This is a genomic window from Vogesella oryzae (genome assembly GCF_902829295.1).
GTDB classification, from domain to species: Bacteria; Pseudomonadota; Gammaproteobacteria; order Burkholderiales; family Chromobacteriaceae; genus Vogesella; species Vogesella oryzae.
This window is the reverse complement of the sequence record NZ_CADEPL010000022.1, coordinates 1-90,083: the sequence shown is the minus strand read 5'-3', so window position 1 is coordinate 90,083 and position 90,083 is coordinate 1. Positions and strand designations below refer to the sequence as shown.

Sequence of the window (90,083 nt, the reverse complement as noted above, 5' to 3'; positions counted from 1 at the left end):
CGTGACGGATATGGCTGCCACGACCGGCGGTGTAGTCGGCCACCTGCTGGCAGGATTGTGCCGCCAGCTGCGCCCAGTCCAGCGGCTGGCGCGGCAGGTCCTGCTGCTGTTCCAGCCGCGATAGCGCCAGCAGCTGGTCCACCAGATGGCTGGCGCGATCGACGCCCTGCATCACCTTGCCGGCGGCGGCATTGCGCGCATTGGCATCCTCCAGCAGCGTCAGCAACTCGGCCTGCACCCGCAAGGCGGCCAACGGGCTGCGCAACTCGTGTGCGGCGGAGGCGGTGAACTGGCGTTCGCGCTGCAGCGTGCCGGCGACGCGGTCGATCAGGCCGTTCATGCTGTCGATCAACGGCGCCAGCTCGCTGGGCACCCGCTCCGTCAGCGGCGTCGGATCATCCGGCTGGCGCTGCAGCAGGGTCTGGCACAGGGCGGCCAACGGCCGCAGGCCGCGGGAACCCGCCAGCCACACCGCGCCGAGCGCAAACGGCAACAGCACCAGCCACAGCATGGTCTGGGTCAGCAGCAGACCGCTGATGGTTTCCAGCCGCTCGCTGTTTTCCTGCGCCACCGCCACCGAGCCGGCCGGGCCGGACAGGTAATAGACGCGCCAGTCTTCGTTGTCGTGCAGCAGAGTATGAAAGCCGGTCTCACCCGGGTGGTAGGGCAAGTCCATGCCCTCGCTGTCCACCAGCAGGCGTTCGCCTTGCGGGTTCCACACCACCACCGCCTGGTGATCGGTTTTTTCGGTCGGGGGTTCGCCTACCGGATGCTGTTGCGACAGCATCGGCAGCGTGCTGTACAGCTGGCGGGCAAAGATTTGCTGCTGGCCGTCGTACAGTTCATTGACTTCGTGGCGCGCATGCAGCGCCAGCAGGATGCTGCCCAGCAGCCACAGCGGGGTGACCACCAGCAGCAGGCTGCGTATCAGCTGGCCACGCAGGCTGTACTTCACGCGCCGTCTCCCAGGGTGTAACCCAGGCCACGGCGGGTCTTGATGAAATCGGCGCCCAGTTTCTTGCGCAGATGGTGGATGTGGACTTCCACCGCATTGCTTTCCACCTCGTGCGCCCAGTCGTACAGCTTTTCCTCGATCTCGGCGCGGCTAAGCACGCGGTTGCGGTTGTTCAGCAGCACTTCCAGCACCGCCAGCTCGCGCGCCGACAGCGCTACCGGCTCGCCATCCAGCGTGGCCTGGCGCGCGGCCGGGTCCAGGCTGACGCGGCCGTGGCTGAGCAGCGCCACGCTCTGGCCGCCACGCCGGCGCACTAGCGCACGCAAGCGTGCGGCCAACTCGCCCAGTGCAAACGGCTTGACCAGGTAATCGTCGGCGCCGCTATCCAGCCCGCGGATACGATCGTTGACGCCATCGCGGGCGGTGAGCAGCAGCACCGGCTCGTGGTGGCCGGCGCGGCGCCAGGCTGCCAGTACCTCCAGCCCGTCCATGCCGGGCAGGCCCAGATCCAGCACCACCGCGTCGTAGGGCGCGGCACGGATGCCGGACAGCGCCAGCTTGCCATCGCGCAGCCAGTCACAGCTGAAACCCAGCGCCTGCAAGCCGGCCTGCAGCCCGTCCCCGATCAGGGGGTCATCCTCGACGATCAATACCCGCATACCGTGTTCCTAGCGCCATTCCTTGACACCGGTAATCATGGCACGAACCAGGTTAACGCGCTCGACACGGCTCATCACGATGGCGGCCAGCGCATGCAGCCCGACCAGTGCCATCAGCGTGTTGGCGATGGTGCCGTGGATGTCGATCAGCCAGTCTTCCTCGTAATAGGCATCCATGCCCATCATGTAGCCGGTGACGCCCAGCGACAGCACCAGCCCCATCAGCGCGAACATCATCAGCGCGCCCAGCGGGTTATGGCCGATCACTTGCGGGTGCTCGCCGGTTTTCACCGCGCTCAGATGCGCGCCCAGTCGCGACGGGGTGGGGAAGAAACTGGCAAAGCGCGCATGCTTGCTGCCGATGAAGCCCCACACGATGCGCGCCAGCACCAGGCCGGTGGCGATGTAGCCGGACCAGCGGTGCGCCAGCTTGCCTTCTTCCAGGATGAACAGGTTGAGCATCACGCAGCTGACCAGCGTCCAGTGGAACATGCGCACGAACGGGTCCCAGACTTTTTCACGGCGGGTATCGGTTTGGTTGAACATGGACATGGTGGTAACTCCCGTATAGGCCGTCGCCGGGTAGTGCGGCGCGGCAAAGCAAACGTGGACAGCGGGCGAGCCTCAATGTGGCACCCGCTGCTGGCAGCAATCAGTTGTAGATATCGCTCCGCAGCGGCTTGCCGGACACCGGGTCGAACAGGATTTCGACCTTGTTGCCTTCCTTGTTCCGGCCGTAGACCTCGTAGCAGTTGCCGGAAACCTCGAGCTTGCTGATCCGGTAGCCCTGCTTTTCCAGCAGCTGTCTGAAGTCCGCCTCTTTCTGCCACTTCGCTGCCGGCTGTGCCGGACATGGCACGGAGGCAAAGGCAGCGGATGCGACAACAGCCATCAGGCTGGCGGCAAGCAGCTTTTTCATACGGCGGTAACCCCTGGAGCGATCTGGATACAGGACGTATTTAATGCCAGCCGTCTTAACGCTTGCTTAGCGCTTGCTTAACCGGTGCTTAGCCTGTCGCCGGTACACGCTGCGCCACCCGCAGGCGCCAGGGCTGCCATAGCAGGTCGTAGCCGGCGAACAGCGCGCAGCAAACCAGCCACACCCACCAGCCACTCCACAGGTTGTGCGACAGGAAATGCGCGCCACGCACCATCTGGCCCAGCCCCATCAGCATGCCGGCGATACCCCCCAGCCAGAACAGCTGCCGCGCCAGCGCTGCACGGGTTGGCCGCAACCAGTAGCCCAGCGCCAGCAGCGAAAAGCCGGCCGAGGCATGGCCACCGGGAAAGCAGCGCCCGGGGCCGGCATCCGCCGGTACGCTGTCAAACAGGCCGAACCAGGCACCTTGACCGCCAAACGCCTGCAGGTCCCACGGACAGGAATGCGCGCTGCGATGCTTGAGCCAGGACACCAGGGCGGTAGCCAGCAACATCACCGCCACCGCCAGCAACTGCCGCGGATCGCGCCGCCGCCAACCGAGCCAGCCCAGCACCACCCCGGCCGCCACGATCAGATACTTGGCCAGGCGATGGTTGAGCAGATCCAGCCAGCGGGCATCCTGCAACGGAAAGTGCCCGCTGGCCGGATCGAAAAACAGCGCCTGCAGCCGGAAGTCCAGCGCCGGGAAACGCTCCAGCCACAACAGCAACAACAGTCCCGCCAGCAAACATAGCAGCTGGCGACGGTAGAACACAGCAGGGGCAACTGGCATCGGCAACTTTCCGCAGAGAAGGGACAAACCGGCCCGGATTACGGCAGACACCAGCCGCGCTGGATCGGGCCGCGGAACAGTCGCCGGTAGCACATTACCGCCAGCCATAGCAGGCGCGCGCCCAGGCGCCGCCACAGCAGCGCGGCCAAGCCGTTGGCCGCCAGCGCCATCAGCAGCGCGCCCAGCATGTCCAGCGGGAAATGCACCCCCAGATAGATGCGCGCCCAGGCCACCACCACCGCCAGCAGCGCGGCAGCCAAGCCCAGCCGCTGCCAGCCGGCGAGCAGCCAGGCACAGGCGATGGCACTGCACACCGTCATGTGGTCGCTGGGGAACGAGGAGTCCGCCGCATGCTGCAGCCAGTTGGGCGACAGGCCGAGCATGAACGGTCTGGGATGCTGCCACAGCAAGGCCAGCAACTGGTTGCCGCCCAGCGCCAGCAGCGCCGCCAGCAAAGTGCGCAGCGCGCTGCTGCGGTGTTGTAGCGTGCCGCGCAGCCAGATCCACACCAGTGCCAGCGGCAGCAGGTAGATCAGGTCTACCGCCAGCACCTTGGCCAGCGCGATATGCCACGGCGCGACATCAGCCGGTGCGGCCATCAGCCGGAACAGCGTCAGGTTAAGCGATTCGAGGTAGGCGGCAATGGTCATCGCTTATCCGTGGCGGCAAGTCGCGTACATGTCCAGCGGCGGCTGGTACAGCGCGGTTTTCACATCCATCAGCCCCAGCACGCTGTGGAACAGGTTGTCCTGGCTGTAACGCTGGCGACTGGCCTGCTGCAGGCAAGCCGGTTGCATGTTGGCCGCGGCCAACCATTGCGGCGAGAACCACGCCACCATCGGGATGTGCTTCTGCGCATCCGGCGCCACGATGTACGGCGTGGCATGCAGGTACATATTGTTCTCGCCCAGCGATTCGCCGTGGTCCGACAGGTAGACCATGCTGCCGGCCACCGCCGGATCGGCCTGCAAGCGCTTGATCACCTGCGCCAGGAAATAATCGGTATAGCGGATGGTATTGTCGAAGCCGTTGATGATTTCCTGCTGGCTGCACTTCTGCAGTTCGCTGGTCCGGCATTCCGGCTGGAACACCGCAAACTGCTGCGGGTAGCGCTTGTAGTAGGCCGGACCGTGGCTGCCCTTCTGGTGCAGCACGATCACCGCATCCTGCTGCAGGCCCTTGAGCTTGCCATCCAGTGCATCCAGCAGGATTTCGTCGAAGCACTCCTCGCTGTTGCAGTACTTGGGGTCCTTGGCGCCGAACAGCAGCTGGGTGCTGACGCGGTTGCACACCTCTTTGCAGCCGGAGTTGTTATCCAGCCAGCTCACGTCCAGTCCGCTGTGCTTGAGTACGTCCAGCAGGTTTTCGCGATGCCGCGCTTGCTCCGCATCGAACTGGTCGCGGGGCAGCGAGGAGAACATGCACGGCACCGAGATCGCGGTTTCGGTACCGCACGACCACACGTCCGGATAGTTGAGCAGCCCCGGCACCTTGGCCAGCTCCGGATTGGTTGGCCGCGCGTAGCCATTGAGCGAGAAATGGTCGGCGCGGGCGGTTTCGCCCACCACCAGCACCAGCACTTTCGGCTTGGCACCGGCGGCGGCCGCCGCGCGCTTGGCATCCAGCCCGATCTGCTGCAGCGGCGGCTCCTTGGTGTTCACGCGCTTGAAGTAGGATGAGGTGGCCTGCAGGTAATTGGAGGGCGCCAGCGCAAAACGCAGTTCGCGGTTGTTGCGGAACAGCGAGGCGAAGTCCTGGTAGCCGGCCATCGCCACGCCGAACAGCACACCGGCGGTGATCAGCAGCGCCAGCACGCGGCTGCCGACTTCGCGCAGCGCCGGGCGGAAGCTCAGCGGCGCCTTCCACAGCCACCAGCTGGGCAGACCGCCCAGCAGCAGCACGGTCAGCACCATCTTCAGGGTGATCAGGTCGCGCACTTCGGCGCCGTCGGTCTGCATGGCGTTGCGCACCATGTTCATGTCGATCAGCACGCCGTACTGACTCATGAAATAGCTGATCGCCGCAGTGGTGACAAACAGCACCGTCAGCAGCGGCCGGCCGATGCGCGGCCACAGCAGCAACAGCAGGAACAGGTTGAAGAAGGCGGTCACCAGCACAAAGGACATGCCCAGCATCTTGATGCCGTGCCCGTCTACCGGGCCGACAATGGTCAGCATGCGTTGCCAGAACGGCAGGTTGAACAGCAGCACAAACAGCAGCGAGGCGCCCAGCGCCAGCCATTCCGCCCGCTGCGGACGAAGCAGTTTTTTCATCAGCTCACTCTAGATTCGATTCACGCAGCCAGCTGGTGGCCAGTCTGCGCCGGCATTACACCATGTCTGCATTAAGCCAGGCTTAGCCGTACAGGCTAGCCGTGGCGGAACTGCAGCAGGGTATCGCTTTGTCACCGATCCGTCACCGCCGGCTCACGGTACTGTCATGCTACGGCAGCATGATCGTGCGCATCTGCCCTGCGGAGACGCACCATGAGCCACCGCTTTCGCACCATCTGGCTATCCGATGTCCACCTTGGCACCAGCGGCTGCCAGGCCGCCTTCCTGCTGGATTTCCTCAAGCACAACCAGTCGGACACCCTGTACCTGGTGGGCGACATCATCGACGGCTGGCAGTTGAAGAAATCGTGGCACTGGAAGCAGAGCCACAACGATGTGGTGCAGAAAGTGCTGCGCCGGGCACGCAAGGGTACCCGGGTGATCTACGTGCCGGGTAACCACGACGAGGCGGCACGGCAGTTTGCCGGGCTGGACTTCGGCGGCATCGCCATCCGCGCCGAGGCCGAGCACCGTACCGCCGACGGCAAGCGGCTGCTGATCATCCACGGCGACGAATTCGACGGCGTGATCCAGCACGTGAAGTGGCTGGCCTATGTCGGCGACAGCCTGTACAGCGTGATCCTGGAACTGAACCGCCACTACAACTGGCTGCGGCAGAAGCTGGGCCGGCCGTACTGGTCGCTGTCGCAATACCTGAAGCACAAGGTGAAGAACGCGGTGAACTTCATCAGCGACTTCGAGCACATCCTGGCCGACGAAGCGCGCCGTCGCGGCTTCGACGGCGTGATCTGCGGCCACATCCACAAGCCGGAGGTCAAGGACATCGACGGCATCATGTACGGCAACTGCGGCGACTGGGTAGAAAGCCTGTCGGCACTGGTGGAGCACCACGATGGCCGGCTGGAGGTGGTGTACTGGACCCGGCTGGGGGCCGAGACCGCCAGCCAGCCAGCCGACGCGGCCCAGCTGCCGGAGGTCGCAGACGTCCTGGCCCCGCAGGCCGCCAGAGAGGAGAGCGCCGCATGCGTATCATGATCGTCAGCGATGCCTGGCTGCCGCAGGTCAACGGCGTGGTGCGCAGCCTGCTGGAAACCGTGCGCGAATTGCGCGCCATGGGCCACGAGGTGGCGCTGCTGACGCCGCTGGGCGGCGAGCACGATGACGGCGACGGCTTTCGCACCCTGCCGCTGCCCACCTATCCGGACATCCGCATCGCGCTGTTCCCTTATCGCAAGGTGGCGCAAAGGTTGGCCGCCTTCGACCCGCAGGCGGTACACATCGCCACCGAAGGCCCGCTGGGCTGGGCGGCGCGCCGCTGGTGCCTGCGCCGCGGCCAACCTTTCACCACCGCCTACCACACCCGCTTTCCGGAATACGTCGCCGCGCGCATCCGCCTGCCGCTGGGCATCAGCTACGCCTTCATGCGCCACTTCCACGCCCCGGCGGCGGCGGTGATGGCGCCGACGCCCAGCATCGTGCGCGCGCTGCGCCAGCGCGGCTTCGGCAACGTGGTGCTGTGGGGGCGCGGCGTGGACACCACGCTGTTCAGTCCGGGCGAGCGCGAGCGGCTGGAGACCGCGCCGCCGCGCTTTGTCTACATCGGCCGCGTGGCAGTGGAAAAGAATATCGAGGCCTTTTTGCAACTCGATTTGCCGGGCAGCAAGTGGGTCGTCGGCGAAGGCCCGCAACTGGCGGAGCTGCGCCAGCGCTATCCGGAGGTGTACTTTGCCGGCGTGTTCCCGCAGCACGAGCTGGCCCGCTTCTACCGCGCGGCGGATGTGTTCGTGTTCCCCAGCCTCACCGACACCTTCGGCCTGGTATTGCTGGAAGCGATGGCCTGCGGCACACCGGTGGCCGCCTATCCGGTGGCAGGCCCGCTGGACGTGGTGGGCGAAAGCGGCGGTGGCGTGTTGCATCAGGACCTGCGCCGCGCCTGCCTGCAAGCGCTGGCGCTGGATCGCGACCAGGTTCGCCGCGTGGCGGAGCGTTTTTCCTGGCGCGAGGCCACGCGGCAGTTTGCGGCCAACCTCAACCCGCGGCCGGAGCCCGCGCGCATCACGATAGCCGGCAAGCACACGGCATAGCCTGACAAATGACGCGCGCTGGCCGACAATGAGGCAAACATTCTTGCCTCTGCCCCATGAAAGCAATTATCGGCCTGCTGTTGCTGGCCTTGGCGGCCGGCGATGCCCTCGCCTGCAGTTACCGCTACCCGTCCGTCACGGCCGCGCCGCCGCTGTATCGCCGTGCGCCGGATGGTCGCGAGCTGGGGCTGATCCCGGAGCTGGCGGCCCGCGTGCAACAGTTGTCAGGTTGCCAGCTGTTTTCGGTGGAGCTGCCGCTGGCACGCCGCAATGTCGAATTCACGCAGGGCAAGCTGCCGATGATCCTGCTGGTGATTTACAGCCCGGAGATCGTCAAGGTCGCCGAGTTCGTGCCGCTGGCACGGCTGCGGCTACGGGCCACCGTGCGCAGCAACAGCCCGCAGCACACGGCCGACGCTTTGCTGGCCGACCCGAACACCCGTCTGGGCATGCTGCGTGGCGCGCTGTTCCCGGCCGAGGTCCAGCAACGGCTGGCAGCGTTACAGGCCAGCGGACGGGTGGAATACAGCAACGATCGAGACAGCCTGTACCAGAAACTGCGGCGCGGACGGCTGGACGGCATTCTGGAGACCACCAGCTGGCTCAACCTGCCCAAAGACGAACTCGGCCTGCGTTACCTGCACTTCTCCCCGCCGCTATACCTGACCGTCGGCAGCTACCTGTCCAACCGTCTGCCGCAGAACGAGCGCAGCACCCTGCGCCAGGCTTTGCAGCACATCGGCAGCAGCGGCGAATTTACACAAATGGTCTACAAACACCTGCCGCTACTCAAAGGGCAAGTACAAGCTCCCGTTGCCGCAACGCAGCGCAAACCGTAATCCTGCCCGCTAAAAACTCGCTGGCGATACCGCGATTAATGGCCGCTCGCGGCCAACCTTCGCAGCCGATGCCGCCACGCGGTAACAGCTTGGCCGCATGCCGTTTCCCGCCGGCTTACGCCGGTGCGTGCGTCGCCTTGCGCGCCCCCAGCTGGCTCAGCAGCACGCTGGCCACGATCAGCGTCGCGCCGCCGAGCTTGCCGGCCGTCATCGCCTCGCCGGCCAGCCAGCCGATCAGCCCGCCCCATACCGGCTCCATCGCGTAAATGATGGTGGCGCGGGTAGCCGGCACCGTCTTTTGCGCCCAGTTCATCACGATCTGGATCAACGCGGTGGCGGCGCCCAGCGCCAGCACCGCCAGCAGCAGCAGCGGGTGCCATTGCGGCAGCCCTTCGCCTGCCAGCGGCACGCTGGCCAGCGACAGCAGGGCCACGGTAGCCAGCTGCACCAGCGCCATACGCCCGGCATGGCAGCCGGCGGCAAAACGGCTGATCAGGCAGATTTCCAGCGCGATGGTGGCGGTGGCGGCAATGGTCAGCCACTCGCCCAGCCCCAGCCGGATACTGAAACCGTCCACCCCGGCCAGTAGCAGCAGGCCGGCAAACGCCAGCCCGACGCCACCCCATGCGGCCAACGTTGGCCGCTGGCGGAACAGCAGCCACTGCAGCAACGGTACCAGCGGCACGTACAGGCCGGTGAGGAAAGCCGAGGTACTGCTGGCGATGTGGCCCAAGCCCAGCGTCTGCAGGTTGTAGCTGAAGTACAGCACCGCGCCGATGCTCACCCCGCCTAGCAATTCCGCCCGCTGCAGACCAGCCAGCTGGCGGCGGCACAGCAGCAGCGCCAGTGCGGCGGCGACGGCAAAGCGCATACCGACAAAGGCAAAGGCGCCACTCCATTGCAGCGCGGTCTGTACCGCCAGAAAGGTGCCGCCCCAGATCAGGGTGATGCCGACCAGGGACAGGTCGGGTAGCCAGGAGCGGTGCGGAGCGGGGACTGCGGCAGAGAGTGTGGACATGATGCGGGCTCGTCGGTAAGGTGGTGAGACACTGCTGCGCACTATACTGCACAGCCAAACCAATGAGCAATATATTGCACCAATGAGCGAACACCCTCCCCTGCAAGTCTTCAGCCATGTGGCCCACAATCTGCGCGCCGCGCGCCAGCGCAGCGGCCTGAGCCAGGAAAAACTGGCCGCCAGCGCCGAGGTCAGCCGCCGCATGCTGGTGAATATCGAGGCCGGCGCCAGCAATGTCAGCATCGCCACCCTCGACCGCCTCGCCAGCGCGCTGGGGCTGACCTTTTCCGAACTGGTGCGCGCCCCCGGCAGCGAGGCGCCGGTGCGGGTATGGCAGGGCGACAGCCTCGACAGCCACGCCACCCTGTTGCACAGCCTGCCGCTGCCGCACTGCACGCTGGAGCTGTGGCAGTGGCAACTGGCCGCTGGCGACAGCTATCAGGCGGCGCCGGATCCGGCCGGCTGCGGCGAAATCGTCGAGGTATACAGCGGCACGCTGCTGCTGAGCTACGCCGGCAACGTCCTCACCCTGCAGGCCGGTGCCACCGCCGGTTACGGCACCGAACAGGGCTACCACTATCACAACCCGGGCGACAGCCTGTTGCGCTTCCAGCGCAGCATCGTGATGCCGGCGCCCGTCAGCCGCTAGGGTTGGCCGCAGCCTGCCGGCCCCTGTCGCGCAGCCATGCCATAAGAATTTTTGCAGGCTTGATACACATCAATCACTACTGCATATTGCGTCCATACAATGCATCCAACACAAGATATTGGAGCAAACATGGACGCACGCCCCAGCCGCCACGTTGACGCCGTCAGCAGCATCAACGAATACCTGTCCCGTGCCGACTGGCGGGTGCAGGCCAATGCCAACCAGGGTTACAGTCTGGGCGGCATGATCCTCAACATCGCCGGCAAGCTGACCGCCGAATACTGGCTGAACGAGGTGTTTCCGGCGGCCGCCGCCACGGCACACCGCCACGGCGACCTGCACATCCACGACCTGGACATGCTGTCCGGCTACTGCGCCGGCTGGTCGCTGCGCACCCTGCTGCAACTGGGCTTTGCCGGCGTCGGCGGCAAGGTGGAATCGGCGCCGCCGCGCCACCTGTCCAGCGCCTGCGGCCAGATCGTCAACTTCCTCGGCACGCTACAGAACGAATGGGCCGGCGCGCAGGCGTTCAGCTCCTTCGACACCTACCTGGCGCCGTTCGTGAAGAAGGACGCGCTGGACTACGCGCAGGTGAAGCAGTGCATGCAGGAGCTGGTCTACAACCTGAACGTGCCCAGCCGCTGGGGTACGCAGACGCCGTTCACCAACCTCACCTTCGACTGGGTGTGCCCGGAAGACCTGCGCGAGCAGATCCCGGTACTGGGCGGCGAGGAGATGCCGTTCCGCTACGGCGACTGCGGCCCGGAAATGGCGCTGATCAACCGCGCCTATATCGAGGTGATGCTGGCCGGCGACGCGCTGGGGCGGGCGTTTACCTTCCCGATCCCCACCTACAACATCACCAGGGATTTCGACTGGTACGGCGACAACAGCGAGCTGCTGTTCGCGATGACCGCCAAGTACGGCCTGCCCTACTTCCAGAACTTCGTGAACTCCGAGCTGGAGCCGCACATGGTGCGCAGCATGTGCTGCCGCCTGCAGCTGGACCTGCGCGAGCTGATGAAGCGCGGCAACGGCCTGTTCGGCAGCGCCGAGCAGACCGGCTCGGTGGGCGTGGTGACGCTGAATTGCGCACGCCTCGGCCACCGTTTTGCCGGTGACGAAGCCGCACTGCTGGCCGAGACCGACCGCCTGCTGCAGCTCGGCCGCGAGGTGCTGGAAGCGCGACGCCGCGTAGTGCAGCAGCACATCGACGGCGGGCTGTACCCGTACACCCGCCACTTCCTCGGCAGCCTGCGCAACCACTTCTCCACCCTGGGGGTGAACGGCATCAACGAGATGATCCGCAACTTCACGGCGGATCAGCACGACATCACCAGCGACTGGGGCCACGCCTTCGCCTGCCGCTACCTGGACCACATCCGCGCGCGCATGGTCGCGTTCCAGCAGGCCACCGGCCACCTGTACAACCTGGAAGCCACGCCGGCGGAAGGCACCACCTACCGCTTCGCGCGCGAAGACAACAAGCGCTACCCCGGCATCCTGCAGGCCGGCACGCCGCAGCAGCCGTACTACACCAACTCCAGCCAGCTACCGGTGGGCTTTACCGACGACCCGTTCGAGGCGCTGCTGCGCCAGGATCCACTGCAGCGCAAGTACACCGGCGGCACCGTGCTGCACCTGTATATGAGCGAGGCAGTCAGCAGCGCCGACGCCTGCCGCAAGCTGGTGAAGCGCGCGCTGGAAAACTTCCGCCTGCCCTACATCACCGTCACACCGACGTTCTCGATCTGCCCGACGCACGGCTACCTGTCCGGTCGCCACGACTTCTGCCCGAAGTGCGATGCCGAGCTGATCGCCAGAAAACGCCAGGCTGCCTGCTGCGATTAGCCGCGGCAGTGCCGTAACGAACAAAACCATGCCCGCCGCCCAGCGGCCAACCCTGAAAGGAAACCCCATGCAACAGCAGCCAGCCATCGAACTGAAAGACGAAGAACGCACCCGCTGCGAGGTGTGGACGCGGGTGATGGGCTACCACCGCCCGGTGGCCTCGTTCAACACCGGCAAGCAGGGTGAATTCCATGAACGCCGCCACTTCGACGAACAGCGCGCCGGCTGAGCGCGCGCGCATCGGCGGCTGGCAACCGTTTTCCAGCTGCGACTGGCCGGGGCGGCTGGCCGCGGTGGTGTTTTTCGCCGGCTGCCCGTGGCGCTGCGGCTACTGCCACAACCCGGGCCTGCTGCAACGCCGCCACGGCCAACACCGTTGGCCGCAGCTGCGCGAGCTGCTACTGCGCCGCCGCGGCCTGCTGGATGGCGTGGTGTTCTCCGGCGGCGAGCCGCTGTCCGATCCTGCCTTGCCGGCGCTGCTGGCCGAAGTGCGGGCGCTGGGCTTCGCCACCGGCCTGCACACCGCCGGCGCCCATCCGCACCGGCTGCAGCAAGTGCTGCCGCTGCTGGACTGGGTCGGGCTGGACATCAAGACCGTGCCCGGCCGCTATGCTGCGCTTACCGCCAGCGGTGGCAGCGGCGCACGCGCCTTCGCCAGCCTCGATCTGCTGCTGGCGCACGGCGGCGATTTCGAGTGCCGCAGCACCATCCACCCGGCGCTGCACGACGAGCACAGCCTGCGGCAACTGGCCACCACGCTGGCACAGCAAGGGGTGCGGCGCTATGCCTGGCAGCTGCTGCGCCCCGGGCCGCAGTTGCCGCAACCGTTTGCGCCCATCGCCACGGGTTGGCCGCACGCCGAGTTGCAGCAGCAGGTGGCGGCGATGTTTGCGCAGTTCGAACTGCGCAGCGGCTAGGCCGCGCGCCACAGCATCGCGATGCCGGTACAGGCGTCGCTGCCCGGCATGCGGCCAACCTTGCCGCAGCAACAACAAGGCCGCCCGTGGGCGGCCTTGTTCTGTGCAGCGACGGCGCTCATGACTCGCCGCGCAGCTCCTTCAGATACTTGTACACCGTCGCCCGTCCCAGCCCCAGCACATTGCCGATGTAGTGGGTGGCACTCTTGCCGTTGAACGCGCCCTCGGCATACAGCGCCGCCACCAGTTCGCGGCGGTGCGGCCGCGTCAGGGTGTTCAGCGCCAGCTGCCGCTCGCGCAGCCAGCCATGCATGAAGCTGTTGATGCGCTCCTGCCAGTCGTCGCGGAACAGCTCCGCCGGCTGCTCCACCAGCCCGGCACCCTTCAGCAGCATGCCCAGCATGCCGTGCATCTCCTCGAACACCGCGATGTTGAAGTTGATGCACATCACCCCCAGCGCCTCGCCGGCATCGTCGAACAGCACCGAGCTGGTACAGCGCATCTTGCGGCCGTCCCAGTTCAGCTTCTCGTACGGGCCGACGGTGCGCTCGGCGATGGTCTGCTCGATATCGTCCAGCGCCGCATCGTCGCCCACCTCGCGCCGCGACAGGTTGTTGGCCAGATACAGCACGCGGCGGGTGTCCAGGTCGTGGATCACCACCTCGGCATAGGGAAAGAACAGCCGGGCGATGCCGTCGGCCAGATGCTGGTAACGCGCCAGCAGCTGCTGCTGGCGGGATGCGGTGTGCGCGCTCATGGTTGCGTCAGGGGTGGAGGACACGCGGATAGTGACCGATGTGCTCAGGCCGGACAAGTGGCCGCGTGCTGCTGCCAGATGGCGTGGGCGATGGCCACATCCTGCAGCCCCATGCCGATGGAGCGGAAGAACACGTGGCGGCTGTAGTCCGGGCGCGGCGCGCGGCCGGACACCAGCGCCGCCAGGTCGCCGCACAGCGCCACCGGATGCCAGCAGCCGCGTTCGGCAGCCAGTACCATCTCGCCGGCGCGGCTGGGGGTGCTGGCGGCGTGGTCGCAGTACACGTCCATCGCGGCCAGACTTTCCGGCGGCACTTCGTGCGCGTTGACGGCATTGGTGCTGATGGAGGTGATCAGCGCCGGCTTGGTCAGCGTCGCCGGATCCAGCACCGCGGCGGCGGCCGAGGTACACAGCATGATCACGTCGGCGCCGTCGGTGGCGGCGGCCAGGCTGACGCAGCAGCGCACGCGGGCATCGACCGCGGCCAACGTCTGCTGCAATGCCGGGTTGGCCGCCAGATCCGGCGCATACACCCGCACCTCGCGCCAGTCGCGCAGCGGCAGCGCGTGACGCAGGTGCGCCTGGCCCAGCGCGCCGCAGCCGATCAGCACCAGCACGCGGCTGTCGACCGGCGCCAGCTCGGCCACCGCCAGCGCGGTGGTGCCGGCGGTGCGCTCGGCGGTGAGCTCGCCGGCATCGCAGAACAGCAGCGGCTGGCCGGTCTGCATCGACATCAGCGCGGTCCACGCCGTCACCACCGGCCGGCCAGAGGTGACGATGTACGGCGACAGCTTGGCGCCGAATACCTGCTCGGTCGCCAGCACGCCCTGATAGGCGATGACATCGCCGGCATCCTGCGGGAACAGCGTCAGCGTCTGCGGCGGTTGCACCGCCTGGCCAGCGGCCAAGGCCGCAAACAGGCGGCGCAGGGTGGCGGCCAGCGGCAGCTGCGCCAGCAGCGGGCGGATCTGTTCCGCGTTCAGGGTCAGCGGCGGGCGGTGGTGCGAAAGGGTCATGTGCGTCTCCCGGCGCGGCGCGCCTTGTGTCCAGTGTGGAAAATTTGTCCACACAGTCTAGCAGCGGCCGGTAAAAATAGAAATAAATTGTCCATAGTGGATTTTTTGTCTACATTAGCGTCCAGACACCAGACGCGGCCACCGCGCAGCAACCGGACGGCAGACCGTTAACTGGCCGCCGGTAACGGGAAGACCAAACCGATCACTTTGGAGAAGCCACATGATTCGCCGTAACGTTCACAAGTTTGCCCTGCCGCTGCTGGCGCTGATTGCCCTGCCGGCCGTTGCCCAATCCACCCTGCGCAGGGGGCGGGGGCCGTTCTCCCCGCCGTTCGAGAGCAAACTGGCCAGCGGCCAGCTGACCGGCTTCGACATCGAGGTCGGCGACGCCATCTGCGAGCGCATGGCCGCCAAGTGCAGCTGGGTGGAAACCTCGTTCGAAGGCCTGATCCCGGGGCTGAAGGCGAAGAAGTTCGAGATCATCAACTCGTCGATGAACATCACCGCCAAGCGCCGCGAATCCATCGACTTCACCCAGCCGGTGTACATCGTGCCGATCCAGATGGTGGCCAAGCGCGGTAGCGGCCTGGAGCCGACCGTGGCCAGCCTGAAAGGCAAGACCGTCGGCGTGCTGCAGGGCGCCACGCAGGAAGACTTCGTGCGCAAGCACTGGGAGAAGAACGGCGTGAAGATCGTCGCCTACCGCGACCAGGCTCAGATCTACCTCGACCAGGCCGCCGGCCGGCTGGATGCCAGCGTGCAGGAAGCGCAGAACGCCACCGAAGGCTTCCTCAGCAAGCCGCAGGGCAAGGATTTCGACTTTGCCGGCAAGGTGCTCAGCGACTTCTCCACCCTGGGCGAAGGCACCGGCTTTGGCGTGAGCAAGGACAACAAGGCGCTGACCGCCGAACTGAACAAGGCCATCAGCAGCCTGAAAAAAGACGGCACCCTGAGCCGGCTGTCGATGAAATACTTCAAGCGCGACATCATCGCCAAGTAAGCTGCTGCAAGCTTGGCCGCAAGCTTGCGGCCAAGCTGCCAGACCCCGTTGCCATGGCCGCTGCACCCAGCGCCCATGGCAACTGCATCTGAAAGAAGCACCGACATGGATTTCGACCTTATCGTCCTTGGCGCCGGCATGATCGGCGTCTCCTCCGCCATCGCCCTGCAACAGCGCGGCCTGCGCGTGGCGCTGCTGGATCGCCGCGCTCCTGGCGAGGAAACCAGCCACGGCAATGCCGGTCTGCTGGAACGCGCCGCGGTGGTGCCGTACGGCTTTCCGCGCAATATGGCCAGCGTGCTGCGCATCGCCCGCAACCGCTCCGCCGACGTGCGCTACCAGCCGTCCACCCTGCTGCAGAGCACGCCGTGGCTGTGGCGCTACTTCCGCGCCTCCGCCCCGCACCGGCTGGCTGCCGCCGCGCACGACATGCTGCCCTTGATCAGCCGCAGCCTGGACGAACACGCCACGCTGCTCGCCGCGGCCAACTTGCAACAGCTGAGCCGTGGCGATGGCCTGTACGAGGCCTACCGCACCGAGGCCGGCTTTGCCGCCGAGGCCGCCAACGCCCGCCGCATCGCCGCCGAGCACGGCTTGCAATTGCAGATTCTGGACGCGGCGCAACTGCGCGCCGCCGAGCCGGGGCTGGGGGAGGGTTTTGCCGGCGCGGTGCACTGGCGCGACCCGCAGCGCATCAGCGATCCGGGCGCGCTGACCCGCGGCTATGCCCGCTATTTCGAAACCCTGGGCGGCACCGTGCTGCAGCAGCAGGTCAGCGCGCTGACGCCGGATGGCAGCGGCTGGCAGGTGCACAGCGACGCCGGCACCCTGCGCGCCGCGCAGGTGGTGGTGGCGATGGGGCCGTGGTCGGACGACATCTTCCTGCCGCTGGGTTACCGCATCCCGCTGCAGGCCAAGCGCGGCTACCACATGCACTACCAGCCGCTGGGGCCGGGGCTGAACTACACCATCGCCGATGTGGAAGGCGGCTTCGTGGTGTCGCCGATGCAGCGCGGCTTGCGTATCGCCACCGGCGTGGAACTGGCGCGCCGCGACGCCGCGCCCAACTACGCACAGCTGCAGCAGGCCGAGGCGCTGGCGCGCGGCCTGTTCCCGCTGGGCGAACGGCTGGACGCCACGCCGTGGATGGGCAGCCGCCCGTGCCTGCCGGACATGCGCCCGGCACTGGGCGCCGCGCCACGCCACAAGGGGCTGTGGTTCAACTTCGGCCACGCCCACCACGGCCTGACGCTGGGGCCGGTATGCGGCCAACTGCTGGCGCAGGTGATCTGCGGCGAGACCCCGTTTACCGACCCGACACCGTACGCACCGGCACGCTTCCTGTAACGGCGCGGTGCCACGCGACCAGCGGCCTGCGGGCCGCTGTTTGTTTGCCTGCCGGCGATGACAGCAGGCAGGCAAGTGCCGTGCGCACGCCGGGTTGGCCGCATCGGGGCCGGCCCCCGCGGCGCGCAGGCCGCTGCGACAAAGTGTCACACCTACTTGATATTCATTCGCATTAACTTGGACAATGCCGGCTTTTTGCACCGGAGCAAGTCATGGCGAATGCCGCAACCGCCGGCAAGACCCCGCGTTTCTACACCGTGGCGTGGCGCTGGCATTTCTATGCCGGCCTGATCATCACCCCCATCATGCTGCTGCTGGCCATCACCGGCAGCATCTATCTGTTCAAGCCGCAGCTGGACAACCTGCTGTACCGCCAGCTGCTGACGGTGCCGGCCAGCAGCGCCCCCGCGCATCCGGCCGACCACCTGCTGATGGTGGTGAAAGAGCGCTACCCGCAGGCCAGCGTGCTGCGTTACCTGCCGCCGGCGACGCCGCAGCGCAGCGCCAAGGTAATCGTGCGCGATCACGGCGAGAAAATCGGCGTCTACCTCGACCCCTATCGCGCCAGCGTGCTGGGTACGCTGAGCGAGGAATACAGCCTGCAGCCGCTCGCGCTGAAGCTGCATGGCGAGCTACTGGCCGGCAAGTGGGGCGACCGCGCGGTAGAGCTGGCCACCGGCTGGGCGCTGGTGCTGCTGGTTTCCGGCCTGTACCTGTGGTGGCCGCGCGGACGCGGCAAGCTGGCGGTGTTCTGGCCGCGCTGGCAGGCCGGCGGCCGCGCCTTCTGGCGCGACCTGCACGCGGTCACCGGCTTCTGGAGCGCGCTGCTGCTGCTGTTCATGCTGCTATCCGGCATGGCGTGGACCGGCTACTGGGGCGATCAGTTTGCCGCGGTGTGGAGCCGCTTTCCGGCGCAGATGTGGGACCAGGTGCCCAAGTCGGACAAGCTGGCGCTGAGCCTGAACAGCACCGAGGACAAGGTGATTCCGTGGGCGCTGGAGCACAGCCCGCTACCCAAGTCCGACCCGCACGCCGCCCACCACGGCGCGCTGCCGCAGCAGGCCACGCCGCGCGTCAGCCTGCAGCAGGTGGTGGATACCGCCAACGCCCGCGGCGTGGTGCCGGGCTACGCCGTGGTGATGCCGGACGGCGACGAAGGCGTCTACACCGTGTCGGTGTTTCCGGACGATGCCCGCGACGAGGCCACGCTGCACATCGACCAGTACAGCGGCAAGGTGCTGGCCGACATCCGCTACCGCGACTACGGCGTGGTGCCGAAGGCAGTAGAGATGGGCATCGTGCTGCACGAGGGCCGGCTGTTCGGCCTCGCCAACCAGCTGCTGATGCTGGGCATCTGCCTGCTGCGGATCCTCAGCTGCGTCAGCGGCCTCATCATGTGGTGGCGGCGCAAGCCGCAGGGGCGACTGGGGGCACCGGACAGCCCGCCGGACACCCCGTTGTGGCGCGGCGCGCTGCTGATCATGCTGCTGCTGGGGGCCGCCTTTCCGCTGGTGGGGCTCAGCTTCGTGGCCATCCTGCTGCTGGACTGGGCACTGCTGCGCCGGCTGCCGGTACTGGCGTGGCTGCGCTGACGGCCAACAAAAAAGGCGACCGCAGGGTCGCCTTTTCTTGTCTGCTGCCGCCTCAGCGCACGTTGCGCACCAGCAAGTCCGGCTGGCGGCAACTGCGCGCCTCTGCGCGCTGCATCTGTTCGCTGCAGGCGCTGGCACCACTGCCCTGTTTGTCGAAGCAGACACGTACTTCCTGCAGGAAGCGCCCCGCCCCGCTGCAGGCCACGCTGATGGCGCTGGCCGGCAGCCACGGGTTGGCCGCCACCAGGTCGGCTTTCAGCTGCGGCAGGCTGCGGCGCAGCGGCTGTGCCGGCGCCTGGTAGGCGGCGGGGATGCGCACTTTCGCCTTCAGGCTGGCCGCCAGCTGGTGAAACTGCGGCTGGCTCAGGCCGCTGCAGCTGCCGTGCTTGTCCCACTCGTGGCGGTACAGCTTGCGGCTGGGGTAAAGCCCGGCGAACTGGCGCTCGATCTGTGGCTGCAATGGCTCGGCACTGCAGTTGGCCGGATAGCCGCGCTGGTACTGCGGCCACAGGCCATGCAGCACGAAGCCATACGGCCGGCCGCATTGTTCGGCATCCTGCGGCCGCGCCGCGCAATAGTCCGGCGACCACGACAGCGCCAGCACGTAAAAGTCGAAACGGCCCGGCACATCGCCGGCCTGCGCCGCCAGTGGCGACGCTGCGGCCAACATGGCCGCCAGCAGCAGCGCCCTCATTGCACGGTGACCTTGCTGTAGCCGTCGCGCTCGATGTCCATCAGCTCCACGCACAGCTGCACCGCCAGCTCGGCCGGCCACGGGCAGCTGCGTTGCAGCGCGTCCAGCAGCTGCTGCGACAGCAGCTTCTTCACTTCCGGCGGGCGGCCGGACAGCAGCGCCAGTTTGACATGCACGAAGGCATGGCCTTCCGGCTCGTCGCTCACCAGAAACACCGGCAGCGGCACGGCGCGGCTCTTGATATCCGGGCCGGCGAACAGGCCGCTGGCCAGCAGCACATCGTTAAGCTGCTGCAGCAGCGGTGCAGCCGGCAGTTGCGGCAGGTTGGCCGAATATTCCACGGTGAGATGCGGCATGGCGGGCTCCTTGCTTCAGTTCAGGGTCAGCACGACCGGGGTGTGGTCGGACGGGCGCTCCCACTTGCGCGGCGCCTTGTCGATAACGCAGCCGCTGGCGCGTGCTTTCAGGCTGTCGGTAATCAGGATGTGGTCGATGCGTACGCCCATATTGCGGCGGAACATCATGGCGCGGTAATCCCACCAGCTGTACATCTTCGGCTCCTGATTGAAGTGGCGGAAGCTGTCGGTGAGCCCCATACCGATCAGGCGGCGGAACGACTCGCGCTCCGGCGTGGTACACAGCACCTGCTCGTGCCAGCCTTCCGGGTCGTAGACATCGATGTCTTCCGGCGCGATGTTGTAGTCGCCCAGCAAGGCAAAGTCGGAATGTGCGGCCAACTCGGCGGCAACATAGCGTTCCAGCTGGGACAACCACTCCAGCTTGTACTGGTACTTGGGCGAATCCACCGCCTCGCCATTGACGAAGTAGGCACAGATCACCCGCACGCCGTCCACGGTGGCGGCGATCACCCGGCGCTGCTCGTCGTCGTAGCCGGGAATGCCGGTGACCACATCGGCCATATTGCGACCGTTCTTCACCAGAATGGCGACACCGTTATAGGTCTTCTGCCCCAGCCACGCTGCCTGGTAGCCGGCGGCCTCGATCTCGGCCAGCGGGAACGCCGGCTGGTCCAGCTTCAGCTCCTGCAGGCACAGCACGTCGACGGGGTTTTCCGCCAGCCACTGCAGCACGTGCGGCAGGCGCACTTTCAGCGAGTTGACGTTCCAGGTGGCAAGTTGCATGGCGGGCTCCGGTTTGATTGCAGGGCGACACCTTAGCGCGGCCGGCGCGCACTGACAACGCGGCTAATATTCCAAACACCACGCGCGCCGCACATGCCAAAAATCAGCCAGTTATCGCGCAATCGCGTCTAACAAAATAAACACAAAACTTGCCAACGGTGCTGCCGGCCCCCTAGAATGGCTGCATCGTCGTAACCGGAAGTCCCAATTGTTCTCTCGCAACTCGCGCCACCCGGCCAACCAGGTACTCAACGAGTGCCCTACCAAGCACCCCAATCAGCGTCGCCTCGCCCCGCTGACTGTCAATTTCTCCGTCCGCTCCAGCGCCAAGCCGCAAGCCCATCGCGTGCATCCGGCCGCCCAGCCTGACCTGCAGTCCAAACCGCCGCGTTAGCGTCGTTTCCTGCCCGTTTCCCCCTGTTGACTAAAGCCCGAGCCGCGACCCGCGCGCCCGGTCCCTTCGCCTGAGCGTGCCTGCGGCCAAACGCTGCCGCACCCGGGCACAACCATGCCCTCCGCTGTTGGCCGCCCCCGCGCCATTGCCGCGGACGGGCAGGAAACCGCGTTCACGGCGTCTTGCCGTGGCGCCAAGGACTTGCACCATGTTGTTCAGTAACTGGATTTTGTATCTCGGCACCATCGTATTGCTGATGGCGGCGCCCGGCCCCGGCCCGCTGCTGACCCTGTCGCACGGCGCGCAACACGGCGCCCGGGGCGGCATTCCCAATGCGCTGGGCTTTTCCGCCGGCGCGCTGCTGCTGATGGCGCTGTCGGCGCTGGGCATCACCGCGCTGCTGTTCGCCTCGCCCGCCGCCTTCAATGTAGTGAAGCTGCTGGGTGCCGGCTACCTGGTGTGGCTGGGCATCACCCTGTGGCGCAAGCCGTTTGCCTTGGGCGGCGAGCAGGCCGGCCCTGCCAGCAAGCTGTGGAGCGGCTTCCGTCCGGCCTTCCTGCTGGCGGTGAGCAACCCGGAAGACACCGTGTTCTTCTCCGCGCTGCTGCCGCGCTTTCTCGACCCGAGCCGCGAGCTGTGGCCGCAATACCTGACCATGGCCGCCACCTGGGTGGTGGCCGATCTGGTGATCGCAGTGGCTCTGGCCGCCGCCGGGGGCCGCCTCGGCAGCTGGCTGGCACACGGCCAACGTCTCAAGCGCTTCTCGCGCACCAGCGCCGGGCTGTTCGTCATCGCCGGCCTGATGCTGGCCAGCGTACAGCGCTGATTGTTGTTCGCCTGCCGGTCAGGCGTTTGCTCCCACTTGCCGCGGCCCGCCCGCGGCTTTTTTTATGCCCGCCATGCCATGGCGATCAGCGTATACACTGCAATGGGCGGTGCCGCGCGGCGCCGTGCCAACCTCCCTGCTCACGGCCAGCGACCCACCATGCGAAAACGCCTGTTCCTGTATGAATTAAACAAATTGTTCGATCTGCGCAGCGATATGGACACCGCGGAGGAGATCGAGAACAGCATCACCCAGGGCATCCATATCCGCGGTACCAATCTGTGGATTCTGATGTTCGCCATCTTCGTGGCCTCCATCGGTCTGAACGTCAATTCCACCGCGGTGATTATCGGCGCGATGCTGATCTCGCCGCTGATGGGGCCGATTATGGGCATCGGCTACGGCGCCGGGGTCGACAATTTCGAGCTGATCCGCCGCTCGGCGCGCACGCTGGGTGTGTTCGTGCTGCTGAGCCTGCTGACTTCGACGCTGTATTTCCTGCTGACGCCGCTGACCCAGGCGCAATCCGAGCTGCTGGCGCGCACCGCACCGACGCTGTGGGATGTGCTGATCGCGCTGTTCGGCGGCATGGCCGGCATCATCGGCGTCACCCGCCGCGAATGGGGCAACGTGATTCCGGGGGTGGCCATCGCCACCGCGCTGATGCCGCCGCTGTGTACCGCCGGCTACGGCATCGCCACTGCCCAGCCGGCGTTTTTCTTCGGCGCCTTCTACCTGTTCACCATCAATGCGGTGTACATCGCGCTGTCGGCACTGTTCTTTACCCGCCTGATGCGCCTGCCGCGCATGAGCTTTGCCAGCCCGGCCTCGCAGCGCAAGGCGCGCATCCTGATCTCCAGCGCGCTGATCATCACCCTGGTGCCCAGCGTCTATCTGGCGGTGCAGCTGGTGCGCAACGAGCTGTTCAAGACCGAGGCCAGCGCCTACCTGAGCGCCATCAGCCACAGCGAGAAAGACCTGCTGCTGATCCAGAAGGACATTGATGCCGGCCAGCGCCGCATCACGCTGGTGGTGGCCGGCAAGAGCGGCGACAAGGCGCAGATCGAACGGCTGCAGGCGCAGCTGGGGCGCTTCCGGCTGCAGGATGCCCAGCTGCAGATCCGCACCTTCCAGCAGGACAACGGCGCCGATCTCAACCAGCTCAAGTCGCAGCTGCAGCAGGACCTGTACCGCAACAGCCTGCAGTTGCTGGAGGCGAAGAACAGCCGCATCCAGCAGCTGGAACAGCAGCTGGCGCAACAACAGCAACACCAGCAGCAGCTGGCCGACAAGAACGCGGCGCGGCAGGCGGAGTTTGCCCAGCTGCGCAAGGAGCTGCTGGCGCAGTATCCGGAATTCCGCCAGGTCTACCTGACCTCCGGCCACGACGGCCGCCCTGACGCCAGCGCCGGCAGCGGCCAGCCGCCGGAGGTGCTGATCGTGTATGTGGAAACCCGCCGCGCGCTGAACCGCGACACTGTCGACCGCATCCGCCACTGGCTGATGGCGCGCTTCGACTCGCAGCAGGTCATCGTGCTCGGCAAGCGCGGCTGAGCGGCAAGGTTGGCCGCAAAAAAAAAGACCACGCCGGCGGGCGTGGTCAAAGAGAGTACTACTGAGAAACAATCAAACCTGGGCGGCTTGTGCAGCCAGTGCCTGCTTGCGGCGACGACGGCGCAGCAGCGGCGGCACGGTCACCATGGCGATGGCCATCAGCCACAGGCCACCGGTAATCGGGCTGTTGAACAGGATGCTCAGCTCGCCGTTGGAGATCGACAGCGCGCGGCGCAGGTTCTGCTCCAGCATCTCGCCCAGCACGAAGCCGAGGATCAGCGACGACATCGGGAAGTGCATCTTGCGCAGCATGTAGCCAAACACCCCCAGCACCACCATCAGCACCAGATCGAACGAGGTGGCATGCACGGCGTAGACGCCCACGGTGCTGACGGCGGCAATGCCCGGCACCAGCAGGAAGTTAGGCAGCGACAGCATGCGCGAGAACACGCCCACCAGCGGGATGTTCATCACCAGCAGCATGATGTTGGCCAGCAGCAGCGCCGCAATCAGGCCCCACACGATTTCCGGTTGCTGGGTGAACAGCATCGGACCCGGGGTGATGTTGTACAGCGACAGCGCACCCACCATCACCGCGGTGGTACCGGAGCCCGGGATACCCAGCGTCAGCATCGGCACGAAGGAACCGCAGGCCGAGGCATTGTTGGCCGCTTCCGGCGCTGCCACACCGCGGATGTCGCCCTTGCCGAAAGTGCCTTCCTTGTCATGCATGCGCTTGGTGGTCATGTACGCCATCGCGCTGGCCACGGTGGCGCCGGCACCCGGCAACACCCCGATGAAGAAGCCCATGATCGACGAGCGCATTACCGTACCCAGCGTCGACATGAATTCCTTCAGGTTGAAAATCAGGCGCCCGGTCTGTTTGACCAGCTTGCCGCCGCGATGGGTGTTTTCCAGCATCAGCAGGATCTCGCTGACCGAGAAGAAGCCGATCACCACCGAGATGAACTGGATGCCGTCCGACAGATGGATGCTGTCAAAGGTAAAGCGGTACACGCCGGAGTTGGCATCCACGCCCACCACCGCCATGAACAGGCCGATCAGCGCCGCCAGCACGGTCTTGAGCGGCTTGTCGCCGACCATGCCCGCCAGACAGGCGAAGGCAAACACCATCAGCGCGAAATACTCCGCCGGACCGAATGCCAGCGACCAGTTGGCCAGCAGCGGCGCAAACAGGATCAGGCCGAGGATCGCCACGGTGGAGCCGACGAACGACGCCCATGCCGAGATCGACAGCGCCACGCCCGCCTGGCCATTCTTGGCCATCGGGTTACCGTCCAGCGCGGTCATGATCGCGCCGGCATCGCCCGGCACGTTCAGCAGAATGGAAGAAATGCGGCCACCGTATTCGCAGCCCATGTAGACCGCGGCCAACAGGATCAGCGCGGTTTCCGGCGGCAGCTTGAGGGCAAACGCCAGCGGCAGCAGGATGGCCACGCCATTGATCGGGCCCAGGCCCGGCAGCATGCCGACCACGGTACCGATGAAGGAACCCAACAGCGCAACAATCAGGTTATCAACACGCAAAGCAACGGCAAAGCCGGCGCCCAACTGAGCAAAAGTCTCCATGACGGGCCTCTTAACCGAAGATCAGACCGGCTGGCAGCGGTACATCCAGCAGACGGTCAAAGAAGTAGAACAGGCCAAAGCCCAGACCGGCACCACCCACGACGCAGTGCAGCCATTTGCCTTCAAACAGGCGGCCGATAGCGACCGACATCAGCGCGGTAGCCAGCGCGAAACCCAGCGGTTCGAACAGCAAGGCATACACCAGCAGCGCCAGAATCATCAGTACGATACGGATCAGCACCGGCTTTTCCGGCCAGTCGGCCTTCTCGCCCGGGCGCAGCGCCATCGCCAGGGAACAGGCCAGCATCAGGCCCAACAACAACATCGGATAGGCACGCGGCCCCACCGGCTCGTATGAGAATTCGGACTGGATTCCCCAGCCCACCACCATCAGCAGCAGACAAACCACTAGCCAGACGGCAGCAAAAATGCGGTCGCTCATAATGCAGCCTTTTTCAAACAGGGGAGAGAACCAGACGCCCGGACGGGCGCCTGGTGGTACAAGCCTGGCTGGCCTGCTTAGTTAGCCTGGTTTACCAGACCGAACTCGGCGGCCACTTTCTGGTATTCACGTACCTGACGCTTGACGTAGGCATCCAGCGAGGAGCCGGTCATGCTGAACGGGAACAGGTCGCGGCTGTCACGCAGCTTGGCGAATTCCGGGGTAGCCATGGCTTTCTTGAAAGCCTGTTCCCAGAATGCGTACTGCTCGTTGCTGACTTTCGGGCCAACGTAGAAGCCGCGGATGATCGGCCATACCACGTCGTAGCCCTGCTCCTTGGCAGTCGGTACCTTGCCCAGGTCGCCCGGCAGACGCTTGTCGGCCAGCACCGCCAGGATGCGGATCTTGCCGGCTTCCAGCATCGGTACGGCTTCGCTGATGTCGCCGGAGGCGGCCTGAATGTGGCCACCCAGCAGCGCGGTAGTCACTTCGCCACCGCCTTCAAACGCCACGTAGCGCATCTGCTGCGGTGCCACGCCGGCCTGCTTGGCGATCAGCGCGGTCTTCATCCAGTCCTGGCTGCCCACGGTACCACCGGCACCGAACACCACTTTGGTCGGGTCGGCCTTCAGTGCTGCGGCCAGGTCTTTCAGGGTCTTGTACGGCGAATCGGCGCGTACCGAGATCATGCCGTAGTCGGCGCCGACGGCAGCCAGCCAGCGCACATCGTTTACGTTGTACTTGCCGAACTTGCCCTGGGCCAGGTTCAGCAGCGAGCCGCCGGAGAAGGCAACGATGGCATTCTCGTCAGCCGGACGCTGGGCCACGATGGTGTTGTAGGCCACGGCGCCGATACCACCCGGCATGTAGGTGACGCGCATCGGGTTTTCCAGCAGCTTGGTGTCCATCAGCGCGGATTGCGCCAGCTTACAGGTCAGGTCGAAACCACCGCCCGGCTTGGCCGGTGCAATGCACTCCGGACGCGGCGGCTCAGCGAAAGCGGAAGCGGCAGTCAGCAACAGGGCGCTGGTGGTACCCAGCAGGGCAAGGCGACGGAATGTCGTCATGATGTACTCTCCTCATTATCTTGAAACGCTGGAAATACCGCGGTGGCCGGCCTATTGACACGCTGGTGCCATGGCGCAACTCTTATCCGCAGTTGGCGAATCACTCTCCGTGATCTGGACGCGATCTTAATCACAAGCACTTTCAGCAACCTTTCAATCGCCGCAAGCAACCCAGAAAAGACCAAAACACACACATGCGTATCATCCTGATCGAAGATCAGCCGGAACTGGCCCACTGGCTGAGCCGCGCCCTCACCGCCTCCGGCTATGTCGTCGACACCATCGGCGACGGCATCGACGCCGACAACGCCCTGCAGACTGTCGCCTACGATCTGGCCATCCTCGACATGAACCTGCCGCGCATGGATGGCGCCAGCATCCTGCAGCGGCTGCGCGCCCGGCACCAGACGCTGCCGGTGCTGGTGCTCACCGCGCGCGGCGAGGTCAGCGACAAGGTCAAGGGGCTGGAAATGGGCGCCGACGACTACCTGGTGAAGCCGTTCGAGCTGGACGAACTGGAAGCGCGGATGCGGGCGCTGCTGCGCCGCCACCAGGGACACGAGCACACCTGGCTGCAATGCGGCGAGCTGCGCTACAACAAGCAGGAACAGTTTTTCGAGCTGGGCGGCAAACTGCTGCAACTGACGCGGCGCGAGCACGCGGTGCTGGACGTACTGATCCGCCGCAAGGGCCAGCCGCTGAACCGCGAGCGCTTGTTCAACCAGGTATTCACCCTGGACGACGACGCCAACCCGGAAGCGATCGAGGTCTACATCCACCGCCTGCGCAAGAAGCTGGACGGCAGCAACGTCAGCATCACCACCCTGCGCGGCCTGGGCTACCTGCTGGAACAGCGCGATGGCGCTTGAGCAGCTGTTCCAGCGCCGCAGCCTGCTGAGCAAATTCGTCCGCTGGCTGCTGCTGCCCCTGCTGCTGCTGTGGGTGATCAACACCATCGTCGCCTACCAGATCAGCAACGCCGCCGCCACGCTGGCCTACGACCGTACCCTGCTGGCCTCGGCGCGCAGCATCGGTGAGAAAGTCACCGTGCAGGATGGCCGCCTGCACGTCACCGTGCCGTATATCGCGCTGGACAACTTCGAATACGACAACCGCGGCCAGATGTTCTACCGCGTCACCGGACTGGACGGCCGATTTCTGGCCGGCTACGCCGACCTGCCGGCGATGCCGCCGGACACGCCGCGTACCGACCTGTACCCGGCGCTGGTGCACTTCAACAACGACCATTACCGCGGCCACCCCATCCGCCTGGCCACCTTCTTCAAGCCGGTGGACGAAGACGGCCTGCAGGGCATGGTGCGCATCGAAGTGGCCGAAACCACCGAGGCGCGGCGCTTCATCGCCCACCACATCCTCAGCTACACGCTGTGGGGCCAGGGCGTGCTGGTGCTGTTCGCGCTGGCGGTGGTCGGCGTCGCCATGTACCGCATCCTGCGGCCGATCCGCAAACTGGGCGAAGAAGTCAGCCGCCGCGATCCGGCCGACTTCAGCGACATCAATGTGGAGAACACCTATAACGAGCTGCTGCCGCTGGTCGATGCCATCAACCAGTACCGCCGCCGGCTGGCACAGCTGCTGATGCGCTACCAGCGCTTTGCCGCCGATGCCTCGCACCAGCTGCGCACCCCGCTGGCGGTGATGACCACCCAGGCCGAGCACGCGCTGCGCGACGGCAGCCCGGCGGTGATGCGCGAAAGCCTGCAGGAGCAGAAGCAGATGCTCAAGCGCACCACCCGGCTCACCAACCAGCTGCTGCTGCTGGCCAAGATGGACTCCGGCAGCCACCAGCCGCAGCGCGGCCGGCCGCAGCCGGAATTTGCGCTGCTGGACTGCATCGAGCAGCTGGTGATGAGCCGGCTGGCCGAGGCGCGCCACAAGGACATCGACCTGGGGCTGGAAAACCGCTGCCGCGACCAGAACGCGCCGATCCGCGGCCAACAGATGCTGATCGAGGAAGTACTGCGCAACCTGCTGGACAACGCGCTGCGCCACACCCCCGGCGGCGGCATCATCACCCTGCGGCTGTACGACGCCGCCGCCGGCAGCGGCCACGGCTGCATTTTCGAGATCGAGGACAGCGGTCCCGGCATTGCGCCGGCGCAGCGCGAGCAAGTCTTCGAGCGCTTCCACCAGCTGCCGGACGCCGCCCCCGGCGGCAGCGGCCTTGGCCTTGCCATCGTGCGCGACATCTGCCGCCTGCAGGACATCGACATCAGCCTGCACGACGGCCCGCAGCTGGGCGGCCTGCTGGTGCAACTGGCCTTTCGCGCCTGACGCGGCGGCCAACGTGGCTGGCCGCGACCAGGTTGGCCGCAAGCTGCCGCCATCGCGCGGACAAAAAAAGACCCCCGCACTGGCGGGGGCTATTCAAGTTCGCTTGCTGCCTTGAAGCATTGCGACACGCAACAAGGATGTGAACACTTTGGCGGCGATTGGTTCCGCGTTGCCGAAAAAATAGTCAACTCGCAGCGCGCGCCAGCTCCGCCGCCAGCCGGTCCAGATTCTGCTGGTTGGCCGGCTCGATGATCGCCCGCAACGCCTCCGCCTGCGCATCGTCATCCAGCGTCTGCTCCCATAACAGCTCACAGCCGTCCCCCGCAGCCTGCAGCGTGATGCTGAGCTGGAAATGCGGCTGACACAGGTGCCGCAACAGCAGCAGCCGATCCGGCTCGATGGTCACGAACACCGATTCATTGGCATATACCGTGCCGTCCGGCCCGATCATGTCGAACAGCCAGCGCCCGCCCGGACGGAAGTCGAATTCGGCGATGCGGTTGCTGAACCCCGCCGGCCCCCACCAGCGCGCAATGCGCTCGGCATCGCTGATGGCGGCAAATACCTGGGCCGGAGTGGCGGCAAACTGGCGGCTGCTACGGAAAGTGGTGCTCATTCTGTCCTCGCGTCGCCGGCGTCATGCCGGCGGGATGGGTGGTGGAGGTTCCGTTATAGCAGGGCGCTGCGGCCAACCGTTGGGCGGGTTTCGCGATGCGGGTTAGCAGGCTTTGTATCCGCTGCGCGGATGCTGTTTAAGGTCGCCGGTTCCGCCCGGCGCACGGGCCAGGGGGCGTGCCGCCGCCCCCTCGCCATCGCTGAGCGAATCAAAGATTCGCACGCAGACCGCTCGCCCCAGCGTGCCGCGAAACCCCGTCCAAAAAAGTCATTCGCCAGGCGTCGGCAATTCGCCGTTTGCTAACGGCAAACGGCTCAGCTGCCGCCTTAAAACCTGGCGAACGCCTTTTTGACCGGCGCGGCCCAATGGGGCAGTTGGGCGCCTCACAACGTTGGCCGCAAGATTGAAAGCGTGTGATGCGGCCAACCTTGTAAGCAGGATCATCGACGCCACAGACTGCAACCCCAGAAAACACGTTGGCCGCGAACCCGAGACGGCTTGCGGCCAACTTTTTGATACGTCAGGCGATGAACACTTGCCACCAACAAACGACAGCATGCGGCCAACCTGGCAAGCCATAGAACCTCAGCGACGCGCCCCTTCCCGTTGGCGCGAGCCGGGCGAAACGGTGCGCCACGGGGTTTAAGCCGCTGCCTGAGCCGCGCGCCGTTAGCAAGCGGCGAATCAGCGGCGCCCGGGGCGTGCCGTTTGGCACGGGGTTTCGAGCAGCCGTCGGGAGAGCCGGGGATTGGAAAGGGGGCGGCGGCCGCCCCCTTCCTCGTCCGCCGGGCGAAACCGGCGACTGCAAACATCCACCGCGCAGCGGAGACAACATCCCAAAACAACGTTGGCCGCAAACTAGCGTTAGCCTACTAAAAATCTACTGTCAAAACGTTAATTATCAATTAATGAAATTAATCCAATGCAATTAACAAAAACCCTACATTACAAAATGTGCAACCACAAAAAAACCACAACCAAACAATAAAGAAATTACTTTACAGCACTTGCCAACAAAATAACTCCCGGCAAATAATTTCTATATTTTTCACTAACACTTTTCCTTACTCTAAATGGGAAACACCAAGCAACCAAGTCAACTGACTGTTTAGAAATGCTAGCCACTTTATCAGAAATCAAAACCTCGAGTGACTCAATATCACCAACCTTATCCACCTTGGCATAGACTGGCAAAAACGCCACACCAACTGCCCTAATTTCATCATGCCCTTTGGTATTTGCCGCATCTTTTACTGCCTGATCCAAACAGGTCAATGCATTTTCATTTGTTTTATCAGAACATAAATTTAGCCATTTAAACTTTGCTTCCACAATTTCTTCTATGCGATCACCACGCATCCACAGATCGCACCTTCCATTCCATTTCTTAATTGCTTCCTCATCAGTATCCTCACTATTAGAAACATCAACTTTTTCATATTGAAACTCTTCAAGTGCAATCCTACCGCAACGCCAAGCCGATGCAGCAAGAACACCAACATTGGCGCGTTCGTTGAACCAATATGGAGCACCACCATCCGTAATTCTGCTATATCTTTCAATAGACAAAAACCACTCTTCAAGCAATGCATCCCAATGACCCAGACCTCTTTTGTTTTTAATTTTATAACCAGCTATTGTTTCCAAAATTATTCCCCACAGAAAATTTATCCGTAAAATGCGCTCTATACCCCATACATAATATCCAACATAAAATTGCAATGTATAGCGTAGGCCGCAACTTGATAACGCAGCACACGTTACCCTAATAACATAAAAAATGGCAAGCCATGTGGCCTGCCACTGTTAACCACGGCCAACCTCAGCCGCCCTCACCCGCTAACCGGCACTCACGCCGCCGGCTCGCTCATCCCGCTGTGCCGCAACAGCGCATCGATCTGCGGGTCGCGGCCGCGGAAGGCACGGAACGATTCCAGCGCCGGACGCGAACCGCCCACCGCCAGGATCTCGTCCCAGAACTGCTGCCCCACCACCGGGTTGGCACCGCCGGCTTCCTCAAACGCCGCGTAGGCATCGGCGGATAGCACTTCCGCCCACTTGTAGCTGTAGTAGCCGGCGGCGTAGCCGCCGCCGAAGATGTGGCTGAAGCTGTTGGGAAAGCGGTTGTAGGCCGGCGGGCGGTTGACCGCCACTTCGTCGCGCACCTGTTCCAGCAGCGCCAGCCAGTCTAGGCTGCCGGGGTTGGCCGCGGTGTAGAGCAGCATGTCGAACAGCGAGAACTCCAGCTGGCGCACCATCTGCATGCCGGACTGGAAGTTCTTGGCGGCGATCATCTTGTCGTACAGCTCACGCGGCAGCGGCTGGCCGCTGTCGGTGTGGGCGGTCATGCCCTGCAGCACGTCCCATTCCCAGCAGAAGTTCTCCATGAACTGGCTCGGCAGTTCCACCGCATCCCATTCCACGCCGCTGATGCCGGCCACGCCCAGTTCGTCGACGCGGGTGAGCAGGTGGTGCAGGCCGTGGCCGCATTCGTGGAACAGGGTGATGACTTCGTCGTGGGTGAAGTAGGCCGGCTTGTCGCCCACCGGACGGCTGAAGTTGCACACTAGGTAGGCGACCGGGGTCTGCACCGCGCCGTTTTTCAGGCGGCGGCCGCGCACGTCGTCCATCCAGGCGCCCGGGCGCTTGCCGTCACGGGCGTACAGGTCGAGGTAGAAGCCGCCGAGCAGGGTGTCGCCCTGATAGATTTCGAAGAAGCGCACGTCCGGATGCCAGGTGGCAACGCTGCGCTCGGCAAAGCGCACGCCGTACAGCTTGCCCACCACGCCGAACAGGCCGGCCAGCACCTTGGGCTCGGGGAAGTACTGTTTGACTTCATGCTCGGAGAAGGCGTAGCGTGCCACGCGCAGTTTCTCGGCGGCGTAGCTGATGTCCCAGGCCTGCAGCTCGGCGAGGCCCAGCTCGTCGCGGGCGAAGGCTTCCAGCTCGGCGCGGTCCTGCAGCGCGTACGGTTTGGCGCGCTGCGCCAGATCGCGCAGGAAGTCGATGACCTGCTGCGGGGTTTCCGCCATCTTGGTGTACAGCGACAGCTCGGCGTAGTTGGCAAAGCCCAGCAGCTGCGCTTCTTCGGCGGCCAGCTGGAGTTTTTCGCGGATCAACGGGGTATTGTCCTGCTCGGCGGGGCCGAACTCGGAGGCGCGCTTGGCGTTGGCCTCATAGAGTTTCTCGCGCAACGCGCGGTTGTCGGCGTATTGCAGCACCGGGAACAGCAGCGGGAACTGCAGCCCCAGTTTGTATTTGCCCGGCTGGCCGTCGGCCTCGGCCAGTGCCGCGTACATCGCCAGCGTGTCTTGCGGAATGCCGGCCAGTTCGGCCACGTCGTCGATATACAGGCTGAAGCCGTCGGTGGCGTCCATCACGTGCTGCGAGAACTGGTTGGACAGCTCGGCCAGACGGCTGGACAACTCGGCAAAGCGCGCCTTCTGCGCATCCGGCAGCTCGGCGCCGGACAGGCGGAAGTCGCGCAGGTCGTTTTCGATCACTTTCTTGCGCGCGGCGCTGGCGCCGGCAAATGCCGGGTTGGCCGCTACCGCCTTGAAGCGGGCGAACAGGTCGAGGTTCTGCCCCAGCTCGGTGAAGAAGGCGGAGATGCGCGGAATCTCGGCGTTGTAGGCATCGCGCAGGCCTTCGGTATTGCCGACCACGCCGTTGAGGTGGCCGACCACGCCCCAGGCGCGGCCGAGTTTCTCGGTGGCGTCGGACAGCGGCTCGGACACCGTCTCCCAGCTGTCGCCGCCCTGCTTGATCACGGCATCGATGGCGGCGCGCGCCTCGGCCAGCAGCACGTCCAGTGCCGGGGTGATGTGTTCCGGCTTGATGGCGTCGAAACGCGGCAGGTCGGTAAAGTCGAGCAACGGGTTGGTCTGGCTCATGGCGGTTTCCTGTGGCAGCCGCGGGTTACGCGGACGATGTGGCAAGCGGGCGCGGCAGGTATCATCACTACCGCGCAATCTCTTCAAGATAAGGACAACTCGGTGAATCGCAATATCCGCAGTTATGACGGCCACCGGCCGCAGATCGACGCTTCCTGCTATATCGACCCGGCCGCGGTGGTGATCGGCGAGGTGCAGCTGGCGGCCAACGTGTCGGTGTGGCCGTGCGCGGTGGTGCGCGGCGACGTCAACAGCATCAGCATCGGCGAGGGCAGCAATGTGCAGGATTTTGCCATGCTGCACGTCAGCCACCGCAAGGAAAGCGATCCGCAGGGCGCGCCGCTCACGATCGGCCGCGATGTCACCATCGGCCACCACGTCACGCTGCACGGCTGCACCATCGGCAACGAGGTGCTGATCGGCATCGGTAGCATCATCCTCGATCGCGCTATCATCGAAGACCGCGTGCTGATCGGCGCCGGCAGCCTGGTGCCGCCGAACAAGCGGCTGGCATCCGGCTACCTGTACCTGGGCAATCCGGTAAAACAGGTACGGCCGCTGACCGAAGGCGAGCTGGCTTACTTCAAGTACTCCGCCGAACACTACGTAAAAGTGATGGAAAAACACAAAGCCAGCCTGGCGGAGTAAATACTTGCTGCCACGCCGCAGTTGTGTTGCCAGCCGGCGATGACATTGACTTAGAATGGTCTGATCCGCCATTCGCCGCAAAGGCCTTGTCATGCCTGCTGCCAGTAAACAACCCGGTAGTTCGCTGCAACTGTTGCTGACCCTGCTGATTTCCGCGCTGGTGGTGCTCACCGCGCTGACGGTGGGCTTCTTCTACCAGCGTGCCTTGCAGCAGCAACAGCTGGCGGCGCAGAACAGCCTGTTCCGTGCCACCGCGGCGCAGCTGGCCAGCAAGATCGGTGAATACGGCGCCCAGGCGATGGCCACCACCGCGCTGATCGCGCAGTCCGGCGCGGCGCAGACCTACAGCCAGCAGGAACGCGAAGCGTATATCGGCACCCTGGTGTCGGCGATGCGCATCTATCCGGCCCTGCAGGCGGTATATCTGGGCTATCCCAACGGCGATTTCTTCCTGGTGCGGCGGCTGGACGATGCCGCCAGACGTGCCTTTCCCCATGCCGGCGCCGCTGCGCGCTGGGTAGTGCAGCTGGTCAGCCAGCAGCCGGATGGCCAGTCGCTGCAGTCGCTGCGCTTTCTGGACGACGAGCTGCAAGCGGCCAGCGCGCCGCAAGCGCGCCTGCTGCGCTACGACCCGCGCGAGCGGCCGTGGTACCGGCTGGCCGATGGCCAGTCGCAGCCGGTGAGTACCGAGCCGTACCGCTTTGCCACCACCGGCCAGGCCGGCATTACCTACGCCTACCAGAGTCCGGATGACTCGGCGATTACCGGCGTGGACATCCGCCTGCCCACTCTGACCGCAGTCATGCAGCAGAACCGCCCCAGCGCGCGCAGCAGCATGGCGCTGCTGGGGGCCGGCCAGCAGCTGCTGCTCGGCTCCGACCTGCCGGAAAACACGCTGATGCCCACCGAGCTGTCCAAGGCGCCGTCGCCATTGCTGGCGGCGCTGGGGCGCGTCTGGCGCAAGGATCAGCCGCCGCCGGCCGCCTTCGAGTGGCAGGGCGAACGCTGGCATGTCTCGCTCAGCGACCTGCTGCCGGGGCAGCACGACAGCACCAGCCTGCTGGTGCTGATGCCGGAGCGCGACCTGTTTGCCGACGGCCAGCACATCGCCGCGCAGGCGCTGTGGATTCCGTTATTGCTGTTGCTGCTGATGCTGCCGCTGGGCTGGCTGCTGTCACGGCTGTTGAGCAAGCCGATCTACCGGCTGGTGGCGGCCGCCGAGCGCATCCGCCATATGGACTTTAGCGATGAGCCGCCGCCCAGCAGCAGCGTGCGCGAACTGAACGAGCTGATGGCGGCCTCCGAGGCGATGAAAGGCACCATCCGCGACTTCATCGGCCTGAGCCGGCAGATCGTGGCGGAAAACGCGCTGACGCCGTTGCTGCAGATGGTGCTGGATGCCGCCATGCACGCGCTGCCGGCCGCCAGCGGCGCGCTGTGGCTGGTGGAAAATGGCGCCCTGCAAGCCAGCCACGGCGTCGACCGCCACGGCAAGACCTTCACCCCCGCCGCCCTCGACATCCGGCACCCGCTGCTGGCCGGGCTGCAGCTTGGCACGGCAGAAAGCCTGACGCTGCCAAGTGCGCATCCCGACTTGCCGGCCGCGCTGCAGGCGCTGGGCGGCGACGAGGTGCAGCAGCTGGTACTGCTGCCGCTGCAACTGGAATCGCACCAGCCGCTGGGACTGCTGGTACTGGGCTGCGATGCAGCTGCGGCCAACCCCGGCCAGGCGCACCGCCTCAACTACCTGCAGGCGCTGGTGAGTTTTGCCGCCATCGCCATCGACAACCGCCGGCTGGCCGGCGAGCTGCAGCAACTGATGAACGGGCTGGTGGAGCTGGTGGCCGGCGCCATCGATGCCAAGTCGCCGTATACCGGCGGCCACTGCCAGCGCGTGCCGGCCATCGCCCAGGCACTGGCCGAGGCCGCCCACCAAAGCGAGGCCGCGGCGTTTGCCGGCTTCCGGCTGGATGCCGCCGGGCGCGAGGCGCTGTATATCGCCAGCTGGCTGCACGACTGCGGCAAGGTGACGACACCGGAATACGTGGTGGACAAGGCCACCAAGCTGGAGACCATCCACGACCGCATCCACGAGATCCGTACCCGCTTCGAGGTGCTGAAGCGCGATGCCGACATCCGCTACTGGCAAGGCATGGCCGAAGGCGGCGATCCGCAGCAGCTGGCGGCGTTGCGCGATGCCACCCAGGCACAACTGGACGACGACTTTGCCTTTGTCGCCCGCTGCAACCAGGGCGGCGAATTCATGCGCGACGAAGACCTGCAGCGCTTGCGCACGGTAGCGAACCTGCGCTGGCAGCGCACGCTGGACGACCGGCTGGGGCTGGGGCCGCTGGAGCTGGAACGGCTGGCGGCCGTGCCGCAGCCGCAACTGCCGGTCGAGGAACGGCTGCTTGCCGACAAGCCGGAACATCTGTTCCATCGCCCGCCGCAGGAAAGGTTGGCCGCAGACAATCCGTGGGGTTTTACCCTGCGCACGCCGGAATGGCTGTACAACAAGGGCGAGCTGCACAACCTCACTATCCGCCGCGGCACGCTGACCGAGGAAGAACGCTACAAGATCAACGAGCACATCGTCGAAACCATCCGCATGCTGGATGCGCTGCCGTTCCCGTCCCACCTGCAGAACGTGCCGGAAATCGCCAGCGGCCACCACGAGCGCATGGACGGCAACGGCTATCCGCGCGGCCTCACCGGCGCGCAGATGAGCATCCCGGCACGCATCATGGCGATTGCCGACGTGTTCGAGGCGCTGACCGCCGCCGACCGGCCGTACAAGCCGGCCAAGCCGATGTCCGAGGCGCTGGACATCATGCAGCGCATGGCGGCGGAAGGCCACCTCGACCCCGAGCTGTTTGCGCTGTTCCTCGACAGTGGCGTGTGGCGCGACTACGGCACGCGCTTCCTGCTGCCGCAACAGCTGGACATCCAGCACTATCCGCCGGTGCGAACGGCACCCGCCGTCACATAACGGTCACCTGTATCTCTTAGCCTCGGCTAAGGCCGGCGCACCCCCGCTGCGCCGGCCGCGGGCCGGGCAGTGTCATGGCGATGTAATGAAAGTTACATAAACTGCGGCCACTTGATGAAGGAACGCAGTCATGACCCTCGTAAAACGCCTGTGGCTTACCGTCGCGCTCACCCTCGCCTGCCTGCTGGCAGTCGTCCTGAGCAGTGGCCAGCAATGGCTGGCACTGCGCAGCGAGTTTGGCAGCTACAACCAGCAGCAGCAGCGCTCGTCCGATCTGCAAACCCTGAAAGCCGAAGTCTTGTCGCTGTCGCGTGCCGACCCGCTGCTGCCGGAAACCGCCGCCAAGCTGCAGGCGGTAAACGTCCGGGTCGGCCAATTGCTGCCGGCCATCGCCGACAGCCTGCCCGCCGACGAAGCCAAGACCTTCAGCAGCAGCATCGGCAAACACTGGCAGGAGTTCCGCCGCAATCTGCAATCGGCGCTGAAGATTGCCGAGACCGCGCCGGAAGACGCGCTGTCGATTCCGGAACAGGCCTACAACATGAACATCGTGCCGCTGGTGGCGCAGATCGACCAGCGGCTGCAGGCGGAAAGCCAGCAACTACTGCAGTCGGAACACGACATGCAGCAGCGCATGCTGCAGCTGGGGCTGTGGCTGCTGGGCCCGCTGCTGCTGGCCAGCATGGTGGTGGTGCTGTCGCAGGTACTGCTCGCCCAGCGGCTGAAAGCGCAGATTGCCGCCATGCAGCGCGCCGCCGACCGGCTGGGCGACGGCGATCTGTCCGCGCGCCTGCCGCAGCATGGCCATGACGAACTGTCGCAGGCCGCCGGCCACATCAACCGCTTTCTGGACAAGCTGGCCGAGCTGCTGCACGCGGTCAGCAGCAATGCCGCCAGCAGTGCGCACGAGGCGCATCAGGCGCTGGCGCTGACCAGCCGCGTGATCGGCATTACCCGCCAGCAGGCCGAGCAGAGCGAACAGAGCCGGCTGTCGGCGCAGAGCATCGCCGGCACCTCGGACGGCATCAATCGCCACATCGGCCAGGCGCTGGCCGACAGCGACCAGGCCAACGAGCGCACCCGCCACGCCCGCCAGCTGGCCGACGACACCGCCGAAACGCTGCAGGCGCTGTCGCAACGCATCCGCGGCGCGGTGAACGAAACCGAGCAGCTGAAGACCTCGATCAGCGACATCGCCCAGATCAGCACCCTGATCCGCGACGTGGCCGAACAGACCAATCTGCTGGCGCTGAATGCCGCCATCGAGGCTGCCCGCGCCGGCGAACAGGGCCGCGGCTTTGCCGTGGTGGCCGACGAGGTGCGCAAGCTGTCGGAGCGCACCGCCGATGCCACCGCCCGCATTTTCGATACCCTGCTGCGGGTGGAAAGCGCCACCGCCGCGCTATCCGGCACCATGGATACCGCCCGCGCCGCCAGCGACCAGAGCACCAGCGCGCAGGAAACGCTGAGCCATGCGCTGCAGGGTGTCGATGGCGCCATGGCCGCCATCCACCGCGTGCTGCAAGGCATTGCCGAAGCCAGCGGCGAGCAGACCAGCGCCAGCCAGAACATCCTGCAGCACGGCCAGCAGGTCTCGGAACTGGCCAGCGAGATTTTCGGCGGCATGCAGCAGCTGGCGCCGGCGATGGAACAACTGACCGATGCCTCGCAGCAGCTTAACCGTGATCTGGGCTGGTTCCGCACCGGCCAGCAGGCCGCCTGACGCCGCCGGCACACATGAAAAAAGGCTCCCCGCGGGGAGCCTTTTTATTTGCGGCCAAGGTTGGCCGCAGTGCGCTGCCGGCGAATTACAGCACGGCCAGCGCAGCGTCGTAGTTCGGCTCGCTGCCGATTTCGGCCACCAGCTCGCTGTGCAGCACCTTGTCGTTCTCGTCCAGCACCACTACCGCGCGGGCAGTCAGGCCGGCCAGCGGGCCGGAAGCCAGCTTCACGCCCCAGGCTTCGGCGAAGGCCGGGTTGCGGAAGGTGGACAGGTTGGCCACGCCTTCGATGCCTTCGGCGCCGCAGAAGCGCTTCTGCGCGAACGGCAGGTCGGCGGAAATGCACAGCACCACCACGCCGTCGCGGCTGGCGGCTTTTTCGTTGAACTTGCGCACCGAGGTAGCGCAGGTCGGGGTATCGACCGACGGGAAGATGTTGAGAATCTTCTTCTTGCCGGCAAAAGCGCTCAGGCCGACATCGGCCAGGTCGCCGGAAGTCAGGGTGAGTGCCGGAGCCTGGCTGCCGACGGCCGGCAGGTTGCCGGCAACTTCTACTGGATTGCCGCGCAGGGTAACGCTTGCCATGGTTGTGTCCTTTGTCTGGAGGAGGAGGGAGAGGCTGCAGTTTGGCGCATGATGGCAGAAATTCAACCCTGCGCCCTGCAGGGTTGGCCGCAAGCGGCTCAGTCCGGCAGGCTGAGGCCCAGCTCGGCCAGCACTTCGCGCGCGGCGCGGAAGGCTTCCACCGCCGCCGGTGCGCCGGCATACACCGCGCAGTGCAGCAACGTCTCGCGGATTTCCACCAGGCTGGCGCCATTGTTGATGGCGCCGCGCACATGGCCTTTCAGCTCGTGGCTGCGCCCCAGCGCCGCCAGCATGGCGCAGGTCAGCAGGCTGCGGGTTTTCAGGTCGATGCCGTCGCGCTGCCAGGTGCTGCCCCAGGCGTGCTCGTTGAGCCAGTCCTGCAGCGGGCGCGAAAAGCCGTCCAGATTGCTCATCGCGCGGCTGGCAAACGCCTCGCCCATTACCTCGGTGCGGCGCGCCAGGCCGGCCTGTTTGTCCTGTTCACTCATGCTTTGGCTCCATCGGCAACAATCTCGGTCAGCGCCGCCAGCAGCAGCCGGCATTCCGCCTCGGTGCCGATGCTGATGCGCAGGAACTGCTCGATACGCGGCTGTTTGAAATGGCGTACCAGGATGGCGCGCTCGCGCAAACGTGCGGCCAACGTGGCCGCGTCATGCGCCGGATGGCGGGCGAACACGAAGTTGGCCGCCGACGGCAACACCGCGAAGCCCAGCGCGGCCAGCCCGGCCACCAGCGCCTCGCGGCTGGCAATCACCTGCTCGCGGCAGGCCCGAAAGTAAGCCTCGTCCTCGAACGCGGCCTGCGCGCCGGCCTGGGCCAGGCGGTCCAGCGGGTAGGAATTGAAGCTGTTCTTCACCCGTTGCAGGCCATCGATCAGCTCGGCATGGCCGATCGCCAGCCCGACGCGCAAGCCGGCCAGCGAGCGCGACTTGGACAGCGTCTGCACCACCAGCAGGTTCGGGTAGCGATCGACCAGCGGAATCATGCTGTCGCCGCCAAAATCGACATAGGCCTCGTCCACCACCACGACCGTATCCGGATGCTGTTGCAGCAGGGTTTCGATGGCCGCGCGCGGCAGCAGGCGGCCGGTGGGGGCGTTGGGGTTGGGAAAGATGATGCCGCCGCACGGCTGGCGGTAGTCAGCCGGATCGATGGCGAACTCGGCATCCAGCGGCACGGTGCGGTAGTCGATGCCGTACAGCTGGCAGTACACCGGATAGAAGCTGTAGCTGATGTCCGGAAACAGCAGCGGCGCGTCATGCTGCAGCAGCGCCTGGAACACCAGCGCCAGCACCTCGTCCGAGCCGTTGCCGACGAATACCTGCCCGGCCTGCACGCCGTAGTAGCCGGCAATGCAGTCGCGCAGCGCGCTGGATTCCGGGTCCGGATACAGCCGCAGGCTGTCCACGTTGGCCGCAGCAATCGCCGCCTGCACCCTGGGTGACGGCGGATACGGGTTCTCGTTGGTATTGAGTTTGACCAGCTGGCTGATGCGCGGCTGCTCGCCCGGCACATAGGGGGTCAGCGTGTGTACGGTACGGCTCCAGAAACGGCTCATGCGGCGATTCTCTCAGCGTTGCGGGGTACGGGTGGCAAGGAACACGCCGCTCAGGATCAGCGCGATGCCCGCCAGATGGTACAGGTGCAGTACCTCGCCGAGGAACAGCATCGACAGCAGTGCGCCGAACATCGGCATCAGGTGGATGAACATGCCGGCGCGCGCCGCCCCCACCCTGGACACCCCCAGGTTGTAGCAATAGTAAGCGGCCACCGACGGCAGCGTGCCGACGTAGGCGAAGGTGGCCAGCGTGCCGGCGGTCAGCGGCGTGGTGCGCCCGGACAGCAGTTCGGCGGCAAACAGCGGCGCGATGCCGGTGAGGCCGATGGCGATCAGGATGGTCAGCAGGCCGATGCGGTCCAGCGTCGCCGGCAGTGGCCGCAGCAGCAGGGTATACAGCGCCCACGCCACCATGGCGAGGAACAGCACCGCGTCGCCGCGGTTGATATCCAGTGCGGCCAACCGCTGCCAGTCGCCATGCGCCACGATCAGCAGCACGCCGATAAACGATACCGCGACCGCCAGCATCTGCCGGCTACTGATGCGCATGCCGAAAAACAGCGCACCGAACAGCACGATCAGGATCGGGATAAAGGAATTGAGCAGCACGCCATTGGTGGCGGCGGTGTATTGCAGGCCCCAGTACACCAGCGAGTTGAAGCCGGTCACCCCCAGGATGCCCAGACACAGCAGCCGCCGCCAGTACGGCAGCCACAGCGCGCGCTGGCGCCAGGCCGGCGCGGCGCCGAACGGCAGCAGCAATAACAGCGCGATGCCCCAGCGGGCGAAGGAAAGCGTCATCGGCGCCACGCTGGCATGCATGGCGCGCGCCAGCACAAAGTTGCCGGACCAGAACAGCGCCGTCAGCGTCAATAACAGGTAGGCAAAGCGGTTGGATTGAGTCGTCATACAGCAAACCATGCCATGCCAGCGGCCCCGCTTACAAGCCTGTGACCGGCAACACTGTGTTCCGGCCAAAACAAAACCGGGGGCATGGCCCCGGTTTGCTTGTTACCTGCCGGCAGACTCAGGCGCCCTGGGTCTGCAGTTTGGCTTCAGTTTGGCTACTGTGCGGCACCCACTGCGGTGCCAGCGTGCCGATCAGCATGCCCAGCAGCGCCATCAGCAGGCCGGCCAGTTGCGGCGGCCAGAACGCATCGTCGGTATAGCTGATGGACCGGGCGACCCAGGTAACGGTACCCAGCACCATCGACACCAGCGCGCCCTGGGTGGTGGCCTTCTTCCAGAACAGGCCGGCAAACAGCGGCACCACCGCGGCCACCAGCGTGATCTGGTAGGCGTTACCCACCATCTCGTAGATGCTGGCATCCGACATCAGCGCAAAGGCGGTGGTAGAGACTGCAGCCACCAGAATGGTGAAGCGCAGGATGCGCACGAACTGGCGGTCGCTCATCTTCGGCATGAAGTGCTTGAGCACGTTTTCCACGAAGGTCACCGACGGCGCCATCAGCGTGCCGGAGGCGGTGGACATGATGGCGGACAGCAGCGCGCCGAAGAACATGATCTGCGCGAACAGCGGCGTCTTGTCCAGGATCAGGCGCGGCAGCACCATCTGCGGGTCGATGCCCATCTCGGTCGCCACCATCTTCGGATCGATCAGCGAAGCGGCGGTGGCGAGGAAAATCGGCAGCATGCAGAAGGTCAGGTACATGAAGGCCCCCAGTACCGAGCCCTGTACCGCCACTTTCTCGTTCTTGGCCGACATCACGCGCTGGTACACGTCCTGCTGCGGAATCGAGCCCAGCATCATGGTCAGCGCGGCAGCGATGAAGGCGACGATGCCTTTCGGGCTGGTATCGTGGATGAAAGTCAGCTTGTTCTCGCTGGCGGCCTTGGCCACCACCACGTCAAAGCCGCCGGCCATGCCGGACACCAGATACACCAGGTAGATCAGGCCGCCGACAATCACCGACATCTGCAGGAAGTCGGTAAACGCCACCGACAACATACCGCCGCACAGGGTGTAGAACAGCACGATCACCGCGCCCAGCATGGTGCCCTGGGTGGTGCTGATGGCACCTTCGGACAGCACATTGAACACCACGCCCAGCGCGGTCATCTGCGCGGCGATCCAGCCCAGGTAGGACAGGATGATCACGGCACTGATGATGCCTTCCACGGTATTGCCGTAACGGTTGCGGAAGAAGTCACCGATGGTGAGCAGGTTCATGCGGTACAGCCGCTTGGCAAACAGCAGGCCGACCAGCATCAGACAGCCGAAGGAGCCGAACGGGTCTTCGACGATGCCGGAGAAGCCTTCCTGCAGGAAGGTGGACGGGATACCCAGCACCGCCTCGGAGCCGAACCAGGTCGCAAACACCATGGCGGTGACCACCGGCAACGGCATGCTGCCGCCAGCCGAAGCGAAGTCCTTGGCACTATGCACACGGGTGGACGCATACAGGCCAATGCCAACTGTTACCGCCAGATAAAGCACAACAAACCAGACAAGCATTACTTCCGTCTCCTTCAATCCTAAGTAGCTTTGGATGTGTTTTTTCTAAGCGCCGTTAATGGTCTGTGCGGACGCTCGCTGTTGTTGCGGCCCATTATATCCAGCGGCCACAGCTTGCCGAGCATTTTTTTAAACACCAAAAACGGCGCTGACACACCCTGCCGGTAGCAAAACCCGCCACCCACCCGGTGCGGGTCATTGCCGGCATATGTCATACAGCCTTACTGGATAAGGCTTGCGCATATCGATTATTGCCATGAAAAACCGCCCGGCAGCAGGCTGGGCCGCCGGGCGGTAGAGAGGATATTTTGCCGTAAACCGGGCTTCAGTAACCGTGAAATATGTTAAACATTTGCCACACTCTAGCGATCTGCGTTGCACAACGCAGCTTGTGGCGCGGCAGTCACGAAGCGACGGCGCTCGCCATCCCACAGTACATCGGCACAGGCCACCTGCGGATCATGCGTGAAGAACAGCCGGCCACCCTCCGCCGCCAGCCGCTGCAGCAACAGGCGTTTTTCGTCGATCAACAGCTCCGGATTACGGTCGTAACCCATGGTGATCGGCACATGCACCCACGGCACGCCGGGAATCAGGTCGGCGGCAAACAGCACCGCGCCATCCGGCATCGGAATCTCCGCCAGCAACATGCCCGGTGTATGGCCATGCGACACGCTGAAGCGCCAGTCCGGCGGCAGGCAGGCCGGCGGCAGCTCGCCATCCACCAGCACCAGCCGGCCGCTGTGCTCCAGCAGCTCCAGCAGCGCCGGGATGAACGATGCCTTGTCGCGCGGATGCGGACTCAGCGCCCGTTGCCAGGCCTCGCGGCCAACCACGTACTTGGCATTGGGAAACAGCAAGCGGGCCGGCCCGCCATCCCACGGCGCCAGCAAGCCGCCGGCATGATCGAAATGCAGGTGCGACAGCACCACCACATCGATATCCGCATCGCTCAGCCCCTGTGCGGCCAACGCGTCCAGCAGCACGTGATTTTCTTCCTGCACGCCATAACGGCTGCGCAGCTTGGGCTCGAAAAACACCCCGATGCCGGTTTCCAACAGAATGCGGCGACCATCCGGCTCCCTGACCAGCAGACAGCGACAGGCCAGCGACACGCGATGCTGCGCGTCCGGCGGCAGCCAGCCCTCCCACATGGCACGCGGCGCATTGCCAAACATGGCGCCGCCATCCAGCTTCTGTGAGTTGCCCAGCAATGAGGTCAGGGTGCGCATGATGTACTCCGGCAGGGGGATGCACCTATTGTCGAGCAAGTGCTTGACTATGTCACCTGTACCAACCGGATAGCGGGCCAACCCGAATTTACACGGCGCGATAAAAACAAAAAGCCCGCCATCGCGAGCTTTGTTCCCGGCCGAATTCCCTTACTGGCTAATCAGCTTCTCGACCTTGTCGGCACGGTCGCCCGGCGCCGGGTGGCTGGACAGCAGGCTGCGCTCGTTGCCATACAAGGCGGCCAGCTTGCGCAAGGCCGCCGGCGCCGCCTGCTGGTTGTAATTGTGGCGCTTCAGAAAACCTACCGAATAGGCGTCGGCATCGCTCTCCTGCGACTGGGAGAACTGGGCATGCACAACCTGCTCGGCAAAATCACCCAGCTCGGATTCCGACAGCGAGGCAGCCACCGAATTGCCGCTACCGGCCGCCGCCTTGCGCGCGGCAGAAGAAGCATAGGCGACCTGCATGGCTTTCTTGGAGTGCCCCAGTTTCACGTGGCCGATCTCGTGGCCGATCACGTAGCGCACTTCATCGTCGGTCATCTTGTCCAGCAGGCCGCTATATACGCGCACGGTACCATCGGCCATCGCGAACGCATTCACTTCCGGCGTCTGGTACACCTTGAAGTTCAGCTTCAGCCCTTCTTCGCTGGTCAGGCCCTGCACGATCTTGGCCAGGCGTTTGCCATAGGCGCTGCCGGGTGCGGCAACCTTGTTCTGCTGGTCCATGGCCTTGCTGGATTCGGCGGCCATTGCCTGCACCTCGCTATCGGACAGCGTGGCGGACTTCACCAGATCGGTGCCGGCGCTCAGCAGCGAGTCGATACCGAATGCGAATGCCTGGCCACCCAAGGCTGCGGACAAGGCGGCAATCATTGCGAGCTTTTTCATGTTTGTGTCATTCCCGATAGAAAGTCGCGCATCATAATGCAATTAGCATTTATCGTCCACGCCACTTGCCGTGCAACCTGCAAGCAAAACGCCCCGTCTGGCGGGGCGTTTTGCTTACGACGTGGCTTCCAGCCGTCTGCGGGTCTGCAGGATGGCCGGCGCCCACTGCTCGCCCGGCCGTTTCTTGCGCGTGGCCAGGGTCAGGCCGGACGGTGCGAAGATATTGATGTTGTGAGTGTTCGGCGTGGTGATCAGGTACTGCGCCTCGGTGGCCTTGAGGAAGCCGGCCACGCGGTCAATGTTGAAGATGTCCAGGTGCGCGAACGGTTCGTCGATGAACACGAAGCCGGACGGGTTGGCCTCGTCCATCATCAGCCCGATCAGCAGGATCAGCGACTTCATCACTTGCTGGCCCCCGGACGCCTCGCCGTCGTTCATGCCCATCATGCCCTTCTGGTCGAAATTGAACTTCAGCACCAGCCCGGCCTGCGCCAGCACGGTATCGTCGTTGGACAGCTGCGGCAGCTCCACTTCCACGCCGATGCCGGCCAGCTCGCCCAGCCGTTTCACGTTGGCCGCATAGGCGCGCACGGTGGCGCGCAGCTTGCCGATGTAGGCGTCGCGCGCGTCGTGGGTAAGTGCCGCGGCGCGTTCCACCTCGGCCTGGCGGCGCTGACAGTCGCGCGTCAGGCTGGCCAGGTCTTCCTGCAGCTTGTCCTTCAGCTGCAGCACGGAGTCGTCGGTTTCCCAGTCGCCGCTGGCCAGTTTTTCTTCCAGGTAGTGGATCTCGTGACGTACGTCGGCGGCGGATTCGAACTCGTCGGCCAGCTGCGCCACGTAAGCCTCGTCCTGCGCGGCAGCCGGCAGGTGGGCGCGGCACTCGCGCAGCTCGGCGAGACCGCGGCGCAGGCTGCGGCGCGCCTGCTCCACTTCACTGCGGGCGGCGGCCAGCTTGTTCAGGCTGTCCTGCTCGCGCTGGCAGACGCGGTCGTGCGCCAGGCGGGCATCGCTGTAGCGCTGCTCGGCGGCGTCGCGCTCGGCCTGGGCTGCGGCCAACCTTTCGCCAGCCTCGGCCACTGCCTGTTTCAGCGATTCGGCCTGCGCCGCCAGCGCGGCGAATTCCTCGGCGCGGCTATCCAGCAGGCGGATGGCGTCCATGCCCGACAGGTAGTCGGCCAGTTGCGCCGCCTCGCGGCTGGCAGTCACCAGTTGCTCCTCGTCGCGCAGCACGCGCACGTTCAGCGCCTTCAGCTCGTCGCGCAGGCCCAGTAGCCGCGCCTGGCGCGCTGCTTCGCCAAAGGCGTAGTCGTAGGCCGGCACGCCGATGTGGCGCGCGCCGCGGCGCTCGCGGAAGTAGCCCTCCGGCGTGATCCAGTCGCCATCCTGCTGCGCGCCCTCTTTCACGTCCGCCACGCGGCTGACGCGGTTGAGCTGCGAGTGCAGCCACTCCGGCGCGTTGGCCGCAAAGCGCACCACTTCCAGCAGGCTGCCGCTGCGCGCCCGCGGCGCGGCGGCGGTGTCCGGCACCACGAAGTGGCGGTAGCGCAGTTTCTCGCCCAGCTGCCAGGCGGCACGGCGGTCGGACGGATCGCTTAGCAGCACCACCTGACGGTAGGGCTTGAGCAGCGCTTCCACCGCCCCCTGCCAGCGGCTGTCGGTCACTTCCACGATGTCGGCCAGCATGGTGTGGCCGATGCCGGCATCGTCCAGCTCGGCACGGAAGGCGCGCACGTCTTCCGGTGCACGCTGCTTGCCGCCTTCCAGCGCGGCCAGCTCGCCCATCAGCCCGTCGCGCTGCAGCTTGTGCGCCTTCAGCCCGTCCTTGAGCTGGTCGATGTTGTCGCGCAATGCGGCCAACTTGTGCGACAGCGCCATGGCATCTTCGCCGTATTCGCGGCTGGACAGCGCCTGCAGGCGGTCGCGCTCCTTGAGCTGGCTGGCCACGTCGCGCTCGGCGTCGCGCGCCTGCATGAAGGCGGTCTGCGCCTCGACGCGCACTGTCTCGGCGGCATCGCGCGCCGCTTGCGCGGCAGCCTCGGCGTCGCGCAGCGTGGCGACCAGCGCCACAGTGTCGCGGCGCTGACGCAGCATGTCGTGGAAGCCGTGCTGCACCCGGCGGTAGTCCTGCCAGCCCTTGCCGAGGCTGACACGGCCATCCAGCAGCCCCAGCACCGGCAGCGCCTCGTCGCGCAGCCGGGCGGCGCGCTTCTGGATGCCGACCCATTCCAGATAACGGCCGGCGCGGCTCTTCATCGCCTCGACGCGGGTGTCCAGCGCCTCCTGCTGCCGCACCAGTGCCGCCAGCTCGCCCTCGGCGGCTTTCTGCTCGTCGCGGGCGCGCTGGTAGTTGGCCAGCACGTCCTTGTCGCCGAAGACCTGGAACACCAGATCCAGCAGCTGGCGCGGGCTGTATTCGGTGAGCTTGTCGGTATCGCCCTGCTCCAGCGCCAGCACTTCGCCCACCGCCGGGGTCAGGCCGGCGGCCTCCAGCCGGCGCTTGTATTCGTTTACCCCCAGCCACTGCAGCGCCTCATCCGCCAAGGCCACGTCCAGCGCCACGTCGCCTTCGGCGATGGCGTAGTGGCGCACCCAGTCGCCACCCTGCTTCTTGATGCGGCACAGCAGGGTGACCTGCGCGCTGGTGAGCGGGAAGAACGGCGTCGGATACAGCCCGGACAGGCGGCGCGGGTTGTCCACCACGCCGCGCAGGTAGGCGAACGGCTCGCGGTTGTTGCGCACGTAGCGCTTGTAGTCGCGTTTGCCGGAGCACTTGATCGCCAGCAGGGTGCGCAGCGCATCCAGCAGCGTGGTCTTGCCGGAACCGTTGGGGCCGATGATGGTGACGATCTGCGCGTCCAGCGGCACGGACAGGCGCTGCCAGAAGTCCCAGTGCACCATTTCGATTGCTTGCATCTGGAACATCAGGCGTCCTCTCCGGTGTGTTGCTCGGTTTGTGCTTCTACTTGCTCGCCAGTTTCGGCTGCGGCCAACGTGGCCTCGTCCAGCACCTGCGCCAGCTGGCTGCGGCGGCCCAGCACCTCGGACAGCGCGCCTTCGATGATGCGCGGCGCCAGTTGGCTATAGTCGATCATCAGATCCAGCATCGGGCCTTCCACCAGCCAGCGGTTGCGCCGCTGCAGGAAGCCCAGGTTCACCAGTCGGCCCAGGTTGGCGTTGAAACGGGTACGCCCGCCCAGCTGCTTGCCGAAGTCGGCGTACAGCGCGTCTTCCGAGATACCGACCGAGACGCTGTCGCCGGTCGGCAGCGGTTTCTGCTCGCCGAACATGTCGCTCTGGTTCTCGCGCCCGGCCTCCACCCGCGCCAGTTGCCGCTCGCGCTTGGGCAGGATGATCAGCGCCCACACGATCACCAGCAGTGCCACGCCATCGCGCGGCAGGCCGAGGTTGTTGTTGAGCCAGGCTTCGCCGCTGCCGAAAACCGGCTCGGTCATCGCCGGCAGCAGGGCCACGGCGATGTGCTCGGCGTAGGGGTTCTCCAAAAGCTGCAGGCCGACGGCGGCCAACTGCAAATCGAGATCGCGGCGGAAATTTTCATCCAGCAGCGCGCGGCGCGCCAGTGGGTCGCTGCGCGGCAGTACGCGGTGCGCCAAGAGGCGCGCGGTAAGGGTGGCTACGGCTTGGTCCATTATCCGGCCTTGTTGGCCAGAAGCCGCGCATCCGACAGGGTGGCGACTTCTGGGTGATCGAGATGAAGAATGTCGTCGCCGCCCGCCAGCTGGTAGGGCAGCCGTGCCAGCGCGGCAACCACGCTGGCGTCGTTGCTGGTTTCCGGGTCGCCCAGCAGCGACAGCAGCGACAGGCGGTAGGCGGTTTCGTTGTAGCTGTCGGCCAATACGGCATTCGCGATAGGGAAACCGTCGTTGTCCGGCCCCAGCTGCAGGCCGAGTTCGAGCAGGCTGTCGTACAGCGTTTCCGCTTCCAGCAGGCGCTCCATTTCCGGCGCCTCGGCGTCTTCGGCACTGGCGGCCTGCGGCAGGGTGCTGTCCTCGGCACGGGCACGCTCGCGGCCCAGCAGTTCGAACTCGGCGACATCGCCCAGCTCCGGCGTCGACAGGAACGCCGGCTCCACGCCCAGCGCCAGCGGGCCATTGGCAAGGCCGGCCAGCCAGGCGCTGCCCTGATGGCGCAGGAAATCGGCGATGTCGGTGGAGGTGAGGCCGGAGTTGCCCAGATGCACGCGCTGTGCGGCCAACTGTGCCAGCCGGCGCTCGAAGGTGCCGGCCAGCGCCAGCATGCGGCTTTGCGCCAGCGCGATGGCCTGCGCCTGGGTCAGCGTCAGCAGCGTCAGGCGCTCGTCCTGGGTCAGGCCGCGCACCACGTCGGTGGATTTCTGCACCCAGCGCCACACCGACTCCAGCCGGTGCTGTGCGGCACGGATGCGGAACTCCGACTGCGATTCCAGCGCGTCGGCGAACTCGTCGTGCAGTTCGGTCAGGCGCGCCAGCAGGTGCTGCATCGCCTCTTCCGACACCTGCCCCACCGCCTGGCCGGCGGCCACCTGGCTGGTGAGGTAACCCAGCTCGACGTCGTCGCCGGCGAAATCCAGCAGCGTGGCCAGTGCCGACAGCGCCACGCGCGCGCCTTCGGAGAGCGCGTAGCGGCCGCTGTCGCTGTCGTAGACCAGCAGATCGCCCTCGCGCAGGCGGCCGAGAATGGTATTCAGCTTGGTATCGTTGAGGTAGGCGAAGCGCTGCGCGATTTCCTGCGGCGTCCAGTACGGCACGTCGGCACGGCTGCCCAGCTCGCGCAGCACCAGCAGGCGCATCAGCACCTCTTCTTCGCCACCGCGGAACAGGGTGACGAACACCTCCAGGTACGGCCACGCCGCCGTCAGCTTGTTCAGCTGCGGCAGGGTGTCCGGCGCAATGTCGGGACGAAAGAAATCGGCAAGGGAGTTCAAAAGCAAACAATCCGGTCTGCAAAGACCGGATTGTCTGGTTTGCACGGCAGGCTCGTCAATGACACTGCCTGCTGTGACAGGTTGGCCGCAAGTGCCTGCGGCCAACGGTGCGCGGCTTATTCCGCGTCTGGCGTCACGCTGTCGCTGCTGGCCACCGGCTGGATCACCGCGGCGGCAGCCTTGGCCAGCTTGAGTGCGCGCTCGGCTTCTTCCGCTTCCTGGCGCGCCTTGCGGGCGGCTTCACGCAGCACCTTGATGTATTCGTTCATGGCGAATACCAGGTCGCGGGTGCCTTCGCCGGTCAGGCCGGAGATCACGAAGTAGCGCGGCGCATTCATGTCGAAACCGAAGCGGTCGTCCGGCTTGGCCTGCGGCCATTCGTAGGCGTCGAGGAAGGCTTTTACCTTCTCTTCGCGCTCCGACTCGTCCAGCATGTCGACCTTGTTCAGCACCAGCCAGCGCGGCTTGTTGTGCAGCTCTTCGTCGTACTTTTTCAGTTCTTCGACGATGGCACGCGCTTCCTGTACCGGGTCGGTATCCGGGTCGAACGGCGCCAGATCCACCAGGTGCAGCAGGATGCCGGTACGCTGCAGGTGCTTGAGGAAGCGGTGGCCGAGGCCGGCGCCTTCCGCCGCACCTTCGATCAGGCCGGGAATATCGGCGATCACGAAGCTGGAGGTGTCATCCATGCGCACCACGCCCAGGTTCGGGTGCAGGGTGGTAAACGGATAGTCGGCCACTTTCGGTTTGGCGGCGGATACCGCGCGGATGAAGGTGGATTTGCCGGCGTTCGGCATGCCCAGCAGGCCCACGTCGGCCAGTACTTTCAGTTCCAGGCGCAGATTGCGGATTTCGCCTTCCTCGCCACGGGTGAACTGGCGCGGCGCGCGGTTCACCGAGCTCTTGAAGTGGATGTTGCCCATGCCGCCACGGCCGCCCTTGGCCAGAATCACTTCCTGACCGTTGAAGGTCAGGTCGGCCAGCACTTCATCGCTGTCGATGTCGATGATCTGGGTACCTACCGGCATGCGCAGGTAGATGTCGTCCGAACCCTTGCCGTAGCAATCGGCGCCACGGCCGTTTTCGCCGTTGCCGCCGAGGTACTTCTTCACGAAGCGGTATTCCACCAGGGTGTTGATGTTTTCGTCGGCAATGGCGATCACGCTGCCGCCACGGCCACCGTCGCCACCATCCGGACCGCCGCGCGGCACGAATTTTTCACGGCGGAAGCTGGCGCAACCGTTGCCGCCCTTGCCGCCACGCACTTCAATGCGGGCTTCGTCGATGAATTTCATTGGGTACTACCTCCAAACTTGCCGAGGAGTCAGGCGCAAACGGCCGCCATCCGGCCACTGCTGCAACGTTGGCCGCAGCCGCTTGCGCCTCACGCCTCGCGTGATGACTCATTGCGGAAACAATTGTGCGAAACAAAAAAGCCCTATCGCAGGATAGGGCTTTCTGTCGTCGACGCGAGATTACTCAGCGTCTACACCGGTGTACGGTACAACGGTAACGGTCTTGCGGTTGAAGGCGCCTTTAACAGCGAATTCAACGTAGCCGTCTACCTTGGCGAACAGGGTGTGGTCTTTGCCCATACCGACGTTCTCACCAGCGTGGAACTTGGTGCCGCGCTGACGAACGATGATGGAACCTGCCGGGATCAGCTCGCCGCCGTAGGCTTTCACGCCCAGGCGTTTGGCTTCGGAATCACGGCCGTTGCGGGAGCTACCGCCTGCTTTCTTGTGTGCCATGTCTGTTTATCCTTACTTGGAAATCGCGTCGATACGGATTTCGGTGTAGTTCTGACGGTGACCTTGATGCTTCTGGTAGTGCTTACGGCGACGCATCTTGAAGATACGTACCTTTTCGCCACGACCGTGGGAAACAACGGTAGCCTGCACTTTTGCGCCGGATACCAGCGGGGCACCTACGGAAACCTGATCACCGTCCACAACCATCAGCACTTCTTCCAGTACGATTTGGCTGTCGATGTCTGCAGGTATCTGTTCTACTTTGAGTTTTTCGCCAACGGCAACTTTGTACTGTTTGCCGCCAGTTTTTACGACCGCATACATTCGTATAGCTCCTAAATGTTCTTTCCTTGGCGCCAGGTGCGCAAGGAACACGCGACTATACGCAAGTCTCTGAATGTCGTCAACTTTTTGCCGGAATCCGCTCCGTGTTTTCGGCCGGGCGTGGCAACAAGGCAGGCAACTCTGCTAATATCGCGCGGTTTTCCAGCCCAACCCATTCAAGAATCCGGCCGCGATGTCCAACACTCCGCTGTTCCGCTCCCTGGTTGCCGACGACATGAACGCTGTCGACCAGGCCATCCGCACCCGTCTGCATTCCGATGTTGTCCTGATCCGCCAGGTAGCCGAGTACATCATCAGCGCCGGCGGCAAGCGCCTGCGTCCGATGCTGACCCTGCTGGCCGGCCGCGTGCTGGGATACGACGGTCCGCATCTGCACAGTCTGGCGGCAATGATCGAATGCATCCATACCGCCACCTTGCTGCACGATGACGTGGTGGATGAGTCCGACATGCGCCGTGGCCGCGAAACCGCCAACGCCATGTTCGGCAATGCGGCCAGCGTGCTGGTGGGCGACTTCCTGTACACCCGCGCCTTCCAGATGATGGTGGAAAGCGGCAGCCTGCGCATCCTGCAGGTGATGGCCGACGCCACCAACATCATCGCCGAGGGCGAAGTGCTGCAGTTGCTGAACATCGGCAACGTCGATGTCAGCGAAGAACAATATCTGCAGGTGATCCAGTACAAGACCGCCAAGCTGTTCGAAGCGGCCACCCGTGTCGGCGCCATCATCGCAGCCGCCACGCCGGAGCAGGAACAGGCGCTGTCCGACTACGGCATGCATCTGGGTACCGCCTTCCAGATCATCGACGACGTCCTGGACTACAGCGGCGATGCCACCACCATCGGCAAGAGCCTGGGTGACGATCTGGCCGAAGGCAAACCGACGCTGCCACTGATCTACACCATGCGCCAGGGCCCGGCAGACGCCGCCGCCGTGGTACGCGAAGCGCTGGAAGCCGCCACCCGCGAGCGTTTCAGCGAAGTGCTGGCTGCAGTACAATCCTGCGGCGCGCTGGACTACGCCCGCCGCGAAGCAGAGAAAGCCGCCGCCGCTGCCATCGCCGCGCTGGCACCGTTACCGGAAGGCGACTACAAGCGCGCGCTGGCGGAAATCGCCGAACTGTCGGTAGCCCGCGACGCCTGACCTCACACCGACGTCTCCATAGTTAAATGGATATAACAAGCCCCTCCTAAGGGCTAGTTGCAGGTTCGATTCCTGCTGGGGACGCCACCCGACAAACCCGCCCGCCTGTTGGCCGCGCGGGTTTTTTGTTGCCGGCTGCGGCCAACTACACTGCAGTATCCGCCCGCAGGAGGCTGCAGCATGAAACCCCGTTACCGCCAGGAACACGACTCTTTCGGCGACATCGCTGTGCCCGCCAGCGCGCTGTGGGGCGCGCAAACCCAGCGCTCGCTGCAGCACTTCGCCATTTCCAGCGAGCGCATGCCGCCGGAGCTGATGCTGGCGCTGGCGCGCATCAAGCGCAGTGCGGCGCAGGTGAATGCCGGACTGGGGCTGCTGGATCAATCGCTGGCCGGCGCCATCGTGCAGGCGGCCGAGCAGGTGCTGGCCGGGCAGCATGCCGCAGCCTTTCCGCTGTCGGTGTGGCAGACCGGCTCCGGCACGCAGAGCAATATGAACATGAACGAGGTGCTGGCCAATCTGGCGTCGGAACTGCTCGGCGGCCAGCGCGGCAGCGGCCGGCTGGTACACCCCAACGACCACGTCAACCTCGGCCAGTCGTCCAACGACATCTTTCCCACCGCCATGCACGTGGCCGCCGCCAGCGCCATCCACGGCCAGCTGCTGCCGGCACTGCAGCAGCTGCACACCACGCTGGCTGCCAAGGCGACGGAGTTCGCTGGCGTGGTAAAAATCGGCCGCACCCATTTGCAGGACGCCACCCCGCTGACGCTGGGGCAGGAAATTTCCGGCTGGGTAGCACAGCTGGCGCATGCCGAGGCCGCCATCCGCGCCAACTTGCCGGCGCTGTACCAGCTGGCAGTGGGCGGCACTGCGGTCGGCACCGGCTTGAATACCCATCCGCAGTTTGGCGCCCGGGTGGCGGCACAGTTGGCCGCAGACAGCGGCCTGCCGTTCCGCGTCGCCGACAACCTGTTTGCCGCACTGGCGGCACACGATGCGCTGGTAGCCGCGCATGGCGCACTGAAAACGCTGGCGGTGGCGCTGATGAAAATCGCCAACGATGTGCGCTGGCTGGCCTCCGGCCCGCGCTGCGGACTGGGCGAGTTGCAGCTGCCGGAAAACGAGCCCGGCAGCTCCATCATGCCGGGCAAGGTCAACCCCACCCAGTGCGAGGCGCTGACCATGTTGTGCTGCCAGGTGATGGGCAATGATGTCGCCATCGGCATCGGCGGCAGCGCCGGCAATTTCGAGCTGAACGTGTTCAAGCCGCTGATTGCGCACAACTTCCTGCAAAGCGTGCGCCTGCTGGCCGATGGCATGCGCAGCTTTGAAGCGCATTGTGCCCGCGGCATGGCGGCCAACCTTGCGCGCATCGGCGAGCTGCTGGGCAACTCGCTGATGCTGGTCACCGCGCTGAGCCCGCATATCGGCTACGACCGTGCGGCCGCCATCGCCAAGCATGCCCACCAGCACGGGCTGAGCCTGCGCGCAGCAGCGCTGGCGCTGGGCGAAGTCAGCGGCGAGGATTTCGATGCCTGGGTGCAGCCGGACAGCATGATCTGACGGCCAACGGCGGCCAACGTGCAGCCATGCGCGCCGAAGATTGCTAGAATGCGGGCCTTCGCTTGCTGTTGTCCGCAACCCTGCTGCCCGCATCCGCTGCCGGCAGCGCTTACCCGTGAATCACCATGAACCTGCTGCAACGTCTGTCCCTTCTCGCCATTCTCGGCATCGTGCTGGCCAGCGCGGTGAACCATTTCCTGATCAAGCCGCAGGCAGCCACTCCGGCCGCCGGACAAAGCGCCAGCCAGGCCCAGTAATGCGCATGGCTGCCCAGGGCTGCCTGCCGACGACATTTGCCGTCTGGCCGCAGCACCCGCTGTACCGCAGCCTGGCGCCGTGGCGCGCAGCAGCGCAGTTTGCCGACTGGCCCCGCCAGGCCGAGTACGACGCGCTGCTGGCGCAGGCGCGCGCTAGCGGCCAACCCTTGCCGCCGGCGCTGCGTTTTGCCTGCGATCTGGAGCCGACGCAGTATTACGAGATGCACATCGGCAGCAGCGGCGAGATTCCCACCCGCACCCAGAACTGGCATGACTGGTTCGGTGCGCTGGCGTGGCTGTCATGGCCGCAGAGCAAGCTGGCGCTGAATGCCCGCCACGTGCGCGCCATCGAACGCGGCGAAGTTGGCCGCGGCCCGTTCCGCGACGCGGCGACGCTGCTGGATGAATGCGGGGTGATTGTGCCGGTGTGCGACGACGCGTTGGCTAACGCGCTGCAAGAAATGGACTGGCAGGCGCTGTTCGTGCAGCACGCCGCCGCCTGGGGCACGCGCATCGACAGCCACGTGCTGGGGCATGCGCTGTTCGAGCAGGGCCTGGCAATGCACATCGGCTGGTGCGGCAAGGCGCTGCTGCTGCCGGTGGCTGCAGACTTTTTTGCGCTGGACTACTGGCAGCGCCAGCAGGCGCTGGATGCGCGACTGGCCGCCTTGCTGGCCGATGATGACTGGCTGCAGCGGCCACGCGAGCTGCTGCCGTTACCGCTACTGGGCATCCCCGGCTGGTGGCAGCCGCAGGATGCCGCCTTCTACGCCAATACGGCTTACTTCCGCCCGACGCGGCGCGCGAACTCCGCCACGCTGAACTGAGCCAGATCGCTCATGGTCGGTTGCAGCAGCTTCTCCACCCCGGCGGCGATGTCATCGTCGCCTTCGCCGCATTCCGGACGGTAGACAAACAGCCGGAACAGATCGGCCAGCAGGATGTTTTCGGCGCGCTTGAGCAGTACCCAGCTATCGCCGGCGCCCTTCTGCACGTAACCGGACTGCGCCAGCTTGTCCAGCACGCTGCCCAGCTCGTCGTAGCCCACTTTCACCTCGCGGCGCAGGTCTTCCGGCCGCAGCGCCAGTCCTTCGTCCTGGGCGCTATCCAGCATCACCAGTGCCTCCACCGCATCCAGGAAACGGCGGCGCGCTTCGTTGCGGCGCTTCCAGGCCGCGCCCTCCCAGTACGAAAACGAGGCGGTCAGCACCGCGCCCATCAGCACCACCAGCCACAGGCAGAACAGCCACAGCAGCAGGATCGGCAGACTGGCAAACGCACCGTACACCAGCTGGTAGTTGGCGATTTCGCCGATATAGAAGCCGAACACCAGCTTGGTGGCCTCCAGCAGGATGGCGGTCACCAGCCCGCCCAGCATGGCGTGCTTCAGCGGCACATAGCGGTTGGGCAGGATGCGGAACAGCAGCGCCAGCACCAGCATGGTCAGCCCGATGCTGCCCAGCGCCTGCAGGCTGTCATCCAGTAGCGGCGAGATACGCTCGATATGGGTGGTTTTGAACAGCAGGCGCCAGGCCAGCAGGCCGCCGCCCAGCACCAGCGGCCCCAGTGTCAGCACCGTCCAGTACACCATGCTCTGCTGCAGCCACGGCCGCGCACGGCGCACGCCCCAGATGCTGTTGAAGGTGCGCTCCACCGTCGACATCAGCATCAGCGAGGTCACCCCCAGCATCACGATACCGGCGGCGGTGAGCTTTTCGGCATTGTCGGCAAACTGGCGCATGTAGACGGTGATTACCTTGCCGGCGAACTCTGGCACCAATGTCGACAACAGCATCACCTTGAAGCGGGTGCTGTAGTCGGAAAACACCGGAAACGCCGACATCACCGTCAGCGCGATGGTCAGCAGCGGCACCAGCGCCAGCAGGGTGGTAAAAGTCAGGCTGCCCGCCACCTGCAGCACGCGCTGCTGCGCCAGGCGCTGACGGATGAAATCGGCAAAGCCGAACACGGTAGTGAGGGACAAGGACACGGTAATGGCAAGCCGTTAAAATGCGGGTCGCCAATGTTAACCGATAGGACAGTCCATGCAGGATATTCTGGTGCTTTATTACAGCCAGCACGGCGCCACCCGCGAGCTGGCGCGACTGATCGCCCGCGGCATCGACAGCGTGCCCGGCTGCCGCGCCCGCCTGCGTACCGTTCCCAAGGTCTCCACCGTGTGCGAGGCCACCGCGCCGGCGGTGCCGGACAGCGGCGCGCCGTATGTAGAAAAACAGGATCTGGCCGACTGCATCGGCCTGGCGCTGGGCAGCCCGACCCGCTTCGGCAATATGGCGGCGGCGATGAAGTACTTTCTGGATGGCACCGCACCGGAATGGATGCAGGGCACGCTGGCCGGCAAGCCGGCCTGCGTATTCACCAGCAGCAGCACCCAGCACGGTGGCCAGGAATCGACACTGTTATCGATGATGATTCCGCTGCTGCATCACGGCATGCTGCTGATGGGCCTTCCGTTCACCGAGCAGGCGCTGAGCCACACCACCAGCGGCGGCACCCCGTACGGCCCCAGCCATGTGGCCGGCAGCCAGCACGCACCGCTGAGCGAGGACGAAAAGAAACTGGCCATCGCCCAGGGCAAGCGTCTGGCCGAGGCGGCGAAAAGGTTGGCCGCAGGCAACTGAGCCTGCCCGATGAACAACGCCCCGCACTGCGGGGCGTTTTATCTGCGCCAAACAGGCGTCAGTCGTCCAGCGCCACCGCGCCCTTGGGCACATCCAGCGCCTGCACCCGGCTTTTCAGCCGTGCCAGCATGATCAGCCCCGGCAGCGCGGCGCAGGTGGAAAACAGGAAGAATGCCGGCCAGCCGATGCTTTCGGTCAGCACGCCGGACAGCGGCCCCACCCACACGCGGCCAACGGCGGCAAACGCCGACAGCAGCGCGAACTGGGTGGCGGTGAATTTCTGGTTGCACAGCGCCATCAGGAAGGCGACGAAAGCCGCGGTGCCCATGCCGCTGGACAGGTTTTCCACCGCCACCGCGAACAGCAGCAGGTAATCCACCTGCGTGCTGTCCTTCAGCGCCACGATCAGCCAATCGAACGCCGGCAGCTCGAAACCGCCCCACGCGCCTTTGCCGGATACCGCCACCAGCCAGAAGCCAAGGTTGGACAGCAACTGCAGCACGCCGAAGCCCATCAGCGCGCGGTACAGCCCCAGCCGCAGCATCAGCGCGCCGCCAGCCAGTGCGCCGACGATGGTCAGCCAGATACCGATCACCTTGTTCACCACCCCGATCTCGGCCTGGGCAAAGCCCATGCCCTTGAGCAGGAAGGTGGTGGTCAGCGCGCCGGCAAAGGCATCACCCAGTTTGTAGAGAATGATCAGCGCCAGAAACGCCCCGGCCGCCTCCATGCTGAAATAGTTGCCCAGCGAGCGATTCAGCGTTTCGAATCTGGCCTTGCGCGCCGCCCACCACGCCAGCGGCACGGTAAACGCCATGCCCAGCAGCAGCGACAGCAGATCCACCCATTTCTTCTTGTTCGGATTGTCGACCAGAGCGGCAACCGGCGTCGGCCCGGCCGCCTTGACGACCACCGCCACGGCGGGTGCAAGGTTGGCCGCCGCATTGCCCGGCAGTGGCGCCGGCGCTTTGGCCGCCACCTCGCTGGCCACCACTGGCGGGAACATCGGCGTCAGCATGCGATCGGCCAGCGGCGCCAGCACATGGCTGGTGAACTGGTAGCCGATCACCACCGCCAGCAGCAGCGCGGCAAAGCCTTTCAGGGCGTTGCGGGCATCGCTGTTGGGTGCCACGTTGTCTTTCGGCACCGCCGGCAACAGCAGCAGCGAGGCCGCTGCCGCCACCAGCATGATGATCGCCATCACCCGGTACACGCTGTTCCAGCTCCAGCCGCTGCCGCTGAGCGGGTCGGCCCACACCATCGCCACCCCGCCGGACAGCACCATCGCCAGCCGGTAGCCGAACACCCCCAGCGACGACGCCAGCCCGCGCTCTTCCGGCGTCACCACGTCGGTACGGTAGGCATCGATCACCACGTCCTGTGACGCGGACAGGAAGGACAGCAGCACCGCCAGCAAGGCAAAACCCTGCACATCGCTGGCCGGCGACAGCGCCGACATCGCCAGCAGCGTGGCGGCCAACCCCAGCTGGGTGAGCACCAGCCAGCCGCGGCGGCGGCCGAGCCATGGCGGCTCGAAGCGGTCCATCAGCGGCGCCCACAGGAACTTGAAGGTATACGGCAGCCCCACCAGGCTCAGGAAGCCGATGGTGGCGATGTCGATGCCGTCCACCGTCAGCCACGCCTGCATCGCGGTGCCGGACAGCGCCAGCGGCAGGCCGCTGGCAAAACCCAGCACCCAGATCATCAGCATGCGCCAGGCGCCCAGCTGTCGGATATCGCGCATCAAGCGCCCCCTTGTTTGGCAAATGCACGGGGCGCCGCAGCGCCCCGGTTATGGTTATGGTTGGCCGCACGCGGCCGTGACATCACGGCCGGCGGGCCGTTGCCGCCTAGCCGCGGGTGACGCGGTAGAACGCCAGACTGCCGCGCAGATTGGGCAGGAAGTTCACTTGCCGGCCACCGGTCATCACCACCCGCTCCAGCACGCGGATGTGGTTCTTGGCGCACAGCGCGTCAAAGTCGCCGAGCATACACCAGTGGATGTTGGGGGTGTTGTACCACTGGTACGGCATGTCGTCGGACACCGGCATGCGCCCGAGCATGATTTGCCAGCGGTTTTGCCAGTAGCCGAAGTTGGGGAAGGTGACGATGGCTTCGCGGCCAACCCGCAGCATCTCCAGCAGGATTTCCTCGGTGTGGCGCATCGCCTGGATGGTCTGCGACAGCACCACGTGGTCGAAGCGCTGGTCCTCGAACTCGGCCAGGCCCGCCTCCAGGTCGCCCTGGATGGCGTTGACGCCGGCCTTGACGCAGCCGACCACGTTGTTCACGTCGAAGTCCACGCCGTAGCAATTGGCCTGCTTGTGCTGCTGCAGCCAGGCCAGCAGCTCGCCTTCGCCGCAGCCCAGATCGAGCACGCGGCTGCCGGCCGGAATCCAGTCGGCAATCAGTTGCAGGTCGGGTCGGAGGGAATCGAGATAGCTCATGCGTTGACCTCCTCTGCCACGCGGTTCAGGTAGGCACGCATCAGATCGACATACGGCCCGTCAGTCATCAGGAAGGCATCGTGGCCATGTACCGATTCGATTTCGCCGTAGCTGACGCGCTTGCCGGCGGCGATCAGTGCCTTCACCGTCTCGCGCGAGCGCTCCGGCGAGAAACGCCAGTCGCTGGTAAAGCTGGCCACCAGGAAGCTGGCGCTGGCTTTCTTCAGCGCCGCCACCAGATCGCCATCGCTATCCTTGGCCGGATCGAAGTAGTCCAGCGCCTTGGTCATCAGCAGGTAGGTATTGGCATCGAAGTAATCGGAAAACTTGTCGCCCTGATAGCGCAGGTAGCTTTCGATCTCGAACTCCACGTCGTAGCCGAACTTGTACTCGCCCGAGCGCAGCATGCGGCCGAATTTCTCGCCCATGCCGTCATCCGACAGGTAGGTGATATGGCCGAGCATGCGCGCCAGGCGCAGGCCGCGCCGCGGCACGGTGCCGGCGGCGTAATAGTCGCCCCCGCAGAAATCCGGGTCGGTGAGGATGGCCTGCCGCGCCACGTCGTTGAAGGCGATGTTCTGCGCCGACAGCTTGGGTGCCGAGGCGATCACCAGCGCGTGGGCGATGCGTTCCGGGTAGGCGATGCTCCACTGCAGCGCCTGCATGCCACCTAGGCTGCCGCCGATCACCGCCGCCCAGCGGCTGATGCCCAGCCGGTCAGCCAGCCGTGCCTGCGAGGTCACCCAGTCCGGCACCGTCATCACCGGGAAGCGCGAGCCCCACGGCTGGCCGCTGGCCGGATCGATGCTGGACGGGCCGGTACTGCCGTGGCAGCCACCCAGGTTGTTGACGCCGACCACGAAGAAACGGTCGGTATCGATGGGCTTGCCGGGGCCGATCATGTTGTCCCACCAGCCGGTGGTCTTGTCATCCTCGCTATAGCGGCCGGCGACATGATGGTGGCCGGACAGCGCGTGGCAGATCAGGATGGCGTTGCTGCGCTCGGCATTCAGTTGGCCATAGGTTTCGAACACCAGCTCGTACTGCGGCAGCGTGACGCCGCAGGCCAGATCGAGCGGTGTCTCGAACAGCGCGCGCTGCGCACTGACGATTCCGACGGAAGATGCGTTATTGGGCATGCGTTTCTCTTTGCAAGTCGGCGGCGGGCGGGGGTGCTGGTCTTTGCGACTCTGCCCCGTCCGCATCAAGGCTTCTCCATGGCAAGCCGCAATTATATCGGTATCGCGCGCTTGCGCCCCTGCCCTGCCGCTACCGATAATCGCCGCTCCCTGTTGCCGGACTGCATGATGATCGGACGCCTGTTCCGCCTGTTCCTGCTGCTGTGCGTGATCTACCTGGCGATCCGCTGGCTGCTGAACCACCGCCAGCGCCAGGCGGTACACGAGTTTGTGCGCGCGCTGGCCATCGCGCTGATCGTCAGCTCGCTGCTGATGCTGGGGCTGTTCCTGTTCGGCATCCGCCTGTAAGTACGAATTATTTTTCGCGTCTAGTGTCAGAATCAGGTTACCCCGCCGACTCACCGGCATCACCTGCCAGGAGATGCGCCATGCTGATTCGTTCCCCCGATGACATTCTGCCGTCGGACATCACCCCGAAAGATGTCTACCTCAATCGCCGCCAGTTCATGATCGGCAGTGCCGGCCTGTTGCTACCGGCCACCGCACTGGCAGCGCTACCGGCGCGCAAAAGCCCGTTTTCCACCACCGAGCCGGCCAACAGCCGCAGCGAGATCACCGGTTACAACAACTACTACGAGTTCGGCACCGGCAAGGACGATCCGGCGCTGTACGCCGCGCGGCTGAAGACGCGGCCGTGGCATATCGTGGTGGATGGCGAGGTGGAAAAGCCGCGCAGCTTCGGCATCGAGGAGCTGCTGAAATACCCGCAGGAAGAGCGCATCTACCGGCTGCGCTGCGTGGAAGGCTGGAGCATGGTGATTCCGTGGATCGGCTTTCCGCTCTCGAGCCTGCTGGCGCAGGTGCGGCCAACCTCGAAGGCGAAATACGTGGCATTCGAAACCGCGTTGCGGCCGGGCGAGATGCCGGGTGTGGCGCGACGGGTGCTGAACTGGCCGTACCGCGAAGGGCTGCGCATCGACGAGGCGATGCATCCGCTCGCCATCCTGGCGGTGGGGCTGTACGGCGATGTGCTGCCCAACCAGAACGGCGCGCCGATCCGGCTGGTGGTGCCGTGGAAATACGGCTTCAAGAGCATCAAGGCCATCACCCATATCCGGCTGGTGGAAACCCAGCCGCCGACCAGCTGGAGCCAGGCCGCACCGGACGAATACGGTTTCTACTCCAATGTGAATCCGGCGGTGGACCACCCGCGCTGGAGCCAGGCCACCGAGCGGCGCATCGGCGAATTCCTGAAGCGCAAGACGCTGCCGTTCAACGGCTACGGCGCGCAGGTGGCGCAGCTGTACCGCGGCATGGATCTGGTGAAGAACTTCTGACGGAGATGGTGATGCTTACCCTTGCGGCCAACCTTGCCCGCCCGTCGCCACGCCAGTTCTCCTGGCTCAAGGGCACGGTGTTCCTGCTGTGCCTGCTACCGCTGGCGACCATTGCCTGGACGGTGAGCAGCGGCACGGCGGTGAACCCAATCGAATACCTGACCCGCGCGCTGGGAGTGTGGACGCTGCGCTTGTTGCTGCTGACCCTGGCCGTGTCGCCGCTGCGCTGGCTGGGCGCACCCGGCTGGCTGCTGCGCCTGCGGCGCATGCTGGGGCTGTACACCTTCTTCTACGGCACGCTGCACCTGCTGAGCTATCTGTGGCTGGATAAATTCTTCGACTGGCCGGCCATCGGCCACGACCTGCTGAAGCGGCCGTTCATCACCGTCGGCATGCTGGCGATGCTGCAGATGCTGCCGCTGGCGCTCACCTCCACTGATGGCTGGATGCGGCGGCTGAAGCGCAACTGGGGCCGGCTGCACCGGCTGATCTACCCGCTGGCGATTTGCGCCGTGCTGCACTACTGGTGGCTGGTGAAACGCGACATCAGCCAGCCGGCGCTGTACGCCGCCATCCTGGCACTGCTGCTGGCCTGGCGACTGTGGCAACGTTGGCCGCGCCGCGTACAATAACGCCCGGTTCTGATTTGCAACGGATAACACGATGGCCAAGGACAAGGCACCGGTCACCCAGGCAGTACGCGTGCTGCGCGAGCACAAGGTGGATTACAGCGAACACCTGTACAAGTACGAGGAACGCGGCGGCACCGCCGTCTCCGCCCGCGAACTGGGCGTGGATGAGCATTGCGTGGTGAAGACGCTGATCATGGAAGACGAGAACCGCAAGCCGCTGATCGTGCTGATGCATGGCGATTGCGAAGTGGGCACCGGCATGCTGGCCAAGCAGATCGGCGCCAAGAAGATCAGCCCGTGCGAGCCGAAGACTGCCGACCGCCACAGCGGCTACCAGGTCGGCGGCACCAGCCCGTTCGGCACCAAGACCGCAATGCCGGTGTATATGGAAGCCGGCATCGCCGAACTGCCGCGCATCTACATCAACGGCGGCAAGCGCGGCTTTCTGGTCGGCATCCATCCGGCCGACGTGCAGCGCATCCTGCAGCCGGTGCTGGTCAACGCCCGCGCCTGACCCGCCTTACTGCTGCAGTTCGCTGGCGAGGAAGCGGCGGTCCATGCGCCGGCGATAGCGCATGCGCAGCACGAAGCCCAGCAGCAGCGAGAACAGCATCCAGCTGGCCAGATGCAGCACGCTGCCCCACACCAGCGGCGCGATCACCCCGGCCAGCAGCGTGGACATCATGGTCTGCACGAAACCCTGCACCGAGGACACCGTGCCGCGCAGATGCGGAAACTGGTCCATCAGCACGATGGTGATCGACGGTGCCGCCAGCGACATGCCGATGGTGTACAAGCCCAGCGGCAGTACTGCCCACGGTACCGTCGGCGTCAGCAACAAGGCCTGCAGCAGGTTGGCCGCTGCCGCAACAAACATCACCGCGTAGCCCAGGTTCACCTGCTCGCGCGCCGAATAGCGGCCGGCCAGCCGGCCGGAAATGAACGCCCCCAGCATGATGCCGCCCACCGCCGGGCCGAACAGCCACAGGAAGTCGTTGTGCCCCAGGCCTAGGTGCTGCATCAGGAACACCGGCGCCGCCGGAATGTAGACGAAGAAGCCGGCGAAGTTGAACGAGACCGCCAGCGCCAGCAGCTGGAAATCATGCTTTTTCGCCACCTCCAGATAGTTGGCCGCAAGGCGCCCCAGGTGCAGCGACGAGCGCTGGGCCGGGCCGTGGGTTTCCGGCAGACTGCGCCAGCTCACCACGAACAGCACCACCCCCACCAGCGCCATGAACAGGAAGATCGAGCGCCAGCCGAAGGCGCCGAACAGCCAGCCGCCGATCACCGGCGCCACCGCCGGTGCCAGCGAAAACAGCATGGTGACTTGCGACATCATGCGCTGCGCATCGTGGCCGGTGAAACGGTCGCGGATGATCGCCCGACCCACCACCAGCCCGGCGCCACCGCAAAGCCCCTGCAACGCGCGGAACACCAGCAGCACCCCCAGATTGGGCGACAGCATGCAACCGACGGATGCCAGCGCAAACAGCAACGTGGTCACCAGCACCACCGGGCGGCGGCCCACCGCATCGGAAATGGCGCCGTGCCACAGCATCATCAGGCCATAGCAGAACAGGTACACCGACAACGCCTGCTGCATCTGCACCGGCGAGGCATCCAGCGCATGGCCGATATCGCTCATTGCCGGCAGGAAGGTGTCGATGGAGAACGGACCCAGGGTCGCCAGGGCGGCCAGCAGCAGGGCAAGGGCGCCCTGCCGTTTGTTGGCGTTGTCAGCCATGTGGAATGTTGCTTTCTCAAAAGGTTGGCCGCGCACTACACTGTGCGGTTTTAAAATAGCCGTTTTGTACATTAGGCGTTATCGACAAGCTTTGTCGACTGCCCGTAATGACGGGATCGCTGCCGGAAAGGTCTACTCATGCTGCGCTACTACCATAACCCCCGCTGCTCCAAATCGCGCGAAGGCCTGCAACTGCTGCAGGAGCGTGGCGCCGAGCTGCAGGTGATCGAATACCTGAAAACCCCGCCCTCGGCCGACGAGCTGCGCCGGATTCTGGCGCTGCTGGGTATCTCTGCCCGCGCCTTGCTGCGCAGCAAGGAAGAGGAATTCCAGACGCTGGGGCTGGCCGATGCCGCGCTGGACGACGAGGCACTGATTGCCGCCATGGTCGCCCACCCGCGGCTGATCGAGCGCCCGATCGCGGTCGGCGAACATGCTGCCGCCATTGGCCGCCCGCCGGAAAACCTGCTGGCACTGCTGTAAGGCGCAGTCGCCACAGGAAAAAACGGCCCGGTTTCCCGGGCCGTTTTCATTGCTAGAACAGCTGTTCCTTCACGTTTTCCACCGCATCCTGCGGCGGCGTGGCCGGCGTGTCGGCCGCGGCATCGGACGACTGCGTGCTCTGACCGCCACTACCCGGCACGGTGCCGCGGTTGTTGATGCGCAGCTCCGGGTTGGTGCTCTGGAATTCCTGCAGGAAATACTCGTCATTGCCGCGCAAGCCGGCGCCTGGCTGCACCACCACGCCAGGCGGCGGCGGCAACTCGATATCCGGCACGCCTTTCAGCGCGTTGCTCATGTAGTTGATCCAGATCGGCAACGCCGCAGTACCGCCATAGCCGTAACGGCCCAGACTGCGCGGCTGGTCGAAGCCGACCCAGGTCACCGCCACCAGCGACGGGTTGAAACCGGCAAACCAGGCATCGCGGAAGTCGTTGGTGGTACCGGTCTTGCCGGCAATGTCGCTGCGTCCCAGCGCCGTGGCGCGGTTGGCCGTACCGTAGCGCACCACATCTTTCAGCATATTGCCGATGATGAAGGCATTACGTGGATCAATGGCCTGCGGGGCATTCTGCCCGGCGACCACCGGCACGGTCCGCGCCAGCAGGTGGCCAGTGGAATCCTCGATGCGGTCGATATAGTAGCCACGGGTACGATAGCCGCCGTTGGCGATAACCGAGTAGGCCTCGGCCATCTGCATCGGCGAGGCCTGGCCGGCACCCAGCGCCATGGTCAGATACGCCGGGATGTTCTTCGGATCAAAGCCGAAGCGCTGCGCATACTGTTGTGCGAACTCCGGACCGATGGACATCATGATGCGGATCGACACCAGGTTCTTAGACAACGCCAGCGCCCGACGCATGCTGATCATGCCGGCATACTTGCCGTCATCGTTCTTCGGATCCCAGCTCTGGCCACCAATGGTTTGCGGGTCGATGGTAATCGGCGCGTCATTGATGAGGGTGGCCGGCGTAAAGCCGCGGTCCAGTGCCGCCGAGTAGATAAACGGCTTGAAGGTGGAGCCGGGCTGGCGCATGGCCTGGGTCACATGGTTGAAGCTGCGGCGATTGAAATCAAAACCGCCAACCAGCGCCTTGATGGCACCATTGTGCGGATCCATCGCCACGAAAGCGCCTTCCACTTCCGGCATCTGGGTAATCAGCCAGTTGCCCTTGGCATCCTGGGTTACCCGGATCTGGGCACCGGGACGCAGGCGTTGCGCCGGGGTGGCGCGCTCCGACAAGGCAAAGCGGACAAAGCTGAGACCACTGCCGGTGACATCCACCCGCTTGCCGCCACGCAGATACAGCTTCACCCGCGAAGGGTTGGCCGCCAGAACGATGGCAGGCTGCAGATTGCCGCTGTCGCGGATCGCAGACAGCGTCTCGTCCAGCGTTTCTTCCAATTCGTCCTGCGCAATATTGGACAGATCGACAAAGGATTCCGGACCACGGTAGGACAGGTGGCGGTCGTAATCCATCAAGCCGGCACGCAGCGAATCGAAAGCCCACTGCTGATGGTGGCTGTCGAGCGTGGTGTAGACCTTGTAGCCCTCGGTATAGGCCGCCTCCTTGTAACGGCCATACATTGCCTGACGCACCATTTCGGCAACATATTGCGCCGGCAGGCTACTATCCTGCGTCTGCCGTGCCAGCACCAGTTTTTCGGCCTTGGCCGCCTCGTACTGATCCGCAGTAATGAAACGCAGCTCGTACATGCGCCGTAAAACATACAGTTGCCGCAGTCGGGCGCGATCCGGATTGACGATAGGGTTGTAGCTGGAGGGCGCCTTGGGCAAGCCAGCCAGCATCGCCATTTCGGCAATACTCAGTGTATTCAGCGGCTTACCGTAATAAGCCTGTGCCGCCGCAGCAAAACCATAAGCCCGCTGCCCCAAGTAAATCTGATTGATATACAGCTCGAGAATCTGGTCTTTCGATAAAGTGTGCTCGATTTTGAAAGCCAGCAGCGCCTCATTGAATTTACGGGTAAAGGTACGCTCACTCGATAAAAAGAAGTTCTTGGCCACCTGCATGGTGATGGTGCTTGCACCCGAGTGTGTACGCCCTGTTACTATATTTCCAACAGCAGCGCGCAATACCCCCAGATAGTCGATACCGCCATGCTGGTAAAAGCGTTCATCCTCCGCCGCCAGCAATGCCTGCTTCATGTATTGCGGCACATCCTGGATGCGGGTAAAAGAGCGTCGCTCTTCGCCAAATTCGCCAATCAATACATTATCTGCGGTGTAAACACGCAGCGGCATTTTGGGACGGTAGTCGGTAAGGATATCCAGGCTGGGCAGGCGGGGATAAGTCACGATGACCGCGATGGCTATCAAGCCGGCCAGCAGTACGCCGGCGCCGGCGATGAAGCCTGCGACCAAGATCACAACACGCTTGAGCATGATGTTCTAGCCTATAAATGGGATGGCGCATTATACCTGTAAGGTAATGCAGCACGATGATTTGCAACGAGCGCAAGCAACAGGCGCCGCGATAAGGGAGGTTGGCCACCGCCATCCGGTGGTCACACGCACATGGCAGTAGAAAAACGTCGCTTTGACTTTGCCGGCATGCAAAACGTTCTGGGTAATTGGTTGAAACCTGCCCAGACCTCTTTGCTTGGGGTGGATGTGAGCAGCTCCGCGGTCAAGATCGTGGAGTTTGGAGTAATCGGCCACACCCCTCAGCTGGAACGCTATGTCATCGAGCCCCTACCCAAGGACGCTATCGTTGACGGCAATATCAACAACATGGAAGAAGTTGCCGGCGCCATCAATCGCGCCTGGAAAAAGCTGGATACCACTACACGCCGCGCGGCGGTCAGCCTTCCCACTTCGATGGCCATCTACAAGAAAATCCTGGTCCCGGCCGCGGCGGACGAGGATGACCTGGAAATTCAGGTCGAGCATGAGGCCAACCAGTACATCCCGTTCCCGCTGGCCGAGGTGAACCTGGACTACCAAGTATTGGGGCCATCGCTCAATAGCGCGGGCGATCTCGATGTAATGATCTGTGCTGCCCGCAAGGAAAAAGTGGAAGAACGGGTAGCGGTAGCGGAAATGGCCGGCTTGAAAGTCGAAGTGGTTGATATCGATGCCTTCGCCATGATGACAGCCTTCGAGCAGATTCAGCAGCAACTCCCCGACCAGGGGATGAACCAGACTTTTGCCCTGTTTGATATCGGCGCCAGCAAGATTCAATGCTCCATCATTCGCAACGAACAACAACTGTACTACCGCGAACAGGCGTTCGGCGGCAGTCAGCTCACCCGGGATATCCAGCGCCGCTATGGCTATAGTTACGAAGATGCCGAAATAGCCAAACGCTCGATGACGCTGCCGGACAGCTTTGAAAGCGAACTGCTACATCCATTTGTTGACGCCCTGTCACAAGAAATTCAACGCGCCCTGCAGTTCTTCTATACCACGGTAAGCGTCTCGCAATACCTGCGGGTGGATTACATTCTGCTAGCGGGGGGCTGCAGCATGTTGCCGGGGCTGGATGATGCGGTACTGTCCCGAACCCAGATCAGCACCATGATTGCCAATCCTTTCACAACCATGACCCAAGCACAGCGCATCCCATTGAAAGAACTGCTACTGGATGCACCGGCGCTGCTGGTTGCTTGCGGGCTTGGTCTGCGGAGGTTTGACTAACATGATCCGCATCAACCTGCTCCCTCACCGCGAACAGAAAAAAGCCGCCCATCGCAAGCGCTTCCAGCGCATTCTGATTGGCAGCGTTATCGCAACCTTGGCGCTGACTGGCGGTACTTACCTGCTCTTGAACAGCTGGAAAGAAACACAGATCGAGCGTAACCAGCGCCTGGAGCAAGAAATAGCCAAGCTCAACGAGCAGCTCAAGGATATCGAGCCACTGCGCAAAAAACGCTCGGACTTGCTGACCAGGCAAGCGTTGATAGAGAAACTGCAATCCGAACGCGGTCAAGCAGTCAGAATATTTGACGAGCTGATTCGAATTGTTCCGGAAGGCGTTTATCTGCGTAATTTCACCCAAAATGGCTCGTCGATCAGTCTTAGCGGCTCTGCACTTTCCAGCTCGCGCGTATCTCAGTTGATGCGCAACCTAGGTGACTCGCAAGTCTTTGCTGACCCCGTCCTGATTGAAGTTAGCGCTTCGGTCGAAAGCAATATGCGGGCAAACAAGTTTAGCCTGAATGTTAATCTACGCCAGGTAGAACCTCCGAATAAGCAGCCTGGAGCGAATAAATGACACTCGATGAAATTCGCCAGCTAGATTTCAAAGATACCCCTAACTGGCCACTTCAAGCCCAAGTTGGTGCAATGATCATTGCCGCATCACTTGTTTTTGGCCTTGCCTATTACTTTTTTTTCAGTGATATGCTTGATGAAATAGATCAGGCACACAATCAAGAATTACAACTAAGAGATACTTTCCTTAATAAAAAACAACAGGTAGCCAACCTTGCGGCATTGCGTACCCAGCTGGCAGAAATTGAAAAATCATTTAATGTCATGTTGCAACAGTTGCCGAGCAAAGCGGAAATGGATTCCTTGCTAACAGAAATCAACCAAGCCGGCATCGGTCGTGGTTTGCAATTTGATCTATTCCGCCCCGCTGCCGAAATTCGAGGAGAGCAATTGGCAGAGCTTCCAATTCAGATTCGACTCACGGGTAGCTACAACGACTTGGCAATCTTTGCCACCGATGTCGGCAAACTTTCGCGCATCGTGACTCTAGGCAATATCTCTTTGTTACCAGAAAATGCAGCGCCAAATAACCCTCGCCTGGTTATGAATGCAACCGCGCGGACCTACCGCGCCCTAGACCAAAGCGAAGCGCTTCCAGCCAAGCGCTCCCCCTGAATTTGAGCCCTCATCATGAAACTGATTACTACGCTACTAATCGGTCTGTTGCTGACAAGCTGCGGCTATAAGCAACACGATGATCTTGAGCAATGGATGCGGGATTCAGGCAAGAACATCAAAGGCTCGATAGAACCAATTCCGCCAATGCAGCCGTATACGCCTAATGAATATCAAGGCCAGAATCTGATTCCGCCATTCAACACCGACCGACTGCAAATTGCCAAGAAAAATGCTCGTAACAACCTACCGGACACACAAAGACCTCGGGAGTTACTGGAAAACTATGACCTTGAGAAATTGAAGCTGGTTGGCACCATCATGTTGAAGCGCGGCCGGATCGGCCTGATCAAAACCCCGGATGTCGGCATCCAGCGTATTCAGGTTGGCAGTTTTATTGGGCCGAACTTCGGTATCGTACGCAGCATCAGCGAAACGGATGTGCGGTTGGAAGAGTCGGTTGAAGATATTAACGGCGAATGGGTCACGCAGGAAAATCACCTATACCTGCAGGTGGAACAAGGAAGAACCCCATGAAAAAAATTTCACTACTATTGCTCGCTCCGGCAATGGCACTCTCGCTGCTGTCGTTACCGGCATGGGCCGCCAGTACCATCACCGATATCAAAGTGATCCAAAACGATCAAGAGCAACAGGTTCTGGCAATCAGCTTTGCCGATACAGCACCGTCGCCGCGCAGTTTTGCCATGTCATCCCCTCCGAGAATTGCATTCGACTTTCCTGCGACCCGTAATCAGACAGGAAAAAATCAATTTTCTCTTAGCAGCAGTTTGATCAGCAGTGCCACTCTCGTTGAAGGGCAGGATAAGGCCAGACTCGTATTGGCCTTGACCAAACCGGCGTCCTATAGCAACAAAGTCGAGCAAAATCGGGTCTTGATTACGCTTGCCAATAAAGTTGCAACTGCCAGCAGTAACCAAGCCTCTGCCACCGAGCCGCCCACTGAAATCTTACCTCCGGTCGTGGCGGCATCACCTGGCGCTATAGCGCCGAATGGACTGCTATCTAGTCTCGACTTCCGCAGAGGAAATGCTGGAGGGGCACGCATTGTCATGGACCTCCCCGATGCCAATACTCCAGTTGATATCCGTCGTGAAGGTAAAAACGTCGTTATTGATATGGCTGGAGTGAAGATTCCCCGATCACTGGAGCGCAGTCTCGATGTCACTGACTTTGCCACACCTACCTCTCGTATCGATGCAGTGAACCAAGGGAGCGGCAGCAAAGTTATCATCCAGTCCGAAGGGAATTGGGGTTATTCCTCTTACCAGACAGATCGCCGGCTTGTAATCGAAATCCAAAAACGCACGGCAGATGAAATGAATGCCCAACTGCTGGCGCAAGGCAAGAATCCGTACAAAGGTGAACGTTTATCTCTCAACTTCCAGAATGTTGAAGTGCGCTCACTTTTGCAGGTTATTGCTGAGTTTACTGGCTTGAACGTCATTGTTAGCGACTCTGTCAACGGCTCGCTCACGTTGCGACTGAAAGACGTTCCTTGGGACCAGGCGCTGGATCTGATCTTGGCGCAAAAGAACCTAGAAAAACGTCAAATCGGTAACGTTATCCGTATTGCTCCACGCGCAGAACTGCTGGCGGTCGAAAAGCAAGCCGCCGAGTCTCAGCGTCAGAAAGTAAACAATGAACCGCTGATCACCGAAACATTCCAGATCAAGTATCGTGCCGTCGAAGAATTCAAGGACGCCTTGAAAGAGCTGGTCAATGTCTATCGCGAAAGCACCATTATCGATGCACCGGATGGCAATACGGCAGCACAGAATGCCAAGTTTACCGGTCTGGTTGTTGATCCCCGCTCCAACAAAATCATTGTTCGCGAACGGGTGTCGGTTATCGAAGAACTGCGCAAGGTAATCCAGACACTGGACACGCCGCTACGCCAAGTTCTGATCGAAGCACGTATTGTGGAGGCCAAGGACAACTTCCAGCGTGATCTGGGGGTGAAACTAGGCATAACCAAGACAGGGGGAGATACCTCGATTGGTACGTTCGGTGATAACGGCACGATTTCGTTTAGCCCGAACATCAGCTTGCCCGCAAGTTTAGGTGGAGCCAGCATCGGTGCGGTGTACAAGAGTGCCAGTACCCTGATCGGTCTTGAACTGTCTGCCATGCAACAGGAGGGTCAAGGCAAGATTGTTTCCAGCCCACGCATTCTTACGGCCGATCGCACACCTGCCACTATTTCGGAAGGCACAGAAATTCCCTATACCAGCAGTACGGCCAATAGCGTGAACACCAGCTTCAAAGAAGCCCTGCTAAGTCTGACGGTGACTCCACAAGTCACACCTGATGAGGATATCGTGCTGAAGCTCAACCTCACCAAGGACAGCGTCAGCAACACCGTTTCTGTGGGCAGCGAACCAGGCATCGACAAGAAAACCGTAACCACCGAAGTCAGAGTAGAAAATGGCGGAACAGTCGTCATCGGCGGTATTTACACCCAAGACACTAGCAATACGGAAAACAAGGTGCCGCTTCTCGGCGACATTCCGGTTCTAGGCGCGCTATTCCGCAACAAGTCGGTCATCAACAACCGTCGTGAACTGCTGGTATTCATCACTCCGCGCATTGTGGAAAGCGAACTGATTGCCCGCTAAATAGCACAGACACGCCATAATGCAATCCGATACAATGCCTGCCATGGAACTGGCAGGCAATTTTTTTCTGGTTGGTCTGATGGGTGCCGGCAAAACTACGGTTGGCCGCACATTGGCTCGTCACACTGGCAAGACTTTCTACGACTCGGACCACGAGATCGAACGTCGAACCGGCGTTAAAATCGCCACTATCTTCGACATAGAAGGCGAGGCAAGCTTCCGTGCCCGCGAAAAGCAGGTAATTGCTGAGTTATGTCAGATGCAAAACATCGTGCTTGCCACTGGGGGCGGCGCGATTCTGGCACCTGAAAATCGCCAGATGCTATCAGCCTATGGCACCGTGATTTATCTCCGCGCCCAAATTGATGACATTCTGGCCCGAACCAAGCACGACAAAAGCAGGCCGCTATTGCGAACCTCTGATCCACGCGCCAAGCTTGAGCAGCTTTACCAGCAGCGCGATCCGCTCTACATGGAAATCGCTGACGTAGTCATGGACACCAGCTGTCAGAATGTCAACACACTGGTGCAACGCCTGGAACAACGACTTCTCACCCAATTGCCCTGACATGATTACGCTTGACCTGACACTGCCGGACACCAGCTACCCCATTCACATCGGGCAACAATTGCTTGCCAGGGTTGATCTACTGTTACCACACATCAAGCACAATAAAGTTGCCTTGATCAGTAACACCACAGTAGCTCCGCTATATCTTGCCAGCCTGCGTCAAACTCTGGAGTCACATGGCATTACCGTCATTCCCATTGTTCTGCCCGATGGCGAAGACTTTAAGAACTGGGAAACCCTCAACCAGATTTTCGATGCATTGCTACAGCATCGCTGCGAGCGCAACACCACGCTGATTGCGCTGGGTGGCGGGGTAATTGGTGATATGGTCGGCTTTGCCGCAGCCTGCTATCAGCGCGGCGCACCATTCATCCAGATTCCCACGACGTTATTGTCGCAGGTGGACTCCTCCGTTGGTGGCAAAACGGCAATCAATCATCCTCTGGGCAAGAACATGATTGGTGCGTTCTATCAGCCGAAAGCCGTACTGGCCGATATGGACTTGCTGGACTCGCTGCCAGAGCGTGAACTCTCTGCCGGTCTTGCAGAGGTCATCAAATACGGCTTACTGGGCAATATCGATTTCCTCGCCTGGCTTGAGCTGAACATGGCAGCACTGCGCGCCAAGGACAAGAAGGTACTAGCCCATGCGGTTGAGACATCTTGTGCGATGAAGGCAGACATCGTGTCCCAAGATGAAAAAGAACACGGGGTGCGGGCACTATTGAATCTGGGGCACACTTTTGGCCATGCCATTGAAGCCGGCCTGGGCTTCGGTACTTGGCTCCATGGTGAAGCCGTAGGTGCCGGCATGTTGCTGGCTGCAGAAGCATCACGTTTACTCGGACATCTCAACGAAGCAGATGTCCAGCGCGTTAAAGTCATTCTGGAACGGGCGGGATTGCCTAGCATCAGTCCGGACCTCGGCTTTGATACCTGGCTTGAGTTGATGAGCCATGACAAAAAAGTAAGCGATGGACAGATTCGTTTTGTCCTGCTGAAGTCTCTGGGACAAGCACACCTAGCGACATTGCCGCAAAGCGTGCTACAGCAAGTTCTCACCGGGCGGTTTATCGATAAAGCATAAATCCTAGCGGATACGCATTTCTACGAATTGCGACAAAGAAGTACAAGCCGGAAAATCTCCTGACAACATTCAGGAGCCTACCATGTGCAAACAGCTAATCTCCAAGCTTGGTAAATCGCAGGGAATCACCCGGCTGGTAAAACTGTTCCAAGTTGGCCGCAGCTTTGTACCACCACAAGATCGCGGAATCGACCCTGTCGCCGAAGCGGAGATTTTCCTTTCCTACGGCAAGCGCAAAGAAGCACTACGTGTGCTGCTATATACCGTGCAAGTGGAGCCTGAGAATCTTTCTGCCCAACTGCTATTGCTGCAAACACATGCCTACCTGCTGGATGTTCATTCCTATGTCGAACTGGCTCAGCAGTTACAACCACGGCTTGCTCATCTGTCGGTTTGGGAAGTAGTAGCCGCAGAAGGGCGCGAGCTGGCCCCGCACCATCCACTATTCCAGTAAATGTGTCAGGGCTGCAGTTTGCAGACCTCCACACTGCCTGCTGGCTGACAGTACTTCAGCACGCCGGTCTGGGTTAACTCGACATAACGCAGCCGGTTGGTAACATCAACCGCTCGCAGCACATAGTACCCGTTGTCTGTATTCCTGGCGCCACTGCCAAATTCGATGGAGAACAATACTGCTCCCGAGATCGGGTAAGCCGGATAAGGAAGTGCAGGCCAACTGGATGCGGTTTGTTTGTAACGTCGATGCTGCGCGTAATATTCCGCCAGGAAGGCTGCATTCTGCTTGAGCAGCAGTGCCGCACCATGCACCGCTTGCTGTCGCATTTGTTCCCGATAACTACTCACAGCCCACTGCAGCAGGATGCCGGCAATCAGCAAGCAGATGCACAGCTCGGGCAAACTAAAACCGCGCCGATTCAATCGCACCCTCGCTGACTGGATAAACCGGTTTTATAGATCGTCAAGCGCTGGCACCACGCATCCTGTCTAGCTGAAAACTCCAGCACCACCAACGCGTGCCGCATCATGCCGTCAGGGTTGAAAGTTAGCATGGGCTGGGACGCGGTTAATTGCAGATTCAACGCGGGTTCGATGGCCGCCGTAGTAAGCAACTCCTTGCTGTCGTAAACATCGCTGCGGCCACCCTGCTTGTCATAAAAAACCATCACCCCTTCCCCCCAATGGTAGGGGGCTTGCATTTTCGCCAGTGATTGACAGCCCTGTACGTCCAGGTTGTTTTTGAAATTGGCAGCGCAAGCATGTACCGGCAAACGCCGTACCCTAGCCTCTGCGCGAGCGAGGGCGAGATGAGTAGCAACTTCTTTCATCACCGCGTGATAACGCTGTACCCGGATCATCCGTCCCAGGTCCAGCACCGAGAATCCAGCCACAATGGTGAACAACGCCAATGTCAGCAACATCTCGACCAGCGAGAACCCGTGCATCCGCTCCATAGTCATCGCCACAAATCAATATGACATAAGACTATCAAATGGAATTATGAAAACGCAAGACGTTGCGGGCACGCTGAGTAAGCGTCAATGAGCCGATTTGGGGATTACCCCCCCCCTGTATCCAGCAAATAAAAAACGGGGTAAAAACCCCGTTCTTTTATTTGCCACGCAGAGCCAGATAAAGCGCACCCAACCTGGGGCGACTGTATATCCACATACGCTGTGCCAGCCAGTTATCACGTCTATCTTTGGTAACAACCCGGCCAATCAACTCGCGGTCGGTGCGGATGGTATTGATATGCTTGTCGACGGTATAGAAATGGCTAAAACCGGCCGCACGCGCCACCTCGCGGTAGTCATCATCAAAATAGCCCTGCGGCCAACACAAGTGATCACTGACCGCCCCTAGCCGGCGCTGCAGCGTGTCTCGCGCCGCGGCAAGGTCTGCGGCCAACTTCTCGCGTTTTTCCTCGCGACTGGTACACAGTTTGTCCCAACGTGCATGGCTATGGGTATGGCTGTGAAACTCGAAAGTACCGGCCGCACGCGCCGCCTCGATCTCGCTCCAGCGCATCATCACCTGGTCGGTGCGCCCGTCGGTCACGGCCTGCTTGCAGGCATTGTGATCCGGTGTTTCCGGCAACGCCCTTCCCTGCCCCGCCACCGCGCGTACTTCGCCATCACCAATCCAGCCGGAAATGGTAAACAGCAATGAGGTTAAGCCGTAGCGCTGCAACACCGGGTGCGCATACACCCAGTTATCCAGATAACCATCGTCAAAGGTAATCAGCACGCTCTTCTTCGGTACCGGCTTGCCGGCCAGAAAGCCAGCGAACTCCTCGGCGCGCAAAGCATGCCAGCCTTCACGCGCCAGCCAGTGCATGTGCGCGTCGAAGGTTTCCGGCGACACCGTCACCAGACCAGGATTGGGGCTGACGTGGTGATACATCAGTACCGGTACGGCATCAGCCCGCGACATGGCCTTCTCCTTGCGCCACCACTTTGCGCAACAGCGATTGCATATTGCGCGACATCACGTCGACGTAGAACTGTGCAGCCACCAGCTCTCGACTATTGGCGGCCATTTGCTGACGCAATACGTCATCGGATAACAGCCGGATCACGGCATCGCCCAGACTTTGCGGATCGCTGGGCTTGATCAGCAAACCATTCACATTGTCATGCACCACCTCCGGCACACCGTCGACATTGGTACCGATCACCGGCAGGCCCATGGCCATCGCCTCAATAAAAGCGGTTCCCAGCGCCTCCTGCTCGGTAGGCAGCAGGAACAGGTCGCAAGAGGCCAGCACATTGGCGATGTCGCGACGCAGGCCGAGGAACAGGATGCGATCGGCCAACCCGGCGGCAGCCACCTGCCCCTTGAGCTCGTCGAACAGCGGGCCATCGCCGGCAAAGATGAAGTAGGTATCCGGACAGGCCGCCAGGATCCGCGGCGCAGCCTGGATGGTGAAGCGATGCCCCTTCTCGGTACGCATGATGGCTACGGTCAGTACCAGCTTGGCGCTGTCCGGCAGGCCAAGCTCGCGGCGCAGCGATGGCTCGCCGTCCACCTTGAGTTGCTCCGGGTCCACCCCGGTATACACCGTGGACACCCGATCATCGGGAATACCGGCATCGATCAGATAGCTGCGCACGAAATTGCTGACCGACACCACATGATGCGGCAGCACCGAATAGGTGAGCTTGGAGGTGATCGGCAATGCCAGATGGCGGGTGCGCACAACCTTGATGCCAGCCAGCCGGCCAGCCAGGCCACCGAGGATGCTGTCGTGGCCGCTGTGGGTATTCACCACCTCCACGCGCTGCGCCTTGATCAGCTTGTAGATGCGCCACATGGCACGCAGGTCGAAGGCGTTGTAGATCGGGATCTCGAAAGTCTCGATACCGGCCTCGCGGGCGCGTGCAGCCAACCTGGCGCCGGCGCGGGTCAGCAGCAACACGCGGTGCCCCAGCTTCTTCAGCCCCACCATTTCCTTGAAAGTACGGTGCTCCTGCCCTCCCCAGCCGACTGACGACTCGGTATGCAGGATGGTCAGCAGTTTTTCTGCCATCTCAGTTTTCCTTGAACTGCAGCTGATGCAGGCGGGCGTACATGCCATCCTGCGCCAGCAAGGCTTGGTGATTGCCGATTTCCTTGATGCGTCCCTGGTACATCACCACGATGCGATCGGCATGCTCGATGGTAGACAGGCGGTGGGCAATCACCAGCGTGGTACGGTTTTTCATCAGGTTTTCCAGTGCGCTCTGTACCAGACGTTCGGACTGGGTATCCAGCGCACTGGTAGCCTCGTCCAGAATCAGGATCGGCGCATCTTTCAGCAGCGCGCGGGCAATGGCCAGACGCTGGCGTTGTCCGCCGGACAGCTTGGCACCATTCTCGCCGATCACGGTATCGAAGCCCTCCGGCAATGCTTCGATAAACTCCAGCGCGTTGGCCGCACGCGCCGCCTGGACAATGCTGTCGCGATCACAATCACGCATCGCGCCATAGGCGATGTTGGCCGCCACGGTATCGTTGAACAGCACGACTTCCTGGCTCACCAGCGCGATATGGCGGCGCAAATCGGCCAAGCGGATGTCGGACAGCGGGATGCCATCCAGCAGAATCTGCCCGTCGGTCGGTTGATAGAAGCGCGATACCAGACTGGCCAGCGTAGTCTTGCCACTGCCGGATGAGCCCACCAGCGCCACTGTCTCGCCCGGCTGTACCTCGAAGCTCAAGCCGGACAGCGCCTCGCGTTCCGCGCCGGGGTAACTGAAACCGACAGCGCGGAATTGCAGTTGGCCACGGGTTTGCGGCAAGGCTTGCTTGCCGGTATCCGGTTCTTCCGGCTCGTCCAGAAAGGTAAAGATGCTGTCGGCGGCAGCCAGCCCGCGCTGCATCGCCTGCGCCACGCCGGTCACCCGCTTTACCGGCGCGAACAGCAGCATCATCGCCGTCAGGAACGACATGAAGTCGCCGGCGGTAAAGCTATTGTGCTGTGCACGCACGGTGGCGAAATACAGGATGGCGGCAAGGGCGCAGGCAATTACCAGCTGGGTGACGCCGGTGTTAGCCGAGCTGGCAGCGCTCTGCTTGACCTGATTGCGACGCAATGCCATGGCGGCATCGTTGAAACGGTTTTGCTCCAGCGAGTAACCATCATAGATTTTCACCACCCGCTGGCCATCGATGCTCTCGCTCAATACTTGCGTCAGCTGCGCCATATTATGCTGGTTCTGTACCGACAGGCCGCGCAGGCGCTTGCCCACCTTGCGCATCGACAGTGTCACCACCGGCATGACCACCAGACAGATCAGCGTCAGCTGCCAGTCTAGATACAGCAGCCAGCCCAGCAGACTCAGCGCGGTGATGCCGTCCTTCACCGTCACCGTAATGACGTTGAAACCGGCCTCGGTGACCTGGTTCACGTCGTAAGAAATGCGCGACACCAGCCGGCCGGACTGATTGTCGTCGTAGTAACTGATCGGCAGCCGCAGCATCTTGGCGAACATCTGCTCGCGCAGCTTCTGTACCAGATGGCCGGTCAGCCAACTGGAACTGTATTCATTGATGAAAGAGGTAATACCGCGCACCGCAAACACCCCGATGATGGCCAGCGGCACCCACACCATGGCGGAACGGTCACGGTTGACGAAGCCGCCATCGATCAGCGGTTTCATCAGCCGGGCAAAGAACGGTTCGGTCAGCGCAGCGATGGTCATTGACACCAGCGACAACAGGAACACCTTCCAGTACGGCTTCAGGTATTGCAACAGACGCAGATAGATCTGCAGGCTGCTTCGATTCGAGTTATGCAATTTTTCTCTCTTTTAACGCGCCTGACGGCGGGTAAAGTCGGCCTGCAGCGCCAGAATCTGCTGCAGATTGTGTTCTACGGAAAAGCGGGCGCGCACATCTTGTGCACCCTGCTGCGCCAGCGCGCGCATGGCCGCCGGCGCGGACAGCGCCTGGTCGATTGCCGCTACCCAGGCATCCACGTCGCCTGGCGCCACCAGCAGGCCGGTGTGCTCGTGACTGACAGTTTCCGGAATACCGCCTGTGGCGCTGGCCACTACCGGCACCCCCAGTGCCAGCGCTTCGATCTGCGACATCCCCAGCGGTTCGTAAGTGGACGGCATCACCAGCAGATCGGCATGGCGGAACAGGCAACTGGCCGGCAGCACCGACCCCGCCAGCAACACCTGCCGCTGCAACCCCAGTTCGGCGATGCGCGCCTCGATAGCGGCTCGGGCTTCGCCTTCGCCCGCGATCAGGTAGCGCAGTTGCGGCCAACGTTGTTGCAGTCGCGCCAGCACCTCCAGCATCAGCAGATGCCCTTTTTCGCCGCGCAGCATGGCCACGTGCAGCAGTAACGGCCCATGTCCTGCAGCCAGCCAGTCGGCAACATGCGGCGGCAATGGCTCGCTGCAGCGCTGGTCAATCGCGGTAAAGTCGATACCCGGATACACCACATGGATGCGTTCCGCACGCACGGCCGGATTCTCCAGCAAGGCATTACGCAGATAGTGGCTGGGCACCATGGTGGCATCGGCCAGCACATTGTACGGCAGCGGCTTCACCCGCCCCGCAAGATAGGTGCGCGAGCGCAGGACGAACGGACGGGGCCGCACCAGTCGCGCGGCAAGCGCCGCATTGTTGGCATCGTGGCCGCTGTGGCAAATCACCATCCCGGCCCGGGTACGACGCAGCAGTGCGGCCAAGGTAAGGATGCTGGGCAGGTGCAGGCTATTGCGGAACGGCGCATTTTCTACTGCGAGGCCACGTCCCCGCGCCGCGGCATCCACCTTGCCCCCCGCAGGACAAACCAGGGTGCAGCCGGTGCCGCGCGCCTGCATGGCTGCCATCTGCTGCATCAGCTGCAACTCTTGTCCGCCGACATTGCGGGAAGACTCGGTAAAGATCACATGTTCAAGCACGTTGCGACTCCTCGCGTAGCAGTTCTGCCAGCAGTGCGCCCACAATGAACAAGAACAAATGCAGCAGGTGATCACGCTGGATGCTCTCGATCAGCATGCGGCCGACAAAGCCGCCAACCACCAGTGCCAGCACCAGACCGGTCGTGTTTTGCCCGCGCACAAAGCGTCTCAACCCGGTAAACATCAGCGACAGGCAGAACAACAGCCACAGCAGGATGCCCGGAACGCCCAGCCCGACCCCGAGGTCGATAAAGCCGCTATGGCTATGACCCAACTTGTTTTCGATACCGAGATGCGTCAGCGCACGGGTAAAGGCATTACGGCCATAGCCGTAGCCCAGCGGATTGTCGCGGATCAAGTCCAGGCCACGGCTGATCCAGGCAGTGCGCTCGTAAGCTGACGGGTCCACACCCTGACCATTGGCCATCACCGGATAAGGTTCGGTCCGTAGCCAGCCTTTTGAAGTCTGGTAATGCCACCCCATGTCGGCCGAGCCGGCAAAAACCTGATTCCGGGTATCCTTGTGAAACGCGTAACCAGCCATAGCTCCCACGGCGGCACAGATCACGAAGACAATCAGCAATGCCTTACGCCAGCCCAAACGCTTGCGCTCCCAATACAGGAAGACCCCCAGCATGGAAAACGCCAGATACACCATGCCGATCAGACCGTTGCGCGCCCCGGCCATCAGGCTGACCGATAACAATAGCAATAATGCAAGGTAAGGAAGCCAGCGTGGCAATCGGCTAGCATAGTGAAAGCGCGGGCTGAAATCGGCAAACAGTCGTACCGCCAGGAATACCAGTACGGTATTGATGAAAAAGGTCAATTCCAGCTTGGTCGCAGTCGTAAATGCCGTCTGGTATGGCAACGCGCCAGTCGTCACCAGCACATAGCCGGCATGCCCGAGTTCCACACCACATAACAGTGTACCCGCCAGTAACACCACATCCTTGATCGACAGCGCCTGACGACGCCAGAACAGCACCCCGCCAGCGACAAACCACAACAGTCCCATCAACATCTGGCTACGCGCCTCGCCCAGCGATAGCTCCGGCCAGTTGGACCACAACAGCGAATGCAGGAACACGTAGCCGACAAATGCAGCCAGCGACCAGAACAGCTTTCTGCTGCTTCGAATGAAGTCCAGCAGCGCATACCGGTGGCAAACGGAGTATCCAAGGAACAGCACCAGCAGCACATAACGTAACGCCACGGTGTGCGACACATTGGCCACCGTCACAAACACCAGGGCCAGCAACAAGAACAGCATGTCCAGCTTTTTAGTCATCGCGTCTCAATCATTGGGTTACAACATGCGGCCAACAGCCGCGGCTACCGCATCAGACTGGATAGCTTCCATACACAGCGGGCGCTTACAGGCCGGTGGGGCATCACCGAACCGGCGACCACAACGCAGCACCCAGTCCACTTCACGATGATGAATGCTGCGCTGGTTGCGGCACGGGAACCATACCGGGCCGACACCGGCAAACGGTGCCGCGCCAAAGAATTGGCCCGGACCGAATAGCACCTCGGCCCCCGGACCAAACAACATCACCAGCGGCCGGCCGGTGGTCTTGGCCAGGTGTGCTACGCCGGTATCCGGGCACACATTCACCGCCGCCTGCGCCATCACCGCGCGTAATTGCGGCAACCGCAGGCTGCCGGCCAATACCACATCGTTTTCCTGGATACCGCCAGCCGGCAGCAAATGCTGCTCGCCCGGGCCGCAAGACCAGACAATTGCCAGCCCCCGTGCGCGCAAATGCTGCGCCAATGCGGTCCAGTTGGCCGCCGGCCAGTAACGGGTAGCCGAACTGGCACCGACATGCAGCAGCACGAAGCGCGCCGGCAAGTCCGGCAGCGCCACCTGTGGTAGCGGCCAATCGGCCAAGGCAAATGGTGCCGGCGCCGGCCCCGGCACCAAGCGGGCGGCGGTATCGCTCCAGGCTTCCGGCTCGCTGGCATACGGCACGGCCTCATCCAGCAGCCAGTTCTTGTAGGCAGGCGTCTCACCGGCAAAGCCTGACACCCAACGCGCGCCCATCGCCCGCGCCAGAAACGACAGCCGGTTCTCACCCATCAGCAGCGCCCAGTCCACCCGGCCAAGGGTGCACAAGCGCCAGATGGCGGAAAAATCGCGCGGCGACCAGGGTATGGTGCGCACACCATACGGCTGTGCCGCATACATCTCGGCCTGCAGCGGCGGGCAGGCCAGCAGGATTTCCGCCGCCGGATGCTGTTGCCGCAGCTTGGCCAGCAGGCTGGTAGCCATCAAGGCATCGCCGAGCAGAAACTGGTGCAAGACCACGATGCGCCGCATTTCCGCCGCTGCCGGCTTGCGCCGCCAGAATCGCAGCAGCAGACGCGGCAACAGCCAGGCAAAGATCAGTAGCCGACCGGGAACACGACTGTTCTTCATGCCGGATGGTCCGCCAGCAAGCCGTCGTACAGAGCGATCATGGCATCGACCATCTGTTTCTCGGTCATGCCTGCCACCCGCTGCCGTCCGGCAACCCCCATTTGCGGCCAACGTTCACGCGCAGCCAACCACTGCGCCACCGCGGCGCGCCAGCCGGCATCATCCTGCGGCGGGGTAATCCAGCCGGTTTCGCCCGGCTGCAACAGCTCGGCGGCGCCAACGCGGCTGCTGGCCAGTACCGGCAGGCCACAAGCCAGCGCCTCGCTTACCACCAGACCGAATGGCTCATACAAGGCCGGCAGGATGAAACCATCGGCCATGCCGTAATAGTCGCGCACATTGGATTGCGCGCCGGTAAATCGCACCCGTCCGGCGACACCCAGCGTTTCCGCCAGCTGCTGATAGCGGCGCAGTTTTTTATCGCCACCTACCACCACCAGCCAGACTTCGGGCTGCTGGCTGATGGCCTGCAGCGCCTGGGCCACACCCTTGCGCTCGAAGCCGGAGCCGACGTACACCAACACCGGCGCCTGCGGCGGAATGCCCAGTTCACGCCGCAAACCATCACGCTTGGCACGGGCATCCTGTGGATTGAAAAAGTCGGTGTCGATACCGTTGAGGATCACGTGGCATTTGTCTTCTGCCACGCCGTAATGCTCGATGATGTCGTGCTTCACCATCTGCGAAATGCAGATCACCCCCTTGAGCGCAGGAGAACGGTACATGCCCTTTTCCGCGGCCAACATGTAGTGATGGTAGGGATTCAGCATCATGCCGAGCATGCCCAGCGGCCCTTTCACGCCACGACGCGACGCCAGCCAGGCGCGATGCACGCCATCATCGGCGCGGTAAACATGGCAACCGGGAATGCGCTCGTGCGATTGCACCAGGTCGGCACCATCCTGTTGCCAACGCGCCTTGGCAGCGCGGGCAAAACTGCGGTCACGCCAGACATTGCCCAGGTAGAACGGATTGACCGACACCCCCTTGATCCCGTCCATCGGCTGCCACTTGCGATTGATCAGGTAGGCATCAATATCCGGGCGGCCACGCAGCTGCTGCAGGATGGCGCTGACAATGCGCTCGGCGCCGCCGGCCGGATTGTATTTTTGACGCACGATGGCGAGTTTTTTCATGACAATTCCTGCTGCAGCTGTTCAATGGCTGCCAGTACTTGTTGCTCGTCGATCAGCTCCAGACATTCGCTGCGCTTGCCGCCACCGCAGCCGTCGCGGCCACAGGGACGACAGGACATGGCCGTCGCCAGCAAGCGATGCGGTACCTGCCACGGTCCCCATTCGATATCGCCGGACGGGCCAAACAGCGCCACGCAGGGGGTCTGCAACGCCGCCGCCATGTGCATCGGCACCGAGTCCATGCCGACAAACAGCGCCGCATCGTCGATCAGTGCGGCCAACTGCTTCAGATTCAACTCACCCGCCAGGCTGGCGACCGGCCTTGCCAGCCGCGACTGGATTTCCGCCAGCATCGCCATTTCGGCACGATCCGGCGCCGCCGACAACACCACGGTCTCGCCGCGCGCGGTCAGCGCATCGATCAGGCCGGCCATGCGCGCTACCGGCCAGGTCTTGAACAGCCAGCGCGAGGTCGGATGAATCAGGACGTAGCGACCGCTAACACCGTTGGCCGCCAGTTTGGCGCGTACCACCTCGCGGGCCGGCTGCGGAATGGCCAGCTGCAGGCGGCGCTCGTCGGCAGCCGGGTAAATACCCAACCGGCGCAACGCATCCAGGTGAATTTCCACGGTATGGCGGCGATTACCGCCGATTACCGGGTAACGGTGGGTAAAGCTGTTGGCAAACAGCTTGCCAAAATTCCCGCTAGGCGCGACAGACCAGCGCGGCGCCAGCAGGCGTGACAGCCAGGCACCTCGTTTATGCTCGGTAAGGTGGATCACCAGGTCGTAACGACGCGCGCGCAGCTGCGCCAGCAGTCGCCATTCGGCGCACAGCTGCCCCAGCGGCCCCAGCTTCTTCCACTGGCGGTCGATGGTGAACAGTTCGCTCAGCGCGGGATGGCCGGCCAGCATGTCGCGGGTGTCGTGATACACCAGCGCGTCGATCTCGGCATGCGGCGCATGGTTTTTCAGCACCGACAATACCGGCGAGCTCAACAGTACATCGCCGTGGTGGCGCAGCTTGATAACCAGCACGCGCCGCACGGCGGATAAATCGATGGCGTCCTTGAGCATAAAAGAAAAAAGCCGGGTCAGGCGCCCGGCCCAGCATTCAGTTGTTGCAGAAGATCGGCGATTCTATCAGGGTCTTCACTGCGCAGGATACGGCCGGCCTGCGGGCCGAGCTCGTCGAGGTGGCTATCCAGCACATTCTGCTTCACTTGCAGCAGGTTGGCCGGATGCATGGAGAAGCGGCGCAGCCCCATGCCCAACAGCAGGCGGGTAAGGCGGGCGTCACCGGCCATCTCGCCACACACCGACACCGGTTTACCGGCCTTGGTGGCGGTCTTGATGGTGTGGGAAATCAGCTTGAGCACTGCCGGATGCACCGGATCGTACAAATGGCTGACCGAATCGTCGTTACGGTCGATGGCCAGCGTGTACTGGATCAGGTCGTTGGTGCCGATGGACAGGAAGTCCACATGCTTGAGCAGGCTGCCGACCACCAGTGCCGCCGAGGGGATTTCGATCATCGCGCCGACTTCCACCTCCGCGGCAAACGGAATGCCCTCCTCGCGCAGCTCCTGCTTGGCGTACTCCAGCTGTGACAACGCCTGCTTCAATTCCGGTAGGCCATTGATCATCGGGAACAGGATACGGATCTTGCCGTAATGGGACGCCCGCAACAGCGCACGTAGTTGGGCGCGGAACATCAGCGGCTCGGCCAGACACAGGCGGATGCCGGTCAGGCCCAGTGCCGGGTTTTCCGCACTGCCATGCCCCAGCCAGCGCGGGGTCTTGTCGGCGCCCAGGTCCATGGTCCGCACCGTCACCGGCGCACCGCGGGTGGCTTGAGCCACCTCGCGGTAAGCTTCAAATTGTTCGTCCTCGGATGGCAGGCTATCGCGCCCCAGGAACAGGAATTCGCTGCGGAACAGCCCGACGCCCACCGCGCCGGACTCCAGCACGTTGGCCGCATCCTGCGGCAGCTCGATATTGGCCAGCAGTTCGATCGGCGTCCCGTCGCGGGTAATGGCATCGGTCTTGCGGATGCTGGACAGTTTGCGCCGCGCTTCCACCCAGTTGCGCTGGCGGCGGCGGTACTCGGCCAGCACCGAGGCCGGCGGATCGATCACCAGCACCCCCTGCTGGCCATCGACGATGATCATTTCTTCCTCGCGCACCAGTTCGCGCGCGTGATGCAGCGCGATCACCGACGGCAGGTCCAGGCTGCGGCCGAGAATGGCGGTATGGCTGGTGGCACCACCGACATCGGTGACGAAGGCTGCCACGCTGGCATCCTTGAAATACACCATATCCGCCGGCGACAGGTCGTGCGCCACCAGAATGGTGTCTTCGTCCAGATCCTCGGCAATCTGCAGCTCGGTGCTGTGGCCGCCCAGGTTCTTGAAGATACGTTCGATCACCTGCAGCACATCGTGCTTGCGCTCGCGCAGGTAGTCGTCGTCGATAGCGTCAAACTGCGCCACCAGCGCGTCGCACTGCAGTTTCAGCGCCCATTCGGCATTGCAGCGCTGGCTTTCCACCAGCTCGCGCGGCTCGCGCGAAATGGTGGGGTCGGACAACAGCATGATGTGCAACGACAGAAACGCGCCCAGCTCGGCTGGCGCGTTCTCGGGGATGGTGCCCCACAGCAGCTCCAGCTGCTTGCGGGTTTCGCGCACGGCGAGGTCAAAGCGGGCCTGCTCGGCGGGAATCTCGTCGTCGTCCAGCACCAGATGCACCACGTCATCCATACTCTGCGTCAACAAGTGCGCCCGGCCGATGGCGATACCGCCACCGATAGGCACGCCGTGCAGGATGATGCTCATGCTTGCTCCCTCGCCTGTTGTTTTCGTTATTGCCGGCGGATCATTCCGCTTCGTCGAAGCGGTTGTTGATCAATTCCACCAGAGCGGCCATGGCGGCCTCTTCGTCTTCGCCATTGGTCTCCAGGTCGACCATTGCCCCTTTGGCCGCCGCCAGCATCATCACGCCCATGATGCTCTTGCCGTTGACACGACGGCCATTGCGCGCAATCCATACCTCGGCACGGAAACGGCTGGCGGTTTGGGTAAACTTGCTGGACGCCCGCGCATGCAAGCCCAGTTTGTTGATGATCTCAATCTGTTGTTTTTGCATCTTTGCTCTCTGGCAACATGTAATAGACCCCCTCCAGGCCGCCGGTTATGGCCTTGCTGACCACGACTTCCAGCGGCTGGCTGCTGTAGCACAGCACCCGCACCAGCATCGGCAGATTGATGCCGGCCACGGCTTCCACCTTGCCGGCATCCACCAGCCGCCAGGTGATATTGGCCGGGGTGCCGCCGACCATATCGGTCAGCACCACCACGCCCTCGCCCTCTTGTAGCCGGGCAACCAAGGCGCCGGCCTCCAGGAACTTCTGTTCCGGATCTTCGTGTTTTTCCACGGCCATCACGGCCAGATTGTCCGGCACACGGCCGAGTACATGCCGCGCGCAATCGGCCAGACTGTGCCCGAGATTGCCATGTGAAATGATCAGTACGCCAACCATGTTTCGTCTACTCCGGCTTGTACCGGTCAAGTTGGCCGCAAGCGGCCGGCATGGCGGTCAGCCCGCCGTCCCCGGCGCTGTTTCGGCAGGGCGGAACCAGCCCAACCTTGGCGACAGCGCCACCACATCGCCCACGATAATCAGTGCGGGCGAACTGATACTATGCGCCTGGATCAAGCCAGGCAAGGTTTCCAGTGTTCCTACAACGGTACGCTGTTGCAGGGTGGTAGCGCGTTCCACCACCGCCGCCGGGGTGCCGGGCGCCTTGCCATGACTTATAAATTCAGCGCAGAGTTCCGCCGCCATGGTCAGCCCCATGTAAACCACCACGGTCTGCTGTTCCCGGGTCAACGCCGGCCAGTCTAGCGCTATGCTGCCGTCCTGCTTGTGACCTGTAACAAATGTCACCGACTGGGCATGATCGCGATGGGTCAGCGGAATGCCGGCATAGGCCGCCGCGCCGCTGGCGGAGGTGATGCCGGGCACCACCTCGAACGGGATACCCTCGGCGGCCAACGCCTCGATTTCCTCGCCACCGCGACCGAAAGTAAACGGGTCGCCCCCCTTCAGCCGCAACACGCGCTTGCCTTCCCGCGCCAGGCGCACCATCAGGCTGTTGATGTCTTCCTGCGGTAAGGAATGGTTGGCGCGCTGCTTGCCGACAAAAATACGCTCGGCATCGCGGCGCACCAGCTCCAGCAACGGCTCGGCGACCAGATTGTCGTACAGCACCACGTCGGCCTGCTGCATCAGCCGCAGCGCACGGAAAGTCAGCAGATCGGGATTGCCCGGCCCGGCGCCCACCAGATACACCGCACCGGATGGCGGCGTGTCGCTGGCGGCCAACCGCGCCAGCATCTCGGCTTCTGCCGCGGTTTCGTTGCCGTTCATTACCTGTTCTGCCAGCGGCCCTTCCAGCACCGACTCCCAGAATGCCCGCCGCTGCTCCACATTACCGAACCTCGTCTTGACCCGGTCGCGGAAACGGCTGGCAAACCGTGCCAGATTGCCAAAACCGGCAGGAATCATGCTTTCCAGCCGGGCGCGGACCAGCCGCGCCAGCACCGGCACGCCACCACCGGTAGACACCGCGATCACCAGCGGCGAGCGGTCGATGATGGCCGGCGTGATATAGCTGGACAACTCCGGGTCATCCACCACATTGGCCGGGATGCCTTGCGCCTGCGCCGCCTGCGACACCATGCGGTTGACCTCGCGGTCATCGGTGGCGGCCACCACCAGTCGCTGGCCGGCCACATCGCTCGCGGCTACCGCGCGCGGCACATGCCGGATAACGCCGCTGTCCGCCAATGCGACCAACTCCGGCACCAGCGCCGGCGACACCACCGTCAGGCGCGCGCCGGCCGACAACAACAGACGAGCCTTGCGCACCGCCACTTCGCCACCGCCAACCAGCAAGCAGGGTTCATCCTGCAGGCGCAGAAAAATCGGAAAATACTCCACACGCAGCTCCCGTCGATAATCCTGTCGAGGATACCCGCCCGGCTGCGACTTGGCGACCGTCAGCGCCTGCCGGCGCAAGCAATTCTGCCGCGTCGTCCGCGGCCGGAATGACTACAATCACAACTACCCGACCCGTTTGGAATTTCCCGTCCCGTCGATGCACAAGCAATCAAAGCGGAATGCCCCGGACACCTCCGCGCTGGAAACCGTCCTTAACTCGCTGCCCGGCGGCTACCTGCTGCTGGACCGGCAATTGCAGATCCGGCTGGTTTCGCCACGCTTCGGAC

90 protein-coding genes and 1 tRNA gene are annotated in these 90,083 nt (G+C 63.5%); 38 read left to right on the top strand and 53 right to left on the bottom strand.

Annotated elements, in window-relative coordinates; translation table 11 throughout:
* From HU218_RS10205 to HU218_RS10175, 7 genes are all read right to left on the bottom strand, one after another.
* A partial coding sequence (locus HU218_RS10205) for a histidine kinase dimerization/phospho-acceptor domain-containing protein (protein WP_174874840.1) occupies positions 1–955 on the bottom strand: 955 nt, incomplete at its 3' end.
* Positions 952–1,614, bottom strand: coding sequence for a response regulator (locus HU218_RS10200; protein WP_174874839.1), 663 nt, complete (start codon positions 1,612–1,614; stop codon positions 952–954). The genes HU218_RS10205 and HU218_RS10200, both read right to left, overlap by 4 nt.
* A 9-nt stretch (positions 1,615–1,623) precedes the next feature.
* Positions 1,624–2,166, bottom strand: coding sequence for a cytochrome b/b6 domain-containing protein (locus HU218_RS10195; protein ID WP_174874838.1), 543 nt, complete (start codon positions 2,164–2,166; stop codon positions 1,624–1,626).
* A 100-nt stretch (positions 2,167–2,266) separates the two neighbouring features.
* The gene (locus tag HU218_RS10190) at positions 2,267–2,533 is read right to left on the bottom strand and encodes a PepSY domain-containing protein (RefSeq protein WP_174874837.1); all 267 of its coding nucleotides are present in this window, start codon (positions 2,531–2,533) and stop codon (positions 2,267–2,269) included.
* Between the two features lie 88 nt (positions 2,534–2,621).
* Entirely contained in the window at positions 2,622–3,326 is a 705-nt protein-coding gene (locus HU218_RS10185) for a phosphatase PAP2 family protein (protein WP_217450787.1), read from the bottom strand.
* A 38-nt stretch (positions 3,327–3,364) separates the two neighbouring features.
* Positions 3,365–3,976 (bottom strand): phosphatase PAP2 family protein, encoded by a 612-nt coding sequence (locus tag HU218_RS10180; protein ID WP_174874836.1) that lies wholly within the window; start codon positions 3,974–3,976, stop codon positions 3,365–3,367.
* Between the two features lie 3 nt (positions 3,977–3,979).
* A complete protein-coding gene (locus HU218_RS10175) occupies positions 3,980–5,599 on the bottom strand; it encodes a phosphoethanolamine transferase (protein WP_174874835.1) in 1,620 nt (539 codons plus the stop codon).
* 213 nt (positions 5,600–5,812) lie between these two features.
* Here HU218_RS10175 and HU218_RS10170 point away from each other — a divergent pair, with 213 nt between their 5' ends.
* From HU218_RS10170 to HU218_RS10160, 3 genes are read left to right on the top strand one after another with little or no spacing between them, the layout of a single operon-like run.
* Positions 5,813–6,655 carry a UDP-2,3-diacylglucosamine diphosphatase gene (locus HU218_RS10170; RefSeq protein WP_174874834.1) on the top strand — a complete coding sequence of 281 codons (843 nt, stop codon included), beginning with the start codon at positions 5,813–5,815 and terminating at the stop codon, positions 6,653–6,655.
* Positions 6,643–7,704, top strand: a complete 1,062-nt coding sequence (locus tag HU218_RS10165) for a glycosyltransferase family 4 protein (protein ID WP_174874833.1) — start codon at positions 6,643–6,645, stop codon at positions 7,702–7,704. Before HU218_RS10170 ends, HU218_RS10165 begins: the two co-directional genes overlap by 13 nt.
* 56 nt (positions 7,705–7,760) lie before the next feature.
* Positions 7,761–8,543 carry a hypothetical protein gene (locus HU218_RS10160; protein ID WP_174874832.1) on the top strand — a complete coding sequence of 261 codons (783 nt, stop codon included), beginning with the start codon at positions 7,761–7,763 and terminating at the stop codon, positions 8,541–8,543.
* 115 nt (positions 8,544–8,658) lie between these two features.
* On the opposite strand, the gene HU218_RS10155 is transcribed toward HU218_RS10160, so the two are convergent.
* Positions 8,659–9,561, bottom strand: coding sequence for a DMT family transporter (locus tag HU218_RS10155; RefSeq protein WP_174874831.1), 903 nt, complete (start codon positions 9,559–9,561; stop codon positions 8,659–8,661).
* Positions 9,562–9,643: 82 nt separating this feature from the next.
* On the opposite strand from HU218_RS10155, the gene HU218_RS10150 reads away from it, so the two are divergent.
* The 4 genes from HU218_RS10150 (at position 9,644) to HU218_RS10135 (ending at position 12,978) form a co-directional block, all read left to right on the top strand.
* Positions 9,644–10,210 carry a helix-turn-helix domain-containing protein gene (locus tag HU218_RS10150; RefSeq protein ID WP_174874830.1) on the top strand — a complete coding sequence of 189 codons (567 nt, stop codon included), beginning with the start codon at positions 9,644–9,646 and terminating at the stop codon, positions 10,208–10,210.
* A gap of 129 nt (positions 10,211–10,339) precedes the next feature.
* Complete coding sequence (locus HU218_RS10145; protein ID WP_174874829.1) at positions 10,340–12,061, top strand: ribonucleoside triphosphate reductase; 1,722 nt, start codon at positions 10,340–10,342, stop codon at positions 12,059–12,061.
* 67 nt (positions 12,062–12,128) lie between these two features.
* Complete coding sequence (gene nrdD / locus HU218_RS17055) at positions 12,129–12,290, top strand: anaerobic ribonucleoside-triphosphate reductase (RefSeq protein ID WP_281357153.1); 162 nt, start codon at positions 12,129–12,131, stop codon at positions 12,288–12,290.
* On the top strand, positions 12,253–12,978 hold the full coding sequence (locus HU218_RS10135; protein ID WP_174874827.1) for an anaerobic ribonucleoside-triphosphate reductase activating protein: 726 nt from the start codon (positions 12,253–12,255) through the stop codon (positions 12,976–12,978). Before nrdD ends, HU218_RS10135 begins: the two co-directional genes overlap by 38 nt.
* Here the strand turns inward: HU218_RS10135 and HU218_RS17050 are convergent.
* From HU218_RS17050 to HU218_RS10125, 3 genes are read right to left on the bottom strand one after another with little or no spacing between them, the layout of a single operon-like run.
* Positions 12,975–13,100, bottom strand: a complete 126-nt coding sequence (locus tag HU218_RS17050; RefSeq protein ID WP_281357152.1) for a hypothetical protein — start codon at positions 13,098–13,100, stop codon at positions 12,975–12,977. The genes HU218_RS10135 and HU218_RS17050 overlap by 4 nt on opposite strands.
* Positions 13,097–13,735 (bottom strand): helix-turn-helix transcriptional regulator, encoded by a 639-nt coding sequence (locus HU218_RS10130; protein ID WP_174874826.1) that lies wholly within the window; start codon positions 13,733–13,735, stop codon positions 13,097–13,099. The genes HU218_RS17050 and HU218_RS10130 overlap by 4 nt, the downstream gene beginning before the upstream one ends.
* Positions 13,736–13,779: 44 nt before the next feature.
* Positions 13,780–14,751: an ornithine cyclodeaminase family protein gene (locus HU218_RS10125; protein WP_174874825.1), complete on the bottom strand. Its 972-nt coding sequence runs from the start codon at positions 14,749–14,751 to the stop codon at positions 13,780–13,782.
* Between the two features lie 220 nt (positions 14,752–14,971).
* Here HU218_RS10125 and HU218_RS10120 point away from each other — a divergent pair, with 220 nt between their 5' ends.
* The 3 genes from HU218_RS10120 (at position 14,972) to HU218_RS10110 (ending at position 18,690) form a co-directional block, all read left to right on the top strand.
* A complete protein-coding gene (locus tag HU218_RS10120) occupies positions 14,972–15,751 on the top strand; it encodes a transporter substrate-binding domain-containing protein (RefSeq protein ID WP_174874824.1) in 780 nt (259 codons plus the stop codon).
* A 105-nt stretch (positions 15,752–15,856) separates the two neighbouring features.
* Positions 15,857–17,098 carry an NAD(P)/FAD-dependent oxidoreductase gene (locus HU218_RS10115; RefSeq protein WP_174874823.1) on the top strand — a complete coding sequence of 414 codons (1,242 nt, stop codon included), beginning with the start codon at positions 15,857–15,859 and terminating at the stop codon, positions 17,096–17,098.
* A 212-nt stretch (positions 17,099–17,310) separates the two neighbouring features.
* A complete protein-coding gene (locus HU218_RS10110) occupies positions 17,311–18,690 on the top strand; it encodes a PepSY-associated TM helix domain-containing protein (protein WP_174874822.1) in 1,380 nt (459 codons plus the stop codon).
* Positions 18,691–18,742: 52 nt separating this feature from the next.
* On the opposite strand, the gene HU218_RS10105 is transcribed toward HU218_RS10110, so the two are convergent.
* The 3 genes from HU218_RS10105 to xth are packed head-to-tail and all read right to left on the bottom strand — an operon-like array spanning position 18,743 to position 20,526.
* Positions 18,743–19,384: a ribonuclease T2 family protein gene (locus tag HU218_RS10105; RefSeq protein WP_174874821.1), complete on the bottom strand. Its 642-nt coding sequence runs from the start codon at positions 19,382–19,384 to the stop codon at positions 18,743–18,745.
* Entirely contained in the window at positions 19,381–19,740 is a 360-nt protein-coding gene (locus HU218_RS10100) for a 5-carboxymethyl-2-hydroxymuconate Delta-isomerase (RefSeq protein WP_174874820.1), read from the bottom strand. Before HU218_RS10100 ends, HU218_RS10105 begins: the two co-directional genes overlap by 4 nt.
* A 15-nt stretch (positions 19,741–19,755) precedes the next feature.
* On the bottom strand, positions 19,756–20,526 hold the full coding sequence (gene xth / locus HU218_RS10095; protein ID WP_174874819.1) for an exodeoxyribonuclease III: 771 nt from the start codon (positions 20,524–20,526) through the stop codon (positions 19,756–19,758).
* A 208-nt stretch (positions 20,527–20,734) separates the two neighbouring features.
* On the opposite strand from xth, the gene HU218_RS10090 reads away from it, so the two are divergent.
* From HU218_RS10090 to HU218_RS10080, 3 genes are all read left to right on the top strand, one after another.
* Positions 20,735–20,920, top strand: coding sequence for a hypothetical protein (locus HU218_RS10090; protein WP_174874818.1), 186 nt, complete (start codon positions 20,735–20,737; stop codon positions 20,918–20,920).
* A 208-nt stretch (positions 20,921–21,128) separates the two neighbouring features.
* Positions 21,129–21,746 (top strand): LysE family translocator, encoded by a 618-nt coding sequence (locus HU218_RS10085; protein ID WP_174874817.1) that lies wholly within the window; start codon positions 21,129–21,131, stop codon positions 21,744–21,746.
* Positions 21,747–21,905: 159 nt separating this feature from the next.
* Complete coding sequence (locus tag HU218_RS10080) at positions 21,906–23,300, top strand: DUF389 domain-containing protein (protein WP_174874816.1); 1,395 nt, start codon at positions 21,906–21,908, stop codon at positions 23,298–23,300.
* A gap of 72 nt (positions 23,301–23,372) precedes the next feature.
* Here the strand turns inward: HU218_RS10080 and HU218_RS10075 are convergent, their stop codons facing one another.
* The 3 genes from HU218_RS10075 to HU218_RS10065 form a co-directional block, all read right to left on the bottom strand.
* Positions 23,373–24,890 carry a tripartite tricarboxylate transporter permease gene (locus tag HU218_RS10075; protein WP_174874815.1) on the bottom strand — a complete coding sequence of 506 codons (1,518 nt, stop codon included), beginning with the start codon at positions 24,888–24,890 and terminating at the stop codon, positions 23,373–23,375.
* A 10-nt stretch (positions 24,891–24,900) separates the two neighbouring features.
* A complete protein-coding gene (locus HU218_RS10070) occupies positions 24,901–25,332 on the bottom strand; it encodes a tripartite tricarboxylate transporter TctB family protein (protein ID WP_174874814.1) in 432 nt (143 codons plus the stop codon).
* A gap of 77 nt (positions 25,333–25,409) precedes the next feature.
* Positions 25,410–26,399, bottom strand: coding sequence for a Bug family tripartite tricarboxylate transporter substrate binding protein (locus tag HU218_RS10065; protein WP_174874813.1), 990 nt, complete (start codon positions 26,397–26,399; stop codon positions 25,410–25,412).
* A 194-nt stretch (positions 26,400–26,593) separates the two neighbouring features.
* Here HU218_RS10065 and HU218_RS10060 point away from each other — a divergent pair, with 194 nt between their 5' ends.
* Positions 26,594–27,268: a response regulator gene (locus tag HU218_RS10060; RefSeq protein ID WP_174874812.1), complete on the top strand. Its 675-nt coding sequence runs from the start codon at positions 26,594–26,596 to the stop codon at positions 27,266–27,268.
* Positions 27,258–28,694 (top strand): sensor histidine kinase, encoded by a 1,437-nt coding sequence (locus HU218_RS10055; RefSeq protein WP_174874811.1) that lies wholly within the window; start codon positions 27,258–27,260, stop codon positions 28,692–28,694. The genes HU218_RS10060 and HU218_RS10055 overlap by 11 nt, the downstream gene beginning before the upstream one ends.
* A 184-nt stretch (positions 28,695–28,878) precedes the next feature.
* On the opposite strand, the gene HU218_RS10050 is transcribed toward HU218_RS10055, so the two are convergent.
* The 3 genes from HU218_RS10050 to HU218_RS10040 form a co-directional block, all read right to left on the bottom strand.
* On the bottom strand, positions 28,879–29,310 hold the full coding sequence (locus tag HU218_RS10050) for an SRPBCC domain-containing protein (RefSeq protein WP_174874810.1): 432 nt from the start codon (positions 29,308–29,310) through the stop codon (positions 28,879–28,881).
* Positions 29,311–30,303: 993 nt separating this feature from the next.
* Entirely contained in the window at positions 30,304–30,957 is a 654-nt protein-coding gene (locus tag HU218_RS10045) for a hypothetical protein (protein WP_174874809.1), read from the bottom strand.
* Positions 30,958–31,160: 203 nt separating this feature from the next.
* Positions 31,161–33,203, bottom strand: coding sequence for a M3 family metallopeptidase (locus tag HU218_RS10040; protein WP_174874808.1), 2,043 nt, complete (start codon positions 33,201–33,203; stop codon positions 31,161–31,163).
* Between the two features lie 102 nt (positions 33,204–33,305).
* Here HU218_RS10040 and HU218_RS10035 point away from each other — a divergent pair, with 102 nt between their 5' ends.
* The 3 genes from HU218_RS10035 (at position 33,306) to HU218_RS10025 (ending at position 38,563) form a co-directional block, all read left to right on the top strand.
* Entirely contained in the window at positions 33,306–33,851 is a 546-nt protein-coding gene (locus HU218_RS10035) for a gamma carbonic anhydrase family protein (RefSeq protein WP_174874807.1), read from the top strand.
* 91 nt (positions 33,852–33,942) lie between these two features.
* Positions 33,943–36,840 (top strand): HD domain-containing phosphohydrolase, encoded by a 2,898-nt coding sequence (locus HU218_RS16920; RefSeq protein ID WP_174874806.1) that lies wholly within the window; start codon positions 33,943–33,945, stop codon positions 36,838–36,840.
* Positions 36,841–36,970: 130 nt separating this feature from the next.
* Entirely contained in the window at positions 36,971–38,563 is a 1,593-nt protein-coding gene (locus HU218_RS10025; RefSeq protein ID WP_174874805.1) for a methyl-accepting chemotaxis protein, read from the top strand.
* An 85-nt stretch (positions 38,564–38,648) separates the two neighbouring features.
* Here HU218_RS10025 and tpx read toward each other — a convergent pair whose 3' ends face one another.
* From tpx to rplU, 13 genes are all read right to left on the bottom strand, one after another.
* Positions 38,649–39,146, bottom strand: coding sequence for a thiol peroxidase (gene tpx / locus HU218_RS10020; protein ID WP_174874804.1), 498 nt, complete (start codon positions 39,144–39,146; stop codon positions 38,649–38,651).
* Between the two features lie 98 nt (positions 39,147–39,244).
* Positions 39,245–39,634 carry a carboxymuconolactone decarboxylase family protein gene (locus tag HU218_RS10015; RefSeq protein ID WP_174874803.1) on the bottom strand — a complete coding sequence of 130 codons (390 nt, stop codon included), beginning with the start codon at positions 39,632–39,634 and terminating at the stop codon, positions 39,245–39,247.
* Positions 39,631–40,704, bottom strand: coding sequence for a histidinol-phosphate transaminase (gene hisC / locus HU218_RS10010; protein WP_174874802.1), 1,074 nt, complete (start codon positions 40,702–40,704; stop codon positions 39,631–39,633). The genes HU218_RS10015 and hisC overlap by 4 nt, the downstream gene beginning before the upstream one ends.
* A gap of 12 nt (positions 40,705–40,716) precedes the next feature.
* A complete protein-coding gene (locus HU218_RS10005; RefSeq protein WP_174874801.1) occupies positions 40,717–41,613 on the bottom strand; it encodes a DMT family transporter in 897 nt (298 codons plus the stop codon).
* Between the two features lie 118 nt (positions 41,614–41,731).
* On the bottom strand, positions 41,732–43,180 hold the full coding sequence (locus tag HU218_RS10000; protein WP_174874800.1) for a high affinity choline transporter 1: 1,449 nt from the start codon (positions 43,178–43,180) through the stop codon (positions 41,732–41,734).
* Positions 43,181–43,542: 362 nt separating this feature from the next.
* A complete protein-coding gene (locus tag HU218_RS09995; RefSeq protein WP_174874799.1) occupies positions 43,543–44,412 on the bottom strand; it encodes an MBL fold metallo-hydrolase in 870 nt (289 codons plus the stop codon).
* Between the two features lie 150 nt (positions 44,413–44,562).
* Positions 44,563–45,303 carry a M48 family metallopeptidase gene (locus HU218_RS09990; protein ID WP_174874798.1) on the bottom strand — a complete coding sequence of 247 codons (741 nt, stop codon included), beginning with the start codon at positions 45,301–45,303 and terminating at the stop codon, positions 44,563–44,565.
* A 114-nt stretch (positions 45,304–45,417) separates the two neighbouring features.
* A complete protein-coding gene (locus tag HU218_RS09985) occupies positions 45,418–48,225 on the bottom strand; it encodes an AAA family ATPase (protein ID WP_174874797.1) in 2,808 nt (935 codons plus the stop codon).
* Positions 48,225–48,950 carry a hypothetical protein gene (locus tag HU218_RS09980; RefSeq protein ID WP_174874796.1) on the bottom strand — a complete coding sequence of 242 codons (726 nt, stop codon included), beginning with the start codon at positions 48,948–48,950 and terminating at the stop codon, positions 48,225–48,227. Before HU218_RS09980 ends, HU218_RS09985 begins: the two co-directional genes overlap by 1 nt.
* Complete coding sequence (locus HU218_RS09975; RefSeq protein ID WP_246210977.1) at positions 48,950–50,224, bottom strand: hypothetical protein; 1,275 nt, start codon at positions 50,222–50,224, stop codon at positions 48,950–48,952. The genes HU218_RS09980 and HU218_RS09975 overlap by 1 nt, the downstream gene beginning before the upstream one ends.
* Positions 50,225–50,340: 116 nt before the next feature.
* Positions 50,341–51,519: a GTPase ObgE gene (obgE, locus tag HU218_RS09970; RefSeq protein WP_174874795.1), complete on the bottom strand. Its 1,179-nt coding sequence runs from the start codon at positions 51,517–51,519 to the stop codon at positions 50,341–50,343.
* Positions 51,520–51,699: 180 nt separating this feature from the next.
* Entirely contained in the window at positions 51,700–51,975 is a 276-nt protein-coding gene (rpmA, locus tag HU218_RS09965; protein ID WP_174874794.1) for a 50S ribosomal protein L27, read from the bottom strand.
* 12 nt (positions 51,976–51,987) lie between these two features.
* Positions 51,988–52,299 carry a 50S ribosomal protein L21 gene (gene rplU / locus HU218_RS09960; protein WP_174874793.1) on the bottom strand — a complete coding sequence of 104 codons (312 nt, stop codon included), beginning with the start codon at positions 52,297–52,299 and terminating at the stop codon, positions 51,988–51,990.
* 193 nt (positions 52,300–52,492) lie between these two features.
* Here rplU and ispB point away from each other — a divergent pair, with 193 nt between their 5' ends.
* The 5 genes from ispB (at position 52,493) to HU218_RS09940 (ending at position 56,114) form a co-directional block, all read left to right on the top strand.
* Entirely contained in the window at positions 52,493–53,464 is a 972-nt protein-coding gene (gene ispB / locus HU218_RS09955; protein ID WP_174874792.1) for an octaprenyl diphosphate synthase, read from the top strand.
* Between the two features lie 12 nt (positions 53,465–53,476).
* Positions 53,477–53,551, top strand: a tRNA-Arg gene (locus HU218_RS09950).
* Between the two features lie 93 nt (positions 53,552–53,644).
* Positions 53,645–55,030, top strand: coding sequence for a class II fumarate hydratase (fumC, locus tag HU218_RS09945; protein ID WP_174874791.1), 1,386 nt, complete (start codon positions 53,645–53,647; stop codon positions 55,028–55,030).
* A gap of 125 nt (positions 55,031–55,155) precedes the next feature.
* Positions 55,156–55,287 (top strand): hypothetical protein, encoded by a 132-nt coding sequence (locus HU218_RS17045; RefSeq protein WP_281357149.1) that lies wholly within the window; start codon positions 55,156–55,158, stop codon positions 55,285–55,287.
* A 5-nt stretch (positions 55,288–55,292) separates the two neighbouring features.
* On the top strand, positions 55,293–56,114 hold the full coding sequence (locus tag HU218_RS09940; RefSeq protein WP_217450784.1) for a DUF3025 domain-containing protein: 822 nt from the start codon (positions 55,293–55,295) through the stop codon (positions 56,112–56,114).
* On the opposite strand, the gene HU218_RS09935 is transcribed toward HU218_RS09940, so the two are convergent.
* The gene (locus HU218_RS09935; protein ID WP_246210975.1) at positions 56,069–57,277 is read right to left on the bottom strand and encodes a YihY family inner membrane protein; all 1,209 of its coding nucleotides are present in this window, start codon (positions 57,275–57,277) and stop codon (positions 56,069–56,071) included. The genes HU218_RS09940 and HU218_RS09935 overlap by 46 nt on opposite strands.
* 55 nt (positions 57,278–57,332) lie before the next feature.
* Between HU218_RS09935 and wrbA the strand changes: the two genes are divergently transcribed.
* Complete coding sequence (wrbA, locus tag HU218_RS09930) at positions 57,333–57,929, top strand: NAD(P)H:quinone oxidoreductase (protein WP_174874789.1); 597 nt, start codon at positions 57,333–57,335, stop codon at positions 57,927–57,929.
* 58 nt (positions 57,930–57,987) lie between these two features.
* Here wrbA and HU218_RS09925 read toward each other — a convergent pair whose 3' ends face one another.
* The 3 genes from HU218_RS09925 to metX all read right to left on the bottom strand — a co-directional run bounded on the left by HU218_RS09925 (position 57,988) and on the right by metX (position 61,515).
* Positions 57,988–59,673 (bottom strand): AmpG family muropeptide MFS transporter, encoded by a 1,686-nt coding sequence (locus tag HU218_RS09925; RefSeq protein WP_174874788.1) that lies wholly within the window; start codon positions 59,671–59,673, stop codon positions 57,988–57,990.
* A gap of 106 nt (positions 59,674–59,779) precedes the next feature.
* Positions 59,780–60,376: a methionine biosynthesis protein MetW gene (metW, locus tag HU218_RS09920; protein WP_174874787.1), complete on the bottom strand. Its 597-nt coding sequence runs from the start codon at positions 60,374–60,376 to the stop codon at positions 59,780–59,782.
* Positions 60,373–61,515 (bottom strand): homoserine O-succinyltransferase MetX, encoded by a 1,143-nt coding sequence (metX, locus tag HU218_RS09915; RefSeq protein WP_174874786.1) that lies wholly within the window; start codon positions 61,513–61,515, stop codon positions 60,373–60,375. Before metX ends, metW begins: the two co-directional genes overlap by 4 nt.
* A gap of 78 nt (positions 61,516–61,593) precedes the next feature.
* Between metX and HU218_RS09910 the strand changes: the two genes are divergently transcribed.
* The 4 genes from HU218_RS09910 to ybaK all read left to right on the top strand — a co-directional run bounded on the left by HU218_RS09910 (position 61,594) and on the right by ybaK (position 63,998).
* Entirely contained in the window at positions 61,594–61,863 is a 270-nt protein-coding gene (locus tag HU218_RS09910; protein WP_246210961.1) for a protein MIGRI, read from the top strand.
* 80 nt (positions 61,864–61,943) lie between these two features.
* On the top strand, positions 61,944–62,852 hold the full coding sequence (msrP, locus tag HU218_RS09905; RefSeq protein ID WP_174874785.1) for a protein-methionine-sulfoxide reductase catalytic subunit MsrP: 909 nt from the start codon (positions 61,944–61,946) through the stop codon (positions 62,850–62,852).
* An 11-nt stretch (positions 62,853–62,863) separates the two neighbouring features.
* On the top strand, positions 62,864–63,484 hold the full coding sequence (locus HU218_RS09900) for a protein-methionine-sulfoxide reductase heme-binding subunit MsrQ (protein WP_174874784.1): 621 nt from the start codon (positions 62,864–62,866) through the stop codon (positions 63,482–63,484).
* Between the two features lie 31 nt (positions 63,485–63,515).
* A complete protein-coding gene (ybaK, locus tag HU218_RS09895; RefSeq protein WP_174874783.1) occupies positions 63,516–63,998 on the top strand; it encodes a Cys-tRNA(Pro) deacylase in 483 nt (160 codons plus the stop codon).
* Between the two features lie 6 nt (positions 63,999–64,004).
* Here ybaK and HU218_RS09890 read toward each other — a convergent pair whose 3' ends face one another.
* Positions 64,005–65,228, bottom strand: a complete 1,224-nt coding sequence (locus HU218_RS09890) for a multidrug effflux MFS transporter (RefSeq protein WP_174874782.1) — start codon at positions 65,226–65,228, stop codon at positions 64,005–64,007.
* Between the two features lie 138 nt (positions 65,229–65,366).
* Between HU218_RS09890 and arsC the strand changes: the two genes are divergently transcribed.
* The gene (gene arsC / locus HU218_RS09885) at positions 65,367–65,711 is read left to right on the top strand and encodes an arsenate reductase (glutaredoxin) (protein WP_174874781.1); all 345 of its coding nucleotides are present in this window, start codon (positions 65,367–65,369) and stop codon (positions 65,709–65,711) included.
* A 52-nt stretch (positions 65,712–65,763) separates the two neighbouring features.
* Here arsC and HU218_RS09880 read toward each other — a convergent pair whose 3' ends face one another.
* Positions 65,764–68,136 (bottom strand): penicillin-binding protein 1A, encoded by a 2,373-nt coding sequence (locus HU218_RS09880; RefSeq protein ID WP_174874780.1) that lies wholly within the window; start codon positions 68,134–68,136, stop codon positions 65,764–65,766.
* Positions 68,137–68,268: 132 nt separating this feature from the next.
* Here HU218_RS09880 and HU218_RS09875 point away from each other — a divergent pair, with 132 nt between their 5' ends.
* The 8 genes from HU218_RS09875 to HU218_RS09840 all read left to right on the top strand — a co-directional run bounded on the left by HU218_RS09875 (position 68,269) and on the right by HU218_RS09840 (position 75,332).
* Complete coding sequence (locus HU218_RS09875; RefSeq protein WP_174874779.1) at positions 68,269–69,390, top strand: pilus assembly protein PilM; 1,122 nt, start codon at positions 68,269–68,271, stop codon at positions 69,388–69,390.
* A 1-nt stretch (position 69,391) separates the two neighbouring features.
* Positions 69,392–69,967, top strand: coding sequence for a PilN domain-containing protein (locus tag HU218_RS09870; RefSeq protein ID WP_174874778.1), 576 nt, complete (start codon positions 69,392–69,394; stop codon positions 69,965–69,967).
* Positions 69,964–70,581: a type IV pilus inner membrane component PilO gene (locus HU218_RS09865; protein WP_174874777.1), complete on the top strand. Its 618-nt coding sequence runs from the start codon at positions 69,964–69,966 to the stop codon at positions 70,579–70,581. Before HU218_RS09870 ends, HU218_RS09865 begins: the two co-directional genes overlap by 4 nt.
* Before the next feature lie 15 nt (positions 70,582–70,596).
* The gene (locus HU218_RS09860; RefSeq protein WP_217450783.1) at positions 70,597–71,118 is read left to right on the top strand and encodes a pilus assembly protein PilP; all 522 of its coding nucleotides are present in this window, start codon (positions 70,597–70,599) and stop codon (positions 71,116–71,118) included.
* On the top strand, positions 71,115–73,220 hold the full coding sequence (locus tag HU218_RS09855) for a type IV pilus secretin PilQ (RefSeq protein WP_174874776.1): 2,106 nt from the start codon (positions 71,115–71,117) through the stop codon (positions 73,218–73,220). The genes HU218_RS09860 and HU218_RS09855 overlap by 4 nt, the downstream gene beginning before the upstream one ends.
* Before the next feature lie 34 nt (positions 73,221–73,254).
* Complete coding sequence (aroK, locus tag HU218_RS09850) at positions 73,255–73,788, top strand: shikimate kinase AroK (protein WP_174874841.1); 534 nt, start codon at positions 73,255–73,257, stop codon at positions 73,786–73,788.
* 1 nt (position 73,789) lies between these two features.
* Positions 73,790–74,878 (top strand): 3-dehydroquinate synthase, encoded by a 1,089-nt coding sequence (aroB, locus tag HU218_RS09845; protein ID WP_174874775.1) that lies wholly within the window; start codon positions 73,790–73,792, stop codon positions 74,876–74,878.
* An 82-nt stretch (positions 74,879–74,960) separates the two neighbouring features.
* A complete protein-coding gene (locus tag HU218_RS09840; RefSeq protein ID WP_174874774.1) occupies positions 74,961–75,332 on the top strand; it encodes a type IV pilus assembly protein FimV in 372 nt (123 codons plus the stop codon).
* A gap of 5 nt (positions 75,333–75,337) precedes the next feature.
* On the opposite strand, the gene HU218_RS09835 is transcribed toward HU218_RS09840, so the two are convergent.
* The 14 genes from HU218_RS09835 to cysG form a co-directional block, all read right to left on the bottom strand.
* Complete coding sequence (locus HU218_RS09835; protein ID WP_174874773.1) at positions 75,338–75,715, bottom strand: type IV pilin protein; 378 nt, start codon at positions 75,713–75,715, stop codon at positions 75,338–75,340.
* A gap of 38 nt (positions 75,716–75,753) precedes the next feature.
* Positions 75,754–76,290: a GspH/FimT family pseudopilin gene (locus tag HU218_RS09830; protein ID WP_174874772.1), complete on the bottom strand. Its 537-nt coding sequence runs from the start codon at positions 76,288–76,290 to the stop codon at positions 75,754–75,756.
* Between the two features lie 157 nt (positions 76,291–76,447).
* On the bottom strand, positions 76,448–77,269 hold the full coding sequence (locus HU218_RS09825) for a polysaccharide deacetylase family protein (protein WP_174874771.1): 822 nt from the start codon (positions 77,267–77,269) through the stop codon (positions 76,448–76,450).
* The gene (locus tag HU218_RS09820) at positions 77,256–78,365 is read right to left on the bottom strand and encodes a glycosyltransferase family 4 protein (RefSeq protein WP_174874770.1); all 1,110 of its coding nucleotides are present in this window, start codon (positions 78,363–78,365) and stop codon (positions 77,256–77,258) included. The genes HU218_RS09825 and HU218_RS09820 overlap by 14 nt, the downstream gene beginning before the upstream one ends.
* 1 nt (position 78,366) lies before the next feature.
* Entirely contained in the window at positions 78,367–80,115 is a 1,749-nt protein-coding gene (gene msbA, locus HU218_RS09815) for a lipid A export permease/ATP-binding protein MsbA (protein ID WP_174874769.1), read from the bottom strand.
* Between the two features lie 12 nt (positions 80,116–80,127).
* Complete coding sequence (locus tag HU218_RS09810) at positions 80,128–81,234, bottom strand: glycosyltransferase family 4 protein (protein ID WP_174874768.1); 1,107 nt, start codon at positions 81,232–81,234, stop codon at positions 80,128–80,130.
* Positions 81,227–82,525, bottom strand: a complete 1,299-nt coding sequence (locus HU218_RS09805) for an O-antigen ligase family protein (protein ID WP_174874767.1) — start codon at positions 82,523–82,525, stop codon at positions 81,227–81,229. The genes HU218_RS09810 and HU218_RS09805 overlap by 8 nt, the downstream gene beginning before the upstream one ends.
* An 18-nt stretch (positions 82,526–82,543) precedes the next feature.
* Positions 82,544–83,659, bottom strand: coding sequence for a glycosyltransferase family 9 protein (locus HU218_RS09800; protein WP_174874766.1), 1,116 nt, complete (start codon positions 83,657–83,659; stop codon positions 82,544–82,546).
* Entirely contained in the window at positions 83,656–84,795 is a 1,140-nt protein-coding gene (locus HU218_RS09795; protein ID WP_174874765.1) for a glycosyltransferase family 4 protein, read from the bottom strand. Before HU218_RS09795 ends, HU218_RS09800 begins: the two co-directional genes overlap by 4 nt.
* The gene (rfaQ, locus tag HU218_RS09790) at positions 84,792–85,871 is read right to left on the bottom strand and encodes a putative lipopolysaccharide heptosyltransferase III (RefSeq protein WP_174874764.1); all 1,080 of its coding nucleotides are present in this window, start codon (positions 85,869–85,871) and stop codon (positions 84,792–84,794) included. Before rfaQ ends, HU218_RS09795 begins: the two co-directional genes overlap by 4 nt.
* A 17-nt stretch (positions 85,872–85,888) precedes the next feature.
* Positions 85,889–87,628, bottom strand: coding sequence for a phosphoenolpyruvate--protein phosphotransferase (gene ptsP / locus HU218_RS09785; RefSeq protein WP_174874763.1), 1,740 nt, complete (start codon positions 87,626–87,628; stop codon positions 85,889–85,891).
* Positions 87,629–87,668: 40 nt separating this feature from the next.
* Complete coding sequence (locus tag HU218_RS09780) at positions 87,669–87,938, bottom strand: HPr family phosphocarrier protein (RefSeq protein WP_174874762.1); 270 nt, start codon at positions 87,936–87,938, stop codon at positions 87,669–87,671.
* On the bottom strand, positions 87,919–88,332 hold the full coding sequence (locus HU218_RS09775; protein WP_174874761.1) for a PTS sugar transporter subunit IIA: 414 nt from the start codon (positions 88,330–88,332) through the stop codon (positions 87,919–87,921). The genes HU218_RS09780 and HU218_RS09775 overlap by 20 nt, the downstream gene beginning before the upstream one ends.
* 57 nt (positions 88,333–88,389) lie before the next feature.
* Positions 88,390–89,796, bottom strand: coding sequence for a siroheme synthase CysG (gene cysG, locus HU218_RS09770; RefSeq protein ID WP_174874760.1), 1,407 nt, complete (start codon positions 89,794–89,796; stop codon positions 88,390–88,392).
* Between the two features lie 49 nt (positions 89,797–89,845).
* On the opposite strand from cysG, the gene HU218_RS09765 reads away from it, so the two are divergent.
* Positions 89,846–90,083: hypothetical protein (locus HU218_RS09765; RefSeq protein WP_174874759.1), on the top strand; the 238-nt coding region annotated here is incomplete at its 3' end.

What these genes read in the sequence shown, in the direction of transcription:
- HU218_RS10130 (WP_174874826.1), bottom strand. Translation starts at nt 13,735, where the DNA reads ATGAGCGCGCACACCGCATCCCGCCAGCAGCAGCTGCTGGCGCGTTAC.
- HU218_RS10195 (WP_174874838.1), bottom strand. Translation starts at nt 2,166, where the DNA reads ATGTCCATGTTCAACCAAACCGATACCCGCCGTGAAAAAGTCTGGGAC.
- fumC (WP_174874791.1), top strand. Translation starts at nt 53,645, where the DNA reads ATGAAACCCCGTTACCGCCAGGAACACGACTCTTTCGGCGACATCGCT.
- HU218_RS10165 (WP_174874833.1), top strand. Translation starts at nt 6,643, where the DNA reads ATGCGTATCATGATCGTCAGCGATGCCTGGCTGCCGCAGGTCAACGGC.
- HU218_RS09805 (WP_174874767.1), bottom strand. Translation starts at nt 82,525, where the DNA reads ATGACTAAAAAGCTGGACATGCTGTTCTTGTTGCTGGCCCTGGTGTTT.
- HU218_RS10060 (WP_174874812.1), top strand. Translation starts at nt 26,594, where the DNA reads ATGCGTATCATCCTGATCGAAGATCAGCCGGAACTGGCCCACTGGCTG.
- msrP (WP_174874785.1), top strand. Translation starts at nt 61,944, where the DNA reads ATGCTGATTCGTTCCCCCGATGACATTCTGCCGTCGGACATCACCCCG.
- HU218_RS10200 (WP_174874839.1), bottom strand. Translation starts at nt 1,614, where the DNA reads ATGCGGGTATTGATCGTCGAGGATGACCCCCTGATCGGGGACGGGCTG.
- HU218_RS10160 (WP_174874832.1), top strand. Translation starts at nt 7,761, where the DNA reads ATGAAAGCAATTATCGGCCTGCTGTTGCTGGCCTTGGCGGCCGGCGAT.
- rplU (WP_174874793.1), bottom strand. Translation starts at nt 52,299, where the DNA reads ATGTATGCGGTCGTAAAAACTGGCGGCAAACAGTACAAAGTTGCCGTT.
- HU218_RS09865 (WP_174874777.1), top strand. Translation starts at nt 69,964, where the DNA reads ATGACACTCGATGAAATTCGCCAGCTAGATTTCAAAGATACCCCTAAC.
- HU218_RS10120 (WP_174874824.1), top strand. Translation starts at nt 14,972, where the DNA reads ATGATTCGCCGTAACGTTCACAAGTTTGCCCTGCCGCTGCTGGCGCTG.
- HU218_RS09780 (WP_174874762.1), bottom strand. Translation starts at nt 87,938, where the DNA reads ATGCAAAAACAACAGATTGAGATCATCAACAAACTGGGCTTGCATGCG.
- HU218_RS09890 (WP_174874782.1), bottom strand. Translation starts at nt 65,228, where the DNA reads ATGGCTGACAACGCCAACAAACGGCAGGGCGCCCTTGCCCTGCTGCTG.
- xth (WP_174874819.1), bottom strand. Translation starts at nt 20,526, where the DNA reads ATGCAACTTGCCACCTGGAACGTCAACTCGCTGAAAGTGCGCCTGCCG.
- aroK (WP_174874841.1), top strand. Translation starts at nt 73,255, where the DNA reads ATGCCTGCCATGGAACTGGCAGGCAATTTTTTTCTGGTTGGTCTGATG.
- HU218_RS10145 (WP_174874829.1), top strand. Translation starts at nt 10,340, where the DNA reads ATGGACGCACGCCCCAGCCGCCACGTTGACGCCGTCAGCAGCATCAAC.
- HU218_RS10110 (WP_174874822.1), top strand. Translation starts at nt 17,311, where the DNA reads ATGGCGAATGCCGCAACCGCCGGCAAGACCCCGCGTTTCTACACCGTG.
- HU218_RS10135 (WP_174874827.1), top strand. Translation starts at nt 12,253, where the DNA reads ATGAACGCCGCCACTTCGACGAACAGCGCGCCGGCTGAGCGCGCGCGC.
- HU218_RS10175 (WP_174874835.1), bottom strand. Translation starts at nt 5,599, where the DNA reads ATGAAAAAACTGCTTCGTCCGCAGCGGGCGGAATGGCTGGCGCTGGGC.
- HU218_RS09860 (WP_217450783.1), top strand. Translation starts at nt 70,597, where the DNA reads ATGAAACTGATTACTACGCTACTAATCGGTCTGTTGCTGACAAGCTGC.
- HU218_RS10025 (WP_174874805.1), top strand. Translation starts at nt 36,971, where the DNA reads ATGACCCTCGTAAAACGCCTGTGGCTTACCGTCGCGCTCACCCTCGCC.
- HU218_RS10005 (WP_174874801.1), bottom strand. Translation starts at nt 41,613, where the DNA reads ATGACGACTCAATCCAACCGCTTTGCCTACCTGTTATTGACGCTGACG.
- obgE (WP_174874795.1), bottom strand. Translation starts at nt 51,519, where the DNA reads ATGAAATTCATCGACGAAGCCCGCATTGAAGTGCGTGGCGGCAAGGGC.
- wrbA (WP_174874789.1), top strand. Translation starts at nt 57,333, where the DNA reads ATGCAGGATATTCTGGTGCTTTATTACAGCCAGCACGGCGCCACCCGC.
- HU218_RS09825 (WP_174874771.1), bottom strand. Translation starts at nt 77,269, where the DNA reads ATGTCGCGGGCTGATGCCGTACCGGTACTGATGTATCACCACGTCAGC.
- HU218_RS09875 (WP_174874779.1), top strand. Translation starts at nt 68,269, where the DNA reads ATGGCAGTAGAAAAACGTCGCTTTGACTTTGCCGGCATGCAAAACGTT.
- HU218_RS09840 (WP_174874774.1), top strand. Translation starts at nt 74,961, where the DNA reads ATGTGCAAACAGCTAATCTCCAAGCTTGGTAAATCGCAGGGAATCACC.
- HU218_RS09925 (WP_174874788.1), bottom strand. Translation starts at nt 59,673, where the DNA reads ATGCGCGATATCCGACAGCTGGGCGCCTGGCGCATGCTGATGATCTGG.
- HU218_RS10055 (WP_174874811.1), top strand. Translation starts at nt 27,258, where the DNA reads ATGGCGCTTGAGCAGCTGTTCCAGCGCCGCAGCCTGCTGAGCAAATTC.
- HU218_RS10080 (WP_174874816.1), top strand. Translation starts at nt 21,906, where the DNA reads ATGCGAAAACGCCTGTTCCTGTATGAATTAAACAAATTGTTCGATCTG.
- HU218_RS10015 (WP_174874803.1), bottom strand. Translation starts at nt 39,634, where the DNA reads ATGAGTGAACAGGACAAACAGGCCGGCCTGGCGCGCCGCACCGAGGTA.
- HU218_RS10100 (WP_174874820.1), bottom strand. Translation starts at nt 19,740, where the DNA reads ATGCCGCATCTCACCGTGGAATATTCGGCCAACCTGCCGCAACTGCCG.
- rfaQ (WP_174874764.1), bottom strand. Translation starts at nt 85,871, where the DNA reads ATGCTCAAGGACGCCATCGATTTATCCGCCGTGCGGCGCGTGCTGGTT.
- HU218_RS10185 (WP_217450787.1), bottom strand. Translation starts at nt 3,326, where the DNA reads ATGCCAGTTGCCCCTGCTGTGTTCTACCGTCGCCAGCTGCTATGTTTG.
- ptsP (WP_174874763.1), bottom strand. Translation starts at nt 87,628, where the DNA reads ATGAGCATCATCCTGCACGGCGTGCCTATCGGTGGCGGTATCGCCATC.
- HU218_RS10180 (WP_174874836.1), bottom strand. Translation starts at nt 3,976, where the DNA reads ATGACCATTGCCGCCTACCTCGAATCGCTTAACCTGACGCTGTTCCGG.
- HU218_RS10050 (WP_174874810.1), bottom strand. Translation starts at nt 29,310, where the DNA reads ATGAGCACCACTTTCCGTAGCAGCCGCCAGTTTGCCGCCACTCCGGCC.
- HU218_RS09980 (WP_174874796.1), bottom strand. Translation starts at nt 48,950, where the DNA reads ATGGACCAAGCCGTAGCCACCCTTACCGCGCGCCTCTTGGCGCACCGC.
- HU218_RS10040 (WP_174874808.1), bottom strand. Translation starts at nt 33,203, where the DNA reads ATGAGCCAGACCAACCCGTTGCTCGACTTTACCGACCTGCCGCGTTTC.
- hisC (WP_174874802.1), bottom strand. Translation starts at nt 40,704, where the DNA reads ATGAGCCGTTTCTGGAGCCGTACCGTACACACGCTGACCCCCTATGTG.
- nrdD (WP_281357153.1), top strand. Translation starts at nt 12,129, where the DNA reads ATGCAACAGCAGCCAGCCATCGAACTGAAAGACGAAGAACGCACCCGC.
- HU218_RS10000 (WP_174874800.1), bottom strand. Translation starts at nt 43,180, where the DNA reads ATGCTTGTCTGGTTTGTTGTGCTTTATCTGGCGGTAACAGTTGGCATT.
- HU218_RS09880 (WP_174874780.1), bottom strand. Translation starts at nt 68,136, where the DNA reads ATGCTCAAGCGTGTTGTGATCTTGGTCGCAGGCTTCATCGCCGGCGCC.
- HU218_RS09775 (WP_174874761.1), bottom strand. Translation starts at nt 88,332, where the DNA reads ATGGTTGGCGTACTGATCATTTCACATGGCAATCTCGGGCACAGTCTG.
- HU218_RS10115 (WP_174874823.1), top strand. Translation starts at nt 15,857, where the DNA reads ATGGATTTCGACCTTATCGTCCTTGGCGCCGGCATGATCGGCGTCTCC.
- HU218_RS09900 (WP_174874784.1), top strand. Translation starts at nt 62,864, where the DNA reads ATGCTTACCCTTGCGGCCAACCTTGCCCGCCCGTCGCCACGCCAGTTC.
- HU218_RS09995 (WP_174874799.1), bottom strand. Translation starts at nt 44,412, where the DNA reads ATGCGCACCCTGACCTCATTGCTGGGCAACTCACAGAAGCTGGATGGC.
- HU218_RS10105 (WP_174874821.1), bottom strand. Translation starts at nt 19,384, where the DNA reads ATGAGGGCGCTGCTGCTGGCGGCCATGTTGGCCGCAGCGTCGCCACTG.
- metW (WP_174874787.1), bottom strand. Translation starts at nt 60,376, where the DNA reads ATGAGCTATCTCGATTCCCTCCGACCCGACCTGCAACTGATTGCCGAC.
- HU218_RS09795 (WP_174874765.1), bottom strand. Translation starts at nt 84,795, where the DNA reads ATGAAAAAACTCGCCATCGTGCGTCAAAAATACAATCCGGCCGGCGGC.
- HU218_RS09990 (WP_174874798.1), bottom strand. Translation starts at nt 45,303, where the DNA reads ATGAAAAAGCTCGCAATGATTGCCGCCTTGTCCGCAGCCTTGGGTGGC.
- HU218_RS10190 (WP_174874837.1), bottom strand. Translation starts at nt 2,533, where the DNA reads ATGAAAAAGCTGCTTGCCGCCAGCCTGATGGCTGTTGTCGCATCCGCT.
- HU218_RS09820 (WP_174874770.1), bottom strand. Translation starts at nt 78,365, where the DNA reads ATGGCAGAAAAACTGCTGACCATCCTGCATACCGAGTCGTCAGTCGGC.
- tpx (WP_174874804.1), bottom strand. Translation starts at nt 39,146, where the DNA reads ATGGCAAGCGTTACCCTGCGCGGCAATCCAGTAGAAGTTGCCGGCAAC.
- HU218_RS10085 (WP_174874817.1), top strand. Translation starts at nt 21,129, where the DNA reads ATGTTGTTCAGTAACTGGATTTTGTATCTCGGCACCATCGTATTGCTG.
- HU218_RS09830 (WP_174874772.1), bottom strand. Translation starts at nt 76,290, where the DNA reads ATGGAGCGGATGCACGGGTTCTCGCTGGTCGAGATGTTGCTGACATTG.
- HU218_RS10075 (WP_174874815.1), bottom strand. Translation starts at nt 24,890, where the DNA reads ATGGAGACTTTTGCTCAGTTGGGCGCCGGCTTTGCCGTTGCTTTGCGT.
- HU218_RS17045 (WP_281357149.1), top strand. Translation starts at nt 55,156, where the DNA reads ATGAACCTGCTGCAACGTCTGTCCCTTCTCGCCATTCTCGGCATCGTG.
- HU218_RS10150 (WP_174874830.1), top strand. Translation starts at nt 9,644, where the DNA reads ATGAGCGAACACCCTCCCCTGCAAGTCTTCAGCCATGTGGCCCACAAT.
- metX (WP_174874786.1), bottom strand. Translation starts at nt 61,515, where the DNA reads ATGCCCAATAACGCATCTTCCGTCGGAATCGTCAGTGCGCAGCGCGCG.
- HU218_RS10070 (WP_174874814.1), bottom strand. Translation starts at nt 25,332, where the DNA reads ATGAGCGACCGCATTTTTGCTGCCGTCTGGCTAGTGGTTTGTCTGCTG.
- HU218_RS09800 (WP_174874766.1), bottom strand. Translation starts at nt 83,659, where the DNA reads ATGAAGAACAGTCGTGTTCCCGGTCGGCTACTGATCTTTGCCTGGCTG.
- ispB (WP_174874792.1), top strand. Translation starts at nt 52,493, where the DNA reads ATGTCCAACACTCCGCTGTTCCGCTCCCTGGTTGCCGACGACATGAAC.
- HU218_RS09940 (WP_217450784.1), top strand. Translation starts at nt 55,293, where the DNA reads ATGGCTGCCCAGGGCTGCCTGCCGACGACATTTGCCGTCTGGCCGCAG.
- rpmA (WP_174874794.1), bottom strand. Translation starts at nt 51,975, where the DNA reads ATGGCACACAAGAAAGCAGGCGGTAGCTCCCGCAACGGCCGTGATTCC.
- HU218_RS17050 (WP_281357152.1), bottom strand. Translation starts at nt 13,100, where the DNA reads ATGAGCGCCGTCGCTGCACAGAACAAGGCCGCCCACGGGCGGCCTTGT.
- HU218_RS10170 (WP_174874834.1), top strand. Translation starts at nt 5,813, where the DNA reads ATGAGCCACCGCTTTCGCACCATCTGGCTATCCGATGTCCACCTTGGC.
- HU218_RS10155 (WP_174874831.1), bottom strand. Translation starts at nt 9,561, where the DNA reads ATGTCCACACTCTCTGCCGCAGTCCCCGCTCCGCACCGCTCCTGGCTA.
- ybaK (WP_174874783.1), top strand. Translation starts at nt 63,516, where the DNA reads ATGGCCAAGGACAAGGCACCGGTCACCCAGGCAGTACGCGTGCTGCGC.
- arsC (WP_174874781.1), top strand. Translation starts at nt 65,367, where the DNA reads ATGCTGCGCTACTACCATAACCCCCGCTGCTCCAAATCGCGCGAAGGC.
- HU218_RS16920 (WP_174874806.1), top strand. Translation starts at nt 33,943, where the DNA reads ATGCCTGCTGCCAGTAAACAACCCGGTAGTTCGCTGCAACTGTTGCTG.
- HU218_RS10065 (WP_174874813.1), bottom strand. Translation starts at nt 26,399, where the DNA reads ATGACGACATTCCGTCGCCTTGCCCTGCTGGGTACCACCAGCGCCCTG.
- HU218_RS09855 (WP_174874776.1), top strand. Translation starts at nt 71,115, where the DNA reads ATGAAAAAAATTTCACTACTATTGCTCGCTCCGGCAATGGCACTCTCG.
- HU218_RS09870 (WP_174874778.1), top strand. Translation starts at nt 69,392, where the DNA reads ATGATCCGCATCAACCTGCTCCCTCACCGCGAACAGAAAAAAGCCGCC.
- aroB (WP_174874775.1), top strand. Translation starts at nt 73,790, where the DNA reads ATGATTACGCTTGACCTGACACTGCCGGACACCAGCTACCCCATTCAC.
- HU218_RS09985 (WP_174874797.1), bottom strand. Translation starts at nt 48,225, where the DNA reads ATGTTCCAGATGCAAGCAATCGAAATGGTGCACTGGGACTTCTGGCAG.
- HU218_RS10125 (WP_174874825.1), bottom strand. Translation starts at nt 14,751, where the DNA reads ATGACCCTTTCGCACCACCGCCCGCCGCTGACCCTGAACGCGGAACAG.
- HU218_RS09910 (WP_246210961.1), top strand. Translation starts at nt 61,594, where the DNA reads ATGGCAAGCCGCAATTATATCGGTATCGCGCGCTTGCGCCCCTGCCCT.